Origin of the sequence: Halomonas sp. CnH100-B, assembly GCF_024124605.1 — a bacterium.
Taxonomy (GTDB): Bacteria; Pseudomonadota; Gammaproteobacteria; order Pseudomonadales; family Halomonadaceae; genus Vreelandella.
This window is the reverse complement of sequence record NZ_JAMXRX010000003.1, coordinates 1-113,138: the sequence shown is the minus strand read 5'-3', so window position 1 is coordinate 113,138 and position 113,138 is coordinate 1. Positions and strand designations below refer to the sequence as shown.

General features: G+C 59.9%; 103 protein-coding genes, 5 tRNA genes, 2 rRNA genes and 2 pseudogenes (1 of these 112 running past the window's edge). 53 read left to right on the top strand and 59 right to left on the bottom strand.

Annotated elements, in window-relative coordinates:
* On the bottom strand, positions 1 to 152 hold the 5' portion of the coding sequence (locus NH398_RS07260) for a sulfurtransferase TusA family protein (protein ID WP_253017524.1). Its footprint begins 127 nt before the window's first position; the window shows 152 of its 279 coding nt (coding positions 1-152); its start codon is at positions 150 to 152; its stop codon lies beyond the left edge, outside the window.
* Between the two features lie 182 nt (positions 153 to 334).
* Between NH398_RS07260 and NH398_RS07255 the strand changes: the two genes are divergently transcribed.
* Positions 335 to 1,795, top strand: a complete 1,461-nt coding sequence (locus NH398_RS07255) for a M48 family metalloprotease (protein ID WP_159343149.1) — start codon at positions 335 to 337, stop codon at positions 1,793 to 1,795.
* A 79-nt stretch (positions 1,796 to 1,874) separates the two neighbouring features.
* Here the strand turns inward: NH398_RS07255 and nadA are convergent, their stop codons facing one another.
* The 8 genes from nadA to purL form a co-directional block, all read right to left on the bottom strand.
* Positions 1,875 to 2,903 (bottom strand): quinolinate synthase NadA, encoded by a 1,029-nt coding sequence (nadA, locus tag NH398_RS07250; protein WP_253017522.1) that lies wholly within the window; start codon positions 2,901 to 2,903, stop codon positions 1,875 to 1,877.
* Positions 2,904 to 3,242: 339 nt separating this feature from the next.
* Positions 3,243 to 3,318, bottom strand: a tRNA-Lys gene (locus tag NH398_RS07245).
* A gap of 110 nt (positions 3,319 to 3,428) precedes the next feature.
* Positions 3,429 to 3,504 (bottom strand) — tRNA-Lys (locus NH398_RS07240).
* A 118-nt stretch (positions 3,505 to 3,622) separates the two neighbouring features.
* A complete protein-coding gene (gene rluB / locus NH398_RS07235; RefSeq protein ID WP_253017520.1) occupies positions 3,623 to 4,498 on the bottom strand; it encodes a 23S rRNA pseudouridine(2605) synthase RluB in 876 nt (291 codons plus the stop codon).
* A complete protein-coding gene (scpB, locus tag NH398_RS07230; protein WP_253017518.1) occupies positions 4,485 to 5,285 on the bottom strand; it encodes an SMC-Scp complex subunit ScpB in 801 nt (266 codons plus the stop codon). Before scpB ends, rluB begins: the two co-directional genes overlap by 14 nt.
* Entirely contained in the window at positions 5,282 to 6,253 is a 972-nt protein-coding gene (locus NH398_RS07225) for a ScpA family protein (protein ID WP_253017516.1), read from the bottom strand. The genes scpB and NH398_RS07225 overlap by 4 nt, the downstream gene beginning before the upstream one ends.
* A 66-nt stretch (positions 6,254 to 6,319) precedes the next feature.
* The gene (locus NH398_RS07220; protein ID WP_253017514.1) at positions 6,320 to 8,128 is read right to left on the bottom strand and encodes a DEAD/DEAH box helicase; all 1,809 of its coding nucleotides are present in this window, start codon (positions 8,126 to 8,128) and stop codon (positions 6,320 to 6,322) included.
* Between the two features lie 29 nt (positions 8,129 to 8,157).
* The gene (gene purL, locus NH398_RS07215) at positions 8,158 to 12,084 is read right to left on the bottom strand and encodes a phosphoribosylformylglycinamidine synthase (RefSeq protein WP_253017512.1); all 3,927 of its coding nucleotides are present in this window, start codon (positions 12,082 to 12,084) and stop codon (positions 8,158 to 8,160) included.
* 165 nt (positions 12,085 to 12,249) lie between these two features.
* On the opposite strand from purL, the gene mltF reads away from it, so the two are divergent.
* A complete protein-coding gene (gene mltF, locus NH398_RS07210) occupies positions 12,250 to 13,716 on the top strand; it encodes a membrane-bound lytic murein transglycosylase MltF (protein ID WP_253017510.1) in 1,467 nt (488 codons plus the stop codon).
* Positions 13,717 to 13,721: 5 nt separating this feature from the next.
* On the opposite strand, the gene tadA is transcribed toward mltF, so the two are convergent.
* Positions 13,722 to 14,174, bottom strand: coding sequence for a tRNA adenosine(34) deaminase TadA (gene tadA, locus NH398_RS07205; protein WP_366070376.1), 453 nt, complete (start codon positions 14,172 to 14,174; stop codon positions 13,722 to 13,724).
* A 111-nt stretch (positions 14,175 to 14,285) separates the two neighbouring features.
* Between tadA and NH398_RS07200 the strand changes: the two genes are divergently transcribed.
* Positions 14,286 to 15,107 carry an acyl-CoA thioesterase II gene (locus NH398_RS07200; protein WP_253017506.1) on the top strand — a complete coding sequence of 274 codons (822 nt, stop codon included), beginning with the start codon at positions 14,286 to 14,288 and terminating at the stop codon, positions 15,105 to 15,107.
* A 227-nt stretch (positions 15,108 to 15,334) separates the two neighbouring features.
* On the opposite strand, the gene NH398_RS07195 is transcribed toward NH398_RS07200, so the two are convergent.
* Positions 15,335 to 16,606 (bottom strand): malic enzyme-like NAD(P)-binding protein, encoded by a 1,272-nt coding sequence (locus NH398_RS07195; protein ID WP_253017504.1) that lies wholly within the window; start codon positions 16,604 to 16,606, stop codon positions 15,335 to 15,337.
* A gap of 468 nt (positions 16,607 to 17,074) precedes the next feature.
* A complete protein-coding gene (gene rpmE / locus NH398_RS07190) occupies positions 17,075 to 17,290 on the bottom strand; it encodes a 50S ribosomal protein L31 (protein WP_044630499.1) in 216 nt (71 codons plus the stop codon).
* A gap of 19 nt (positions 17,291 to 17,309) precedes the next feature.
* Between rpmE and NH398_RS07185 the strand changes: the two genes are divergently transcribed.
* From NH398_RS07185 to tatC, 13 genes are all read left to right on the top strand, one after another.
* On the top strand, positions 17,310 to 19,691 hold the full coding sequence (locus tag NH398_RS07185) for a primosomal protein N' (RefSeq protein ID WP_253017502.1): 2,382 nt from the start codon (positions 17,310 to 17,312) through the stop codon (positions 19,689 to 19,691).
* Between the two features lie 140 nt (positions 19,692 to 19,831).
* Positions 19,832 to 21,517 (top strand): arginine--tRNA ligase, encoded by a 1,686-nt coding sequence (gene argS / locus NH398_RS07180; RefSeq protein WP_253017500.1) that lies wholly within the window; start codon positions 19,832 to 19,834, stop codon positions 21,515 to 21,517.
* Between the two features lie 3 nt (positions 21,518 to 21,520).
* Entirely contained in the window at positions 21,521 to 22,285 is a 765-nt protein-coding gene (locus NH398_RS07175; protein ID WP_253017498.1) for an SPOR domain-containing protein, read from the top strand.
* 168 nt (positions 22,286 to 22,453) lie between these two features.
* Entirely contained in the window at positions 22,454 to 22,987 is a 534-nt protein-coding gene (gene hslV, locus NH398_RS07170) for an ATP-dependent protease subunit HslV (protein WP_044630495.1), read from the top strand.
* A 9-nt stretch (positions 22,988 to 22,996) separates the two neighbouring features.
* Positions 22,997 to 24,319 (top strand): ATP-dependent protease ATPase subunit HslU, encoded by a 1,323-nt coding sequence (gene hslU / locus NH398_RS07165; protein WP_159343161.1) that lies wholly within the window; start codon positions 22,997 to 22,999, stop codon positions 24,317 to 24,319.
* A gap of 85 nt (positions 24,320 to 24,404) precedes the next feature.
* Positions 24,405 to 24,788 carry a DUF971 domain-containing protein gene (locus tag NH398_RS07160; RefSeq protein WP_153842493.1) on the top strand — a complete coding sequence of 128 codons (384 nt, stop codon included), beginning with the start codon at positions 24,405 to 24,407 and terminating at the stop codon, positions 24,786 to 24,788.
* Positions 24,789 to 24,909: 121 nt separating this feature from the next.
* Positions 24,910 to 25,665 carry a bifunctional demethylmenaquinone methyltransferase/2-methoxy-6-polyprenyl-1,4-benzoquinol methylase UbiE gene (gene ubiE, locus NH398_RS07155; RefSeq protein WP_253017496.1) on the top strand — a complete coding sequence of 252 codons (756 nt, stop codon included), beginning with the start codon at positions 24,910 to 24,912 and terminating at the stop codon, positions 25,663 to 25,665.
* 43 nt (positions 25,666 to 25,708) lie between these two features.
* The gene (locus tag NH398_RS07150; protein WP_253017494.1) at positions 25,709 to 26,371 is read left to right on the top strand and encodes an SCP2 sterol-binding domain-containing protein; all 663 of its coding nucleotides are present in this window, start codon (positions 25,709 to 25,711) and stop codon (positions 26,369 to 26,371) included.
* Positions 26,368 to 27,990: a ubiquinone biosynthesis regulatory protein kinase UbiB gene (ubiB, locus tag NH398_RS07145; protein ID WP_253017492.1), complete on the top strand. Its 1,623-nt coding sequence runs from the start codon at positions 26,368 to 26,370 to the stop codon at positions 27,988 to 27,990. The genes NH398_RS07150 and ubiB overlap by 4 nt, the downstream gene beginning before the upstream one ends.
* Positions 27,991 to 28,042: 52 nt before the next feature.
* A complete protein-coding gene (locus NH398_RS07140) occupies positions 28,043 to 28,396 on the top strand; it encodes a phosphoribosyl-ATP diphosphatase (RefSeq protein ID WP_159343819.1) in 354 nt (117 codons plus the stop codon).
* Between the two features lie 24 nt (positions 28,397 to 28,420).
* Positions 28,421 to 28,693 carry a Sec-independent protein translocase subunit TatA gene (tatA, locus tag NH398_RS07135; protein ID WP_159343165.1) on the top strand — a complete coding sequence of 91 codons (273 nt, stop codon included), beginning with the start codon at positions 28,421 to 28,423 and terminating at the stop codon, positions 28,691 to 28,693.
* Positions 28,694 to 28,696: 3 nt separating this feature from the next.
* Positions 28,697 to 29,113, top strand: coding sequence for a Sec-independent protein translocase protein TatB (gene tatB / locus NH398_RS07130; RefSeq protein WP_253017490.1), 417 nt, complete (start codon positions 28,697 to 28,699; stop codon positions 29,111 to 29,113).
* On the top strand, positions 29,110 to 29,883 hold the full coding sequence (gene tatC, locus NH398_RS07125) for a twin-arginine translocase subunit TatC (RefSeq protein WP_159343167.1): 774 nt from the start codon (positions 29,110 to 29,112) through the stop codon (positions 29,881 to 29,883). Before tatB ends, tatC begins: the two co-directional genes overlap by 4 nt.
* A 101-nt stretch (positions 29,884 to 29,984) precedes the next feature.
* Here tatC and elbB read toward each other — a convergent pair whose 3' ends face one another.
* On the bottom strand, positions 29,985 to 30,644 hold the full coding sequence (elbB, locus tag NH398_RS07120; RefSeq protein WP_159343168.1) for an isoprenoid biosynthesis glyoxalase ElbB: 660 nt from the start codon (positions 30,642 to 30,644) through the stop codon (positions 29,985 to 29,987).
* Between the two features lie 157 nt (positions 30,645 to 30,801).
* Here elbB and hemB point away from each other — a divergent pair, with 157 nt between their 5' ends.
* Together hemB and ppk1 are read left to right on the top strand one after the other, a co-directional pair.
* The gene (gene hemB / locus NH398_RS07115; RefSeq protein ID WP_253017488.1) at positions 30,802 to 31,809 is read left to right on the top strand and encodes a porphobilinogen synthase; all 1,008 of its coding nucleotides are present in this window, start codon (positions 30,802 to 30,804) and stop codon (positions 31,807 to 31,809) included.
* A gap of 123 nt (positions 31,810 to 31,932) precedes the next feature.
* A complete protein-coding gene (ppk1, locus tag NH398_RS07110) occupies positions 31,933 to 34,140 on the top strand; it encodes a polyphosphate kinase 1 (protein WP_253017486.1) in 2,208 nt (735 codons plus the stop codon).
* Positions 34,141 to 34,198: 58 nt separating this feature from the next.
* On the opposite strand, the gene metE is transcribed toward ppk1, so the two are convergent.
* Positions 34,199 to 36,496 (bottom strand): 5-methyltetrahydropteroyltriglutamate--homocysteine S-methyltransferase, encoded by a 2,298-nt coding sequence (metE, locus tag NH398_RS07105; RefSeq protein WP_253017484.1) that lies wholly within the window; start codon positions 36,494 to 36,496, stop codon positions 34,199 to 34,201.
* Between the two features lie 99 nt (positions 36,497 to 36,595).
* Between metE and NH398_RS07100 the strand changes: the two genes are divergently transcribed.
* Positions 36,596 to 37,534 (top strand): LysR family transcriptional regulator, encoded by a 939-nt coding sequence (locus NH398_RS07100; RefSeq protein WP_159343171.1) that lies wholly within the window; start codon positions 36,596 to 36,598, stop codon positions 37,532 to 37,534.
* On the opposite strand, the gene NH398_RS07095 is transcribed toward NH398_RS07100, so the two are convergent.
* The gene (locus tag NH398_RS07095; protein WP_253017482.1) at positions 37,497 to 39,116 is read right to left on the bottom strand and encodes an ATP-binding protein; all 1,620 of its coding nucleotides are present in this window, start codon (positions 39,114 to 39,116) and stop codon (positions 37,497 to 37,499) included. The genes NH398_RS07100 and NH398_RS07095 overlap by 38 nt on opposite strands.
* 13 nt (positions 39,117 to 39,129) lie before the next feature.
* Positions 39,130 to 39,888 (bottom strand): winged helix-turn-helix domain-containing protein, encoded by a 759-nt coding sequence (locus NH398_RS07090; protein ID WP_159343173.1) that lies wholly within the window; start codon positions 39,886 to 39,888, stop codon positions 39,130 to 39,132.
* Positions 39,889 to 40,115: 227 nt separating this feature from the next.
* Here NH398_RS07090 and NH398_RS07085 point away from each other — a divergent pair, with 227 nt between their 5' ends.
* Positions 40,116 to 40,259: a hypothetical protein gene (locus NH398_RS07085; protein WP_167520884.1), complete on the top strand. Its 144-nt coding sequence runs from the start codon at positions 40,116 to 40,118 to the stop codon at positions 40,257 to 40,259.
* Positions 40,260 to 40,341: 82 nt separating this feature from the next.
* On the opposite strand, the gene NH398_RS07080 is transcribed toward NH398_RS07085, so the two are convergent.
* The 3 genes from NH398_RS07080 to NH398_RS07070 all read right to left on the bottom strand — a co-directional run bounded on the left by NH398_RS07080 (position 40,342) and on the right by NH398_RS07070 (position 42,472).
* Complete coding sequence (locus NH398_RS07080; protein WP_253017480.1) at positions 40,342 to 40,521, bottom strand: PLDc N-terminal domain-containing protein; 180 nt, start codon at positions 40,519 to 40,521, stop codon at positions 40,342 to 40,344.
* A gap of 72 nt (positions 40,522 to 40,593) precedes the next feature.
* Positions 40,594 to 41,109 carry a TIGR02281 family clan AA aspartic protease gene (locus tag NH398_RS07075; RefSeq protein ID WP_159343174.1) on the bottom strand — a complete coding sequence of 172 codons (516 nt, stop codon included), beginning with the start codon at positions 41,107 to 41,109 and terminating at the stop codon, positions 40,594 to 40,596.
* A gap of 16 nt (positions 41,110 to 41,125) precedes the next feature.
* Positions 41,126 to 42,472, bottom strand: coding sequence for an MFS transporter (locus tag NH398_RS07070; protein ID WP_253017478.1), 1,347 nt, complete (start codon positions 42,470 to 42,472; stop codon positions 41,126 to 41,128).
* Between the two features lie 143 nt (positions 42,473 to 42,615).
* On the opposite strand from NH398_RS07070, the gene NH398_RS07065 reads away from it, so the two are divergent.
* From NH398_RS07065 to NH398_RS07055, 3 genes are read left to right on the top strand one after another with little or no spacing between them, the layout of a single operon-like run.
* Positions 42,616 to 43,419, top strand: coding sequence for a transporter substrate-binding domain-containing protein (locus tag NH398_RS07065; protein WP_253017476.1), 804 nt, complete (start codon positions 42,616 to 42,618; stop codon positions 43,417 to 43,419).
* Entirely contained in the window at positions 43,412 to 44,146 is a 735-nt protein-coding gene (locus NH398_RS07060; RefSeq protein ID WP_159343176.1) for a transporter substrate-binding domain-containing protein, read from the top strand. The genes NH398_RS07065 and NH398_RS07060 overlap by 8 nt, the downstream gene beginning before the upstream one ends.
* The gene (locus NH398_RS07055) at positions 44,143 to 45,408 is read left to right on the top strand and encodes a diguanylate cyclase (protein ID WP_253017474.1); all 1,266 of its coding nucleotides are present in this window, start codon (positions 44,143 to 44,145) and stop codon (positions 45,406 to 45,408) included. The genes NH398_RS07060 and NH398_RS07055 overlap by 4 nt, the downstream gene beginning before the upstream one ends.
* Positions 45,409 to 45,441: 33 nt before the next feature.
* On the opposite strand, the gene NH398_RS07050 is transcribed toward NH398_RS07055, so the two are convergent.
* Together NH398_RS07050 and NH398_RS07045 are read right to left on the bottom strand one after the other, a co-directional pair.
* Positions 45,442 to 45,588, bottom strand: a complete 147-nt coding sequence (locus NH398_RS07050) for a hypothetical protein (protein ID WP_253017469.1) — start codon at positions 45,586 to 45,588, stop codon at positions 45,442 to 45,444.
* Positions 45,589 to 45,632: 44 nt separating this feature from the next.
* Positions 45,633 to 47,258, bottom strand: a complete 1,626-nt coding sequence (locus NH398_RS07045) for a BCCT family transporter (protein ID WP_159343177.1) — start codon at positions 47,256 to 47,258, stop codon at positions 45,633 to 45,635.
* Positions 47,259 to 47,549: 291 nt separating this feature from the next.
* Here NH398_RS07045 and NH398_RS07040 point away from each other — a divergent pair, with 291 nt between their 5' ends.
* Positions 47,550 to 47,912, top strand: coding sequence for a hypothetical protein (locus tag NH398_RS07040; RefSeq protein WP_253017468.1), 363 nt, complete (start codon positions 47,550 to 47,552; stop codon positions 47,910 to 47,912).
* A gap of 34 nt (positions 47,913 to 47,946) precedes the next feature.
* On the opposite strand, the gene NH398_RS07035 is transcribed toward NH398_RS07040, so the two are convergent.
* The 6 genes from NH398_RS07035 to NH398_RS07010 all read right to left on the bottom strand — a co-directional run bounded on the left by NH398_RS07035 (position 47,947) and on the right by NH398_RS07010 (position 54,882).
* Positions 47,947 to 48,840, bottom strand: a complete 894-nt coding sequence (locus NH398_RS07035) for an AEC family transporter (RefSeq protein WP_159343179.1) — start codon at positions 48,838 to 48,840, stop codon at positions 47,947 to 47,949.
* 143 nt (positions 48,841 to 48,983) lie between these two features.
* Positions 48,984 to 51,947 (bottom strand): bifunctional [glutamate--ammonia ligase]-adenylyl-L-tyrosine phosphorylase/[glutamate--ammonia-ligase] adenylyltransferase, encoded by a 2,964-nt coding sequence (gene glnE / locus NH398_RS07030; protein ID WP_253017467.1) that lies wholly within the window; start codon positions 51,945 to 51,947, stop codon positions 48,984 to 48,986.
* 53 nt (positions 51,948 to 52,000) lie between these two features.
* On the bottom strand, positions 52,001 to 52,372 hold the full coding sequence (locus NH398_RS07025) for a diacylglycerol kinase (RefSeq protein ID WP_159343181.1): 372 nt from the start codon (positions 52,370 to 52,372) through the stop codon (positions 52,001 to 52,003).
* Between the two features lie 28 nt (positions 52,373 to 52,400).
* Complete coding sequence (gene dacB / locus NH398_RS07020; protein ID WP_253017466.1) at positions 52,401 to 53,879, bottom strand: D-alanyl-D-alanine carboxypeptidase/D-alanyl-D-alanine-endopeptidase; 1,479 nt, start codon at positions 53,877 to 53,879, stop codon at positions 52,401 to 52,403.
* An 11-nt stretch (positions 53,880 to 53,890) separates the two neighbouring features.
* Positions 53,891 to 54,220 carry a multidrug efflux SMR transporter gene (locus tag NH398_RS07015; RefSeq protein WP_159343183.1) on the bottom strand — a complete coding sequence of 110 codons (330 nt, stop codon included), beginning with the start codon at positions 54,218 to 54,220 and terminating at the stop codon, positions 53,891 to 53,893.
* Positions 54,217 to 54,882, bottom strand: a complete 666-nt coding sequence (locus NH398_RS07010) for a methyltransferase domain-containing protein (protein WP_253017464.1) — start codon at positions 54,880 to 54,882, stop codon at positions 54,217 to 54,219. The genes NH398_RS07015 and NH398_RS07010 overlap by 4 nt, the downstream gene beginning before the upstream one ends.
* A 221-nt stretch (positions 54,883 to 55,103) precedes the next feature.
* Here NH398_RS07010 and NH398_RS07005 point away from each other — a divergent pair, with 221 nt between their 5' ends.
* The 7 genes and pseudogenes from NH398_RS07005 to NH398_RS06975 all read left to right on the top strand — a co-directional run bounded on the left by NH398_RS07005 (position 55,104) and on the right by NH398_RS06975 (position 61,995).
* A complete protein-coding gene (locus tag NH398_RS07005; protein WP_253018131.1) occupies positions 55,104 to 56,987 on the top strand; it encodes a beta-ketoacyl synthase in 1,884 nt (627 codons plus the stop codon).
* Positions 56,984 to 57,478: a pantetheine-phosphate adenylyltransferase gene (gene coaD / locus NH398_RS07000; protein WP_159343185.1), complete on the top strand. Its 495-nt coding sequence runs from the start codon at positions 56,984 to 56,986 to the stop codon at positions 57,476 to 57,478. The genes NH398_RS07005 and coaD overlap by 4 nt, the downstream gene beginning before the upstream one ends.
* 71 nt (positions 57,479 to 57,549) lie before the next feature.
* Positions 57,550 to 57,798 carry a YfhL family 4Fe-4S dicluster ferredoxin gene (locus tag NH398_RS06995; RefSeq protein WP_039182874.1) on the top strand — a complete coding sequence of 83 codons (249 nt, stop codon included), beginning with the start codon at positions 57,550 to 57,552 and terminating at the stop codon, positions 57,796 to 57,798.
* A 50-nt stretch (positions 57,799 to 57,848) separates the two neighbouring features.
* Positions 57,849 to 58,857: pseudogene (locus tag NH398_RS06990) on the top strand (MATE family efflux transporter).
* A gap of 166 nt (positions 58,858 to 59,023) precedes the next feature.
* On the top strand, positions 59,024 to 60,334 hold the full coding sequence (locus NH398_RS06985) for a short-chain fatty acid transporter (protein ID WP_253017462.1): 1,311 nt from the start codon (positions 59,024 to 59,026) through the stop codon (positions 60,332 to 60,334).
* A 77-nt stretch (positions 60,335 to 60,411) separates the two neighbouring features.
* On the top strand, positions 60,412 to 60,957 hold the full coding sequence (locus tag NH398_RS06980) for an acyl-CoA thioesterase (RefSeq protein ID WP_253017460.1): 546 nt from the start codon (positions 60,412 to 60,414) through the stop codon (positions 60,955 to 60,957).
* 33 nt (positions 60,958 to 60,990) lie between these two features.
* Entirely contained in the window at positions 60,991 to 61,995 is a 1,005-nt protein-coding gene (locus tag NH398_RS06975) for an ion transporter (protein WP_253017459.1), read from the top strand.
* Here NH398_RS06975 and NH398_RS06970 read toward each other — a convergent pair whose 3' ends face one another.
* Positions 61,996 to 63,390 (bottom strand): PLP-dependent aminotransferase family protein, encoded by a 1,395-nt coding sequence (locus NH398_RS06970; RefSeq protein ID WP_253017457.1) that lies wholly within the window; start codon positions 63,388 to 63,390, stop codon positions 61,996 to 61,998. It lies immediately after the preceding gene.
* Positions 63,391 to 63,488: 98 nt separating this feature from the next.
* Between NH398_RS06970 and NH398_RS06965 the strand changes: the two genes are divergently transcribed.
* Complete coding sequence (locus NH398_RS06965; protein ID WP_159343191.1) at positions 63,489 to 64,094, top strand: LysE family translocator; 606 nt, start codon at positions 63,489 to 63,491, stop codon at positions 64,092 to 64,094.
* Here NH398_RS06965 and NH398_RS06960 read toward each other — a convergent pair.
* Complete coding sequence (locus NH398_RS06960; RefSeq protein WP_253017455.1) at positions 64,091 to 64,450, bottom strand: I78 family peptidase inhibitor; 360 nt, start codon at positions 64,448 to 64,450, stop codon at positions 64,091 to 64,093. The two genes, NH398_RS06965 and NH398_RS06960, sit on opposite strands and share 4 nt — an antisense overlap.
* A gap of 117 nt (positions 64,451 to 64,567) precedes the next feature.
* On the bottom strand, positions 64,568 to 64,699 hold the full coding sequence (locus NH398_RS06955; RefSeq protein WP_044630151.1) for an entericidin A/B family lipoprotein: 132 nt from the start codon (positions 64,697 to 64,699) through the stop codon (positions 64,568 to 64,570).
* Positions 64,700 to 64,829: 130 nt separating this feature from the next.
* On the opposite strand from NH398_RS06955, the gene NH398_RS06950 reads away from it, so the two are divergent.
* Positions 64,830 to 65,285, top strand: coding sequence for an HIT family protein (locus tag NH398_RS06950; RefSeq protein ID WP_366070375.1), 456 nt, complete (start codon positions 64,830 to 64,832; stop codon positions 65,283 to 65,285).
* A 2-nt stretch (positions 65,286 to 65,287) separates the two neighbouring features.
* On the opposite strand, the gene NH398_RS06945 is transcribed toward NH398_RS06950, so the two are convergent.
* Genes NH398_RS06945 through NH398_RS06930 form a run of 4 tightly spaced genes read right to left on the bottom strand, consistent with a single transcriptional unit; the run spans position 65,288 to position 67,943 of the window.
* Positions 65,288 to 66,280: a nickel/cobalt transporter gene (locus NH398_RS06945; protein ID WP_253017452.1), complete on the bottom strand. Its 993-nt coding sequence runs from the start codon at positions 66,278 to 66,280 to the stop codon at positions 65,288 to 65,290.
* A gap of 57 nt (positions 66,281 to 66,337) precedes the next feature.
* Positions 66,338 to 67,009 (bottom strand): DUF1007 family protein, encoded by a 672-nt coding sequence (locus NH398_RS06940; RefSeq protein WP_159343194.1) that lies wholly within the window; start codon positions 67,007 to 67,009, stop codon positions 66,338 to 66,340.
* Positions 67,009 to 67,383 (bottom strand): hypothetical protein, encoded by a 375-nt coding sequence (locus tag NH398_RS06935; protein WP_159343195.1) that lies wholly within the window; start codon positions 67,381 to 67,383, stop codon positions 67,009 to 67,011. Before NH398_RS06935 ends, NH398_RS06940 begins: the two co-directional genes overlap by 1 nt.
* Entirely contained in the window at positions 67,380 to 67,943 is a 564-nt protein-coding gene (locus NH398_RS06930; RefSeq protein WP_253017450.1) for a hypothetical protein, read from the bottom strand. Before NH398_RS06930 ends, NH398_RS06935 begins: the two co-directional genes overlap by 4 nt.
* 117 nt (positions 67,944 to 68,060) lie before the next feature.
* On the opposite strand from NH398_RS06930, the gene NH398_RS06925 reads away from it, so the two are divergent.
* Both NH398_RS06925 and NH398_RS06920 read left to right on the top strand, forming a co-directional pair.
* On the top strand, positions 68,061 to 69,194 hold the full coding sequence (locus NH398_RS06925; protein ID WP_253017448.1) for a glycerate kinase: 1,134 nt from the start codon (positions 68,061 to 68,063) through the stop codon (positions 69,192 to 69,194).
* Between the two features lie 247 nt (positions 69,195 to 69,441).
* Positions 69,442 to 69,918, top strand: a complete 477-nt coding sequence (locus NH398_RS06920; RefSeq protein ID WP_159343198.1) for a Dps family protein — start codon at positions 69,442 to 69,444, stop codon at positions 69,916 to 69,918.
* A gap of 101 nt (positions 69,919 to 70,019) precedes the next feature.
* Here the strand turns inward: NH398_RS06920 and NH398_RS06915 are convergent, their stop codons facing one another.
* Positions 70,020 to 71,477, bottom strand: a complete 1,458-nt coding sequence (locus NH398_RS06915) for an aminoacyl-histidine dipeptidase (RefSeq protein WP_253017446.1) — start codon at positions 71,475 to 71,477, stop codon at positions 70,020 to 70,022.
* Positions 71,478 to 71,509: 32 nt separating this feature from the next.
* Positions 71,510 to 73,711, bottom strand: a complete 2,202-nt coding sequence (locus tag NH398_RS06910) for a GNAT family N-acetyltransferase (protein WP_253017444.1) — start codon at positions 73,709 to 73,711, stop codon at positions 71,510 to 71,512.
* Positions 73,712 to 74,043: 332 nt separating this feature from the next.
* Here NH398_RS06910 and dctP point away from each other — a divergent pair, with 332 nt between their 5' ends.
* The 4 genes from dctP (at position 74,044) to NH398_RS06890 (ending at position 78,916) form a co-directional block, all read left to right on the top strand.
* The gene (gene dctP / locus NH398_RS06905) at positions 74,044 to 75,147 is read left to right on the top strand and encodes a TRAP transporter substrate-binding protein DctP (protein ID WP_139526297.1); all 1,104 of its coding nucleotides are present in this window, start codon (positions 74,044 to 74,046) and stop codon (positions 75,145 to 75,147) included.
* Positions 75,148 to 75,224: 77 nt separating this feature from the next.
* The gene (locus tag NH398_RS06900) at positions 75,225 to 75,728 is read left to right on the top strand and encodes a TRAP transporter small permease subunit (RefSeq protein ID WP_253017442.1); all 504 of its coding nucleotides are present in this window, start codon (positions 75,225 to 75,227) and stop codon (positions 75,726 to 75,728) included.
* The gene (locus NH398_RS06895) at positions 75,725 to 77,053 is read left to right on the top strand and encodes a TRAP transporter large permease subunit (protein WP_159343203.1); all 1,329 of its coding nucleotides are present in this window, start codon (positions 75,725 to 75,727) and stop codon (positions 77,051 to 77,053) included. The genes NH398_RS06900 and NH398_RS06895 overlap by 4 nt, the downstream gene beginning before the upstream one ends.
* Positions 77,054 to 77,215: 162 nt before the next feature.
* Positions 77,216 to 78,916: an iron ABC transporter permease gene (locus NH398_RS06890; RefSeq protein WP_253017440.1), complete on the top strand. Its 1,701-nt coding sequence runs from the start codon at positions 77,216 to 77,218 to the stop codon at positions 78,914 to 78,916.
* 25 nt (positions 78,917 to 78,941) lie between these two features.
* Here the strand turns inward: NH398_RS06890 and NH398_RS06885 are convergent, their stop codons facing one another.
* Entirely contained in the window at positions 78,942 to 80,039 is a 1,098-nt protein-coding gene (locus NH398_RS06885) for an ABC transporter ATP-binding protein (protein WP_253017438.1), read from the bottom strand.
* A 239-nt stretch (positions 80,040 to 80,278) separates the two neighbouring features.
* Here NH398_RS06885 and NH398_RS06880 point away from each other — a divergent pair, with 239 nt between their 5' ends.
* Positions 80,279 to 81,304 (top strand): Fe(3+) ABC transporter substrate-binding protein, encoded by a 1,026-nt coding sequence (locus NH398_RS06880; protein WP_253017436.1) that lies wholly within the window; start codon positions 80,279 to 80,281, stop codon positions 81,302 to 81,304.
* 112 nt (positions 81,305 to 81,416) lie between these two features.
* Here NH398_RS06880 and polA read toward each other — a convergent pair whose 3' ends face one another.
* On the bottom strand, positions 81,417 to 84,182 hold the full coding sequence (gene polA, locus NH398_RS06875; RefSeq protein ID WP_253017434.1) for a DNA polymerase I: 2,766 nt from the start codon (positions 84,180 to 84,182) through the stop codon (positions 81,417 to 81,419).
* A 173-nt stretch (positions 84,183 to 84,355) separates the two neighbouring features.
* On the opposite strand from polA, the gene NH398_RS06870 reads away from it, so the two are divergent.
* Both NH398_RS06870 and speA read left to right on the top strand, forming a co-directional pair.
* Positions 84,356 to 85,315 (top strand): homoserine kinase, encoded by a 960-nt coding sequence (locus NH398_RS06870; protein WP_159343208.1) that lies wholly within the window; start codon positions 84,356 to 84,358, stop codon positions 85,313 to 85,315.
* Positions 85,312 to 87,234 carry a biosynthetic arginine decarboxylase gene (gene speA / locus NH398_RS06865; RefSeq protein WP_253017432.1) on the top strand — a complete coding sequence of 641 codons (1,923 nt, stop codon included), beginning with the start codon at positions 85,312 to 85,314 and terminating at the stop codon, positions 87,232 to 87,234. Before NH398_RS06870 ends, speA begins: the two co-directional genes overlap by 4 nt.
* Positions 87,235 to 87,315: 81 nt before the next feature.
* On the opposite strand, the gene NH398_RS06860 is transcribed toward speA, so the two are convergent.
* From NH398_RS06860 to NH398_RS06850, 3 genes are all read right to left on the bottom strand, one after another.
* The gene (locus NH398_RS06860) at positions 87,316 to 87,981 is read right to left on the bottom strand and encodes a fumarylacetoacetate hydrolase family protein (RefSeq protein ID WP_253017430.1); all 666 of its coding nucleotides are present in this window, start codon (positions 87,979 to 87,981) and stop codon (positions 87,316 to 87,318) included.
* Between the two features lie 127 nt (positions 87,982 to 88,108).
* Positions 88,109 to 89,092 carry an ectoine hydroxylase gene (thpD, locus tag NH398_RS06855; RefSeq protein WP_253017428.1) on the bottom strand — a complete coding sequence of 328 codons (984 nt, stop codon included), beginning with the start codon at positions 89,090 to 89,092 and terminating at the stop codon, positions 88,109 to 88,111.
* Between the two features lie 322 nt (positions 89,093 to 89,414).
* Positions 89,415 to 90,218: a Crp/Fnr family transcriptional regulator gene (locus tag NH398_RS06850; RefSeq protein ID WP_253017426.1), complete on the bottom strand. Its 804-nt coding sequence runs from the start codon at positions 90,216 to 90,218 to the stop codon at positions 89,415 to 89,417.
* 428 nt (positions 90,219 to 90,646) lie between these two features.
* Here NH398_RS06850 and NH398_RS06845 point away from each other — a divergent pair, with 428 nt between their 5' ends.
* Positions 90,647 to 91,939 carry an ATP-grasp domain-containing protein gene (locus NH398_RS06845; RefSeq protein ID WP_253017424.1) on the top strand — a complete coding sequence of 431 codons (1,293 nt, stop codon included), beginning with the start codon at positions 90,647 to 90,649 and terminating at the stop codon, positions 91,937 to 91,939.
* A 10-nt stretch (positions 91,940 to 91,949) separates the two neighbouring features.
* On the top strand, positions 91,950 to 93,974 hold the full coding sequence (locus NH398_RS06840) for a CocE/NonD family hydrolase (RefSeq protein WP_253017422.1): 2,025 nt from the start codon (positions 91,950 to 91,952) through the stop codon (positions 93,972 to 93,974).
* Positions 93,975 to 94,127: 153 nt separating this feature from the next.
* Here the strand turns inward: NH398_RS06840 and NH398_RS06835 are convergent, their stop codons facing one another.
* The 4 genes from NH398_RS06835 to NH398_RS16805 all read right to left on the bottom strand — a co-directional run bounded on the left by NH398_RS06835 (position 94,128) and on the right by NH398_RS16805 (position 96,129).
* On the bottom strand, positions 94,128 to 94,631 hold the full coding sequence (locus NH398_RS06835; protein WP_159343214.1) for a DUF892 family protein: 504 nt from the start codon (positions 94,629 to 94,631) through the stop codon (positions 94,128 to 94,130).
* Positions 94,632 to 94,673: 42 nt separating this feature from the next.
* Positions 94,674 to 95,510 carry a manganese catalase family protein gene (locus NH398_RS06830; protein WP_159343215.1) on the bottom strand — a complete coding sequence of 279 codons (837 nt, stop codon included), beginning with the start codon at positions 95,508 to 95,510 and terminating at the stop codon, positions 94,674 to 94,676.
* Positions 95,511 to 95,562: 52 nt separating this feature from the next.
* Complete coding sequence (locus NH398_RS06825; RefSeq protein ID WP_159343216.1) at positions 95,563 to 95,766, bottom strand: hypothetical protein; 204 nt, start codon at positions 95,764 to 95,766, stop codon at positions 95,563 to 95,565.
* Between the two features lie 81 nt (positions 95,767 to 95,847).
* On the bottom strand, positions 95,848 to 96,129 hold the full coding sequence (locus NH398_RS16805; protein WP_159343217.1) for a general stress protein: 282 nt from the start codon (positions 96,127 to 96,129) through the stop codon (positions 95,848 to 95,850).
* Between the two features lie 274 nt (positions 96,130 to 96,403).
* On the opposite strand from NH398_RS16805, the gene NH398_RS06810 reads away from it, so the two are divergent.
* From NH398_RS06810 to NH398_RS06800, 3 genes and pseudogenes are all read left to right on the top strand, one after another.
* Positions 96,404 to 96,850, top strand: a complete 447-nt coding sequence (locus NH398_RS06810) for an META domain-containing protein (protein ID WP_253017420.1) — start codon at positions 96,404 to 96,406, stop codon at positions 96,848 to 96,850.
* Positions 96,851 to 97,029: 179 nt separating this feature from the next.
* Entirely contained in the window at positions 97,030 to 97,353 is a 324-nt protein-coding gene (locus NH398_RS06805) for a DUF4124 domain-containing protein (protein ID WP_253017418.1), read from the top strand.
* Positions 97,354 to 97,467: 114 nt separating this feature from the next.
* Positions 97,468 to 97,689 (top strand): annotated as a pseudogene (locus tag NH398_RS06800) (tyrosine-type recombinase/integrase); the annotation flags it as partial.
* 113 nt (positions 97,690 to 97,802) lie between these two features.
* On the opposite strand, the gene NH398_RS06795 reads toward NH398_RS06800, so the two are convergent.
* The 7 genes from NH398_RS06795 to NH398_RS06765 form a co-directional block, all read right to left on the bottom strand.
* Positions 97,803 to 97,878 (bottom strand) — tRNA-Thr (locus NH398_RS06795).
* Between the two features lie 72 nt (positions 97,879 to 97,950).
* Positions 97,951 to 98,025 (bottom strand) — tRNA-Gln (locus tag NH398_RS06790).
* Between the two features lie 6 nt (positions 98,026 to 98,031).
* Positions 98,032 to 98,107: transfer RNA gene (locus NH398_RS06785), tRNA-Phe, on the bottom strand.
* A gap of 152 nt (positions 98,108 to 98,259) precedes the next feature.
* The gene (locus NH398_RS06780) at positions 98,260 to 98,535 is read right to left on the bottom strand and encodes an oxidative damage protection protein (RefSeq protein WP_159343220.1); all 276 of its coding nucleotides are present in this window, start codon (positions 98,533 to 98,535) and stop codon (positions 98,260 to 98,262) included.
* Between the two features lie 49 nt (positions 98,536 to 98,584).
* Positions 98,585 to 99,676, bottom strand: a complete 1,092-nt coding sequence (mutY, locus tag NH398_RS06775) for an A/G-specific adenine glycosylase (RefSeq protein WP_253017416.1) — start codon at positions 99,674 to 99,676, stop codon at positions 98,585 to 98,587.
* A 103-nt stretch (positions 99,677 to 99,779) separates the two neighbouring features.
* Positions 99,780 to 102,113: an AsmA family protein gene (locus NH398_RS06770; protein ID WP_253017414.1), complete on the bottom strand. Its 2,334-nt coding sequence runs from the start codon at positions 102,111 to 102,113 to the stop codon at positions 99,780 to 99,782.
* Entirely contained in the window at positions 102,114 to 102,593 is a 480-nt protein-coding gene (locus tag NH398_RS06765; protein ID WP_159343223.1) for an acetyl-CoA sensor PanZ family protein, read from the bottom strand.
* A 173-nt stretch (positions 102,594 to 102,766) separates the two neighbouring features.
* Between NH398_RS06765 and hisB the strand changes: the two genes are divergently transcribed.
* The 4 genes from hisB to hisF all read left to right on the top strand — a co-directional run bounded on the left by hisB (position 102,767) and on the right by hisF (position 105,609).
* On the top strand, positions 102,767 to 103,360 hold the full coding sequence (gene hisB / locus NH398_RS06760) for an imidazoleglycerol-phosphate dehydratase HisB (protein WP_159343224.1): 594 nt from the start codon (positions 102,767 to 102,769) through the stop codon (positions 103,358 to 103,360).
* 79 nt (positions 103,361 to 103,439) lie between these two features.
* Positions 103,440 to 104,081, top strand: coding sequence for an imidazole glycerol phosphate synthase subunit HisH (gene hisH / locus NH398_RS06755; protein WP_253017412.1), 642 nt, complete (start codon positions 103,440 to 103,442; stop codon positions 104,079 to 104,081).
* 11 nt (positions 104,082 to 104,092) lie between these two features.
* The gene (gene hisA / locus NH398_RS06750; RefSeq protein WP_159343226.1) at positions 104,093 to 104,839 is read left to right on the top strand and encodes a 1-(5-phosphoribosyl)-5-[(5-phosphoribosylamino)methylideneamino]imidazole-4-carboxamide isomerase; all 747 of its coding nucleotides are present in this window, start codon (positions 104,093 to 104,095) and stop codon (positions 104,837 to 104,839) included.
* On the top strand, positions 104,836 to 105,609 hold the full coding sequence (gene hisF / locus NH398_RS06745) for an imidazole glycerol phosphate synthase subunit HisF (RefSeq protein ID WP_253017411.1): 774 nt from the start codon (positions 104,836 to 104,838) through the stop codon (positions 105,607 to 105,609). The genes hisA and hisF overlap by 4 nt, the downstream gene beginning before the upstream one ends.
* Positions 105,610 to 105,635: 26 nt before the next feature.
* Here hisF and NH398_RS06740 read toward each other — a convergent pair whose 3' ends face one another.
* Positions 105,636 to 106,244: a YjaG family protein gene (locus NH398_RS06740; protein WP_253017410.1), complete on the bottom strand. Its 609-nt coding sequence runs from the start codon at positions 106,242 to 106,244 to the stop codon at positions 105,636 to 105,638.
* A gap of 155 nt (positions 106,245 to 106,399) precedes the next feature.
* Here NH398_RS06740 and NH398_RS06735 point away from each other — a divergent pair, with 155 nt between their 5' ends.
* A complete protein-coding gene (locus tag NH398_RS06735) occupies positions 106,400 to 107,092 on the top strand; it encodes a type 1 glutamine amidotransferase (RefSeq protein WP_159343229.1) in 693 nt (230 codons plus the stop codon).
* Positions 107,093 to 107,111: 19 nt separating this feature from the next.
* On the opposite strand, the gene mnmH is transcribed toward NH398_RS06735, so the two are convergent.
* From mnmH to NH398_RS06715, 4 genes are all read right to left on the bottom strand, one after another.
* On the bottom strand, positions 107,112 to 108,200 hold the full coding sequence (mnmH, locus tag NH398_RS06730; protein WP_253017409.1) for a tRNA 2-selenouridine(34) synthase MnmH: 1,089 nt from the start codon (positions 108,198 to 108,200) through the stop codon (positions 107,112 to 107,114).
* The gene (gene selD, locus NH398_RS06725) at positions 108,197 to 109,234 is read right to left on the bottom strand and encodes a selenide, water dikinase SelD (protein ID WP_253017408.1); all 1,038 of its coding nucleotides are present in this window, start codon (positions 109,232 to 109,234) and stop codon (positions 108,197 to 108,199) included. Before selD ends, mnmH begins: the two co-directional genes overlap by 4 nt.
* A gap of 34 nt (positions 109,235 to 109,268) precedes the next feature.
* On the bottom strand, positions 109,269 to 110,642 hold the full coding sequence (gene radA / locus NH398_RS06720) for a DNA repair protein RadA (protein ID WP_253017407.1): 1,374 nt from the start codon (positions 110,640 to 110,642) through the stop codon (positions 109,269 to 109,271).
* A 101-nt stretch (positions 110,643 to 110,743) separates the two neighbouring features.
* Complete coding sequence (locus tag NH398_RS06715) at positions 110,744 to 111,193, bottom strand: copper resistance protein NlpE N-terminal domain-containing protein (RefSeq protein WP_044630451.1); 450 nt, start codon at positions 111,191 to 111,193, stop codon at positions 110,744 to 110,746.
* A 183-nt stretch (positions 111,194 to 111,376) separates the two neighbouring features.
* On the opposite strand from NH398_RS06715, the gene hisC reads away from it, so the two are divergent.
* Entirely contained in the window at positions 111,377 to 112,438 is a 1,062-nt protein-coding gene (gene hisC, locus NH398_RS06710; RefSeq protein WP_253017406.1) for a histidinol-phosphate transaminase, read from the top strand.
* A 212-nt stretch (positions 112,439 to 112,650) separates the two neighbouring features.
* On the opposite strand, the gene rrf is transcribed toward hisC, so the two are convergent.
* Both rrf and NH398_RS06700 read right to left on the bottom strand, forming a co-directional pair.
* Positions 112,651 to 112,766, bottom strand: a 5S ribosomal RNA gene (gene rrf, locus NH398_RS06705).
* Positions 112,767 to 112,908: 142 nt separating this feature from the next.
* A 23S ribosomal RNA gene (locus NH398_RS06700) occupies positions 112,909 to 113,138 on the bottom strand; the annotation flags it as partial.

The following is a 113,138-nucleotide window of genomic DNA, read 5'->3' as shown; positions in this document are numbered from 1 at the left end:
GTGGCGCTGACTTCCAACAGTTGACCGGGGGCTAGACCGGCCAGTGCCTGCTTGGCTTTCAGCAGCGGTAGCGGACAGTGCAATCCGGTGGCGTCCACTACCCGATCGGGCTGAACCCCCTCGGCCAACCCAGACGCTGTTTGCTCAGACATACTCTCCCCCAAAGGCAGCTTCTATGGTGCTCAATCGTTCGTTGGCTACATAAGCGTCGCATTGTTGCATAAACTGTTTTTTTGCGATGCCCGCCGTGGCTCTGATTTAACGGCACTTCCCTGCCTGAATCAATGTCACACCGTTGTTAGCCGCGCCTATAACCTGAACGAATGGGGATGCCATGCTGCTTTTTAGACCCACCAACGCCCGCTGGGCCTGTGCGCTAGCGCTATCGCTCGGCACCCTGTGCGTTAGTTTGCCCAGTCACAGCTATGAGGATTACCAACTACCCACGCTAGGCGGCGCATCGTCATCCGTGAGCAACGAAGAGTTTCGTCTGGGTCGCGCGTGGCTGCGCCAGTTTCGCGCCCAGGCACCGCAGTGGCAGGACCCCATCGTGAGCGACTACCTAGAAAGCCTGGTCGCGCGCCTGGCGCCCTACAGCCAGCTCGGCAGCCTGCAGACGACGACAGTGATGGTGGATAACCGCTCGCTCAACGCCTTTGCGGTGCCCGGCGGCGTGGTGGGCATCAATTCGGGGCTATTTGCCTTTGCCGAGGATGAAGGGGCGTTTGTCTCGGTGATTGCCCACGAGCTTGGCCACCTCTCCCAGCGCCACTACGCTCGCGGCAGCGCCCGCGCGGAGCAAACCCAGCTGCCCGCCATGGCCGCCATGCTCGCGGGGATGCTGATTGCTGCCAGCGGCGGCGGCGATGCGGGCATTGCCACCGCCATGGGTTCTCAGGCGGCGCTGATTCAAGATCAGCTCGCCTACTCCAGGCGCTTCGAGCAGGAGGCCGACCGCATCGGCCTACAGGCCATGGCAGACGCCGGTTACGACCCCGAAGCCATGGTGCGCATGTTCGATACCATGCAGCGCCTTTCGCGCCTTCAGGGCGGCACACCGCCGGAATTCCTGCTCACCCACCCGGTCTCGGACAGCCGCCTGAGCGACGCCCAGGCGCGGGTGTCTCAGCTCAGCGTGGCCAGCCGCTACACCAGCGATACGTTGTACGACATGATGCGTGCCCGGGCGCTGCTGAGCATCTACCGCAACACGCCCCAGCAGGCGGCGGCGCGACTGGCGCAAGAGGATGCCGAGGAGCCTGCGCTACGCTACATCGACGCGCTGATCACGGCACAAAACGGGCAGACCGACCGTGCCCTCCAAACCCTCGACCAACTAGCCAGCGAGCTTCCCGATTACGGCATGCTGCCCGCCACGGCGGCGCACGTGGCGTTGACCGCGCAGCGCTACGATGACGCCATCCACCGCAGCCAGCGGCTGCTGCGGCTAATGCCCAACTACCTGCCGGCGCAGCTCACGCTAGCGGAAGCGCAGCTACAGCGTCATCCTGAAGCCGCCTATGACCTGCTTCGGGACATTACCGCGCAACACCCGGAAAACCCGCAGGGATTCAACCTGCTGGCCGAGGCGGCCGGGCGCAGCGGCTTCAACGGCTGGGGTCATCTGGCCCGTGCCGAACACCTCCAGCTCACCGGCCGCATAGACCGCGCCATTCGACAGCTGAGTATTGCCAAAGACGCTGCTCAACAGGAGAACGACGCTCAAGCGCTCGCGCGTATCGAGCAGCGCCGAGAAGCGTTTCTTGAGTACCGAGAGACGCTGGAGACATTTTAACGCCCATGCAACCTAGGCAAAAAAGCCCGACGCATTGCGTTCGGGCTTTTGGCTAACATCAGAGACGTTGTGCTGATGTCTAAGCGTTAAAGTTCAGCATGCGTTCGAGGGGTTTGAGCGCCTGCTGACGCAGCGCGTCGTCGACGAAAATTTCGCCGCTGCCTTCACGCAGCGCCCCTGCCAAATTATCCAGCGCGTTCATCGCCATCCACGGGCAGTGGGCACAGCTACGGCACGTCGCACCGTTACCGGCGGTGGGCGCTTCAAAGAGCGTTTTCTCAGGCACCGCTTGCTGCATCTTGAAAAAGATCCCACGATCAGTCGCCACGATCAGCTTGTCGTTGGGTAGCGTTTTCGCCGCTTTGATGAGTTGCGAGGTGGAGCCCGCCACATCGGCCAGCGTCACGACGGCTTCCGGCGACTCCGGGTGGACAAGCACGGCGGCATCCGGATATAGACGCTTCAAGTCTTGAATGCCTTTCGCCTTGAACTCCTCGTGCACGATGCAGGCACCGTCCCACATCAGCATATCGGCCCCGGTTTTCTTCTGAATATAGCTACCCAGGTGTTTGTCCGGCGCCCAGAGGATCTTTTCGCCCTTCGCCTGCAAATGCTCGATGACCTCCACGGCGATCGAAGAGGTCACGACCCAATCGGCACGCGCTTTTACTGCCGCCGAGGTATTGGCATACACCACCACCGTACGATCAGGATGGGCATCGCAGAACGCGCTGAACTCATCGATAGGGCAACCGACATCCAAGGAGCAGGTCGCTTCGAGCGTTGGCATCAACACGCGCTTTTCGGGGGAGAGGATCTTGGCCGTTTCGCCCATGAAACGCACGCCAGCAACCACCAGCGTAGTGGCCTCATGGCGAGCGCCAAAGCGGGCCATTTCCAGAGAGTCAGCCACACACCCGCCAGTCTCTTCGGCTAGCTGCTGAATGGCATCGTCGGTGTAGTAATGCGCTACCAAAACGGCGTTGTTCGCCTTGAGCAGCTGCTTGATCTCAGCCACTCGCGCTTCGTCTTCCGCCGGGATGCGGGTAGGGCAGTACGGGCTTGGCAGCGGAGCGTCTAACTCCACTTGAGAAGTCATCATAGTCATCGTGTCTACCACTGTGACGAACAGGGAATCCCCCTGTTAAACACCAGTCACGGCGTATGCGCTCCGCATGCGCCGCACTCGGGGCAACGGCCGCTGCGTCTCTCGCGGTGGCGCGTCACCAATCTGACTCTTGGGAGCCAGGGCTGCCGTGACAGCTCGGCAGCTATACGATCAATCGATTAGACGTACATTCATCCTGTTTCACGATGCCATCACGTCGTTGTCATGGCATTGTGGTGGACAATGATTGTTCGCTGCAAGCGCAAAGTCACGCTGCGGCGCGTCAAAACGCCCATAGCAAAACGCCCCTGGCAGCAAGCTACCAAGGGCGTCGAAATTTGGTGGGTCGTGTAGGATTCGAACCTACGACCAATTGATTAAAAGTCAACTGCTCTACCAACTGAGCTAACGACCCAAATTTTGCTGCGTTACTACGGATGGCGCCAACATTCACGAATCCCGCAATGGCTGGCATCAAAACAAGGCATTAAGAAGATAACGGCTTGATGCATTGTTTGGTTCGGATGGTGGGTCGTGTAGGATTCGAACCTACGACCAATTGATTAAAAGTCAACTGCTCTACCAACTGAGCTAACGACCCGTCCGAACGGATGCATATAGTACGGATACGGCTTGTGAATAGCAAGCCCTTTTTTATCTTTCGTCTATATTCCGTCCTCTGCGGCGTCGACAACGCCTACACCGCAGAGGTCACTTGCTTAGCCGCGCTTGGGTTTCGGCTTACGCATCGCCTGCACCGGACGGCGCTTGTGCTTGTCACGGCTCCAGCGGTTCTTCTCGTCTGGCGTCAGCTCAGGCACTTTCCGGGTTTCAAGATTGGCCAGCGTCGCCAAGTCATCCACCTCATCCTGAGAGAGTTCGACCCACTCACCAGCTTTCGCGCGCTTGTCGAGGAAGATGTTGCCGTAGCGAACGCGCTTCAGGCGGCTAACGGTAAGCCCCTGGAATTCCCACAGGCGGCGAACCTCACGGTTGCGGCCCTCCAGAATCACCACGTGGAACCAGGTGTTGATGCCTTCGCCACCAAACTCCTGCACGTCGGTGAAGCGCGCCGGGCCATCTTCCAGCATCACACCGTCGACCATAGCGACGATATGCTCACGCTTGACGTCGCCCATGACCCGCACCGCGTACTCACGCTCTACTTGAGTCGAGGGGTGCATCAAGCGGTTGGCCAGTTCACCGTCGGTGGTGAACAGCAGCAAACCGCTGGTGTTGATGTCCAAGCGGCCAATCGCAATCCAGCGCTCGCCTTTCAGGCGCGGTAGGCGCTCAAAGACCGTGCGACGGCCTTCCGGATCTTTGCGGGTGCACAGCTCGCCTTCCGGCTTGTTGTACATAATGACCCGGCGCGGCACTTCCTCTTCCGGGCGCAGCGTTACAGGGCGGTCATCGAAGCTGACCTTATCCCGCGCTTCCACCCGATCGCCCAGTTTGGCGACCTGGCTATTCACCTTCACCCGGCCATCGGCAATGGCGGTTTCCATTTCACGGCGGGAGCCAAGGCCCGCACGGGCGAGGACTTTCTGCAGCTTTTCGCTGGTGGGCGGCGTGGTGTTATTACTCTGACTCATGGTCGTCTGACCTCACATCGTTGGTCTGCGTGCCAGCGTCCTCATGTTGACGCTTCGCACGTGCCGCTAGCCGAGCCTCTAAATCGGCAAAACTGAGCGGCTGGGTTAACGCCGTCTCGGCGTGGTGATCGGCACTCTCTGCCGACGTATTCTCATCTTGCTGGGGTGGCGCATCCTGCACGCTTTGCACCGTTTCGTCCAGTGCTGGCAGTGGGTTTTGTTCGCCCGATTCCTCTTCGACGGAGTGCGCTTCGTGATCGTCGCCGCTGACCAGCGTATGCATGGGCGGCAGCGCATCCAAGGTTTTCAGCCCGAAGTCATCCAAAAAGCTGCGCGTGGTGGCATAGACCGCCGGGCGACCCGGCACGTCTCGGTGGCCTACCACGCGTATCCAGCCGCGCTCCATCAGAGTGCGAATGATCGAACTGCTGACGCTCACACCGCGCACATCTTCGATATCACCCCGAGTCACCGGTTGACGGTAGGCAATGAGCGCCAGCGTTTCCAAAAGTGCTCGAGAGTAGCGCTGGGGGCGCTCGTCCCACAGCCGCGAGACCCAGTGGGCCAAACGCGGGCGAATGCGTAGCTGAAAGCCCGAGGCGGTTTCGACCAGTTCGAGCGCGCCATTATCGTGGCGCAGCGCCAGCCGCGACAACGCCTCCCTCAGCGCTTTGCGGGTAGGGCACTCCTCTTCTAAAAAGAGCGTTTCCAGGCGCTCGACCGGCAGCGGCTCCCCCGCCGCTAGCAGCGCCGCTTCAATAATATCGTCTAACGTGGTGTCTCTCACCGCGACTCCTCGTCAGGTTCAAACGCAGGCTCTTCGAATGCCGAGGCGGCATCGCCCTGCTCCTCTCCCAAACGCTCGAAAGCGTCCTCTTCCCCATCGGCCAGCGCCGCTTGGCGGGCGCGCACGTGAATGGGCGACAGCGGTGCGTTTTGAACGATCTCAATCATGGCCTCTTTGGCCAGCTCTAAAATAGCCATAAAGGTTACCACCACCCCGGCACGCCCCTCTTCAAGGGTAAACAGCGCTTCAAAAGGGGTGTAGCGACCGCTCGCGCCATCCTGGCTGAGTTGCTCCATGATTTTCAGCATCCGCTCGCGGGTAGAAAGCACTTCCCGGCTGATCTGGTGGGCCTGGGCCAGCTCGGCGCGCTTGAGAATATCGGACAGCGCCCCCAGCAGCTCATCGAGCGCCACATCGGGATGGATCACCCGCGTTTCCAACGGCGGCAAGCCCGCCTGTACGCTGAACCAGTCCCGGCCGACGCGGGGCAGCGTATCCAGCGCCTCGGCGGCCTCTTTCAGGCGCTCGTACTCCTGCAGACGGCGAATCAGCTCGGCGCGGGGATCCTCTTCCTCCTCCCCCTCCGCTTTCGGCGGGCGCGGCAACAGCGTCCGGGATTTAATCTCCGCCAGCATGGCAGCCATCAGCAGATACTCGCCCGCCAGCTCGATCTCCATGGCTTTCATCAGCTCCACGTACTCAATGTACTGGTGGGTGATGGTGGCCACGTTGATGGTCAGAATATCCAGGTTCTGCCGCCGAATTAAATAAAGCAACAGATCCAGCGGCCCTTCGAAGGCTTCCAGAAAGACCCGCAGCGCCTCGGGTGGAATATAGAGATCTTCCGGCAGCTGCGTGATGGGCTCATCAAACAGACGCCCAAGCGCCTCCACCACCGGCTCGGCAGTAGATTCCGCCACGTCTTGGTCTTGGTCTTGGTCTGGCGCTGCGCTTGGCGTCTCGCTCACGCGGGTCGAATCCTTCGTTGATGAGTGGGAAAACAGCAGTGTAACAGCGCGCTGTCAGCGCGGCATCTAGCCAGCATCGGCAGCTTTCCGATAGCGCCCTTGATAATCGAACAGCTTATCGCGGATTTGAAAGTGTCGGCCTACCTTTCGCCCCACCACAAAATCCGGGTGGCGCAATCGGCGCTGCTCGTTGACAACCTCATCAGGCGTCGTCGGTTGCCATTGACCGCCTGGCGCACGCAGATGGGTACGCAAAAATACGGCATAAAACGCGCGGCGCTGGGCCGGGGTTTCTAAAGCAAACCATTCGCTCAGGCTGTCGCCATCTTCATCGTGGTAGGTGGCTTTTAGGCGCGGCAGCCCACGACCATTGGTGGTCGCCTCTAACTGCATGCCGCTGACGCGCAGCACCTTGGCATCTTTTAGCTTCAGCGCATCCTTGAGCTTGTCGTCAGCGTCCACGAGCAGCTTCTCGCAGCCATGACAGCGACGGGCGGCAATATCGTTCTCAGCGCCGCACTCGTCGCATACTTTGAAGCGAAAGCGAAACTCGCACTGGCGGCGGCGCCCTGTGTCATCCTCAATCAGCCCCTGGCAGCGGCGGCCGAAGTGTTCGATCACCAGCTCGCCGTCGCGCTTGCCCCAAAACAGGTTCGCGTGACCGCAGTCCGGGCAGGGCACCTGCACCGGTTCGCTATCGCTATCCGGCTTGGGTTCGCCTACTTCCGGGGCGTAGAGATCCCACGGGTTGCCCGCATAGTCGAGAATCAAGCACTCCTCTTTACCCGGCGAGAGGCGCAGCCCGCGCCCCACGATCTGCTGATACAGGCTGACCGACTCAGTGGGCCGCAGAATCGCGATCAGATCGACGTGGGGGGCATCGAAGCCGGTGGTCAGCACCGCCACGTTGACCAAATACTTCAGTTGGCGCGCTTTGAACGCATCGATCAGCGCGGTACGCTCGGCCGAGGCGGTCGCACTGGTAATCAGCGCGGCCTGCTCGGCGGGCAGATAGCCCATGATCTCTTCGGCGTGGGCCACCGTCGCGGCGAAAATCATCACCCCCTGGCGGTCGGCAGCGTACTCCACCACCTGGGCAATGATGCCCGGTGTCGCCCGGTTGCCCGCCACCACCCGGTTGAGTTCCTCCTCCCGAAACAGCCCGCTGGACGAGGGCGCCAGCGCCGAGAAGTCGTACCCCTCGATGGCCATATCCAGCCGCTTGGGCGCGGCCAAAAAGCCCTGTTTGACCATCAGACGCAGCGGCTGCTCGAACACGCAGTCGGCAAAAAAGCTCTCTTCTGAACCACGCACCATCCCGTGATGGTGGCGGTGGTAGATAAAGCCCTGCCCCAAACGAAACGGCGTGGCGGTAAGGCCGAGGATTTTTAGCTGCGGGTTCTGGCTCCGTAGATGCTCGATCACCTGCCGATAGCTGGAGTCCTCCTCCAGCGATACCCGATGGCACTCGTCGATTACCAGCAGAGTAAAGCTGGCGTCGTTGAATTGCTCCATGTTACGCACCACCGACTGCACCGAGCCAAACACCACTTGGCGACTGGCCTCTTTGCGCTTTAACCCAGCGCTGAAGATATCCGCCTCCAAGCCGTACGCTTGGTACTTGGCGTGGTTCTGCTCCACCAGCTCGCGCACGTGGGCCAACACCAGCACCCGCCCACGGGCGAGTCTCGCCAGTTCAGCGATCACCAGCGACTTGCCGCTGCCCGTCGGCAGCACCACCACGGCGGGGGCGCTGGTGGCGCGAAAGTGGCTGACTACCCGCTTGACCGCCTCGGCTTGGTAGGGGCGCAGCGAAGGCGCTGCCCCGTTAGCCAAGAAAGGCGGCCCGGAGGCCGCCTTATCAGGATGTGTCATCCATCACCTTTCAGGTTGATCACATGACATTAGCCCAGCCACACCCGCGCATTGCGGAACAGGCGCAGCCACGCACCATCCTCGGTCCACTCCGCCGGACGCCAGGAGTTAGTGACCGCGCGGGTCACCCGCTCGGGGTGCGGCATCATGATCGTGACGCGACCATCCGGCGTGGTCAGGCCGGTAATGCCCGACGGCGAGCCGTTGGGGTTGGCCGGGTAGCGCGTAGTGACCTGACCGTAGTTGTCGATGTAGCGCAGGGCAATTTGGCTGCTCGACTGCATGCTACGCAGGTGCGCCGTGTCGCGGAACTCGGCGCGGCCCTCCCCGTGAGCAACGGCGATAGGCAGCTTGGAGCCTTCCATGCCCGCCAGCAGAATCGAAGGGCTCTTCTCTACCCGCACCATCGACACCCGGGCTTCGAACTGTTCGGACTCATTGCGCACGAAAGCCGGCCAGTTTTCCGCACCGGGAATCAGCGTTTTGAGCTGCGAGAGCATCTGGCAGCCGTTACACACGCCCAGCGAGAAGCTATCGTCACGGGTGAAGAAGGTTTCGAACTGCTCGCGGGCGCGCTCGTTGAATAGCACTGACTTGGCCCAGCCGCCGCCTGCACCCAGCACGTCGCCGTAGGAGAAACCGCCACAGGCCACCAAACCTTTGAACTCCTCCAGCGAGACACGGCCTTCGAGGATGTCGCTCATATGCACATCCACCGCATCGAAACCCGCTTTGTGGAAGGCCCAGGCCATCTCTACCTGACCATTGACGCCCTGTTCACGCAGCACGGCCACCGCGGGCTTGGCGGTGTTGATAAAGGGCGCGCTGATATCGTCGTTGATATCGAAGGTCGGCGCGGCGCTGAGGCCCGGGTCGCGAACGTCGAGCAGGTTGTCGAACTCGTTCTTCGCACATTCCGGGTTATCCCGCAGCGCCTGCATGCGGTAGCTGGTTTCGGCCCAGGTGCGCTGGGTTAGCTGGCGGGTGGTCTCCAGTAGCGGCTCTTCGAACAGCGTGACACGCACTTGGTCGTCGTAACGCGGGCGGGCAATCACGCCACAGGTTTCGATACCCGCCATGGCGAACTGGGTCAGCACCTCTTCGGTGTGCTGGCGATTGACCTGAATCACCGCGCCCAGCTCTTCGGAGAACAGGGCGTTGAAGGCTTCTACCGGCTCATCGATCAGCCAGTCGAGCTTGATTTCGAGACCGGCGTGCGCGGCAAAAGCCATCTCCAGCAGCGTCACAAGCAGGCCGCCGTCGCTGCGGTCGTGATAAGCCAGCAGCTTGCCGTCGCGGTTCAGGCCTTGGATCACTTCGAAAAACGCTTTCAGATCTTCCGGGTCGTCCACATCCGGGCACGCGTCGCCCACCTGACCATACACCTGCGCCAGCGCCGAGCCGCCCAGACGGTTCTGGCCGTTCCCCAGGTCGATCAAAATCAGGTCGGACTCGTCCTGCTCCAAGTTGATCTGCGGCGTCAGCGTCGCCAGCGCGTCGGTCACCGGTGCAAAGCCGGTCACCACCAGCGACAGCGGCGAGGTAATGCTCTTCTCTTCGGCGTCATCGCCCTCTTGCCACGCGGTGCGCATGGACATGGAGTCCTTGCCCACCGGCACGGCAATACCCAGCGCCGGGCAAAGCTCCATACCGACGGCATGAACGGCGTCGTACAGCGCTTGGTTTTCACCGGGGTGATCAGCAGCGCTCATCCAGTTAGCAGAGAGCTTGATATCCGACAGCTTGGCAATCGGCGCAGCCGCGAGGTTGGTAATGGCTTCTGCCACCGCTAAGCGCGCGCTGGCCGCAGGGTTGATCAGCGCCACCGGCGGGCGCTCGCCCATGGCCATGGCTTCACCGGCGTGGGTGTCGAAGCTCGCGGTGGTCACCGCGACGTCGGCCACCGGCACTTGCCAGGGGCCTACCATCTGATCACGGGCAACTTGGCCAGTGATGGAACGGTCGCCGATGGTGATCAGGAAGCTTTTCGAGGCCACCGTGGGCAGGCGCAGCACCCGGTCCATTGCTTCGCGCAGGTCCAGGTTATCCAGCATGACGCCAGAGAGCTCGGGCGTTTGGCGCTCAAACGAACGGGTCATCTTCGGCGGCTTGCCAAACAGCACGCTCATGGGCAGATCGACGGGCTTGGTTTCGAAATGGCCGTCGCGCACTTCCAGGTGGTGCTCCGCCTGGGCTTCGCCCACTACCGCGTAAGGGCAGCGCTCGCGCTTGCACAGCGCGTCGAAGGTATCCAAGTCTTCGGGGGCCACTGCCAGTACGTAGCGCTCCTGGGCTTCGTTACACCAGATTTCCAGCGGGCTCATGCCCGGCTCGGCATTGGGCACCGCGCGCAGGTCAAACAGACCGCCACGGTTGCCGTCTTTGACCAGCTCCGGCAAGGCGTTAGACAGCCCGCCCGCACCGACATCGTGGATAAAGCGAATCGGGTTGTTGTCGCCCAGCGCCCAGCAGCGGTCGATGACTTCTTGGACACGACGCTCGATTTCCGGGTTTTCCCGCTGCACGGAGGCGAAATCCAGATCCGCGCTGGACTCACCGGACGCCATGCTGGACGCCGCACCGCCGCCCAGGCCGATCAGCATCGCCGGGCCGCCCATGACGATCAGCTTACCGCCGACCGGAATCTCGCCTTTTTGCACGTGCTGAGCGCGAATGTTGCCATAACCGCCGGCAATCATGATCGGCTTGTGGTAGCCGCGACGCTCGATGCCGCCTTCGCTGAGCGCATCCTGCTCATAGGTGCGGAAGTAGCCGGTCAGGTTGGGGCGGCCAAACTCGTTGTTGAACGCGGCACCGCCAATCGGGCCGTCCAGCATGATATTGAGCGCGGACTGCATGCGCTCGGGCTTGCCGTAGTCGAAGGCTTCCCAGGGCTGAACAAATTCAGGAATGCGCAGGTTAGAGACGGTAAAGCCGGACAAACCTGCTTTTGGCTTGCCGCCGATGCCGGTCGCGCCTTCGTCTCGAATCTCACCGCCAGAGCCGGTGGCCGCACCGGGGAACGGCGCAATCGCCGTGGGGTGGTTGTGGGTCTCCACCTTCATCAGAATGTGGATCGGCTCTTGGTGGGCATCGTAGCGGGCGCGCTCGCCCTCGGCACCGGTGAGCGGCGTGGGGAAGAAGCGTCCGCCGTGGCTGCCTTTGATCACCGCCGCGTTATCGCTGTACGCAGAGAGCACGTTATCCGGTGACGTGGCGAAGGTGTTCTTGATCATCTTAAACAGCGAGTGGCTCTGGGCCTCGCCGTCGATGACCCAATCTGCATTGAAGATTTTGTGGCGACAGTGCTCAGAGTTCGCCTGGGCGAACATCATCAGCTCCACATCGCTGGGGTTGCGGCCTAGCTCGATAAAGGCCTCGACGAGGTAGTCGACTTCATCATCCGCCAGCGCAAGGCCCAGCTCACGGTTCGCCGTCATCAGCGCGTCGCGGCCGCCTTCCAGAATGTCGACGCTGCCAAGGGGGGCAGGCGAGTGGTGGGCGAATAGCTTGCTCGCCTCGGCTACGTCGGCCAGCACGTTTTCGGTCATGCGGTCATGCAGCAGCGCGCTGATCGTTTCGAGCTGCTCAGCGCTGGGGGCGCCGCGTAGGCCTACGCGGTAATCGATACCCCGCTCGATGCGACTAATCTGGCTGAGCCCGCAGTTGTGGGCAATGTCGGTTGCTTTAGAGGACCACGGTGACTGAGTGCCCAGACGCGGCACGACCAGAAAGCGCTGCGCGTTATCGGGGGTTTCCTGGTGTTCGTGGCTGCCGTACGCCAGCAGTTGCGCCAACCGCGCCTGGGCGGCCTGATCGAGCTCTTCGTGGTGGTCGATGAAGTGGACGTAATGGGCAGACAGCGCCTCCACCTCCGGAACACGGTCACGCAACACCATTAACAGCCGTTCATGACGGAAGGCGGAAAGGGCGGGTGCGCCTCGCAGTTCGAGCATATCTGAGAGCCTCTAAAGCAGGGAGAGTTCGAGCAGGAAATCACCGGGCCGCTACGCGGCAATCCCACTATGATACTGGAAAGCGGCGTCCACACGAAATCAACAAGGTGACAGCGCCTGGCAGGCTGGGTATCGTGGCAGACTGTTCCATGTTGACCAGCCCTCATGCCGACATCGATTGCCCAACATTTTATCGCTCATTACCGGGCGTATTTCGCGATGATCGCGACACTTCTTCTGATTTTAGTGCCGCGCAGTGCGTCCATGACGAGCGGTGAACACCTTGCGCAAATTCAAGCGAAAGAGTTCATCACGATTCATACTCGCAACACCCCCACCACCTATTACGAAGGCCGCCAAGGGCCGACCGGCTTCGAGTATGAGCTGATGCACCGCTTTGCGGACTACCTAGGGGTCAGCCTCAACCTGAACGCGAGCCACCACCCGGAGAGCGTGCTTCCCGTCGTGCGCGAGCAGGGCGACTTAGGCGCTGCCGCCCTCCCCCTACTGGCAGACTCACCGGGCATTCACTACACCCGCTCCATCATTCAAATGCAGCCGCTGGTGGTGTATCGCCGCGGGCTCAACGGCATCGATGAACCGGCAGATCTCGTGGGCCTGGAGCTGGGCACGCTGAGTGAGGCGGGCACCAGCCAAGCGCTGCGCGCCCTTCAACGTGACTACCCCAACCTTAGCTGGAAAGAGTCTCACGAGCTTGAAGTGGCCGAACTATTGGCGCGAGTAGAAAACGGTATTTTGGATGCGGCGATCATTTTTGATCACCAGTTTCGTTTGAACCGGCTGTTTTTCCCAAACGTCGAACGCGGTTTTTTTCTAGGCGAGCCGCTCTCTCTGGCATGGGCCGTGCCTAGCGGCCGCGGGCTTGGATTATTAGAAGCCGCCAATCAATTTCTCCAGGAGCTACAAGAGAACGGCACCCTGCAACAGCTGGTGAGCCGCTACTTCGGCCATGACGACTATCTGGAGTACGTGGGCACCCGCACGTTCCTCGCCCATCTCGATGAGCGCCTGCCCAACTACACCGAGCTATTCAAGCAAGCGGCCCGCGATACCGGCTTTGATTGGAAGCTACTGGCCGCCGTCGGGTATCAAGAGTCGCACTGGGACCCGACCGCCGTCTCCCCCACCGGGGTTCGCGGCCTGATGATGCTGACCAACCCCACCGCCAGCGAGATGGGCGTGGCCGACCGCACCGACGCCGCACAGAGTATCGATGGCGGCGCGCGCTACCTGCGCAGCATTAAAGACCGACTTCCAGACAGCATTACCGGGGATGACCGACTCTACATGGCCATGGCAGCTTACAATGTCGGTCTTGGCCACCTTTACGATGCCCGTAAGATTGCCGAGATGCGTGGCGGCGATCCGGATCGCTGGCAGGACGTTCGCGCAGCGCTCCCGCTCTTACAGGAGCGTGAGTGGCATAGCCAAACCCGCCATGGCTATGCCCGTGGCGGCGAGCCGGTCATCTACGTGCGCAACATCCGGCGCTACTACGAGATGATCGAGTACGTGGAGCGCAGCCGACAGCAATTCTTTCAGCTAGAGCAGGCGCCCACCAGCGAAGAGCCGCTGCTGCTGTTCGATATCGTGCCCCCTATCGAGCCGTAATCTGGCTAGCGCTTCTCGGCAAAGAACTGCTTGAGCAACCGCTTGGCGGGCGTCGCCAGCACGCCGCCCGTCACTGCGATCTGATGGTTGAACCAGGGCTGGGCAAGCAGATTGGCCTTTGACTCCACCATGCCAGTGCGTGGCTCGGGCGCGCCGTATACCAAACGGGCAATGCGCGCATGCACCATGGTGCCTGCGCACATCATGCAGGGCTCTAGCGTCACAAACAGCGTGCAGGCCTCTAAACGGTAGTTGCCCAGCCGCTGCCCCGCCTCGCGTAGCGCGCGCACCTCGGCGTGGCCGCTGGGGTCGCAGCTTGCCAGCGGTGCATTGTGGCCAGCGCCGATGATCTCCCCCTGGGCATCCACCACCACCGCGCCCACCGGCACTTCCCCGGCGGCAAACGCTAGGTGCGCTTGGTCCATGGCGCGGTGCATGTAAAATTCATCGCTGCGTATCAAGGCAAACTCCGCTAAGGTAGCAAAACGATCGTTTTAATAGCGTGATGGCCGCACTGGGTGCGCTTTCAATCATCGGCGGGAAAACGGATAGCACCAAGGATACAGAGAATGAACGATGCGCTGAAGTCACTGGTCAGCTTGTTAGAGCTTGAAACCCTTGAAGAGACGCTCTTTCGCGGCCAAAGCCAAGATTTGGGCTTTCCTCAACTGTATGGCGGCCAAGTGTTGGGCCAGGCACTGGCCGCTGCGGCGCGCACGGTGCCGGATGAGCGCCGCCCGCACTCCCAGCACGGCTATTTTTTGCGCCCAGGCGACCCGCACCGCCCGGTGGTGTATCAGGTCGATACCATCCGCGATGGCGGCAGTTTTACCACCCGGCGGGTGACCGCTATTCAGAAAGGGCGACCGATTTTCTTCTGCAGCGCCTCTTTCCAAAGTGCTGAAGAGAGCATCAATCATCAGCGGGCCATGCCACAAGTGCCCACGCCGGAAGCGCTTATAGAGAGCGGCGATGCCAAACACGCGCGCTTCCCCGGCCACCCTATCGAGTTTTTGCACTTGAAGGATAACCCGGACAGAGCGTCACCGGCGGGGCAGTGTCTGTGGTTCCGCTTTGCCGGTGGGCCGCTACCGGACGACCCGGCGCTGCATCGTCACCTGCTCTCGTATGCATCGGATTTCAACCTGCTGACCACCGGCCTGATTCCACACGGCATCAAGTACACCGACCCGAAACTGCGCATCGCCAGTCTCGACCATGCCATTTGGCTGCACGAAGATACGCGGCTAGACGAGTGGCTGCTGTACGCCATCGACTCCCCCTGGACCGGCGGCGCACGGGGCTTGGCGAGGGGTCACATCTATCGCCGCGATGGGCGTTTGGTGGCCTCGACGGCGCAAGAGGGGTTGGTGCGCTATCCGCAGTCTTGAGCCTCTGCTTTGAACACCTCTAAAAACAGCAACGCCCGCAGTGTGCGGGCGTTGTAAAATACCGGTCAGCACAACCCTAGACGGGGGCGCTGTAAACCCGTCCTTGGGCGCTACTTTCGCCATCTGACCGCCATGGATGGTGGAAATGCCGAAATTGCAGGGAGCATTTTTCGGCCATGGCGAAAGACCCCCGTTACGGGCTGTCCTGACCTAAGTGGCCTTGTTAATTACCCACCATACACGTCATTAATGGTTTTCAGCGGGTAGTGAGCCGGGTACGGCTTGCGGGCCACACCAGAGTCGACCGCCGCTTGGGCCACTGCTGAGGAGACGCGTTCCAGCAGGCGGATATCCACCGGGGTGGGAATGATGTAATCACGCCCAAAGCTCATCTCGGTACGCTCGTAGGCGTTCAGCACTTCCTGAGGCACCGGCTCGCGGGCCAGGTCTTTCAGCGCGTGAACGGCGGCCAACTTCATGGCTTCGTTAATGCGCGTGGCGCGTACATCCAGCGCGCCGCGGAAGATGAACGGGAAGCCCAGCACGTTGTTCACCTGGTTCGGAAAGTCCGAACGGCCGGTGGCCATGATCACATCCGGGCGTGCTTCGCGGGCTACGTCCGGGTGAATTTCCGGGTCGGGGTTGGTGCAGGCGAAAATCACCGGGTCAGCGGCCATTTTCTTCACCTGCTCCGCAGAGAGCAGGCCCGGGCCAGAAAGGCCGATAAACACGTCTGCCCCGTCGATGGCATCGTCCAACGTGCGCATGTCGGTATCGCGGGCAAACTCCGCCTTGTACTCGTTGATACCGTCACGGTCAGTGTGAATCACGCCGCGACGATCCAGCATGACCAGGTTCTCTTTCTTGGCACCGCAGGAGATCAGCAGACGCATGCAGGCAATCGCCGCCGCGCCTGCGCCCATGCAGACGATTTTCACGTCTTCAATCCGCTTGCCCGCGATATCCAGCGCGTTGAGCATGCCCGCAGCGGTCACAATCGCCGTACCGTGCTGGTCATCGTGGAAGACGGGGATACTGCAGCGCTCGACCAAGGCTTTTTCGATCTCGAAACACTCGGGCGCTTTGATGTCTTCCAGGTTAATGCCGCCCCAGGTATCGGCAATGCGGGCAACGGTGTCGATAAACGCTTGCGGGCTTTCGGCGTCTACTTCGATATCAACGGAGTTAATGCCCGCAAAACACTTGAACAGCACGCCTTTGCCTTCCATGACCGGCTTGCTGGCCAGCGGGCCAAGATTGCCCAAGCCCAGAATCGCACTGCCGTCCGAAATGACCGCGACTAGATTACCTTTGCCGGTATAACGGTACGCATTTTCCGCTTCGCGAGCGATTTCGCGAACCGGCTCGGCAACGCCTGGGCTATACGCCAGTGCCAAGTCCCGAGCGGTAGCAGTGGGCTTGGTCAACTCCACGGAAAGCTTACCGGGGATCGGTTTAGCGTGATAATCCAAAGCTGCCTGCTTGTTTGCATCCGTCATGGTCAAGGTCTCATCAGCCTAAAGTAGAAAAGTCGTATCAGAATATAGAAAAACCCTAGGCGCCTCAAGCACGTAGTAAACTTACCTACGAAACGACCGTTTTAGCCACTTTCCCCTCCATTTCGAAACTTTTCTACGTTATTTGCTGCAACTTATGCTTCACGCTATCAGCTATAAAGGTTTCCTTATTGATGCAGTGCAGTATTTTTGGAAATAAATTCCAATAGAACAACAAGAGAGTTATCCACACCCACTGGGCGCAATCGCCCTGTGGAAAAGCTAACAAGAAACAAAGAGAGATTGCTTGGTCAGCGAGGAGAGATCGATGCGTCCGCTATTGGCAGCGGGAGAGAGCGGCCGACGAGGCTAACCAAAAGCGTAGCCTTTTAGGGACAAAAAGCCCACGCCGTGGCGTGGGCTTTTGCACAGAGCACGAGACGTGCCTGCGATAGGCTGAATCCGTTAGGATTAGCCGCGCTTGATAGCAGCGCCGAAACGCTTGTTGAAGCGCTCTACGCGGCCACCAGTGGTCGCTTGCTTCTGCTTACCGGTGTAGAACGGGTGGCAGTTGGAGCACACGTCCAGAGAGAAGTCCTGACCAGAGGTAGAACCGACCTGGAAGCTTGCACCGCAAGAACAGTTGGCGGTGACCGTGTTGTAATTCGGGTGGATACCTTGTTTCATCTTGAGCCTCATGAGCTATATGCCGCCACCTGATCCATTGCCAGGCACCGCATACGGGTTTGAAAAAACTGCTAACCGGTTAACCGCTCCATCCGATAGATTCAGAGCGGCCGCGCATTCTAGCAAACTAATCGCCGGAGGCCAATTGTCCGATCCTGTTTCTTCAACGCCCCCCACCCAGGGGCAGCCTCAAGGCGCTTTTCAGGTAGTGAAAGTGGCGCTGCCATCGCCGCTGCGCCGCCTGTTTGACTATCTACCGGCCCCGCGCGCGCCCGTCTGTGGCTGGCAGCCGGGGCTCCGGGTGCGTGTTCCGTTTGGCCGCCGAGAGGTGGTGGGCGTGGTGGTCTCCCTCGCCACCGGCAGCGAACTCCCCCGCGCGCAGCTACGCGCTATTAGCGAAGCGTTGGATGACGCCCCCCTGCCCAGCGACTGGCAGTGGCTGTGCCACTTTGCGGCGCGTTACTACCAGCACAGCCTGGGCGATACTCTGCAGCACGCCATGCCCGCTAGGCTGCGCCAGGGTCACCCGATGGCAGGGCGCACCCAAACCCTGTGGCTTCCGCTCCCCAACGATGAAACGGCCCTGGCGCGCGCGCCTAAACAGGCAGCGCTTTATGCGCTTCTTCGCCAGCACCCCCACGGACTTCCAGGCCGCGCCGTGAGCGCCCACGGCTTCACTCGGGACCAGCTATTAGCGCTGCAAAAGAAGGGCTTTACCGAGCCTCAAGAAATCACCCTGACTGCCGCTCAACCCACCGGCGGAAGCTTACTCGCCTCGCCGTCGCTGCCGCTCAACCGTGAACAGGCCGCTGCGCTCGCCGTGCTGCATGAAAAACTCGACGGCTACCACCCCTGTTTATTGGAAGGCGTGACCGGCAGCGGTAAGACCGAGATTTACCTACAGCTCATCGAAGCGCTCGCTGCCAAAGGAAAGCAGTCCCTGGTACTCGTGCCTGAAATCGGCCTTACACCGCAAACGCTCGCGCGGTTCAAAAGCCGCTTTCGCGTGCCGGTGGTGGCGCTACACTCCGGGCTTACCGACCCAGAGCGCTTGGATGTATGGGAAGCCGCCGCCAGCGGCCGCGCGCTGGTGATCATCGGCACCCGGTCGGCCATTTTCACCCCGCTGGCGAACCCCGGGGCGATCATCGTCGATGAAGAGCACGATGGCTCTTACAAACAGCACGACGGGCTGCGCTACCACGCTAGGGATTTAGCCGTTGCCAGGGCGCACTATCACGGCATTCCTCTATTACTGGGTAGTGCAACGCCCTCGTTTGAAAGCCTGCAGCAGGCGCTTACGGGTGCTTATCGTCACCTGCGGCTAACCCAGCGGCCCAGCCGTCACCCGCCCGCTAAGCTAGAGCTGATCGACCTGCGCCACCAGCGCCGCCAAGGGGGGCTGCTGCCGGGGGCCATCAAAGCCATCAAAAGCACCCTCGCGGCGGGCAAGCAGGCGCTCATTTTTATCAACCGGCGTGGCTTTGCGCCGAGCCTGGCTTGTCATAGCTGCGGCTGGATGGCCGAATGCGGCCAGTGCGATGCGCGCATGACGCTTCACCGCCAGCCACCGCTGCTGGCCTGCCACCACTGCGACAGCCGCCGTGCCCTGCCGGATGCCTGCCCAGACTGCGGCAGCGGCGACTTACGTGCGCTGGGTAGCGGCACGGAGCGCACCGAGGAGACGCTACAAGGGCTGTTCCCTGACACCACCGTTCACCGCATTGACCGCGACAGCACGCGCAAAAAAGAGAGCTTCGAGCAGGTGCTCAAAGAGATTCATCGCGGCGAACCCTGCCTGCTGGTGGGCACTCAAATGCTCGCCAAAGGCCACCACCTGCCCCACGTCACCTTGGTGGTGGTGGTCAACGCCGATGGCGGCCTCTACGCGGCGGACTTCCGCGCCCTGGAGCACAGCGCACAGCTCTTGGAGCAAGTGGCGGGGCGTGCGGGCCGCGCCGCCCACCCTGGCCGTGTGCTGGTGCAAACCCTCCACCCGGATGACCCACATCTAGGCCAGCTGGCCGAACATGGCTACGGCGCACTGGCCCGCAACCTGCTGGAAGAGCGCCGCATCGCCAAGCTGCCGCCGTTTTGCTTTATGGCGCTGCTACGCGTAGAAAGCCCACAGGAGCAGGCGGCGCTCGCGCTGGCTCAACACGCCGCCCAGGCGCTGCGCCAGTGGTTGAAGGACGCCCAGCTGCCCGTGCGCTGCCTGGGGCCCGTGCCCGCCCCCATGGAGCGTCGCCAAAACCGCTACCACATTCACGTCATGATCACTGCTGACAAACGTAGCCACCGCCACGCCGCCGCTAACTGGCTGGTGCAGTGGCTAGAAGCCAACCGCGAGGCGCGCAAAGTGCGCTGGTCGATGGATATCGACCCACAAACCCTGGCCTGACCGCCAGGGGACGCACAACGCTGGCGCGCCGAAGGGAATACGGCTTTGAAACTGCGCGCCAATTGCCGATAATGGCCGCTTTGCCGCTGCATTCTCTGGGCGACTGCACACGCCGCCACCGACGACATCCGGATATTTACATGAAAGATACGATTATTTCTCTGCTCGAAGGCGCGGTTGACGCGCTCAAGCACCAAGGCGTGCTGTCCAACGATTTAACGCCCGCCATCAAGGTGGATCCCACCAAAGACAAGGCCCATGGCGACTACGCCACCAACCTCGCACTGATGCTGGCCAAGCCCTCCGGCATGAAGCCCCGTGAGCTGGCCGATACCCTCGTCGCTGCCCTGCCCGCCAGCGACGCCATTCAAAAAACCGAGATTGCCGGCCCTGGGTTCATCAACTTCTTTGCTGCCGCCGACGCCGCCGCGCAAATCGTCGCCCAAGTACTGGATAGCGGCGATGCCTTCGGCCGCAGCCTAATCGGTAAGGGTGAAAAAGTGCAGGTGGAGTTCGTTTCCGCCAACCCCACCGGCCCGCTCCACGTTGGTCACGGCCGCGGCGCGGCGATTGGCGACTGTCTCTGCCGCCTGCTGGAAGCCACCGGCTACGACGTGACCCGCGAGTTCTACTACAACGACGCGGGCGCGCAGATCAAAAACCTGGCGCTCTCCGTTCAAGCCCGCGCCAAACACCTCGGCCCCGACGATGCTAGCTGGCCGGAGGATGGCTACCGCGGCGAATACATCATCGATGTCGCCAACGACTACATGGCAGGTAAAACCGTCACCGCTGATGATCGGGAAGTGACCGCCAAAGCCGATGCAGACGACCTAGACGCCATTCAGGCCTTCGCCGTGGCTTGGCTGCGCCGCGAGCAGGATCTAGACCTCAAAGCCTTTGGCGTTGAGTTTGACGTCTACTTCCTGGAGTCCTCGCTCTACGAGGATGGCAAGGTCGAGGCCACCGTCGAAAAACTGGTCGCCAATGGCCACACCTATGAAGAAGACGGCGCCATGTGGCTGCGCACCACCGACTTCGGTGATGACAAAGACCGTGTGATGCGCAAGCGCGAAGGGGGCTACACCTACTTCCTACCCGACGTGGCGTACCACCTCGACAAGTGGCAGCGCGGCTTCACCACCGTGATTAACGAGCAGGGCGCCGACCACCACTCCACCGTGACGCGGGTGCGGGCGGGGCTGCAAGCGCTGGAAGTGGGCATCCCGACAGGCTGGCCCGACTACGTGCTGCACCAGATGGTGATGGTCACCCGTTCAGGGGTCGAAGTGAAGCTCTCCAAGCGGGCAGGCAGCTACGTCACCGTGCGCGACCTGATCGACGAAGTAGGCCGTGACGCCACGCGCTTCTTCCTGGCGGCACGGCGCGCGGACTCTCAGTTGACCTTTGATATCGACCTCGCCCGGTCGCAGTCCAACGACAACCCGGTGTATTACATTCAGTATGCCCACGCGCGGGTGTGCAGCATGTTGCGCAAAGCCGAAGAGGCCGACCAACCCTTCGATCACAGCATCGCCACGGCCCACTTGGCACTGCTCGATAGCGATCAGGAGAAAGCGGTGCTGAACCGGTTGGCACGCTATCCGGAGGTGGTCGAACACGCCGCCAAGAACCGCGAGCCGCAGCAAGTCGCCCAGTACCTGCTGGACTTGGCCGGTGACTTCCACACCTGCTACAACGCGGTCAAAGTGATGGTCGATGACGACACCCTGCGCAATACTCGCTTGGCGCTGGGCTTGGCAGTGCGCCAAGTGCTGCGCAACGGCCTTGATCTGATGGGTGTCAGCGCCCCAGAGGAGATGTAATTCATGGCCAGCCCGCGTAATAAGCCTGCCCGCCGCGGAGCCACCACGCAGCGCAAATCGCCCCGCCGCTCCGGCGGCGGGCTGCGCATACCCGGCTGGCTATGGGGGATTGCCGGGGTGGCCGCTGGTTTCTTCCTCGCTCAGCACCAGCACGGCACGGCTCCCTGGCAGGAGCAAAGCGAGACACCCCAGGCCACGGTGTTGCCCAAGCCGGCCGGTAGTGACGAACGCAGCGCCGCGCGGCAAACCGAAACGCCTGCCGAACAGGCGATGCCCACCTTCGAGTTCTACACGCTGCTACCCGAAACCGAAGTCATCGCTCCGGGCGGGGCTGTGCCTTCCAACGTCACATCGCCCACCGTGGCAGCCAGTGACGAGGACACCGAGCCCGATACGGCCACGACGGACTCGTCAGAGAGTACAGCAAGCGCCACAGACAGCGCGACGGACGACCCCATTGCCCAGGTCATTGCCGCCAACACGCGCCCCAGTGATCAGGCAGCCGCCGTTCAGCAGGCACCGGCCAGTGCTTCGAACCGCTACATGCTGCAAGCAGCCTCGTTTCGCGAGCTGAGCGATGCCGAGCAGCTGCGCAGCCGCCTGCGCAACCTGAGCCTGCTGGCGCAGATCAGCGAGGTACAGGCCAACGGCGACACTTGGCACCGGGTTCAGGTCGGCCCTTACGACGACACCCGCGAGCTCAATCGCGCCCAGGATCTGATGAGTACCCAAGGCATCGAGCCACTGCTGATCCAGCTACAGAACTAATCCCCACGGCGTGACACGCCTGCCGCCACCTTTTATCGGATGGCTTTCGCTTGCGGGCGGTTGATTTTTTATCAGCCGCCCGCATTTTGTTGGGAATCGCTTTTTATACGGCCGCTCACTGCGGCCGATCAGTCATCGGGAGCGCGTCTCCCCCAAGGAGTTATCTCCATGACCACGATTGTTTCCGTTCGCCGCGGTAACCAGGTTGCCCTCGCAGGCGACGGCCAAGTCTCGCTTGGCAACACCGTCATGAAAGGCAATGCCAGCAAAGTACGCCGCCTGTATCGCGGCAAGGTGTTGGCCGGTTTCGCCGGTGGCACCGCCGATGCGTTTACCCTGTTCGAGCGTTTCGAAGCGCAGCTTGAAAAGTATCAAGGCCATTTGACCAAAGCCGCCGTCGAACTCGCCAAAGACTGGCGCACCGACCGCGCGCTGCGCCGTTTGGAAGCGCTGTTGGCCGTCGCCGACCACAGCGCCTCATTGATCATTACCGGTAACGGTGACGTGGTCGAGCCGGAGCGCGGCATCATCGCCATTGGCTCTGGCGGCAACTTTGCCCAGGCCAGCGCCCGAGCGCTGCTCGAGAACACCGAGCTGTCCGCTCGCGAAATTACCGAAAAATCCCTCGCCATCGCTGGTGACATCTGCGTATTCACCAATCACCACGTGACGCTCGAAGAGCTGAACATCAACGAACGTTGAGGCCCCTTTATGACCCAGATGACACCCCGCGAAATCGTTCATGCGCTGGACCAATACATCATTGGCCAGCAGGATGCCAAGCGCGCCGTGGCCATTGCCCTGCGCAACCGCTGGCGCCGCATGCAGCTCGACGACGAGCTGCGCCCCGAAGTCACGCCGAAAAACATTCTGATGATTGGCCCCACTGGCGTAGGTAAAACCGAAATTGCCCGCCGCTTGGCGAAGCTCGCCCGCGCGCCGTTCATCAAGGTAGAGGCCACCAAGTTCACCGAAGTGGGCTACGTAGGCCGCGACGTCGAGTCGATCATTCGCGACCTAATGGAAGCGGCGATCAAAATGGTTCGCGAGCATGCCAAAGAGGAAGTGGGCCACCGCGCCGAAGACGCCGCTGAAGACCGCGTGCTCGATGCGCTGCTGCCGCCGCCCCGGGGCCAGGAAGATAAACCCCGTGAAGATAGCGGCACCCGCCAGACCTTCCGCAAAAAGCTGCGTGAAGGCCAGCTCGACGATAAAGAGATCGATATCGAAATCTCTTCCCAAGGCCAGGGCATCGATATCATGACTCCGCCGGGCATGGAAGAGATGACCAGCCAACTGCAGAGCCTGTTCTCCAACATGGGCCAGCAGAAGCGCGAGCAGCGCCGCGTGACCGTCAAAGAGGCGCTGGTGCTACTGCGTGACGAAGAGGCCGGCAAGCTGGTCAATGAAGAAGAGATCAAAGCCCGCGCCGTGGAAGCCGTCGAGCAGCACGGCATCGTGTTCCTGGACGAGATCGACAAGGTCGCCAAGGGCAGTGGCCAATCCAGCGGTGGCGAAGTCTCCCGCGAGGGCGTGCAGCGCGACCTGCTGCCGCTGATCGAAGGCTCGACGGTGTCGACCAAATACGGCATGGTCAAAACCGACCACATTCTGTTCATTGCTTCCGGTGCTTTCCACCTGTCGCGGCCTTCCGACCTCATTCCAGAACTGCAGGGTCGTCTGCCCATTCGCGTCGAGCTGGATGCGCTCACACCGGGCGACTTCAAGCGGATCCTCACCGAGCCTTCTGCTTCGCTCACCAAGCAGTATCAGGCACTGCTGGCCACAGAAGGGCTCGACGTCGAGTTCACCCCGGACGGCATCGAACGCATTGCCGAGATCTCCTGGCAGGTGAACGAAGGAACCGAGAACATCGGCGCTCGTCGTCTGCACACGGTCATGGAGCGCTTGCTGGAAGAGGCGTCGTTCAAAGGGGGAGATATGGACAGCCCCTTGGTCATCGACGCCGACTACGTCAATGCTCAGCTAGGCGAGCTGGCGGTCGACGAGGACCTGTCGCGCTACATTCTGTAAGCGCCGCTTTCGGTAGAGCCACCGGCAGCCTGCTCGCATTGGCGGGCAGGCTGCTTTTGCGATTGATCGTTATGAGGTGCCCCCCATGAACGCCCCGACGCCCACCCGGGTTCACTATCATAAGCAGGCGCGTGAGCTGGAACTTGGCTATGCCAGCGGCGAGACGTACCGGCTTCCCGTCGAACTTTTGAGGGTTTACTCCCCCTCCGCCGAAGTGCGCGGCCACGGCGGTGATACGGCCGTGCTGCAAGTGGGTAAAAAAGATGTTGGCTTACAGAACATTACCCAAGCCGGTAACTACGCCCTCAAACTGCACTTCGACGACGGCCACGATAGCGGCCTGTATAGCTGGAACTATCTTTTCGACCTCGCCACCCACCAAGACGCTTATTGGCAGAACTATCTCGAGCGCTTGGAGGCGGCAGGGGCCTCTCGCGAGCCTGCAGGCATTCAATTCAAGCAGCTGTGACGCGCTGCCCCAGGCGAGGCGCAGACAAATTGGGGTCGAGAAGGCTACAATGTTGCCAACCATTGATTGCGATGACCTAACGGTCGACAACTACCGCCTCGAATTCGGGAGCTAAAGCCCCATGAGCCCCACGGAAAAGCGCACTACCCATTTTGGCTACCAAGAAGTGCCGGTCGACGAGAAAGCCTCCCGCGTGGCCGACGTCTTCCATTCGGTGGCCGCTCGTTACGACGTGATGAACGACCTGATGTCCATGGGCATCCACCGGGTCTGGAAGCGACTCACCATCGAACGTGCTGGCGTCCGCCCAGGGCACCAAGTGCTCGACATTGCGGGCGGCACTGGCGACCTCACCCTCAAGTTTTCCCGCTTGGTAGGCCCGCGTGGCAAAGTGGTGCTGGCCGATATCAACGCCTCCATGCTCAAGGTCGGCCGCGACAAGCTGATGGATAACGGCGTGGGCGGCAACGTCGAGTACGTGCAGGCCAACGCCGAGTGCCTGCCCTTCCCGGATAACAGCTTCGACTGCATCACCATTGCCTTTGGCCTGCGTAACGTCACCGATAAAGACGCCGCGCTGCGCTCCATGGCGCGGGTACTGAAGCCCGGCGGACGCCTGCTGGTGCTGGAGTTCTCGAAACCCAACAACCCGCTGCTCTCCAAAGCCTATGACGAGTACTCCTTCCGCCTGCTGCCCAAAATGGGTGAGCTGGTCGCCGGTGATGGCGAGAGCTACCGCTATTTGGCCGAGTCGATTCGTATGCACCCGGATCAAGAGACGCTGAAGGGCATGATGGAGATCGCAGGCCTGGAACGGGTGGAGTACACCAACCTGACCGGCGGTATCGTGGCCCTCCACCGCGGCATCAAACTATGACACAGCAGCAAACAGCGATGATCCCTTGGAACACGAGGTCGGCATGCTAGTCACCCCGACCCTGCTGCTGGCCGGATGTGAACGCACGATCAATGCCCTGCTCGCCCGCGACCCGGCGGCGCCAAACCGTTTGGCATCGCTGGCAGGTAGCCGCTTGCTGGTCCGTTTGGAGAAGCCCCAGCTCGCGCTGCTGCTCTGCTACCACGCGTCAGGCATTGACCTGCAGCACGGCGACGAAGTGGAAGAGACCAACGTCGATGCCGTCGTGGAACTCACCCCCGAGACGCTCTCCGAATGGCTGAGCGGCGCTTCCATCGAGCGGCTGATGTTCGACGGCAAATTGGCCGTACGCGGCCGACTCCATCTGCTGGAAGCGACCCGCGATCTGCTGTTCGATCTGGATATCGACTGGGAGGGCGAACTGGCGCGCTGGCTGGGCGATATGCCCGCTCACTCCCTGGCGGAAGGTATTCGACGTGCGGCCCGCTGGGGGCTGCGTGCCAAAGACGAGCTGCTGCAGGATGTCTCGGAGTACGTGTTCGAGGAAGCACGCCTGCTGCCCGGCCGCCAGCAACGCGACGTGCTGCGCGACCACCTGACCGAGCTAGAGATCGCCACCGACCGCCTGGAAGCGCGGCTTAACCGTCTCCATAAGCGACTTACGCAGCCAGCGGAACCATCAACGCCTAAGGAGCAGCGCGGATGAGCCTGCGGCTGTTTAAAATCGTCTGGGTCGTCACACGGCATCGCTTGGACACCTTGATTCCTGCCGAGCGCCTGCCGCTCTGGATGCGCCTACTACTGAAGCTGTCGCCGCTTCAACTGGTGCCCGTTGGGCAGCGCAGCCGTGGCGAGCGTTTGCGTTTGGCGCTGGAGGCGCTGGGGCCGATCTTCATCAAGTTCGGCCAAATGCTCTCGACCCGCCGTGACCTGCTGCCAGAAGACATCGCCGACGAGCTAAAGCGCTTGCAAGACCAAGTGCCGCCCTTCCCTGGCGAGCTGGCCGCTGCGCGGGTGGAAAAAGAGCTCGAAATGACGCTGCCGGAGGCGTTTGCCGCCTTTGATCGTGTCCCCTTGGCGTCGGCCTCGATTGCCCAAGTCCACGCCGCCACGCTGCACAGCGGCGAAGACGTGGTGGTCAAAATCATCCGTCCCGGCATCGACCGTATCATGCGTCAAGACATGGGCTTGATGTACCAGGTGGCCAAGCTGCTGGCCAAAGTGCCCGAAGCCCGGCGCTTACGCCCGGTCGAGGTGATCCGCGATTATGAAGCGACGCTGTTCGACGAGCTGGATCTCTACAAAGAGGCCGCCAATACCTCCCAGCTCAAGCGCAATTTCAAAGACTCACCGCTGCTGTTCGTGCCGACCATTTACTGGCCCTACACCCGCCGCCACGTCATGGTACAGGAGCGCATTCGCGGAGTGCCGGTCGCCGATCTGGATACGCTCATTGCCCGTGGCACGAACTTGAAAAAGCTCGCCGAGCGCGGGGTGGAAATTTTCTTCACCCAGGTGTTCCGCGATAATTTCTTCCATGCCGACATGCACCCCGGCAACATCTTCGTAAACTGTGACGACCCGGACGATGCACAATATATCGCTATCGACTGCGGCATCGTCGGCAGCCTCACCCGGGAAGATCAGGACTACCTGGCGCGCAATCTGCTGGCATTCTTTCACCAGGATTACTACGAAGTCGCCGCGCTGCACATCGAGTCGGGATGGGTCGGTGAAAACACCCGCGCCAACGAGTTTGCCGCCGCCATTCGCACGGTATGCGAGCCCATTCTAGAGAAGCCGCTCAAAGACATCTCGTTTGGGCAGGTACTGCTCGGGCTGTTCCAGACCGCTCGGCGCTTCAATATGGAAGTGCAGCCCCAACTGGTGCTGCTGCAAAAGACGCTGCTCAATATCGAGGGTTTGGGCCGCCAGCTCTACCCCGACCTGGACCTTTGGAGCACCGCCAAGCCCTATTTAGAGAAGTGGATGAAAGAGCGGGCAGGCATTGGCGGGCTGTGGGAATCGCTCAAGCGCCAAGCACCGGAGCTTTCTCATCAGCTGCCTGAACTGCCCGTATTGGCGCATCAGGCACTTAGCCGCATGGAGCATGAGCATCGTCAGCGCCATCAGCAGGTGACGGCGATCAGCCAGATGCGCCGCCAAATGAGTCAGCAAGGTAAACGCCAGCATCGGCTGCGCATTGGCTTGGCCCTAGTCGCTATTGCGCTGGCTTGGCAGCCACTCAGTAGTTGGGCTGCCACTCAGGATTGGCCGATACTCGCGGCTGCCGGTGCCGGCTTAATACTGCTGCTCTGGCACTGATACGATGCAATCACTTGACGAAACGACGCCGCCGATTGATAAAGAGAACACCATGACCGACGCGAATCACGCTCCTGTGCTCGACGCCCTTGCTGACGTTTTAAAGCAGCGTCGCCACGCTAATCCAGAAGATTCTTATGTTGCCTCCTTGCATCATAAGGGCTTGAACAAGATACTCGAAAAAGTGGGTGAAGAAGCCACAGAAACGCTGCTGGCGGCCAAAGATGCCGAGCACGGCAGTGACGAGGCCCGTGAAGCGTTGATCGCCGAAACGGCCGACCTGTGGTTTCATAGCCTTGTCATGCTGTCGCACCTGGATCTCGACCATCAGCGGGTACTTGATGAACTCGCTCGGCGGTTCGGTATTTCTGGCCACGACGAGAAAGCGTCCCGATCACAACGTTAACCCTGCTCCGATGAGGAAATGCATATGTTAGGTGGTATCAGTATTTGGCAGTTGCTGATTGTTCTGGGCATTATCATCCTGATTTTCGGCACCAAAAAACTGCGTAACGTGGGCACCGACCTAGGCGGTGCCGTCAAAGGCTTCAAGAAAGCCATGCACGAAGAGGAGAAAGAGGGCGACAAGAAGGACGCCGATCAGCCTCACGCCAAGGTGAGCCACGAAGAAGCGGGCAACACCTACGACGTGCAGGCCGAAGAGAAACGCGCTGCTGCCGACCGCAACGAAGAGCGCAAATAACCCATGCTGGATATCGGCTTTCTTGAACTCATGCTCATTGGCATCGTGGCGCTGCTGGTGCTCGGCCCTGAGCGGCTGCCTAAAGCGGCACGCACCACGGGGCTATGGATCGGCAAGATCAAGCGTACGGTATCCGGCATGCAGCGTGAGATCAGCGCCCAATTGGAAGCGGAAGAGCTGCGGCAGAAGCTGAACGAGCAGCAGAAAAAACTCGACGACAGCCTGAAGAAAGCCAAGCAGGACGTCGAAAGCATTGCCGAGCCTGCCGCGCCACACCGCGAGACGACGGCCAACCAGCAAACCACCGAGCAGCGCGTGGCCAGCGCCAGCGCTCGTCTAGACGACGCTCTGAAAACGGTGCGGGAAGACGCCCCAGCCACTGACCAGGCCGATCATCAAAAGGATAGCAACCACCAATGAGTATGTCTGGCGATTCCCAGGAGCCGCATAACGACCAAAGCCAAGCGCCCCTCATTGAGCACCTGATCGAACTGCGTTCGCGCTTGATGAAGGCCATCGTGGTGATCCTGGTGGTATTTCTCGGGCTGTACGCGTTTGCGAACGACATCTACAGCTTCGTGGCCGACCCGCTGATGTCGCTGCTGCCGGCAGGCTCGCAGATGATCGCCACCGAAGTGGCCTCGCCCTTCTTGGCGCCCTTCAAGCTGACGCTGGTAGTGGCGGTCTTCATTGCCATCCCGTTCGTGCTGCATCAGGCCTGGGCGTTCGTCGCACCGGGGCTGTACGACAACGAGAAAATGCTGGCCATCCCCATTTTGGTCTCCAGCGTGGCGCTGTTTTATGCCGGTGCGGCCTTCGCTTACTACGTGGTATTTCCGCTGCTGTTTGAGTTCTTCACCCAAACCGGCCCGGAAAACGTCGCGGTGATGACCGACATCAACCAGTACCTCAACTTTGTGTTGAAGCTATTCTTTGCGTTTGGGGTGGCGTTCGAAATTCCCATCGCAACCTTTCTGCTGATCTTGTCCGGTGCGACCACCGTCGAAAGCCTTTCCAAGAAACGCCCCTACATCATCCTGGGGTGCTTCGTGATCGGGATGCTGCTGACACCGCCGGATGTCATCTCACAGAGCCTGCTGGCCATTCCCATGTACTTGCTTTACGAAGTCGGCTTGCTGTTTGGCCGCTTGGTACGTAAACGCCGCGCAGAGGCCGACACCGACGAGTAAGCGTCATCGCCCTTGCGACGAGCCACTAAAAAGCCTCTGTCATCCCACGATGACAGAGGCTTTTCCCTACGAGTGGCCCCGCGCACGCGTCCGCGTGACCATCACCCCATCATGTCATCGATACGATCCACCAGCTTGAAAATCCCCGTCGCGGCTTCGCTGATACGCGTGGCGAGCATGTACGCCGGGGTCGTGACCACACGGTGCTCGTGATCCACGACGATATCTTCCACGCCACAGCTACGGTGCAGGCCGCCCATGGCGCTGATCGCACCCGCCACGCCCGGATCATGGCCAATGGTGACCGCAATGCCATCGCCCAGCAGGCGCGGTACCATCACCGGGGCAATACACATCAGACCGATGGGCTTGGCATCCTCTTTGAATCCGGCGAGCGCCTCTTTCACGCTCTCCAATACCTGCATGTTGTCGCTCTGCAGGGCGAAATCAGAGAGGTTTTTGGCCACTCCGAATCCCCCCGGCACGATGACCGCATCGAAGTCGTCGGCCTCCAGCTCGGTAATCGGGCTGATATCGCCACGGGCCAAACGCGCGGACTCCTGCAGTACGTTGCGGGTTTCCCCCTCCACCGGCGATTGGTCCAGGTGATTGATCACATGGTGCTGCGCCACGTCCGGGGCAAAGCAGCGATAACCGATGCCCAACTGATCCAAGCGCAACAGCGTCAAGGTGGTCTCGTAGATCTCCGAACCATCAAAGACGCCACACCCCGCTAATACGACCGCTACCTGCTTCGTCATACCTCTCTCCTTATCCAAGCCATCCATGTGGCTGAATGGCTCACTTTAGTCAGTCTCCATCGCTGCCACAAGGCGGCTTTCGCTGCATGGCATGACTGATATACTCACACCAAGCCCTGAACGGGGCACCCACATTGCGATTGCTTGGAGAGAGCCGTTGACTACCTCAACCCCACGCCACTTCCCCGCCACCCGAATGCGCCGCATGCGCCGGGACGATTTTTCGCGCCGCCTGATGCAAGAGTCGACGCTGACGCCCAACGATCTCATCCTGCCGGTCTTCGTTCTGGAAGGCGAGAATCAGCGTGAAGCAGTCGCTTCGATGCCCGGTGTCGAGCGTCTGTCGATCGACCTGCTGATCGAGCAGGCCCGTGAAGCGTATGCCCTGGGCATCCCCGCGCTGGCGCTATTCCCGGTGATTGGCCCTGAGCAGAAAAGCGAGCTGGCCGAAGAGGCGTACAACGCCAGTGGCCTCGTACAGCGCAGCGTGCGTGCGCTCAAACAGGCGCTGCCCGAGCTGGGGATCATTACCGATGTGGCCCTCGATCCTTACACCAGCCACGGGCAGGACGGCATTCTCGATGAGCAGGGGTACGTTCAAAACGATCGCACCGTCGACACTCTGCTCAAACAGGCGCTCTCCCACGCTGAGGCGGGTGCCGACGTGGTCGCGCCTTCCGATATGATGGATGGCCGCATTGGTGCCATTCGCCAAGTGCTGGAGCAGGAGCATCTGCACAACGTGCGCATTATGGCTTACAGCGCCAAGTACGCCTCCAAGTACTACGGTCCCTTCCGTGACGCGGTCGGTTCGGCGGCCAACCTGGGCAAAGCGGACAAGCGCACGTACCAGATGGACCCGGCCAACGGTGACGAAGCGCTGCACGAAGTGGCGATGGACATCGCCGAAGGGGCGGACATGGTGATGGTCAAGCCGGGCATGCCCTATCTGGACGTGGTACGTCGGGTCAAAAGCGAGCTACAGGTGCCCACCTTTGCCTATCAGGTGAGCGGCGAGTATGCCATGCATCGGGCGGCATTCGACAACGGCTGGTTAGAGGCAGAACCGGTGATTTTGGAGTCGTTGATGTGTTTCAAGCGGGCGGGAGCCGACGGCATTTTGACCTATTTTGCCCTGGAAGCAGCGCGCCTTCTTCAGCGCTGAACGTCGCTTATGCCATTAAGATGACAAATCGGTGACACCAGTTTGTCATCTTCCCCCTGCATACTGATTTAATTATCGTTATGAAGCTATGATGGGTAAAAACCACTACTGCGGGGGGCAACCATGGACGACAACGCAACAGATTCCACGTCGACACTATCGTCGACGTTACAGCCCAGTGAGACGTCGAGCAGCGACGTCGATATCGCGCCACTGCGCATCAACCGCACGCCAACCGGGGTCCAAGCCAAAGAGTCGCACACCGAAGCCGACCTGGATGACCCTCAGCTCTACTTCAACCGTGAGCTCTCCCATTTACAGTTCAATATCCGTGTTTTGGAGCAGGCGCTGGACGACGCACATCCGCTGCTGAACCGGCTGATGTTCCTGCTGATCTTCTCCTCCAACATGGATGAGTTCTTCGAAATTCGCGTCGCCGGGCTCAAGCATCAAATGGCCCTGGGCGACGACACCACCGCCGCCGATGGCCGCTTACCCAAAGCCGTGCTGGCCGAGATTTCCGAGATCGCGCACCAGCAAATTGCCCGCCAGTACGAGATTCTCAACGATACGCTGCTACCTGCGCTGGAAGCTCAGGGGCTGCGTTTTCGCCGTCGCGACCAGTGGACCGACGCGCAAAAAACCTGGGTGCGTGATTTCTTCGACAACGAAATCATGCCGGTCATCAGCCCCATCGGCCTCGACCCCTCCCACCCGTTTCCACGGCTAGTCAACAAGAGCCTCAACTTCATCGTCGAGCTCGAGGGGAAAGACGCCTTTGGCCGCGCAGGGGGGATGGCGATTCTACCCGCCCCCCGCTCACTGCCACGCCTGATGGCGCTGCCGAAAGAGCTGTGCGCCGAGGGCTTCTCCGAATACGTTTTCCTGTCGTCGATGATTCATGCCCACGCCGAAGAGCTCTTCCCCGGCATGCGCGTGCGGGGCTGCTATCAGTTCCGCCTGACCCGCAACGCGGACATGACCGTCGACCCGGAAGAAGTGTCCGACCTGGCCTCCGCCCTACGCGGCGAGCTGTTGGCCCGTCGCTACGGTAGCGGCGTGCGTTTGGAAGTCGCCGACAACTGCCCCGACGACCTGACCAACTTCCTGCTGCGTCAGTTCGATCTGGAGAGCGGTGATCTTTATCGCGTACAGGGGCCCGTGAACCTGACCCGCATGATGGCCGTGCTGGGCGACGTCGACCGCCCCGAGCTGCTCTACCGCCCGTTCACTCCCAGCGTGCCCAAAGCGCTGAAAGGCAGCAGCCTGTTTAGCGCCATCGCGAAAAGTGACATTCTGCTTCACCACCCCTTCCAATCCTTCTCACCTATCGAAGACTTACTGCGGGAAGCCGCCCGTGACCCCGACGTGCTGGCCATCAAGCAGACGCTCTACCGCACCGGCTCGGACTCGCCCATCGTCACCGCGCTGGTGGATGCCGCCAGCCAGGGCAAAGAAGTCACCGTAGTGATCGAGCTGCGGGCGCGCTTCGACGAGGCGGATAACCTGCAGCTAGCGTCACGTTTGCAAGAAGCAGGCGCGATCGTGATTTACGGCATCATGGCGTATAAGACCCACGCCAAGATGCTGCATATCGTGCGTCGTGAGAAGGGCGAGCTGCGCCACTACGCGCACCTGGGCACCGGCAACTACCACTCCAAAACTGCCAAGCTCTACACCGACTACAGCCTGCTGACTGCCAACACAGCGCTATGCGCCGATGTGCATAAAGTCTTTCAGCAGCTCTCGGGCATGGGCAGGGCGCGCAAGATCGATACGCTGCTGCATGCGCCCTTCACGCTGCACGAGCGCTTAGTCGAGATGATCGATCGGGAAGCGCAGGTGGCACGTAAAGGGAAACGCGGCCATATCATCATCAAGTGCAACTCGCTGACAGAACCCAAGTTGATCAAAGCGCTATACCGCGCCTCTCAAGCGGGCGTGGAGTGCGATCTGATCATTCGCGGCATGTGCTGCCTGAAGCCGGGCATTCCCGGTGTATCCGACAACATTCGCGTACGCTCGATCATTGGCCGCTTCCTTGAGCACACCCGGGTATTCCACTTCCATAACGACGGCAAGCCGGAAATCTGGTGCTCCAGCGCCGATTTCATGTCGCGCAATATGTTCCACCGGGTCGAGACGTGCTTCCCGCTGCTGGATAAGAAGCTCGCCACTCGGGTACGTAAAGATCTAGAGACCTACCTGGTGGATAACTGCCAGAGCTGGCTCTTGCAGAGCGACGGCAGCTACCAGCTGCAGGACCCCGGCAGCGGTGACGCGATCAGTGCTCAGGAAACGCTGCTGTACGCCTACGCCTCGAAGAGCTAATGCAAAAACCCCGCTGCACTTAGCAGCGGGGTAATAAAAGCCGAGTAACACGCTTGGCTTAAGCGTAACGCTGGCGCAGCTGCTCAGCGGCCTCCACCATATTCGCGAGGGCTGGCTCTACCTCGGCCCAGCCACGGGTTTTCAATCCGCAGTCCGGGTTGACCCATAGACGTTCGGCCGGGATTTTCTCCAGCGCTTTCTCCATCAGTGCCACCATCCACTCCACCTCGGGAATATTCGGGGTGTGGATATCGTAGACACCCGGCCCGATCTCGTTGGGGTAAGCGAAGTCCTGAAACGCATCCAACAGCTGCATATCCGAACGCGACGTCTCGATGGTGATCACATCGGCATCCAGCGCGGCAATGGCGCCAATGATGTCGTTGAACTCCGAATAGCACATATGGGTATGAATCTGGGTGCTGTCGGCTACCCCTGCGGCACTCAGTTGGAAGCTCTCGACGGCCCAATCCAAATAGCGCTGCCACTCGCTCTGGCGCAACGGCAGCCCTTCCCGCAGCGCGGGCTCATCGATTTGAATGACATGGATACCCGCTTTTTCCAGGTCACACACTTCGTCGCGCAGCGCCAGGGCGATCTGACGGCAGGTGGTGGCGCGGGGCTGGTCGTCACGCACGAACGACCACTGCAAGATCGTCACCGGCCCGGTGAGCATGCCTTTCATCGGCTTTTCGGTCAGCGATTGAGCGTACTCGCTCCAGCGCACGGTCATCGGTGCAGGGCGCGTCACGTCGCCAAAGATGATCGGTGGCTTCACACAGCGGGAGCCGTAGCTCTGCACCCAGCCCAAGCGGGTAAACGCAAAACCGTCGAGCTGCTCGCCAAAGTACTCCACCATGTCGTTCCGTTCGGCTTCGCCGTGCACCGGTACGTCCAAGCCAAGCGCTTCCTGGCGTTCCACCGCATAGGCGATCTCTTCGCGCATCCGCGCTTCGTAGTCCGTCTGACTGAGTTCCCCCGCTTTGAACGCCCGACGAGCGGCACGAATGGCATCCGTCTGCGGGAACGAGCCAATCGTGGTGGTGGGAAACAGCGGCAGTGCCAGCAGCCTGCGCTGGGCCTGCACACGCTGTGCATAGGGCGACTGACGCTGGCTGTCTTGTGACGTGACGGCGGCCAAACGCTCGCTCACAGCGGGTTGGTGGATACGCGTCGATTCCCGGCGCGCGTCCAAGGCGCGGGTTGCTTCGCTCAAACGCTGCTCGTCTTCCGGCGTGGCGCGGTTATCAATCAGTCGCGCCAGCGTGACCACTTCATCCAGCTTCTGGCGAGCAAAGGCCAGCCAAGTCACCAGCTCGGCGTCCAGCTCGGTCTCTGGACGCAGATCGACCGGCACGTGAAGCAGCGAGCAGCTAGGCGCGAGCCACAGCCGCTGTCCCAGTCGCACTCTCAGCGGCAGTAAGCGCTCACGAAGTGCCGCCAAATCGGCCCGCCAGATATTTCGGCCATCCACTAAACCTACCGAGAGCACCTGATGCGGGCTTAACCGATCGATCACGCTCTCCACCTGTTCGGGGGCACGCACGGCATCGATGTGCAGGCCCTCTACCGGTAGCCGCGTGGTGAGCGAAAGATTGTCGCCCAGCGCGCCGAAGTAGGTAGCGACCAGCAGCTTCAGCGGAGCGGACTGCAGGCGATGGTAAGCACGCTCGTAGGCCTGCTGCCATGCCAGTGGCAAATCCTGTACCAGCGCAGGCTCGTCTAGCTGCACCCACTCAATGCCCTGAGTCGCCAGGCGAGACAGCGCCTCGCTATACACATCCAACACGCTATCGAGCAATTCGAGACGGTTAAAATCACTGCCCTTGGTCTTACCCAGCCAAAGCCACGTCAGCGGCCCGGTCAACGTCACTTTGGGCGTAAAGCCCGCTTTAAGCGCTTCATCTACCTCGTCAAACAGCCGCGTGGAGGCTAAGGTAAACGTCTTTCCTTGATGAAGCTCCGGCACGAGGTAGTGGTAATTGGTATCAAAATATTTAGTCATCTCGCAGGCGGCCGCCGGGGTACCGCTCGGCGCGCGGCCACGGGCCATGCGAAAGGCGGTGTCCAGATCGACACGGCCTGCATTGACCTCGTCTTGGGCGTTAAAGCGCTTGGGTACCGCTCCCAGCATCACGGAAACGTTCAGCACCTGATCGTAAAAAGCGAAATCACCCACGCTGACCATGTCCAAGCCCGCAGCCTGCTGGGTTTGCCAGTGGGCCAGTCGCAGCGCTTGACCGGCGGCTTCCAGCTCGTCACGGCTGACGTCGCCCTTCCAGTAGGCTTCCGTGACTTTTTTCAGTTCGCGCTGTGCGCCGATGCGAGGATAGCCGAGAATATGAGAAACTGTCATGATGAATCCTTCCAACGTGAATGATTTCACACAGTTTGAGCGCCGCATCAACGTGAATCAAACTAAAGATTTTAATACCAAACATGAAAAATACTCACAATGATTGAATTACGCCATCTGCGCACCCTGCTGGCCCTGCGCGAAACCGGCTCGCTCGTGGAAGCCGCTGAGCGGGTGCATTTGACGCAGTCGGCTCTTTCGCACCAATTGAAAGATCTGGAAAGCCGTGTGGATAGCGCGCTCTTCGTGCGCAAAACCCGGCCAGTGGAGTTCACGCGGGCAGGGTTACGGCTGCTGGCGCTGGCCGATGAGATCCTGCCGGAAGTCCGTAAAGCCGAGCGGGACCTGGCTCGATTGGCGGGCACCGAGCAGGGGCGGCTCCACATGGCCATCGAGTGCCATAGCTGCTTTCAGTGGCTCATGCCCACGGTGGATTACTTTCGCGACCACTGGCCGGAAGTAGAGATCGATATTCCCAGCGGGCACCACTTCGACCCGCTGCCTGCGCTTTCCCGAGAGCAGTTGGATCTGGTCATTACCGCCGACCCGCAACCGCTGGAAGGGGTGCATTACGTGCCGCTGTTTCGCTACGAGGGCCTGCTTGCCGTTGCCCGCCAGCACCGCTTCGCAGGGCAGCCCTATATCACCCCGGACGCCCTGGCCGATGAAACGCTCATTACTTACCCGGTGGAGCAGTCGCGGCTAGACGTGTTCACGCAATTTCTGGCCCCGGCCAACGTGCGCCCCAAAGAGATCCGTACGGCAGAACTCACCATCATGATGATGCAGCTGGTCGCCAGTGGCCGCGGTGTGTGTGCGCTCCCCAACTGGGCGCTCACCGAGTATTTGGAGCGCGACTATGTCAGCGCCGTGAAGCTCGGCGACCAGGGCATTTGGAGCACGCTCTATGCGGCCATAAGGGAAGAGAGCGCAGACGCGCCATGGATGCAGGACTTTTTGCGCACTGCGAAAGAGACCTCTTTCGCAGTGCTTTCGGGGATTAAACCGGCGAGTCGCGACGAGGAATCAGCAGCGTAAAGCGCGCGCCGCCCAAGGCAGGGCTGCTGTCCACGGTGACGCTACCGCCGTGGCCAGCCATGATTTTCTGTACGATCGAAAGGCCCAGACCATAGCCGCCGGAGCTGCGGGCACGGCTATCATCCAGCCGCGCAAAGGGTTTGAAGATATCGGCCCGCGCTTCGAAAGGAATCCCCGGCCCGTCGTCCTCCACATCGATACGTACCAGGTGCGGCTCATCCCACAGGCGAATCACCACCTGAGATTTGCCATAGCGGCACGCATTGCCCACCAGGTTCTGTAGCGCGCGCTGTAGATAGCGAGGTTCGGCCAGCAGCTCGATATCAGGCCCCGGCACGAGGGTCAGCTGCTGGCCGCTGTGTAGCGGCGCCAGCGTGTCGATCACTCGCTCGGCCATGGCCCGACAGTCGACCAGGGCCATTTCGAGCTCGGCACCGTTGACTGTCTCACCACCCAAGCGGGCGTAAGTCAAAATTTCGTCCACCAGCTCATCCAGCTCGGCGATATCGGCATCGATGCCCTGTAGCTGGCGCTGAATGGCGGGCTGGTCAGTCATGTCTTCGACCATCTGCACGGCAAAGCGAATACGTGCCACCGGGGTGCGCAATTCGTGAGACACCGCGCGAATCATCTCCTGCTGACCACGTAACAGGCTCTGCACCTGGTTCGCCATGCCGTTGAAGGCCATTCCCAAGCGGCCTAGAAAGTCCCCACTCTCCACTTTGACACGGGTTTCCAAGCGCCCGCTGGCGATGCGCGTGGCGGCTAGCTCCAAACGCGCCATGCGCGATTCGATGCTGCGCATGATCAGGTAAACAATCAGGCTAAGCACGACCATCAACGCCACCAGCAGCGGCAAGTGCAAGTTCAGTGGCAGCGTGTCTCCTCGGGAAATCGGGCCTGCTTGAAGCCACTGCTCCGCGTCGTCGGCGTCGTTCGGTAACTGATACAGTAAGGTAATGGAGAGTTTGTCCGACACAAGGCGGGTAATCACCCCGCCCAGGGTGAGTTGAAACTGCTGTTCGGTGGTCAGGTCGTCGGGCAACGCATTGAGCAGACTCAGCGGCCAGCTGCCAGGGCGCAGCCGTGTGAGCGCCGTGAGCCGCTCCTCGGCGGGCATCTCGGCCAGCCATTCGCCCAACAGCACCATGCTGCCCTGCCACTGACGCTCGCTCCAAGACCCAAACGTGGCCTCCAGCATCCACTGCTCACCGCTGCTGGACGTCGGCAGGCGCTGGCGCAGTTGCCACGGCTCTTCTGACACCAACACCGTTCCCCGCTCGATGCGCGCTCGCTCGAAATAGCCAAGCGGTGCCTCACTGAGACTACGTAGCGCCAGTTGCATGCCCAACTGCTCCGAAAACTCCCCAAGCAGGACTTCACGCTCCTCCATGGGTACGTCGGCAAGCTGTTGGGTCATCAAGGACATGGGCAGCGCGGCGAGCTGCTCCCGGTAATCTTCACGGCGCACCTGCTCGATGAAGGAGCGCCCGCCCAACGCGATGAAAAACACCACGCAGAGCGCCAACCCCAGCAGCAGGTAGAAGCGCAAAAACGTGCCGTGACCAAGCACTCGCCGCATGCGACAACCTCTCTTAGCTGTCCTTGACGAACAGATAACCTTTACTGCGCACGGTTTTGATGCGGTGCGGCTGATTGGGATCGTCGCCGATCTTGGGTCGTATACGCGAAACGCGCACGTCGATGGAGCGGTCCTGACCGTCGTACTTGATGCCACGCAGGTCGCTGAAGATCTCCTCGCGGGTCAGCACGCGCCCTGCGTTACGCGCCAACAGCCACAGCAGATCGAACTCGGCGCTGGTGAGATCGATACGGTCGCCGGAGAGCCACGCTTCACGGGTGGCGTTGTCGATTTCCAGGTTTTCGAACTTCAGGCGCATCTCACCATCAGGGGCGGGGCCATCGGCACGCCGCAGCAGCGCGCGCATACGCGCCAACAGCACGCGCGGCTGTACGGGCTTGGGCACGTAGTCGTCTGCCCCCATTTCCAGCCCCAGCACTTGATCGAGATCGTCCGTGCGGGCGGTCAGCATCATGATAGGCCCCGCAAAATTGGGTCGCACACGGCGGCAAATCGCCAAGCCATCTTCCCCCGGCAACATGAGATCCAAGATCACCAGATCGGGCTGCAGCGTTAAAATGCGATCGACCCCCTTGGCCCCATCCGCTTCCAAAGTGACTTGAAAGCCATTCGCCTCCAGGTAGTCGCGGGTGAGCTCCGCCAAGCGCTGATCGTCTTCGATGATCAGCACGTGGTCCTGGTCGGGGTAGTCGGGGGTGACCGAATCCTGTGCCCCAAGTGCTTGAAATTGCTGTTCCAAGTGATCTACCATCCTTTTTCTTCACTCCGCTTAGGCAGTTTGTATTATCACCCGCTCACCCGTTGCAAAAGCAGGTTGTGATAGCTCCCAGGATACCTTAAAACCTCGCTAACGCCTGCCCCTTGATCAACGTTCGCCGGGCTTACCTTGCTGGGCGCCCTGCGCCAGCTTGATTCTTCAAACATCAGGCGCTAATGTGAAGTGGCAAACTGTCGACAATCTGGCAGGAGGAGATCCCCATGGGAGATGGCAAAGCCAAAAGTGTCATTAAACGTGTCTATGTACCCACGCAAGTACGTGACCTGCCCAACGGAGAGAAGCTAAAGATCCCCGGGCACTACAAGGCACCGCCTAGCGATGCCAATGGCGCAATGGATGATTAGCCGCTGTTCACCGCGGTCTATATAGAAAAAAGGCAGGCCACTAGGGCCTGCCTTTTTTATACGCATACTGCCATAACGTTCGCTACCCTTTCGGGCCAAACAAGAACCAAGCAATCAGCCCAACGAGGGGAAATACCAGCAGCGCGATAATCCAAAGCAGTTTGGCCAGCCCACTGGCCGAACTCTTGGCGACTTTTACGATGGCCCATACGACAATGACGAGCCAGATCAAACCTAATAAACCGCCGACTTCGATACCCATGTGTCTCTCCTTGCGTGTTAACGTCCATGAGCCTTCAGCTAAGCACATGCGTGGGCTAAACACAAACGGACACTAAGGTTCTGGCAGCTTGAGCACCATCTCTCCCCCGCGTATTTCGATGGCTAACTGATTCAAAAAGCTCATGCCCAATAGGACCGTGTCGCGCTCCATACCGGGGCTGATGGAACCCTGCACATTGCGCATGCGTATGCCACCCAACGCCACTTCGTCTAGCTGGGTCAGGTTGCCCTCCACGCGACCATTGGCCGTGTTGAACCAAGCGCGCCGTCCAGGCGCCAAGCCCAGACGCTTGGCCAGCTCGGCAGGCACCGCCACGTAGGTGGCCCCGGTATCCAGCAAAAACGTGACGGGCTCTCCGTTGATGCGACCTGGTGCTTCAAAATGCCCCGCTCGGTTTCGCTTGAGCGTCACCGGGGCGTTATCCGGGGCGGTGTTCATCAGGTGCACATTCGGCTGCCACATCTGCTCCAGGCCGCCTTGAATCCACCAAGTGCCCACTGCCATGAGCAGTACCCAAAATAGCAGCATCATCACGATGCCGCCGCGCTGTGGACGGTGTGTCACCATCGCTCACCTCGACGCATCAGGCGCTTTTCCAGGCCACCGCTGCCTCACGGCCACGGCGCTCGTTGACGCCTACGCAAATCAGCATGGCCGTTATGAACAGCCCCACACATAAAAGAATAGACGCTTGCAGGCCGATCAGCGTTTGCAATACGCCGAGCATGACGATCCCCAGCACCCCGGCGAGTTTGTTCGCCAGCCCCCAGAAACCGAAAAATTCCGCCGACTTTTCCAACGGCGAGAAGACCCCCACCAGCGCACGGCTCGCCGACTGGCTGGACCCCAAACTCAACCCGGCCAAACAGCCTACGATCAAGAACACGTGCTGTGCTTGCCACTGCCACCCCCACTGCTGATTGAGCCATGCGGTCAATGCGGGAGTCGCCCAAATGGCCACGATCGCGGCCACCCACAGAGCCAGGGTCATTTGGTAGGTGTGCTTGGCCCCGAGTTTATCCTGCAGAAAGCCAAACCCGATGGCCCCAGCCGCTGCCGTGATTTGTACGATGATGAACATGATGTTGCGCACGCTCTCATCCCACCCGATCACTTGCGCGCCATAAATAAAGGCAAAGGCGATAATGATGTAGACCCCCGCCATGGAGAACAGCAGAGAGACTAAAAAGATACTTAAATCTTTGAAGTAACGAAGCTCTTGGAACGTGCCCCATAACCGCTGCTGGGCAATGTGACGATAGGAGACACCGTGGGGTTTGGGCACGCCGCGCTCTTTAAGCCATAAGAACGTGGGAATGGCGGCCACCAAGAAGAAGCCCGCCGCAAACGGCCCCACCCAGCGAATGCGCTCGTAGTTCTCGGCCGTGGCCTCACCCAGCACGACGAGGGTAAACCCAGCCGCCACCAAACCACCGATATAACCCAACGCCCAGCCAAAGCCTGAAATTTTGCCTAGCGCATCCGGCGGCCCCAGTTCGGGTAAGAAGGCTGCGATAAACGACTCCCCCATGGAGTAAGCGTAGTTGGAGAGCACGATCAACAAGAGCCCCAACACCACGTAACCCGGCTCGACAAAATAGAGCATCGCCGTCGTCGCCACCGTTGCCATATAGCTAAATAGCAGAAAGCGTTTCTTTTCAGCACGGTAATCCATGATAGCGCCGCATAGTGGCGCACTGATCACCACCATCAAATAACTGATGGCGAGGGCAAGACTCCACAAAAAGTTGGCGAGTCGATAACCATCATTACGATCCCCCACGATGACCGTGGTAAATAGTTCGCCAAACACCACGGTAATAATGAGCAGCGTGTAGGCCTGATTAGCAAAGTCAAACATGGCCCAGCCGAAAATTTCGCGCCGGGTAGCATAGGCAGTGGCATTAGGCATGGCGGGTGCGGACGGCATATCAGCGCTCTCTTAAAAAGAGTCATAAGAGTATCAGTTAGCAGTATCGCACCGCTATCCAGGTCGTTAACAGATTAGAGGTGACAGACACACAAAGTTACTCTAACTTTGCTAGATTCATTTAATAACAGGGACGCAGTTAGATGGCGCATGGCAACGTTATAAAAAAGCGTTTACTCGCCACCCTTTCGCTGCTGTTAGGGTGTGCTGGGGTCACCGCCACTCTGTTTGCCGACCGTGTTTTGGCTGACGACTCAACGGCATCGCTGTCATCTCTGACGTTTATCACCGAAGAGTACCCGCCTTACAACTATTTAGACGGTGACCGCATCGCGGGCACCTCCGTCGAGCTACTTCAGGCCATGCTGGCCCAAATGGGCACCTCCCTGGATAAGAGGGAGATACGCTATTACCCCTGGGTACGCGGCTACGAACTCGCCTTGCAGCGGCCAAATACGGTGCTGTTTTCCACCACTCGTACGCCGAGCCGAGAGTCGCGCTTTCACTGGGTAGGCCCCATTGCCCAGGACCATGTGGTACTGCTTGCACGCCAGGGAGCGAACATTCGCGTGACCTCGGTGGACGATGCCGTCGAACAGGGGCTGAGCGTGGCGGTCATTCGCGAAGACATTGGTGCCCAGGCACTGATCGAAGCGGGCTACCCAGACGCGCTGGTGCGACCGGCCATGGATAATCGCAGCGCGCTGCATATGTTGCTTCATGAGCGCGTCGATTTGTGGGCGTACAGTACCGATGTCGCCCAGTGGATTGCCGAACAAGCCGGCTATCCTGCAGAGATCGTGGTGCCGCTCTACACGCTGAGCGAATCTTACCTATACTTTGCGCTGAACCCTGAGACGGACCCGCGTCTCGTTGCCCAGTTGCAGCAGGCCTTCGAGCGCGTCACGTCGCTCTCGCTGGCCACACAGGCAGGTAGCGATGGTTAATCGATCGATCTTTCCCGCCAAGCCCTACTGGCTGGTCATTGCGTTTGGCGCGCTGCTGATGGGCATGAGCCACGCCAGCCGCGCGCAACTCCCGTTTCTCACGATCAATACCGAAGAGTACCCGCCGTTTAATTTTCAAAATGCCCAAGGCGAGGTCGATGGCACCGCCACCCGGCAGCTACGCCATGCGTTGGAGAGCGCCGGGATCGAGGCTCGCTTTCGCCTGCTACCCTGGGCACGCGCCTACACCGAAGCAAGGTTGAGGGAGTATCACTGCGTCTACTCCACCACCCGCACTCCCGCCCGGGAACCGCTATTTCATTGGGTAGGGCCGCTGGTGATCAACGAGTGGTCGGCTTTCGGCTTGGTGGAGCGTCAACTGGACCTAGCCGCGCTTACCCACTTACACGAGTGGCGCGTCGGCAGCTTTCGCGAAGATGCCGTTGGTGATTACGTCGCCAGCCAAGGGGTCGACGTGCTGCGCGCGCCCACCGAACGGGAGAACATGGCTCGGCTGGGCGCCGGGCTCGTGGATGTCATCGTCACCGGGCGGGCCACCGCTGAACAGCTGGCAGAAGAAGCAAACATCGCCATCGAACACTTGTTCACCTTCTATTACGCGCCGCTCTACCTCGCCTGCCACCCTAGCGTCGAGCGCAGCGTGATCGAGCAACTGCAGCGCCACTTAGACACCCCCCCCACCCCCCGTATGGAGCCTCTGCCTTGAGTGTCGCCAAGCCCTCTCTCGCCAGCGGTCGCTTGACGCTCAAGCAGGCACTGCTGACGCTGATGATCGCTATAATGATCAGTTTGGTATCTGGAAGCATCGAGCTGCTTGGGCACGCCAGCAGCATGCGCGAAGACGTGCAAAAGCGCACCCTGCAACAACTGGCCATCGTCAATGGCGCGGCGGCCGAGGCAGCCTTTCAGCTCAATCCCGATTTAGCGCATCAAATCGCCTTTGGCTTGTTCAGCAATAGCGACATCGCTCAGGTGGCGATTCGCGACGATTTTGGCCGGGCGCTGGCGGAGTTCTACCCCTCTCAACCCACGACCACCAGCTGGCTCGGCCAGCGGCTGTTTGGCGATATCGTCGACCATGAGATGCCGCTGCGCTACTACATGGGCAGCGACATGCCCGAAGCGGCGGTCGGCCATATCTCGTTGACCCTGGATGCCACCTACCTCACCCAGGAATTTTTAGCGCGGGGGTACACCGTCGTCGGTAGGAGCGTGCTGGAAGCCTTTTTACTGAGCAGCTTGGTCATTGCGCTATTTCATATTTTCATCACGCGCCCGCTGTTGAAGGTACATGCCGCCATCACCCAAACCGACCCGGCGCGCCCAGGCCAGTGGCCCAAACCCACGCTAAAAGGCCACCATGACGACGAGTTGGGCCATTTGGTCGAGAGCTTGGACCACCTACTCAATGCCTTTCAGTCAGGGCTGGAGCAGCGCGACCATCTTCACCAGCTCTCCCAGTACGACGGATTGACGGGGGTGGCCAACCGTCGCCACTTCGATATGTTCATTGCTCAGCAGTGGCAGTGGGCGCATCGCGCCAAACGGCCGCTCTCGGTGATCTTCATCGATATCGACAATTTCAAAGAGTTTAACGACCACTACGGCCACGCCATGGGCGACGATACGTTGCGGGCGGTGGCAACGGCGCTGAACCAATGCATCGACCCCAGCCGCGACCTGCTGGCACGCTACGGCGGTGAAGAGTTCATTTGTGTGCTGCCTGGCAAAGCCAGCGGCGAGGCAAAGTGCGTCGCCAACTGTCTGCGCCAGGCGGTTCTCTCTCTTGCCATTCCTCACGCCTACTCCAGCACCCACTCCCACCTGACGGCCAGCATGGGCGTGGCCACCATGACGCCCGAGCAGCCGCTCAGCACCGACGACCTACTCGGTCTTGCCGACCAGCAGCTCTATCTGGCCAAACGGCGCGGGCGTAACCGTGTCGAGATACACGAACGCCCGGCGTAGCCGGGCGTTTTTTTGCTCTCCATGGGCACGTCGTCACAACAGCCAGTGGGCAATCACCGCTGAGACCCCTACCACCATGGCAGTGACCACCGCGACGGTGACGATGCGATCTAGCCAGCGGTCAAAGGCAACCCCTTTGGGCTGCCTTCGCGTTGCCCCGTGACGTCCCTGTCGAGCCATTAGCACGCTGTTTCCATGGGTGCTTCCTCTATTGAAGCCGTTGTTTAACTATTGATGCGCCGGTTGACCACGCTGGGCGCACGGCGCAGCCGCTCCTCTTCACCAAGCTGCTCGGCTTCGAACGCATCTGCCCCTACCGGGGTTTCACCGTGGCGACGGTAGAGCTGGGTCAGCATGGCTTTGCGGTCTGCGCGCAGTTCGCGCACCAGCACGATGACCATCATATACAGAATGAAGGTAAACGGTAGCGCTGAGAGCACGGCGGCCGACTGCAATCCAGACAGCCCCCCAGCCACGATGAGCGTCAGACAGATCGCCGCAATAAGTACCCCCCACACTACCCGCTTGTAGAGCGGCGGATTGATGGAGCCGTTGTCGGTCATCTGCGCCACAATATACGAAGCGGAGTCGGCTGACGTCACCAAGAAGATGAAAATCAGCAGCATGGCCACGACGGACAGCACCCCAGAGAACGGCATGAGATCGAACATCTCGAACAGGGCAACGGTGATGTTGGCCTCGGTCGCGGCCGCCAAGCCGACATCGGCACCGCTCATTTCCAGGTTGAGCGCGGCACCGCCAAATACGCCGATCCACAGGCACGCCAAGAGCGGCGGCACGAACAGCACCCCGAAGACGTACTCTTTGATGGTACGGCCACGGGAAACCCGCGCAACGAAGGTGCCAACGAAAGGCGACCAAGCGATGACCCATGCCCAATAGAAGATGGTCCAGCTACTGGCCCACTGATTGTCGCTGTAGGGCGAAATTCGCAGGCTCATGCCAATGAAGTTCTGAAGATAGTCACCGATCCCGAGCGTGATGGTCTCGAGAATGGCAATGGTCGGGCCAGTGAACAGTACGTAAAGCATCAGGCCAATACACAGCGCCATGTTCAGGTTAGAGAGCCGTTTAATGCCTTTATCGAGTCCTGACCAGGTCGACGCCATGTACGCACAAAACATCACGAAGAGAATGACGAACTGCCAAAACCCGTTCTCCGGCAGGCCAAAGACCGCGTTGAGACCGCCGTTCATTTGTAAGACGCCAAGCCCCAGCGACGTCGCCACTCCCATGACGGTGGCCACCACGGCAAAGACATCCAACCAAGATGCATAAGGACGAATACGAGGATGCTTGGCCGTGACCGACGACAACACTGACGACACCAGACCCGCCTGCCCTTTACGGAACTGAAAGTACGCAATGATCAGCCCGACGACAGAGAACGCTGCCCACTGGTGAATCCCCCAGTTGAAGTAGCTGTACTGGATGGCGTAGCGCGCAGCCGCTTCGCTCTCGCCGGGCACATCTCCGTAAGGCGGATTGAGGTAGTGCGTCATGGGTTCCGCCATGCCGTAAAACACCAAGCCGACCCCAAAACCTGCCGCCAGCAGCATGCTGATCCAGGAGAAAAACCCGTAGCTCGGCGTACTGTCCTGTGGGCCCAGGCGCACTTTGCCGTATTTACTCAGTGCCAGGCCAATCAGAAAAACGACAAAGCCAAACACTGAAAAAAGATAAAACCAGCCAAACAGTTCGGTGATGGATGTCAGCGCCGACTCCGCTGCGTTACCAAACGCTTCTGGAAAAGAGGCCCCCACCACCACTAAACCGAAAATAATCACAGCCGATGCGATAAACACCGACTTACCTCCATGGTTTGTCATAGCACCACCCTGGCTAATGAACAACATACGTTCATAAAAGTCATCGCTTATTAACGCTCATCGATAGCAGCTCATAAAACATTAGCTCATAACAACATGACGCATAATGTTAGTGCACTCGTTTAAACCTTAACATTCAATGCTAACGATCGCATGTTAAGTCATTAAGTCAGCAAATTAGTCAACCCTAATTGATTCTTATGACGGCCCTTTGAATAGAAGACCGAAGCAACAGTGAACTTGCTCGTGGTGCGAGGTTCCAAAGGAAGCAAACGAACGATGGAGGCTTTCATGCCACAGATGAATCGCGAACAACGTAATGCCGCTTGGCAGGCTGCCCACCAGTGGCGCGCCCGCGCCGCTCAGACACAGCCCAACGGTCTCATGGGCAGTCTCAAACTGCTGCTGACGTGGCTTGCGTTTGGCGCGCTGATGATCGTTGGCGTCGTACTTGGCCTATTTTTCCTACTCGTTGGCTGGGCGATGATGCCGTTTGTTCGCCACAAGATGAAAAAACGCATGGAGCAGATGCGCGCCGATCAGGCGCAAGACATTGGCGGCGGCTATGCAAGTGAACGGCCCACCGGGCAGCAGGATGCGCTCGAAGGGAGCTACGAAGTTAAAGAGGAGCCTCGCCGCTCATCTCGCCACTAGTGTGTCGTTAGGCCCCCAACACCGCCAGCTGCCGCTACGGGGGCGGCTGGATCCAGGCAAATGCCGCGGCCAACGTAAGCGGCATGACGATCAGGCTCCCTAAGTTGCCAATCAACACCAGCGACGCCACCTTGTGCGGTGCCAGCTGGTACTGCTCCGCCACCAAGTAATTCAATACGGCTGGCGGCAGTGCGGCAAACACGAGCAGCGTGGCCGTCTGCAGCGGCGTCAGCGGTATCAGCCACATGAGCGGGAGCGCCACGATGAGCCCGGAGAGTGGGCAAAGCACGGCTCCCAACAAGCCCGTCCGCCAATCACTAAAGTCGATCTCTAGCAGGCGCACGCCCAGGGCAAACAGCATGAGCGGAATACACACGCCCCCCAGCATATGCATGGCTTCCAGCAGCCAGCCCGGCAGCGGCACGCCCCCAACATTGACCAAAAGCCCCGCCACACTGGCCGCGACGATAGGCATCTTCAACATTCTCCACAGCGACGTGCGCGGGTCGAGCATGTAAAGCCCCACCGAAAAGTGCAGCAGCATCTCCACGATGAAGACCACCACCGCCGCTGGCAGCGCTTCCGGCCCAAAGGCCAGCACCAGCAGCGGCACCCCCATGTTGCCGGAGTTATTGAACATCATCGGTGGCAAGAAGACCTTTTTGTCCAACCCCAGCCACTTCACCACGGGCCATAGCACGACCCCTGACCCCAGCACCACCAGCGCGGCCGCGCTGGCGAGCCACGCGTACTCCGCCAGCGGCGCTTGGCGGTCGGCCAGTACCGCAAATACCAGCAAAGGAACGAACAGCTCCATATTGAGGGTGTTCAGACTGCGTATATCGGGCGTGCGGAAACGTCCATAGGCGGCACCGCTGCCGGCAATCAAAAATACCGGCAGCAGCGTGGCTAGAATGTGACCGATCATTGGTAAGACGCCTCATTCTGAGGCCGTGCAGACGGGTGAGTGCACATAGGTTCGTCCTTGTTCTTATTGGAGTCGCCGCCCTGGGGAGGTCGTTATCAGGCTAGCTTTTTACCGATGCTACTGAAAAATGCCTGGCGCGCCAATCAGGGCTCCAGAAAACGCTGCCACAACCTGGTCACCACCTGACGATGTTCTGCAAACTCGCTGACTTGCCCCAACGCCTTGTCTCCCGTCAACGCCGCGCGATGCGTTCGGCTGCGGTAGGCCAAATACGCGTCGCGAAGTTGCTCGGCCTCCTCCTGGGTGATGTGCCCACTCTCCGCCAGGGTCTCCAGAATGCGAATATTGTCGCTATAGGTGATCAGCGCTGGCGTCTGGTGGGAAAGCGCCAGCACGGCGTACTGACACAGAAACTCGATATCCACCATGCCACCGGCGTCGTGTTTCAAGTTAAAGGTCGCGTCGGGGCCACTCTCCACCTGTCCTTTGGTACCCAGGTGGTCACGCATTTTGTGGCGCATGCTGACCACGTCATCACGCAGCGATGCTGGGTCACGCTGACGGCGTAAAATCTCGCCACGCAGGGCATCGAACTTTTTGGCCAGCGCCTCGTTGCCTGCCACCACGCGCGCGCGCACCAGCGCCTGATGCTCCCAGGTCCAGGCGTTTTGGTGCTGGTAGTCGGCGAAGGCATCGAGGGAAGTAACCAGCAGCCCCGCATTTCCTGAGGGTCGCAGGCGCATGTCCACTTCGTACAGGCTGCCTGCGGGGGTCACGGCGGTGAGCAAGTGGATGATGCGCTGGCCTAGGCGGGTGAAAAACACCGGTGTATCCAGAGGACGCGGACCGTCGGTACTGCCTTTGCCGTCGTTATCGTGCAGGAACACCAGATCCAGATCGGAGCCATAGCCCAACTCGATGCCGCCCAGCTTGCCGTAACCAATCACCAAGAACGCCGGCTCTTGGTGATGACACCCGGCGGGAGCGCCGTGCTTGCGCGTCACGTGTTTCCACGCCATGGCCAGCACCGCATCCAAGATCACTTCGGCGATGTAGGTTAAGTAATCGCTTACTTTCATCAGGTGGCGCGTACCGGCAATATCGGAGGCCGCCACGTGGAGCATCTGGGCGTGCTTGAAAACCCGCAGCGCCTCTAGCTGTGCTTCCTCGTCCTCTTCGGGTATGCGGTTGAGCGTTTGGCGCAGCTCATCGGCCAAACGCGCCTTGTCTGCGGGCGTGTAGAGCGTATCGGGGGTCAATAACTCGTCCAGCAGGATCGGGTAGCGTGCTAGCTGCTCGGCAATCCAAGGGCTCGCCGAGCAGAGTCGCATGAGATGCTCCAGCGCTTGAGGGTTTTCCCGCAGCAGCGCCAGGTACGCGGTACGGCGCAACACGGCCTCGATCAGCGGCTGCACCCGCGTCAGCGCGGTGTCCGGGGTCTCGCTCTCGGCAACGGCACTCAGCAGGAGCGGCATGAGCGCATCCAAACGCTCAAAGCCAATGCGCTGCATGCTTTGCACGGCCCGGGAGCTGGAGAGGCTCTGCACGCGCTTGAGCGCTTTTTCCGATTCGTTAAAGCCCGCTTCGCTGAGAAGGGCCTGAGCCTCATCCTCTTCAAGCTCACCGCGCCACAAAAGCCGCCACTGGTGGAGGCTGGCGTCGCTTTGCTCTTCATCGGCCTCTTCTTCAGGGTCCGCGATCACCGCGTCGAAGTGCTGGCGCACCCGCTCGCGGACCTCATCGAGCTGGGCGATAAGTCCGGGCCAATCCTCGTGCCCCATGGCGAAAGCGACGCGCTCGCGGTCCTCATCGTCGTTGGGCAGCATCTGCGTTTGGCGATCTTCCAGCGCCTGAAGGGCGTGTTCCAGATCGCGCAGGAAGGCGTAATCCGGCAGCAGCTCGTCTACCACGGCTGGGGGCAGCAGCCCAAGGTCGGGTAAGCGCTTGAGCGCTGTTTGCAGCGAGGTGACCTGCAGCTCGGTATCACGGCCGCCGCGAATCAGCTGAAACGCCTGCACCACGAACTCCACCTCGCGAATGCCTCCCGGCCCCAGCTTGATATTGCTCTGCATGCCTTTGCGCTTCACTTCCCGGTTGATCATTGCCTTCAGCTCGCGCAGCGATTCGATGGCCCCGAAATCCAGGTAGCGGCGATACACGAACGGCCGCAGGCTCGCCAGCAACTCATGCCCGGCGTCGAGGTCCCCAGCAATGGGCCGCGCTTTGAGCATTGCGTAGCGCTCCCACTCTCGGCCTTGGTCTTGATAGTAGCTGGAGAGCATCGAAAAGCTGCCCACCAGCGGGCCACCGTCGCCCAGCGGGCGCAGGCGCATATCCACGCGGAACACGAAGCCATCCGCCGTCATGGCATCCAGGGCAGCGATCAACCGCTGACCAAGCTTGGTGAAGTACTCTTGATGCTCGAGTGGCTTACGACCGCCTTCGGTCTCGCCCTTTTCAGGGAAGGCAAAAATCAGATCGATGTCCGAGGAGAGGTTGAGCTCCCCGGCGCCCAACTTACCCATTCCCAGCACCACCAGCCGTTGAGACTCACCCTGTCGTCGAGCCGCAGGCGTGCCCCAGCGGGGGGCGTAAAAACGCTCCAGCCAACCCAGCGCCGCGTCGGTGCACACTTCCGCCAGCCAAGAGACCGACCGAGCGGTGTCCCACATGGTGGCACCGTCGGGGCGATTAAGATCGCGCCAAATAATGCCCAGCATACGCGCGCGGCGAAAACGGCGCAGGATACGGTGCAACGCGTCTTCGTCCTCGGCGCTCTCCAGGGCATCATCCAACCACTGAGTCAGCGCTTCCTTACTGGGGGCGCTATCCAACTCTCCGGCAGCGTCCAGCTCGGCCAGCCAGAGGGGAAAGCGCGCCAGCGTATCGAGAGCAAAGGTGGAAATCGTCACCACTCGGGCGAGCGCTTCCCGGCGGGCAGGAGAGAGCGACTCCCAACTGCTGGAGGGTAGCGGCTGCTTGGTCATCGAGGCGATGTTGTCCGCTTGGCTCAACGCCTCGCTCAGGCGTTGGTGTGCCCCAGTGGCGGCAGGTGCGAGTGCTTTAGGAAGCGTGGCCGTGGAAAATAACGCATCGTGGGTCTGCATGAGCACCTCTTTGCCAAGCGGTTGTTATGATTATTAACGACATTCTGGGCCGATTAGCCCATCCATTTTTCCCAGCCTAACAGCCCCCAGGTCAGCCCCGCCATCATCAGTGAGAGCATCACGGCGGCCGAGCCGATGTCCTTGGCGCGTCCCGACAGTTCGTGGTGCTCGGTACCGATACGATCGACCACGTTTTCGATGGCGCTATTGAGCAGCTCGACGATCAGCACGAGAAACAGGCTGCCGACCAGCAGCAGCCAGCTGACCGGACCTTCGCCAATCCACCAGGCGAACGGCAGCAGCACGGCGGTAATCGCCAGCTCCTGGCGAAAGGCAGATTCGTTGCGAAACGCCGCTTTTAGCCCCTTCCAGGAGTAGCGTGTGGAGTGCAGTAAATGGGTTAACCCCGTGTGACTTGGCTTCATGCCCGTTGTGCCTCAGCTAAGCGTTTCATTAATTGGCCAATATCATTGCATCTAGATCTAACGACAGCGGGTCGAGCACCTCGGGCCAGCTGAGATAAGGCGTACTGCCGCTCCCGTTCACCAGCACGCTGAACACGCCCCAGCGCCCTTGGGCCGTGCGGAAATAGCCTGCCGCAGCGCGCACGGCAAACGGCTGGTTGAGCGTGCCGGTTTTCAGCATGACGTTATGTTGGAACGTGGATGAACCGCGACGAATAAAGCGCATCACCCCATTGGCGGGCGATTGAAAAGAGGCTACGAAACTTGGGAACAGCGCGCTTTGACGGAACATGTCCTCCAGCATGACGTTGACACCGTGGGCCGAGGTACGGTTATCGGTGGTGAGCCCGCTGCCGCTGTGTAGCGTGATCGGGCCATGCCCCGACAGGCGCTGGACATAGGTTTCGATGGCCTGCCCTGCCTGACGCAGCTGCGCCTGGGGCGTTTCCACCAAGTTCAGCGCCAGCACGTCGGCCATATAGTTGTTGGAGTAGTTCATGGTGCGCAACAGCAGCTCTTGTAGCGGCTGGCTATCCACGGCGGCCAGGCGCTGGGCGCTGCTCGGCGGCTGGCTGGCGCTGACGCGCCACGGATCACGAACGCTGACGCCCGACTGGTTGAGCATACTGAGCAGTACCTGAGCCGTCTTCTCTGCGGCATCCCCCGCACCACGGTAGACATCCCGCGCCACTGCGTTGGTAGAAATCTGCCCCGTCAATCGCATGACATCACCGCGCTCGTCGGTTAGCCGCTCTGCGCTGATCTCGGTACCGCTATTGGCCGGACGCGTGACGACCTGATTATCGATCACGATCAGCGGGTCTTGGCTGTCGCACAGGCCTACCCGGGCAGGTGCACCTGGCTGGGCGGCCGGCGCGACATTGACACACCAAGTGCCAAAGTTGACGCCTGCCGAGGTGAGCGGCGCGCTGTAGGCATTGGTCACCCGGGTGCGGGCATTGCAGCGGTCCGTGGTGATGCACTCCACCGGCCCGAAGCGCCACTGGCTAACCACCAGCGCGCCGTCAACGCGGTCAACGCCCGCCAGCCGCAAGCGTTGAACGAGCCGCCATAGATCTTCGGTGGTCAGACCTGGGTCACCGCCACCTTCGAACACGAGATCGCCCCTCAGCACGCCATCCTGCACCGCGCCGGTACTGACGAGTTGGCTAGTGAAGCGGTGCTGGGGGCCAAAGCGATTCAGCAAGGCCGCCGACATGTACGCTTTAGTGACCGAGGCGGGCGAGAGCTGACGCTCCGGGTTCAGGCTGCCCAGTAACGGGTTGCTGCCGCTATCGGCATCCAGAAGGCGCGCTTCGGCACTGATCGAAAACCCTTTTGCCTCGAGCTGGCTCAATCGGGTGAAGTCGGCCCAAAGCGCAGAACTGGCGCAGAGTGCCGCGGTCGTGAGCCCTGCGACGACACCGTTACGCAGCCAGCGTGCGGAAAAATGGAGTAAACACGTCACGTTGAGCTACCTCAATGCACATTCATTTTGGAAAAGACCTGTAGCGTCACCACGCCCGCCACGATCAGGGTAATGCCCAGCACGGCGGGCAGGTCGGGCTTTTCGCCAAACACCACGATGCCTACCAGCGTGACCAGCACGATACCCAACCCTGCCCAAATGGCGTAGGTCACCCCTACCGGCAGGGTGCGCAGCACCAGGCTCAATAAATAGAACGCAACGGCATAGCCCCCCACCACCAAGAGACTTGGCAGCGGCCGGGTAAATCCCGCCGAGGCTTTTAGCGCACTGGTGGCGATCACTTCCGCCACAATCGCTAGAATCAGATACACAAACGTCATGGGCGCTCCAAGTCGATGCACAAACGCCAGAGCGTTTGGCCACTTTGGTCATATTTGGCTTCAAACGGGGTGAGATAATCACCGTTAGGTTGCAGGGAGGTGACGCTGGCCGTCTGACCGGTGACGACTTCGACGGCCTGGGCAAACTCTTCCACATAGAGCTGCCAGTTCGAGCGCAGCTCCAGCCGCCCGCCCAAAGCTAATAGTGTGGGGAAAACCGGATGGCCATGCCAGCGCATTTTCAAGTGGGCCGACTTGGGATACGGGTTGGGGTACAGCAAATAGTGACGCTCGGGCGCCCAGCCGGCTTCCAGGGCCAGACGCCAAAAATCGACCAAATCGGCGCGCACCAGCAGCGCATTGTCCGGCGGCTCGCCGTGCTCGCGTCCCAGCCGATCTTCGCTGCGATCAACGCCGATCACACGATGTTCTGGGAACTGTATGGCGAGTCGCCGGGTCGATAACCCGACCCCGCAGCCAGCGTCGAGAATCAAGGGTGCCGTGTGCTGTTGCCGCCACGCATCGGCCTGCTCGAACGCACGACGCGTGTGATCGGCAATGGGTTTGCGCAGCGGATGCGCGAGGGCGCGCGCGACTCGGCGCGCCACATCGTGATGCGGACCGGGTTGATTGGACGTCACTGGCCGTGAAGTGTGCTGCATGCCATCCCCTGGGTTAAAAAAAGCGTGATTCTATCAGTCTCCCGCGCGCTCGGCATGACGCCGTTGTACGCCCGGTGCTATGATCACGCCCGAGCCATTTGTTCAGCTCACTATTAAGCTCGGATCGGTCACCGTTTTCGGCCTGGTCCGACAATAACTGTTATTAAAAACCACCGCACCACGAGGAACCCGGCTTGTCACACTTACCGGTGATTGTCGGCATGGGCGGCATCAATCCCGCCGGCAGAACCTCGGGCCATCAGGCCTTCCGCCGCACCGTGCTTGATGCTCTACCCGCCGACCAGCAGCGCCAAACCCTGGAAGGCTTGGCGGCACTCATGCGCCTTGCCGAGCACTCCGACAACGGATGGCACGACAGCGCAGGGCAGCCCATCGACGCCCCGGCCCAACGGCTGCGTGATCAGGTGCTTAACCACACGCTGATTCGCCGCAACGAAGACCCGCGCTTTCTCGCCCCCGGCCTGCCCGCGAACCGACGAGCCGACCTGGCCCTGGCCGAGCCGCTGCGCGTGACACTGCGCCGCCGCCAGCTGCCGGAACAGCTACCCGACGGGTGGCAGGTGCGTGAGATCGACGCGCGGCAGGTCGAAGTCACCCTTCCTGCCGGTGCTTTCGACGTGCTGCTGCCTGATGCACAGGAACCCAAGGTGCGGGCCGCGGCCCAGCTGCCCAGCGGCTTCGATCCCGCCAGCCTGTACCGCAGCGTCCACCATCCGCGCGGACTCTCGATGGCGGTCTTCGGTGCCAGCGACTGCCTGGGTGCCAGCGGCCTCTCTTGGGAAACCCTACGCCAGCAGCTCAACCCCGATCACATTGCCGTCTATGCGGGCAACTCCATTGGCCAGCTCGATGACCAGGGGTGGGGCGGCTTGCTGAAAAGCTTGGTGACCGGCCAGCGCGCCACCTCCAAGCAGATGCCACTCGGCTATGGGCAAATGCCCGCAGACTTTCTCAATGCCTATGTCCTCGGCAGCGTAGGCGGCACCGGTGCAGCGCTGGGTGCGTGCGCGAGCTTCCTCTACAACCTGCGTCTGGGCATCGAGGATATCCGCGCTGGCCGCCGCCGAGTGGTCATGGTGGGCACGGCCGATGCGCCAATCACACCGGAGATCATCGAAGGTTTCCGCGCCATGGGCGCGCTGGCCGATGACGCCAGCCTGAAAGCGCTGGATGCCTTGGAGCTGCTCACCGATGCTGATTACCAGCGCGCCTGCCGCCCGTTTGCCCGCAATTGCGGGTTCACCATGGCCGAAGCGAGCCAGTTCCTGCTGCTGATGGACGACAGCCTCGCCCTCACGCTAGGCGCCGACATTCTGGGTGCGGTGCCCGAGGTCTTCGTCAACGCTGACGGCTACAAGCGCTCTATCTCTGCGCCCGGCATCGGCAACTACATCACTCTGGGCAAAGCGGCCGCGCTGGTCAAAGACATGCTGGGGGAGACCGCGCTGAAAGAGCGCACTTTCCTTCATGCCCACGGCACCAGCACGCCGAAAAACCGCACCACCGAATCCCACGTGTTCGATGAAATCGCCCGTGCGAACGGCATCGAGCAGTGGCCGGTGGTGGCGATCAAAGCGTTCATCGGCCACTCGCAAGGCTCTGCGGCGGGCGACCAGATGGCCAGCGCCCTGGGCAGCTTTGCCCACGGCTTGCTGCCGGGCATCCCGACGTTGGATGCAGTGGCCGATGACGTGTATGCCGAGCGGCTGCGCTTTTTCACGACGCCGCAAGCGTTTACTGCCGATGCCGCCTTTATCAACGCCAAAGGCTTTGGCGGCAATAACGCCACGGGTGTCGTGCTCTCGCCCGACGTCACCGAGCGCCTGCTGGTCAAGCGCCACGGCCGTGCGGCCATCGATACCTGGAAAGGCCGCCGCGAAGCCGTCCGCGCCAACGCCACGGCTTATCTTGCCGACGCCGACCGGGGACACTATGCACCTCGCTATCAGTTTGGCGAAGCGGTGCTGGAAGGCCCAGAGCTTGAGATACACGCAGACCGCATCCACATTCCCGGCTACGATCAGGCGGTGTCACTGGCCGCCGACAACCCGTTTGGTTCGCTGGACGAGGAGACGCCGACATGAGCACCCGCCGCGAAAATATCGCCGTCTACCCAGGGACGTTCGATCCGATCACCAACGGTCATTACGACCTGATCGAGCGCGGCGCGCGCATGTTCGACAAAGTGGTGATTGCCGTGGCGGCCAGCCCTGGCAAACGCCCCAGCCTGGATTTAGAGACGCGCATTGCGCTGGCGGAGTCGGTGTGCGCATCGCTGCCCAATGTCAGCGTCATTGGTTTCTCGACGCTGCTCACCACCATGATGCACGAACAGGGCGCAACCATCATTCTGCGAGGCCTGCGTGCGGTCTCCGATTTCGAGTACGAGCTGCAGCTGGCCAACATGAATCGTGCTCAAAACCCGGAGCTCGAGAGCGTGTTTCTCACCCCGGCGGTGGAAAACTCTTATATCTCCTCGACCATCGTGCGGGAAATCGCCAAGCTGGGTGGCGATATTTCGCCGCTGGTGCATCCGCAGGTCGCAGAGGCGCTGCGTAAGCACTACACTACCTAGCTATCGATATTGTTGAGTAAAACACTCGGGTATCTAAAACCCGAGTGATACGCCATTCGTGAGGTATGCCCATGGCCCTGATGATCACCGACGAATGCATTAACTGCGACGTCTGCGAACCGGAATGCCCCAATGACGCGATCTCTCCCGGCGAGGAGATTTACGTGATCAATCCCAATTTGTGCACCGAGTGTGTCGGCCACTTCGACGAACCTCAGTGCCAGCAGGTGTGTCCGGTGGACTGTATTCCCCTCGACCCAGAGCGCCCCGAGACCCAAGAGCAGTTGATGGAGAAGTACCGCATCATTACTGCCGCTTAACTCGCCCACTCTAGATGTGCCTGAACGTCTGCAAGCGAAGGTCACTCTGAATGCGTATTTGGACCCTCGCTTGGCCCATCATACTCTCCAACATCACCGTGCCCCTGCTGGGGCTGGTGGACACGGCCGTGGTCGGGCACTTGCCTGACTCCCGCTATTTAGCCGGCGTTACCCTCGGTGCCACCCTATTCAGCTTCCTTTATTGGGGCTTTGGCTTTTTGCGCATGGGCACCACCGGGCTGGTGGCCCAGGCCATTGGGCGTGAGGCGTCGAGCGACGTTCGCAACCTGCTCGGCCAGTCGCTCATCATGGCGCTCGTCATCGGCACCCTATTGATCGTGTTTGGCTCGCCGCTGATCTCTCTTGGCCTGTGGTTACTGGATGGCAGCGCCGAGGCCACGCCGCTGGCCCGCGAGTATGCCGAGATTCGCCTCTGGTCTGCCCCTGCCGTACTGGCCAACTACGCCATTCTGGGGTGGTTCTTAGGGCAGCAGAACTCCCGCGTCACGCTGATGATTCTGCTGCTGACCAACAGCGTGAACATCCTGCTCGATCTGTGGTTCGTCGTCGGTCTAGGGATGACCAGCAACGGCGTCGCGCTGGCCAGCGTGTTTGCGGACTACAGCGCGCTGGCGGGAGTTTGCCGCTACGGTGCGCGCCACGGCTCACTTCTCGTTCTGGACCTCCGCTGCGGCGGCACTGCTGTTTGCAGTGGGAGGTAACCAGCTCATTGCCCTGCTCACCGGACTTGATGACGTACGCGCCACCGCAGCTATCTATCTACCGTGGATGGTGGTCATGCCGCTCATCGCCGTGTGGAGCTATCTATTCGACGGCGTGTTTATCGGCACTACGGCGGTGAGGGAAATGCGCAACAGCATTTTTGCAGGCCTCGCCGTTTACCTACCTACTTGGTGGTTCTGCCAGGGACTGGGCAATCACGGCCTCTGGCTGGCGTTTACGCTCTTCACCCTGACTCGCTCGGCCGTGCTCATTGGTTACTACCGCCGCTACCGGCTGACCCGCTGGCGTGCGTCCCCCCGCGTGTCTCACCTTTGATCAGCAGCGTTGAACGCCACAACGGGCAGGGCTAGCTAACTGCGCTACCGTAGTGTGATGCGACAATGCTAAGCGCCCTGCGCATTGGCCGTTGAGGGATGAAAATTGTGCCGCACCGCCGTATATTAGCCGCGCACTTCCTAATAACGAATAAAGTGAGCACTCCATGCTAAAACTCATATCAAAACCAGCGGTTAAGCTGGTCGAGCGTTATTTGCCAGACCCGTATATCTTCGTCCTCTTGCTAACCCTCATTGCCGCCGTCGCCGCCATTGCGGTAGAGCGTCAAACGCCCTTGGCCGTGCTGCGTATGTGGGGTGACGGCTTCTGGGGCTTGCTGACCTTCTCGATGCAGATGCTGCTCGTGCTGGTCACCGGCTTTATGCTGGCAAGCTCGCCACCGGTAAAACGCATTCTGCAAAAAATTGCCGGTACCGCGAAATCACCCGGCGGCGCGATCATTCTCGTCACGCTTGTATCACTGGCGGCTAGCTGGATCAACTGGGGCTTTGGCCTGGTGGTCGGCGCGCTGTTCGCCAAAGAGCTGGCGCGTGTGATCAAGGTTGATTACCGCCTGCTGGTGGCCAGCGCCTACTCGGGCTTCGTGGTGTGGCACGGCGGTTTGGCCGGTTCGGTGCCGCTGACGATTGCCACCGAAGGCCACTTCTCTGCGGACCAGATCGGCGTGATTGGCACAGGCTCGACCATTTTCGCCTTCTTCAACCTGGCCATCGTCATCTGCTTATTCATCGCCGTGCCGCTGGTTAACCGCATGATGCTGCCCGATGAGAAAGACAGCGTCTACGTCGACCCCAAACTGCTCGACGACGAGCCAGAGCCCGTAGGCCGTATCACGCGACCTGCCGAAAAGCTCGAAAACAGCATGCCGCTGGCGCTGCTGGTGGGCGTGCCGGGCCTACTGTTCCTGCTCGACCACTTCATTCTGCGCGGCGGCGGCCTGAACCTGAACGTGGTGAATTTCATGTTCCTGTTCCTGGCGATCGTGCTGCACCGCACGCCCCGCAACCTGCTCACTAGCCTGAACGAGGCCATTAAAGGCGGCGCGGGTATCGTGATTCAGTTCCCCTTCTATGCGGGCATCATGGCGATCATGGTGCAGTCGGGCCTTGCACAGAGCATGTCGGAGTGGCTGGTCTCGTTTGCAACCGCCAGCTCGCTGCCGTTCTGGTCGTTCATTAGCGCCGGTATCGTGAACCTGTTCGTGCCTTCCGGCGGTGGTCAGTGGGCGGTACAAGCGCCGGTCATGCTGCCTGCCGCAGAAGCGCTGGGGGCCGACATTGCCCGCGTGGCCATGGCGGTGGCCTGGGGAGACGCCTGGACTAACCTGCTGCAACCTTTCTGGGCACTGCCAGTACTGGCGATTGCCGGCTTGAAAGCGAAGGACATCATGGGCTTCTGCCTGATCCAGCTGTTCATTACCGGCATTATCATTTCCGTGGGCTTGGTCTGGTTCTAAGCGGCTAAGCACGACGTCAACGCCCGCCCCTTTGGTATCGCCTGGGGGCGGGCATTTTTAATCGTAAGGTGACTTTTATGTCCGACGCCTCTGCTGTACCCAACGCCTCAGACCAGAGCCTTGAACACAGCGCCTTACCGGGCCAGCACGAGCTCTCCATGACGGTCTTGATGACGCCGGACATGGCGAACTTCAGCGGTAAAGTGCACGGCGGTGCTATTCTTAAAAAGCTCGATGAAGTCGCCTACGCCTGCGCCAGCCGCTACTCCGGCCACTACGTGGTGACGCTCTCGGTGGATCAGGTACTGTTCAAACAGCCAATCCATGTAGGCGAGCTGGTGACGTTTCTCGCCAGCGTGAATCACGTGGGTCGCTCCTCCATGGAGATTGGTATCAAGGTAGTGGCCGAGGATATTCGCCAGAAGCTGATTCGCCATACCAATAGCTGTTACCTCACCATGGTGGCCGTGGACGCCGACGGCAAACCCGCCCGGGTGCCACCCCTGCCGCTGGAGACCCCGCTGCAGAAGCTGCGCTTCGAAAAAGCCGCGCTGCGCAAGAAGCTACGCAAACAGGCAGAGCGTGAAGAGGAGCTGACCCAGCAGCATCACCAGCAGCGCTAAGCGCTGCTCTACCCGCGACGACAAGGAGTCATCATGCCCATCAGGCAGCGCTATCCCCACCTGCCCAAGGCCGTTGAGTATGCGCACATCGGCTGGGATCTGCTGATCCTCGCCGCCGTTATTATTAACCTTAGTCTGCTGCTGTTTGACTCGCTGTTTCTGATTGGCCCGATCAACCAAGCGATTGCCGACATCACACCCGGTTTTCACCGTTTTTACGATACGGCGATTCACAGCCGCTTCATGGCCATTGACTTGGTCTTTGTCAGTTTCTTTATTGCCGATGTGCTGCTGGGCTGGGCCGTGGCAATTGCCGAGCGGCGCTATCACCGCTGGTTCTTTTATCCCTTCGTGCACTGGTACGACGTGCTGGGCTGCATTCCGCTCAGCGGGTTCCGTTGGCTGCGCGTGTTTCGCGTCATCTCGCTCCTGCACCGGCTACATCGGCTGCGCTTGATCGACGTGACGCGCTGGTCGGTCTATCGGTTTTTTGCCAAGTACTACGATATTCTACTGGAAGAACTCTCTGACCGTATTGCGCTACGCCTGCTTGGCAATGTTCAGGAGCAGATCGTTGCCAGCGACTCGCTCACCGAGCGCGTCATCGAGCGGGTGATCATGCCGCGTAAAACCCAGCTCATCCATGAAATTGCCGAGCGCTTAGAGGCCACGGCAGGCCGAGCCTATCAGCAAAATCGCACCGCCATTATGGCGGCCATCGATGATCTGGTGAGCCGCACGCTGCGGGAGAGCCCGGAAATTCAACGGCTGCACCGTTTACCCATGGGGCAAACCGCGTCCAGTGCGATGCAAGCATCCATTAGCAACGTGGCCCAGCGCTTGGTGGATGAAATGGCCCAAGGCATGCACTCCCCCGCCTTCCGTCAGCTCGTGGAGCGAACGGCTGAACATGGCTTTGACAGTTGGCTAACCGTCGACGACACCAGCGCCAAAGTGACCGAGCAGGTGCTTTACGACGTGCTCGAAATGCTTAAAGAGCAGGTACGCCACCAAGGCTGGAAAGACCGCTACGACTAACTAGACCGTGGCGGTCGCCAAGGGCGGCTGCTCAAGGCTCGCTCGAAGAATCGCCAGCGCACGCTTGAGCGCCGTTTGGTCGGCGGCGGCACCGATGCAAATCCGCACCGCCTGGGGGGCGGGGGCGCTGCCCACGCAGAAGGGTTCCGCGCTGGTCACTTTAACGCCCTGCTGATGGAGCCGTTCGCACAGCTCTAGCGCCCGCACGCCATCGGGCAGCGTTAGCCATACGTTGCTGCCGTTTGGCTGGCGGCTCAGCGAATAGCCCGCCAGATGGTCCGTCACGATCTGCTGCCGCGCCGCCAGCTCCTGGGTTTGCCACGCCAGTAGCTCGTGTGCGGAGGGCTGGCTCACCCAGTGGCAGACCAAATCCACCATGAGCGGTGGCACCATCCAACTTTGCGCCCTCAATGCCGCCGCCAGCCGCTCCAACAGCGCAGGCGGCGCGCGCAGCACGCCCATACGCAGCCCGCCTGCCAGCACTTTCGCCGTGCTAAACACAAACAGCGTGCGCTCTGGCGCGAGCTGATACAGCGGCGTGCCGCGCTGTTCAACGGGTAGGTACTGCACGCCATCCTCCAGCAGCCATATATCGTAGCGCCTTGCTAACGCCACGAGCTGCTCCCGGCGCGCTTCGCTCAGGCAGAGGCCGGTGGGGTTGTTTTGATCGGGAGTGAGGTAAATCAAGCGGGGCGGCTGGCGTGCGCACTGCGCTTCCAGCGCCTCCATACACATTCCATCTTGATCAAAGGGAATGCCGACCACCTTGAGATGCGCCTGTTGGGCTGCACTGATGGCTCCTGGGTACGTCAAGGCATCGGCAGCGACCAGCTCCCCCGGGCGCAAAAGTGTGCCGAGCGTTAGGCTAATGCCGTGCTGCCCGCCTTGAGTAATCAGCAGTTCCTCCGCGTTCAGGGTCATGTCTAACTGCGTGAGCCATTGGGAGAGAGCGGCGCGGTGGTGGTCACTGCCTTGAGAACTTGAGTAAGCCACGCTGCGCCTGAGCGCATCCGCCGAGGTGCTTAACGCACTCAGTGCCGTGCTCATCGCCTGCTCTCGCAGGGGGTGGGGCGGCGGTAGGCTGAGGCTTAAATCAATCGTGTCCTCACCGGCTTGCGTAGCAGGCTGACCGCCAAATACACGGGCTGGCCCGCGCTGTTTCACGTAGGTGCCGCTGCCTACCCGGGCACTCACCCAGCCGCGATGCTCTGCTTCGGCATAGCCACGGGTGACGGTGCCCACGGTGACGCCTAACGCATCCGCCAATCGTCGCTGAGGCGGCAGCTTGTCATCTGGCGCTAATTCACCGCTGGTAATGGCATCGCCTATCGCCTGGGCAATTGCCCGATAGCGTGGGCCGCTCATGTGTTCAATGGAAGGCACCCAAATTGTCATGGTGACAATAAAACCTTTGACGTAAAAATTAGCCCCATTATGCTAACAAAAATGCCCGCTAACAACCCAACTCATTACAATTGTATGGATACAAAAAAATGAACAGTGAATGGCTCATTCTTGGCCCAGCAGCGCTCTATATGATGTCGATGACGCTCACTCCGGGGCCCAATAACATCATGCTTACCGCCTCGGGGGCTAACTTTGGCTTTCGACGTACGATGCCGCATATGTGGGGAATTTTAGGAGGCTGTTTCTTACTGTTTGCCAGCATTGCACTGGGGCTAGGCGTGCTGTTCGAACGCTTCCCTGTGGTGCAAACCACGCTGCGCTGGATAGGAAGTGCTTATTTGCTCTACCTTGCCTGGAAAATCGCCACCGCACCGCCGCCCAATTTACACGGTAGCCAGCATGGGGTACCTCTGACGTTTTGGCAGGCGGCCATGTTCCAATTCGCTAACCCAAAAGCGTGGGTGATGGGGCTGGCGCTCATGGCGGGCTTTTTACCGGAAAGCGGCCAGCCGGTCATCAATGCTTTCGTACTGGCCGGGTTTGCGGAGCTGGTGGCGCTGCCCTGCATTGCCCTGTGGGCCGCGTTTGGCAGCGCCATCGGGCAGTGGATCAAAAGCGACCGAGCATGGCGCGGGTTTAACATCACCATGGGCGTACTCACCGCCGCCTGCGTGTGGCTGATTTTGCGTTAGCCGCAGCGCAGCGCCTCGATCATGTCGTTGCTTTCCAAGTGAATATTGAGCCGATCGTCGCGGTAGTCCATGGTCGCGGCGCTGCCGGGGCGCAGCACACGCACCTGACGGGCGCCGCTCTGCTCTTCGAGCGTCGCCACGTTGGCCTCATCAAAGGGCGCACCAATCGCGTACTGCACGGCGCTGGCATCGCATGTTTGGTTGGTCGGCGCGGTGGGATCGACCGTCGGCGGCTTCGGCGCGGCGGTTTCACTGGGTGTGCTGCTACATCCGGCGAGCAGTAACACGGCCAGCGCGCTGCCCACGCGTTTTAGATGGCGTGGCGGGGTGGTCATCCTACGATTGGCGGGCATCATGATCGCTCTCCCTCGATGACGTTTGTCTGATCACTTGTTTCGCTGTCTTCATACGCAGTGCGGGCCAGACATTGCTGCCTAGCCCGCACGTTGCACAACAAGCTGTTAGATCGAACCTTAACTTGCGGCGTCCTGAACGGCTTGACCGCCCTCTTCAACGTCTTGTCCTGCGCCTGCAATGGTGTTGCAGCCCGCTAGAGCACCCGCAGTGATGAGCAGAATAAAGCTCGTCGCCAGTAGTTTTTTCATCGTGTTCTCCTTAACAAGTCATTCAACATCGGGAAGCTCCGGCGGTAGCCTTACCGCCTGGGAGTGTTTTTAGCGTAACAGATTTTAATAATTTCGCCTGTTTTCGCTGAGTTATCCGCTGCCTGCTATGATGCTTGCCAAACCGTTTGGCTTAGGAGCACTCCGCTTGGCAACCTTTGAACTCGACCCACGCTTAGAAGCAGATACCCTACCCTTAGCGGATCTCCCGCTCTGCCGCGCGCTGTTGATGAACGATGCCCGCTACCCCTGGGTCGTGCTGGTGCCCAGAGTGGCCTCGGTCAGCGAAGTGTTTGAACTCAGTCAAGAGGAGCAAGCGCAGCTCTGGCAGGAAGCAACGCAGTTGGGCGCGGCCATGAAAGAGGGTTTTCAAGGCGACAAACTCAATATCGCCACGTTGGGCAACGTGGTCAGCCAGCTACATATCCATCTGGTGGTGCGCTATACCGATGACGCCAGCTGGCCCGCGCCGGTGTGGGGCAACGGCACTCCCAAGCCTTATGAGCTCGCCCAGCAGGGGGAGCGCCGGGAACAGCTGCTAGCGCACATTGAGGGGCTGTCGCTTTAAGCTCAACCGCCCAAAAGCGATCCTCGTGCTGGCGGCTCGTTGAGTAACGGGCCGCTGGCGGGCTGTGCCGCACCGGCCAGCGCCAAGGAAATCCCCAGCGCAACTATCACCGCCCCACCGGTGAGTGCCGCCCAGCCAGCGGCTTTTTCGACCCGCTGCTGACTCTGTTTATGTAGCCGCTTAGTGGCCCACCCTCGGGCCACGATACTCGCCAGGGCCAGTATCGACACGGTAATGCCCGTGCCCAGCGACATCGCCACCACCGACGCGACCCCCACGTAAAATTGGCCTAAAAGGCTTGCGGCACCTAGCATCAAGATCGCTCCGCTGCAGGGGCGCATACCAATCGCCCCGACGGTCATCAAGGCCGTACGCCAATCCAGCGCCTGCGCGGGTTCAATATGATGGGCACCGCCACAGCAGTGGCTGTGGTCGTGGCTGTGATCATGCGCATGTACGTGCTCCATGACCGGCTCACTCTGCACGGCATAGGCATGGCGCAGCTGTTTCACCGCCCGCCAGCAGAGCCAAGCCCCTAATAGCGCTACCAGCAGAAAGCTGGCCTGCTCCACCCAAGCCACGCTGCCCATGGCTTGACGCGTCACCCAGCCTAATCCGTGTACCAATACCGCCACCATCGCAATGGCCGTCACGCCCTGTAGTAGCGAGGCAGCAAACGAGAGCCCTAGCGCCCGGCGAGTCGCACCGCCATGAGACGCCAAATAGGTGGCCAATACTGCTTTACCGTGTCCCGGCCCTGCGGCATGAAACACGCCGTACGCAAAACTGACGCCGAGCAGCGTGATCCATGTGGCGGTGGTGGGCGTTCGTGACAGCTCGGTAATCGCCAGAGTCAAACTGCGGTTTAGCTCTCGCTGCCACGTCAATAGCTGCAGGCTCACCCCCTGTAAATTCACCTGCATGGCCCACACCAGCAGCGCCACGCCCATGAGCGCCACAGCGCCGATGGTGAGTTGTCGTCGCGTTAACGGCATGCCACCTCCAGAAAAGATATAAAGTAACACTTTATACACGACTCGACCGACGGGCGGCTAGCGACAATCCACGCGGCCCGTTTCCGCAAAGTGACGGCCTAACCCTGGTTCGCCCTCTTCGTCCGTATCCAGCAGCGCTGCCTGCATGACCAGCTCAGGGTCGGGGTCGGCGGGTAGTACGCTGAGCGCGCAGTCGGGTTCGCCGTTGAGAATCAGCGCTTGTGGAGAGGGCTCGTCGCCCTCCTCCTCGTGTACCATCTCGATGTAGTACGTGGGGTCGAAGACTTGATACTCCAGCACCTGCCCGCTGAGGGGTTGAGGCGTGGCCAGCGGCAGAATGAACATAAACGTCAAACGGCCGTCCCGCTCCATCGCGGTGTACTCGGTGACCTCGCCAAACGTCTGCGGCTCGTCGCCGACCCGCACCTCGGTAAAGTAGTGCTGAGGAGTCAAGTTATCGCGAATCTCACTGCCCAACTGATCCAGCCCCTGCTCCAGGCTAGCGCCCGGCACCTGCTGCAACTCCTCCATCACTACCAGGCTATAGAAGGGGTCCATCCGCCATGTTTGATGAAGCCCGGTGACAGCACCGTCATCGTTGGTAATGACACGCACGCTCATGTCGATCCAGCCGTGAGGGTGGGCCTGTGCCATCGAACTGATCAACAGGCTGCCCACCAGCAGCGCTTGGCCGGTACGACGCAGCGTGGCAGGTGACCATGCATTCATCACGGCAATTCTCCTAATTTGCGCTGTAACTCCACGAGCCAAGGATCTAGCACATAAGGCGGTATCGGCTGGCTACCGCGCAGTGCTGACACGCTGACCAGACTTCCCCCTTGAGCTTCGCTTACTTGAAGCTGAATCCGATATCCGGGCCAGCGTGCCAGGCTTGCCTCGGCGCGCCCTAAGGTCAAGTCAGCGTGGCGTATCACATAGCCCTGCTCCATCATCAGTGCCACCGCCTCGCGGAAGGTGTGCTCCATTGGCGCGCTATAGCGCAGCTCGCGCGGTTCAAGGGGTTGCGTGGTGGCACAGCCTGCCAGCCATAACGCGGCGCACAGCGTGAGCGCTACCCATGAGGTATGGCGGAATGGTGTCATGATGCCCCCTGCGGTGTGACGGATGACGAAAAAGCTTTCTGGAAACGGCCACAGAAGTCATCGTTACTGGCACTATAGGACTCTCGCAAGTCGCCCAGGTGATCAAAGCGGCGAATGTCCCGTGAGATGCGCAGATGGCCATCGCGGGCAAGCAGCGATACCCGCTCTACTTCAACGGGCTGCTGGCCAAAACCTGGGCCGAAGGCGCCTCCCACGCCAATCCCTACACTGCGACCAATACCAAACCCGCCAAACAGGCGGAAGCCGCTGCCGTAGCCATAGTCGTAGTCATAGCGGTCGTAGTAGCCGATCAGCTCGCGCTCCCGGGAGGCACTCACTAGCCCAAGCTCCGTATCAGTGGTCTCCAACGAAAATCCCCAGGCTTCCAGCACGTCGATGCTTTCCGTCAAAACGCTCAGCGTTTCATCTGGCGAAGACTGGCCGGTGGGGAAGTAGCAAGCCGCCGCTGGCGCAGGCTCCGCTTGGGGCAGCCGGTCAGGAACCGTCTGACAACCCGCCAGTGCCAACAGGCAGGTAATGCTAAGGGGTATGGCCTTCATGAAAAATCCTCTCGCTACCGTCATGGCTGGTGTGTCACCAAGCAGCGCGCTAAGCTCGCCAACAGACATTAAAAAGAACGACAACACGCTGAGACAACGTTTTAAGGAGGTTGTGCGATGAATGTACTGCTTTGTCCTGATAGTTTTAAGGATGCCCTGAGTGCCGAAGAGGCCGCCAAGGCCATGGCACAAGGTATTCAACGGGCAGCGCCCAACGCCATCACACAGCTCTGCCCCCTGGCGGATGGCGGCGAAGGCAGCCTGGACGCCTTAATTGCCGCCACCCATGCCGAGCGCCGTACGCTCACGGTGCAAGACGCCCTTGGGCGGCCACGCCAAGCCGCCTGGGGCTGGCTAAGCGAGCAGCGTACCGCGTTTATCGAGCTGGCAGAAGCCAGCGGCCTGCAGCACCTGACCCGCGAAGAGCGCAACGCCCTGCATACCACCACCTTCGGCGTGGGCGAGCTGTTTCTCGCTGCCCTAGATGCAGGCGCCACCCATGCCCTGCTGCTGCTCGGAGGTAGCGCCACCAACGACGCCGGTGCCGGTATGCTCCAGGCGCTGGGCGCCACGCTACTGGATGCCCAGGGCCAACCGCTGCCCCCAGGCGGCGCCGCACTCCAGCAGCTTGCGACCATGAATCTTTCGACGTTAGACCCGCGCTTGGCCGACTTACGCGTAGAGGCCGCCGTGGATGTGGATAACCCACTGCTGGGCGAACGCGGCGCCAGCGCCGTCTTCGGCCCACAAAAGGGCGCGACAGACGCCGATGTGGCAACGCTAGACCGCGCGCTCGGCCACTTTGCTGACCTAACAGCCAAAGCGCTCGGCAAAGATGACAGAGCACTGCCGGGAGCAGGGGCAGCAGGCGGCATGGGGTTTGCGGCGCACTGCTTTTTGAACGCGGCGCTAACGCCGGGCATTGAAATGATCATGCAGCAGGCGAATTTTGCCCAATTACTGAATGATGCAGATGTAGTGATTACCGGTGAGGGCCGCCTAGATGGCCAGAGCCTAGCGGGCAAAACGCCGATTGGTGTCTCCCGCGCCGCTAAACGCCAGGGCAAGCCGGTGATTGTGCTCGCGGGTAGCCTGGGCGACGGCTGGCAAGCCTGCACGGAAGAGGGCGTCACCGCCGCCTTTGCGCTGGCCGATGGCCTTATGACATTAGAACAGGCGCTACCCCGCACGGCAGAGCTTCTGGCAGACCGCTGCGAAAGCATCGCACGCCTGTGGCTTGCAAGCCGCTGAGCGCGCCTTTGCGTGGGCCTTGGAGCGTGCCTCGAAGATAAGCCCCTTGAAATGACGCGCCTGCGCCTACATCTCTTTATTCATCAGCGATGAGTCAGCCGTCGCCAGCTCACCGCTCTAATGGTAGGGCGCTATGGCTGCGATGCAAAAAACCTGTTTTGCAGCGCCACCACAGCGCTCTAAGCTACATCAAACGATTTGATGGCCGTACTTTTTCAGCGCGGCTCCAACCATGGAGGAGCACACAATGGACGATATGAACAGCATTGGCCTACACGAAGGCAGTGCCAGCCAGCTGGCCGAGAAACTCAACCACCTGCTGGCCAACTACCAGATTTTTTACATGAACGTGCGTGGCTATCACTGGAACGTGAAAGGCAATGACTTCTTCGAACTGCACGCCAAATTCGAAGAGTTCTACACCGACCTGCTCACCAAAGTGGACGAAGTCGCAGAGCGTATTCTGACCCTGGGCCACAAGCCGGTTCATGCGTACAGTGATTACGCCAAGCTGTCGCGCATTCAGGAAGACAAAGACGTTCACGACGGTAAAACCTGCGTGCAGGGTGTGCTCACCGGCTATCAAACGCTGATCGAACTGCAGCGCGAATTGCTGGCACTGGCGTCTGACGCCGACGACGAAGGCACCGCCGCCCAAGCGGGCGACTACATCCGCGAGCAGGAAAAAACCGTGTGGATGCTTAACGCCTATTTGGGAAAATAAGCGAGTTCAACAGCCTCGATGAAGTCTGGGACTGTAGATACCTATAAAACGGCACCTTTGCGGTGCCGTTTTTATTGCGTTTTTGCGGATTGAGCGCGGCGCTACTTCGCCAGCGTTTCCACCAGATCGCGCAGCATGGCCCAAAACTCCGCCACGGACGCGATTTCCACTCGCTCATCCGGTGAATGCGCGCCGCGAATCAGCGGGCCAAAGGAAATCATATCCAGGTGGGGGTATTTGCTGCCTAAAATGCCGCACTCAAGGCCTGCGTGAATCACTTTCACCTCGGGTGCGTGGCCCATCAGCGCCGCATGGCGCGCCTTGAAAGTGGCCAGCAGCGGGCTATCCGGGTTAGGTGCCCAGCCGGGGTAGCCGTTCTCGACTTTCACCCGTGCACCCATTAGCCCAAACAGCGCCTGAAAACGCCCGGCCATTGCCTCGGCAGCGCTGTCGTGCAGTGAACGTACCAAAGCGCAGAGGTGGAAGCGCCCTTGCTCAACGCTGAGCACGCCTAGGTTATTAGAGGTCTCCACCACGCCGGGCACGTCTGCGCTCATGCGCTCGACGCCGCAGGGGGCGGCATGCAGCGCCGCCAGCAGCATGGCGCTGGCGTCTCGGGTCAGCGGCTCGGCGTCGGTCTTTTCAGCGCGCTCGGCGATCAATACCAGGCCGCTGTCGCCACTGCCCAGCTCGGCTTTGAGAGTAGCGGCCAACTTCTTGACAGTTGCCAGAGCGGCGTCCATATCGTCGGCGGGCAGTGCCACCTGGGCAAAGGCTTCGCGGGGAATAGCGTTACGCAGCGTGCCGCCCTGGTAGCTCACCAGGCGGGCATCGTACGCCTCCAGCGCCCACAGCACGCGGATCAGCAGGCGGTTAGCGTTCCCCAACGGCTGATGGATATCCATGCCCGAGTGGCCGCCTTTCAGGCCGGTGAGCGAGAGGGAAAGCAGCTGCTCATCGTCTCGCAGCGCGGCGCTGGGCAGCTGCGCATCGACCACCACATCCGCGCCGCCCGCACAGCCGATATACACCTCACCACGGTCTTCACTGTCCAAATTGAGCAGCAGCGAGCCTTCCAACCAGTTCTCGGCAAGATTCAGCGCACCGCCCATGGAGGTCTCTTCTTCCAGAGTGAACAAGGCTTCCAGCGGGCCGTGGGTCAGGTCGGGGTCTTCCAGCACGGCCAAAATGGCCGCTACGCCCATCCCGTTATCCGCTCCTAGCGTCGTGCCTTCGGCGTGCAGCCAGCCCTCTTTAACCACGGTGCGAATGGGGTCGCGGGTAAAGTCGTGCTCATGCCCCGCATTGGCCTGGGCCACCATATCCAGATGGCCCTGCAGCACGATTCCCGGCGCGCCTTCACAGCCAGGGGTGGCAGGCTTGCGGATACGCAGGTTGCCGAAGGCATCCTGGTCGTGGGCAAGCCCTTGCGCCTCCGCCCAGGCTTCCAAGGTAGCGACCAACGCGGCCTCATGACCGGAGGGGCGCGGCGTGTTACACAGAGTACGAAAGTGCTGCCATACAAGGCGTGGCTCGAGCGCTGCTAGATGTGCGTTCATGGAAACTCTTCATTATCGATAACCGGCTTACTTTACCGCTCTGGCTCACTGGGGAAAAGCGCGCACGCGGCGATCACCTGTCGAGCTGCATCGCGCAAGCGCTGCACGGCGTCGTTCTGCGCCTTGGCCAGTGGTTGATTTTGGTAGGCCCAAGCGGCGAGCTGCTGGTGTGCCTGCTGCGCCTCGCCCAGCGGCTGACGGCTGGCTTCTCTCGCCAGCGCCTGTAGCGCGGGTCGGGCCAGAGCGGGGTCGCGACGGGCATAAGCCACGTCATGAATGGCTTGACGCTCGGCTGTGCCAAGCGGCTGGGCGGGCAGTGCAGCGAGCAGCAGCGCCACGACCGACGCAGGCAATGCGGCCAGCTCGAAGGCCAGCAGGCTAGGCAGCGAAGCGGCAAAGCCGCTCCTCAAGGTGTCCAGCACCGCGCGCCCCTCCGGGTTGAGCGCCCTGGCGACCATCACGGCGTATTCGCCGGTCGCCACTTCGCGGGTCATGCCTAAGCGCACCGGCACGAACCCTAGCGCCCGCCAGAAGCGCAGCAGCGACGCTTCCGCCCCGAAGGTGGCGCCATACAGGGACACCCCTTGCTGGGTAGCGCTATCGATATCCTCTTCCAAGAGCTGCCTTCCTAGTCCTTCTCGGCGACGCTGGGGGTGCGTGGCAATACGCGCCACCCTTCGCCATCGGGCGGTCAATGCCTCGCGACTGCCGCCATGGGCTGCGAGCGACTGCGCCAGCAAATGCCCCTGGGGCCTGCGCTCGCCCCTGGCCACTTGGTCGGCAAGCTCGGCCCCGAATCCCCCCTCTTCGCGGGTGACCAGGACGGCTTGCGGGTCTTCCCCGTCACGGCGGAGTATCATGCGTACTCCCGTGCCGGGGCCATCCAGTAGCTGGCGTAAATCGCTCGGCGTGGTGCGGTAGTGGGACTGCACCAGCAGGCCAAACAGCTTTTCTAATCGTGCGTCCTGCGCGGCGAGCTGCGCTTGGCTGAGCACGATGCTATGTGGCAACTCGTCTTGTGAGGGGAGTGCGTTAGGTAGCGGCGCATTCAACAAGAGCAACCGTTGGATGAGCGACTCCAGCGGGTCCCCGACGGACCAGCGTATTGGCGTTTGCAGCGTTAGCTCTCGCCACTGGGGCGCTTGGCGATCCAGCACGTCGCGAAAACGCAGGGCAAAACCGCGCCCAGAGCCTTCATAGCCATGCACCGTGGTGGCAAAGGCAATGCGCGGAAAAGCCGCCAGCCAGCGGGCCAGCAACGACGCTGGAATGGCGGCAGCTTCATCCACCAGCAGCGTACTGCCGCTGCCCCCTAGCGCGCCCTGCTCGATCTGTTCTGTCAGTACATCCGGCGGCAAAAAGCGCAGCCGACTGCCGTTGGCAAGCGACACCTCGGCAGGGCCGTGACGCTGTAGCGCCGGGCACAGCGCCGCCACACGGCTAAAGACGCTCTCCACGGCGCTCAGCCGAGGCGCGGTGAGCAGCCACTCGCCACCGTCGCTTTGTTGCAGTAGCCGTGCGCAGGCAATGCCCAGGGCAGCGCTCTTGCCCCGCCCCCGGTCGGCGGTCACCACCAGCGGTCGACGGCGCTTGAGCTTGACCAGCGCGCTCACCGCCAAGGCTTGGTCCGCAGTAAGACAGTCGGTGTCTTCACAGGACTCAGGGGCGCTCGGCCGTTTGGCCAAGGTCGGCAATCGCAGCGCTCCTCCCACCGGCCAGCGCACTACCTCGGTCGACGCCCCCAGCAAGCGGGCCATACGCGTGAGGTAGTGGGCACTGAGGTGCTCCCAAGGCCAGGGGTAATCGGCAAAGCGAGCGTAGTTGGGATCGGGCTGGCAGCCCCATGACGATGGCGTGACGAGTACCAGTAAGCCGCCCGCGCTCACCGTCCCCGCCAGCGCACCCAGCGCATCGGGGTCTAGCCCTTCGTGGCCACTGGCATCGAGGATCACTAGCTGGTGCTCGGCACCCAGCCGGGTACGCGCTTTACGGCTAGGTAAACTGGCAGCGACGGCGGACTGTTGGGCATCGCCCACCCAAAGGGGTGCCTGCCAGTCGGCGGCCTGCCACAGCGCCAGTGCCTGCTGACGGGCCTGCGCTGGTGCACCGCTTAACCACACCAGCCCGCGCCAGCCCCGCTGCTTTAAACGGCGGGCATGACAAACGAGCGTGGCAGCCTCCCTGTCGACGTGTTTGCGGGGTGAGGTGGGGTCGGCGTGGCGTGACCCGCCCATAGCGGCTCCTTAGGCAAGAATTCTCTTACAACTTTGGTTGAACAAACCCGGGCTTTTCAACGTTTTCTCACCCTTCAAGACAGAGTAAAGAGCGTAGAAGTACCTTTTAAAGCAATGTTTTAACGGCTTTTTTCACATTTTCTCTGCGATGGCCGCCGCGTTAACTTCCTTGATTTACTGATATTGCGTTGCAGCGGGTGGAGTGTGCTAGCTTAGCGATGCAGCGCAGCGTTGTTTTACTTTACGTAAACGTCAGCCTGCTCGCTGTACTTTCCTGCTTTCAGGTCTCCAACACTAATAACGCTAACCGCCAAAGTACCAGGAAACATACAATGAAAAAGACCACAAAATTCGCACTCACCAGCCTTGCCGCTGGCGTCGCCTTCGCCGCCCTCACGTCTACCGCTCAAGCGCAGGAGCAGTGGACCATGACCACCACGTGGCCGGAGAACCTCGACCTGATCAAGATCGATCAGCATTGGGCCGAGCTGGTCAATCAACTGGCGGGCGATGAAGTCCAAATCAATTTCCGCGCAGGCGGCACCTTGATGCCTGGTACCGAGGTCTTCGATGCGACCGAAACCGGTGCCATTCAAGCCGCAGGCGACTGGCCCGGCTACTGGGCGGGCCTGAATCCAGCGTTTTCGCCGCTAGCCACCACTACCAGTTTGTTCAACGGTGTCGATTATCTGAACTGGATCCAACAGTGGGGCGGCTTCGAGCTCTACCAGGAAATCTACGGCCAGTACAACATGGTGTACCTGCCCTACGGCATCACCAACAACGAATCGGGTTTCATGGGCCGCACGCCCATCGAGAGCATCGCCGACCTGGAAGGCAAGCGTCTGCGTCTCTCCGGCCGTGACCAGGGCCGCGTGCTCGAAGAGCTGGGCGGCTCCCAGGTCACGCTGGCCGGTGGCGAAGTGTACCAAGCCATCGAGCGTGGGGTGATCGACGCAGGTGAGTTCTCCACCCCTGGCGTTGACTTCAATGCAGGCTTTGCCGAAGTCGCCGACTACTGGGCCACCCCCGGCTGGCACCAGTCGGCGAGCGTGTTCGGCGTCATGATCAACAAAGACGCGTGGGACGCACTCTCCGAAGAGACCCAGGCCAAACTGCGTATCGCTGCCGAAGCCACCATGGCGTGGTCACTCTCCTGGTCTGAGCGCGAGTCCACCGAAGCGACCCAGAAGTTCATCGACGCGGGCGTGACCATCAATCAGTTCTCGGAAGAGGACCTGGCGCGTATCCAAGAGATCACCAACGAGGTCATCGTACGCGGTGCCTGTGAAAACCCAGACCACGCCAAGGTCTACCACTCCATGATCACCTACCTGCAAGAGTACGCCGCATGGCGTGATGTGACGGCCCCGTTCAACATGAGCCGTACCATGGACAACCTGCCCTCACTGGAAGAGATCGAAGCCTGCCTGTAAGGCACTCACTATAAAAGCGTAACACGGCCGCCCCTCCCCTTGTCGGGGCGGCCTTAGCTCAGTTGCGGAGATCTTCCATGAATGCGATTGCCAAGGCGATCGATGCGATTAACGAGCTGTTTGGCCGCATCATTGCGCCGTTAATTGCCATCATTACCCTTATCGTGCTTTACGACATCGTGTCGCGCTTTTTCTTTGGCCGCCCCAGCGACTGGGCGTTCGATGTGACGAAAATGCTGTTTGGCGCCCACTTCATGCTCATGGCCGCCTACGGGCTGCGCCATCATGCCCACGTGGAAGTCGACGTGGTGAAACGGCTGCTATCCCGCAAGAAACAGGCCGTATTGGATCTCATTGGCTACCTGGTCTTTTTCGTACCGTTCATTTGGCTGCTGCTGACTTACGGCTGGCGCTTCTTCGAGCGCTCTTTCAGCCGTGGTGAAACGACTTACGGCATGGTCTCGATTCCCGTTTACCCGGTGAAAGGGGTGATCGTCGTGGCCGCCGCGCTGATTTTGCTGCAGGCGGTTGCCATCGTCCTACGCGCCATCATGCAACTGCGTGAGGAGAAGTCCGCATGAGTGCAGAACTACTAACGCTAGTGATGTTTGGCGGACTGCTGGTGGGGCTGTTTATGGGCCATCCGCTCGCCTTTGTGCTAGGCGGTATGGCGGTCATCGGCGCGTATCTAGGCCCCGGTATCAACACTCTCGGCATCATCATCAACAACGTCTATGGCAACGCCATGGACAACTATGTGCTGGTCGCCATTCCGCTGTTCATTCTGATGGCACGCTTTCTCAACGACTCCGGCGTGACGGAGAAGATGTTCGACGCCATGCGCCTGCTGCTGGCCAACGTGCGCGGCGGCCTTGCGCTGACCGTGGTGGTGGTGTCGGTACTATTGGCGGCCACTACCGGCATCGTCGGGGCGTCCATTGCGGTCATGGGGATGATCGCGCTGGTGCCGATGCTCAAGTATGGCTACAACAAAGAGCTCAGCGCGGGCGTGATCATGGCGAGCGGCTGCCTGGGCATTCTGATTCCGCCCAGCATCATGCTGATCTTGATGGCCAGCTACTCACCGGTGTCCGTGGGCGCGCTGTTTGCCGGGGCGCTGATTCCTGGGCTGCTCTTGGGGGTGATGTACGCGCTCTACGTGGTGCTGATTTGCTGGCTGAAACCCAGCTATGGCCCCAAAGTGCCGAAAGAGGAGCGCGCCGAGGTCAGCACCAGAGAGCTGCTGATCATGCTGGGTAAATACGTCGTACCGCCGATGTCGCTGATTCTGGGCGTACTCGGCGCCCTGTTCACCGGGATCGCCACCGCGACCGAAGCCTCGGCGATTGGTGTGTTCATCGCTTTCCTGCTGTTCCTGATCTTCGGTGACCGCAAGCTCTCGACCTGCTACAACACGCTGATCGAAGCGGGCAAAACCACCACTATGGTGATGCTGGTCCTGGTAGGCGCCACGGCGTTTACCGGCGTGTTCTCGATTGGTGGCGGCATGACGGTGATCAGCGACTTCGTGCTGGCCATGCCGGGAGGCACCTTTGGCGCGCTGCTGCTGATGCTGTTCCTGGTCTTCATTTTGGGCATGTTCCTGGATTGGACCGGTATCGTGCTGCTGAGCTTCCCGATCATGCTCCCCATCATCTCTCAGATGGGCGTGGACGTGCTGTGGTTCGTGGTGATGGTGGCCGTGGTCCTGCAAACCTCCTTCCTGACCCCGCCGTTCGGCTATGCGCTATTCTACCTGAAAGGCGTCGCGCCGCCTGGCGTCGAGATCGTCGATCTCTACAAAGCGGTGGTGCCCTTCGTGATCATCATCATCTTGGCGTGTATTTTGATGTCGATCTTCCCTGGCCTAATCACCGGGCTGCCAAGCCTGATGGTCGGTTACTGATCGCGTCATCCTCGGACGCTACGCATCCCTCCGCACCGCGGAGGGATTTTTTTTGCCTGTAGGAATGCTGGCTGCACCCTTCTAGCCCAGGTGATACTATTTGCAGCCGCTATTTTTTCGCATTGACGAGCCACGCTGCCTCTCGTCCAAGGAGTCCACGACGTGTCTACGCCTGCTCGCCGCTCACCCTCGGCTCTGCTGTCAGGTTTCGCTTCACGCTTTACGCTGTCGCTCAGCCCGTGGTCCGTTGCGCTGTTCTTGATCGCGCTGATCGTGGCGCTCCCCATCTTGGTCGTATTGGCGCATATCGTGATGCCCACCGAGGGTGTTTGGCAGCACTTGGCCAGCACGGTCCTACCCCGCTACCTCTCCAACACCTTCTGGTTAGCGCTGTGGGTAGGGCTAGGGACGCTCGTGATCGGCACCGGCACCGCCTGGCTGGTCGTCATGTGTCGCTTTCCTGGCAAGCGTCTGTTCGAGTGGGCGCTTTTGCTGCCGCTGGCCGTGCCGACGTACGTGATCGCCTACGCCTATACCGACTTTCTGCAAGTGGCCGGGCCGCTACAAAGCCTGCTGCGGGAGTGGTTCGACTGGCAGGTGGGCGATTACTACTTCCCCAACGTTCGTTCGCTGGGCGGTGCCGCTACGCTGATCACCTTCGTGCTCTACCCGTATGTCTACCTGCTGGCCCGGGCGTCGTTTTTAGAACAGTCGGTGTGCGTACTGGATGTCGGGCGCACACTAGGACGCGGGCCCTGGCGGCTATTCAGCAGCGTGGCGCTGCCGCTAGCGCGCCCGGCGCTGGTGGGCGGCGTCTCGTTGGTGTTGATGGAAACCCTCAATGAGTTCGGCGCGGTCCAGTTCTTTGGTGTGGACACATTTACCACCGGTATTTACCGCACGTGGTTTGGCTTGGGCGAGCCGATTGCCGCGGCCCAGCTGGCCGCCTGCCTACTTACCTTCGTGATTGCCTTTGTGCTGCTGGAGCGCTGGTCGCGGGGGAAACGCCGTTACTTCCACACCACCAACCGCTATCAGCAGTTACCCGAATATCGGTTGCACGGCTGGCACGCCGCCGGGGCAACGCTGGCTTGCCTGTTGCCAATCGGCGTTGGTTTCTTGCTGCCCAGCGGCATTCTGTTGGAGATGGCAATCACCACCGGCGACAGCCTGTTTGGGACGCGCTTCATCGGCTTTGCCATGAACAGCCTGAGCCTCGCGACGGTAGCAGCGCTGATTGCCGTGGGGCTAGCGGTGCTGCTGAGTTACGGCGTGCGGCTACACGACTCCCCCAGTGCACGGCTGTTTACCCGCATCGCGGCGATGGGGTACGCCATTCCGGGGTCGGTGGTGGCCGTGGGCATTTTGATTCCATTCGCCTGGCTGGATAACGCGCTCAATACCTGGCTGCATACCCATTACGACACCATCATCGGGCTGGTCTTCAGCGGCACGGCATTCATCCTGATTTACGCTTACGTGGTGCGTTTTTTGGCGGTGTCGTTCAACGCGGTCGAGGCAAGCCTGGGGAAGGTCACCCCGAGCATGGATGCCGCCTCACGTACGCTGGGGCAAACCGCTGGGGGGACGCTGCGGCGCATTCATACGCCGCTGATGCGCAGCAGCCTATTGGCTGCCGGCATTCTGGTCTTCGTGGACGTGATGAAGGAGCTGCCCGCCACGATCATCCTTCGCCCGTTCAACTTCGATACCCTGGCGGTGCGCGCCCATAGCCTGGCATCCGATGAACGTCTGGCGGAGGCCTCCACGGCCTCGTTGACCATCGTGGTAGTGGGTATTTTGCCGGTGATTCTACTCAGCTTGGCGATGCGCCGGGCGCGCCCAGGCAGCCAAGCCGAGTAAGTAGACGCCTGACAAAACCAGGCGCTTAACGCGGGAAGATGAACACTTGGGAGTGGTCGAGATCGATATCGATCGGCTGACCCTCCTGGGGGAGGAAGACACCCGGCACACGGGCGTGAAGGTGTGCCTCCTGGCCACCCGCGCCGTGGGCGCAGAGGTGTATCAAGCTCGTGCGGCCAAGCAGTTTCGCCATCACCACGTGGCTGTGGCTGTGGGCATCGGCCGGCAGGTCGCGCTCTTTGATGCGCAGCGCCTCCGGGCGAATCATCACCTGCGCGGCGCTGCCTTCGGGCAGCCAGCTCGCATCCACGTCTCCTACCGGGGTGTGTACCACACCGTCCTGAACCACGCCGTCCAACTCGTTTACCTCCCCAAAAAAGGTCACGACGAATGGATCGACCGGCGCGCAGTAAAGCTCCCGCGGCGTGCCCGTTTGGACGATCTTGCCATCGCGCATCAAGGCAATGCGGTCAGCCATGAACATCGCCTCTTCCGGGTCGTGGGTGACCAGCAGCGTCGCAGACCCCAGCTTTTTCAGCACGTGCAGCGTATCGTCACGAATCCGGTCACGTAGACGGGCATCCAGGCTAGAGAAGGGCTCATCCAGCAGCATCAGTTTGGGGGTAGGCGCCAGGGCGCGGGCGAGCGCCACCCGCTGCTGCTGGCCGCCCGAGAGCATGTGAGGATAGGTCTCGGCGTAATCGGCCATGCCCAGCTGCGCTAATAGCTCCAGTGCCCGGGCGCGGCGCTGGCCAGAGGGCAGATGCTTCAAACCAAAGGTGACGTTTTCCAGCACGCTCAAGTGCGGAAAAAGGGCAGAGTCTTGAAACGCCAGCCCGACATTGCGCTTCTCCGGCGGCACATGACGCTTGCCCGGGGCAGCGATGGCCTGCCCTTCTAAGCTGACGGTGCCCTCTTGAACCACTTCGAGCCCTGCGGCGATGCGCAGTAGCGTGGTTTTACCACAGCCAGACGGGCCAAGCAGGCAGACCACCTCGCCCTGGGCAATGTCGAGGTCGATGCCTTTGACGACGTGATTGGCTGCAAATGTGTGTTGCACACCGCGCAGCGACAGCGCCGATGCGGGAGCGGCCACGTCAGAAAGGGAGACTGTTGCCGTCATTCGTTCACCCATGGTTTGTTCACAACGAGTACGCAGGGACGCAGCCGTTGCAAACACGGTTGAAAGGTATTTGCATTCTATTTTCTATTGGCAAGAGATGCACGTTTGACCGGCAATGCGCCGCGTTACAAAAATAGATGCGTGTCATTATCATTTCACTTGACGCGTTCCGACCAAGGCGTTTCAATACGCTACGGCGCTAATGCAACTTATTATCATAAACATTCAGGGTATTTTTTATGAAAAAGGCACGTCTTTCGGCTTCCGTTGCCGCCATCATGGCCGGTTCCGCGTTTGCCACCAGCGCACTCGCTAACGAAGTCAACATCTACTCTGCTCGTCACTACGACTCTGACGAGATTCTCTACCAAGCGTTCACCGACGAGACGGGTATTGAAGTGAACGTACTGGAAGGCGACGCCAACCAGCTGATGGAGCGTATGCAGCGTGAAGGCGTCGCGAGCCCTGCCGACGTCATGCTGACCGTGGATGCAGGCAACCTGTGGCGCGCGGAGCAAGACGGCATTTTTCAAAGCGTAGACTCTGACGTGCTCAACGAGCGCCTGCCGGAGTCCATGCGTCACCCGGAAGGCATGTGGTTTGGCTTTAGCCAGCGCGCCCGCGTGATCTACTACAACCGCGAAAACTTCGACCCGAGTCAGATCGCCACCTACGAAGACCTGGCCGATCCGCAGTTCGAAGGCCAAGTGTGCATCCGCTCTTCCAACAACATCTACAACCAGTCCCTGCTGGCGTCGATGATCGAGCACCACGGTGAAGAGGGCGCGCAAGAGTGGGCCCAGGGCGTCGTGAACAACATGGCTCGCGACCCGGAAGGCGGTGACACCGACCAGATTCTGGGCGTTGCTAGCGGTGAGTGTAACCTCGCGGTCGGTAACCACTACTACTACGTGCGTCTGCTGCACTCTGACGATGCCGCCGAGCGTGAAGCCGCGCGTAAAGTGGGCGTGATCTTCCCCAACCAGGATGACCGCGGTACCCACGTGAACGTCGGCGGTGCTGGCCTGGTCGCCAACGCGCAAAACCCGGAAAACGGCATTCGCTTCCTGGAGTTCCTGGCCTCTGACCAAGCACAAGAAGTGCTGGCCGAGCGCAACTACGAGTTCCCGGTGGTCGAAGGCGTGAAGAAAAACCCGGTGCTGGAGTCTTGGGGCGATTTCGCCAAAGACGACATCAACATCAGCATTCTGGGTGAGAACAACCCGGAAGCGGTACGTATCTTCGACCGCGTTAGCTGGCGTTAAGCGCGGCTTGGGCACACGCTTTTGAAGCCGGTGCTTAAGTAACGCACTAAACACAACCCCCGCAGCGACCGCTGTGGGGGTTGTGTGTTATGGGCGAGTGCTCTCTCGTTCGTTAGTGAGCTTCATCCCAATTCGCGCCGCTTTGCGCTTCTACGATCAGCGGGACGTTGAGCGATGCCGCCGCCTGCATGCGTGTCTGCACCTGCTCGATAAAACTATCCACCTGGGCCTCGGCAACTTCGAACACCAATTCATCATGCACCTGCATGACCATCAGCGCGTCGAACTTCCCCTCCGCTAGCCACGCATCTACATCGATCATGGCCTGCTTGATGATATCCGCCGCCGTGCCCTGCATGGGCGCATTGATGGCCGTACGCTCGGCGCCTTGTCGGCGGTTGCGGTTTTGCGAGTGGATCTCCGGCAGGTAGAGCCGCCGCCCCATCACGGTTTCGACAAAGCCATCCTCCGCCGCCTGGGTACGAATACGGTCCATGTAGCGAGCCACCCCGGGGTAGCGGTCGAAGTAGCGATCAATGTAGGTCTGCGCCTGGTTGCGGTCGATGTGCAGCTGGCGGGAAAGCCCCCAGGCGCTCATGCCGTAGATCAAGCCAAAGTTGATGGCTTTCGCACTGCGGCGCTGGTCGGCAGAGACCTTGTCCAGCGAGGTGCCAAAGACTTCCGCCGCCGTCGCGGTGTGAATATCGCGCCCTTCGGCAAACGCCTCCAGCAGCCCTTTGTCCTCCGATAGATGCGCCATGATGCGCAGCTCGATCTGAGAGTAGTCCGCCGCGACGATGCGGTAGCCAGGGCGCGCCACGAACGCCTGGCGAATCTTGCGCCCCTCCTCGGTGCGGATGGGGATGTTTTGCAGATTGGGATCCGACGACGACAGCCGACCGGTCGCCGTGACCGCCTGATGGTAGCTGGTGTGAACCCGCCCAGTCGTCTTGTTAAGCAGGCGTGGCAGCTTATCGGTGTAGGTGGATTTCAGCTTGGCTAGCCCACGGTGCTGCATGATGACTTTAGGCAGCGGGTAGTCCAGCGCCAGCTCTTCGAGTACCGCTTCCGCTGTTGACGGCGCGCCTTTCGGGGTTTTCTTGATGACCGGGATTTTCTGCTCGTCGAACAGAATTTGCCCTAACTGCTTGGGCGAGCCCAGGTTGAACTCGCGGCCCGCCAGTTCGAAAGCGTTGCTCTCTAACTCACGGATACGCTGTTCGAGCTGCTGACTCTGTTCGTGCAGGCGCTCGGCATCGAGGGCGACGCCGTTGCGCTCGATGCGTGACAGCACGTTGATCAGCGGCAGCTCGAGGCGGTCGAGCACCTCGGCCAACCGCCCTTCCCGTTCGACCTGCGGGCGCAGGGTATCTTGCAAGCGCAGGGTGATGTCCACGTCCTCACAGGCGTAAGGCGCCGCCTGCTCCAGGGCGATCTGGTTGAAGGTGAGCTGCTTGGTTCCTTTGCCTGCGATCTCTTCGAAGGAAATGGTTTTCTCGCCCAGGTACTTCAACGCCAGCGAATCCATGTCGTGACGCGTGGCGGTGGAGTTGAGCACGTAGGAGGCCAGCATGGTGTCCGCAAGCGGCCCCACGACATGAATGTCCACGTTGGCGAGCACGGAGATATCGTACTTTAGGTTCTGGCCAATCTTGGTCTTGGTGGGGTCTTCCAGTAGCGGCTTCAACGCCTGAAGAACCGTATGGCGGTCCAGCTGGGTCGGGGCGTCCAGATAATCATGAGCCAACGGAATATAGGCGGCCTCGCCTGCCTCTAGGGCAATCCCAACGCCGACGATATCGGCATCCATATAGTTCAGGCTGGTGGTTTCCAGATCGAAGCAGAAGCGTTCGGCCTCGTTGAGCCGTTCGAACCACGCCTCCAGCTCGGCCTGCTCGGTAATCACATGATCATGGCGCTCGGTCGGCGCCGTCTCCGTCGCGCTGTCGGCTGCTTCCGAGACGGGCTCGCCGCCTGCTACATCGTCCACGCCTTCGTCGTTACCTTCCAGCAGCTCGGCGAGCCACTGCTTGAACTCCATCTCTTTGTACAGCTCGACCAGCGCTTCGCGGTCTGGGTGGGCAATGTCCAAATCATCCAATCCCACCGGCAGGTCGCAGTCGGTTTTGATGGTGGCCAGCTGATAAGAGAGAAACGCCTGCTCCCGGTGCTCTTCCAGTTTTTTGGGTAGCGTTTTCGCGCCACGAAAACCAAGGGTGGTCACGCGTTCTAAATCGCCATAAATCGTGTCCAAACCGCCGCCCATACCTTGCAGCAGACCGATGGCGGTTTTTTCGCCCACCCCCGGCACGCCGGGGATGTTATCCACCTTGTCGCCCATCAGCGCGAGAAAGTCGATGATCAGTGCGGGGGGCAGGCCAAACTTCTCCTCCACGCCCGCTTCATCGAGGGTTTCCTCTTTCATGGTGTTGACCAGCGTGATGTGGCCGTTCACCAGTTGGGCCATGTCTTTATCGCCGGTGGAGATCACCGCGTCGCGGCCAGCCTGAGTGGCGTGGTGCGCCAACGTGCCAATCACGTCATCCGCTTCGACCCCTTCGATGCATAGCAGCGGCAGGCCGAGGGCTTTGACACAGGCGTGCAGCGGTTTGATTTGGCTACGCAGGTCGTCTGGCATGGGCGGACGATGGGCCTTGTAGTCGCTGTACAGCTCATCGCGGAAGGTTTTACCCGGCGCGTCGAACACCACCGCCATGGGGCTATCGGGGTAGTCTTTTATCAGCCGTTTGAGCATGTTCAGCACGCCCTTCACGGCCCCGGTCGGCTGACCGTTAGAGGTCGTTAGCGGCGGCAGCGCATGAAACGCGCGGTAGAGGTACGAAGAGCCATCGACGAGCACGATTGGGGCACGGGCCATAACCAAATTCCATAGTCAGCAAAACGGTAAGGATGTCTGTTCTCTATGATACGCGTTCAGCGCCGGGGCTGCAGAAAAGAGCCGTAAAACACGAGGCGCATCGCCACACAACGCTGCCAACTCGCGCGGCAAGCCGCTACAATAATGGGCTTAGCAACCTGGGCGAGATCCTCATGGCAGTATTCACCCCGCTTAGCGACGCACAGGTCGCCGCGTTTTTGGAAAAATTTGATGTTGGCAGCTTTGTCGCGCTTCAGGGTGTGGCAGGCGGTACGGAGAATTCGACGTTTTTCGTGACCACCGACCGCCGCGAGCTGGTGCTGACCCTGTTCGAACAGGGCGAGCACGAAGAGCTGCCGTTTTTCGTGGAACTGCTCGACTACCTAGACGAGCACCGCCTGCCGGTGCCGGGCACCATTCACGACCGTGAAGGCGTTGCCCTGCACAGTTTGGCGGGCAAGCCCGCCCTGCTGTTCCCGCGCCTACCGGGCAAACACCCCAGCGCGCCCAATCTAGCTCAGTGCCAAGCGCTGGGCACGACGCTGGGGCGGCTGCATAAGGTGTCGCAACGCTTCCCTGGACACCGCCCCAATCCCCGCGACCTGCACTGGCTGCGGGCGGTCCACCACAAAGTGCTCACTTACATCAGCCCGGATGATCAAACGCTGATGAAAAACGAAGTGGACGACTACGAAAGCGCCTTCAACCAGCATGGCGCGCTGCCCCAGGGGGCACTGCACGGCGACCTGTTCCGTGACAACACGCTGTACGAAGGCGACAGCCTCGGCGGCATCATCGATTTTTACAACGGCTGCACCGGCGACCTGCTGTTCGATCTCGCCATTGTGATCAACGACTGGGCCTCCAACGAGGATGGCTCGCTGAATGCCGAGCGCTACCATGCGATCTTGAGCGCCTACCAGGCGCGTCGTCCGCTCACCGAGACCGAGCGCACCCTGTGGCCGACCATGCTGCGGATGACGGCACTGCGTTACTGGCTGTCGCGGCTTTTGGTGGTGTATGTCGACCCGCCGGCTCACGACTTGACCCCCCATGACCCCGAACGCTTCCGCGTGATTCTCAAGGCACGCATCGCGTGGGGCGCACTTCCCATTCCAGAGGCATCTTCATGAGTGACATGGCAACGACCAGCAGCCCCGCCGTACGTGCCCGCCGCACTTGGAACATGGACCAGTGGGGCAGCGGCTACTTTGACGTCGACGACCACGGCCAAGCCCTGGTGCGTCCGCTAGGCAGCGATGCAGAAGGCCCGGCGCTGCCTATCAGCACGCTGGTTCGCCAGCTGCAAACTGCCGGGTTGCGCTTGCCGGTACTGGTGCGCTTTAGCGATATTCTCCACGACCGCGTCGAGCAGCTCTGCGGTGCTTTCGATGCCGCCATGCAGGACGTGGACTATCAGGGCGGCTATACCGCCGTTTACCCCATCAAAGTGAACCAGCAGCGCCGCGTCGTGGAAGAGATTCTGGCGACCTCCGAGCGCGGTAACGGCCGCGTCGGCCTGGAAGCCGGTAGCAAGCCGGAGCTGCTGGCGGTGCTGGCGCTGTCGGATGGCGGCTCGTCACTGATCGTGTGCAATGGCTATAAAGATCGCGAGTACGTGCGCCTAGCACTACTGGGCGAGAAGCTCGGCCACAAAGTGTATCTGGTGGTGGAGAAACTCTCCGAGCTGGCGCTGATTCTCGAAGAGGCTCGCGAGCTGGACGTGACGCCGCGCATTGGCCTGCGGGCACGGCTGGCCTCGGTGGGTAAAGGGAAGTGGCAGAACACCGGCGGTGAGAAATCGAAATTCGGTCTCACCGCTAGCCAGATTTTGGAAGTGGTCGACACCCTGCGCGCCGAAGATGCCCTGGCCAGCCTGCAGCTCGTGCACTTCCACCTGGGGTCGCAAATCGCCAACATCCGCGACATTCAGCGCGGCCTGCGGGAGTGCGCGCGCTTCTATCAAAACCTGATGAGCCTGGGCGCGCCCATCGACACCGTCGACGTAGGTGGCGGCTTGGGCATCGACTACGAAGGCACTCGCTCGCGCAGCTACTGTTCGGCCAACTACTCCATGCAGGAGTACGCCCGCAACGTCGTCAGCGCCTTCTCCCAGCTCTGCCAAGAAGCCGATCTGCCCCAGCCTCACCTGATCAGCGAATCCGGCCGCTCGCTGACCGCTCACCATGCGGTGCTGATCACCAATGTCATTGGTGAAGAGCGCGTCAACGACACGCCGCCTGAGCGCGCCACCCAGGAAGAGGACCCGCAGGTTGAAGAGCTATGGCGGGTGTTCGAGCAGTTGGCCGATACCCAAGAACCCCGAGTGCTGGTCGAGGCGTGGCACGACCTGTTGCAAGCGGTCAGCGAGCTACACGACCGTTTCGTCCTGGGGCTGAGCGACATCAATGCCCGCGCCGAGGGCGAGCGGCTCTACATGGCCGCCTGCACGCGCCTGCGTGGTCAGTTGGATACCCGCAACCGCGCCCACCGGGAAATCATGGACGAGTTGGCCGAAAAGCTGGCGGATAAGCTTTTCGTCAACTTCTCGCTGTTCCAGTCGGTGCCGGACGTGTGGGGCATCGAACAGATTTTCCCGGTGCTCCCGCTCACCGGGCTGGACAAAGCGCCGACCCGTCGCGCAGTGATCCAAGACATCACCTGCGACTCCGATGGCCGGATCGATAGCTACGTGGATGGCCAAGGGGTGGAAAGCACCCTACCGCTGCCCGAGTGGGCCAACGAGGACGAGCGCTGGCTGGGCTTCTTCCTGGTGGGGGCGTACCAAGAGATCCTGGGTGACCTGCACAACTTGTTCGGCGACACCGATTCCGTCGATGCGGCGCTCGGCGCGGACGGCGAGTGGGTGCTCTCTAACCCGCAGGCGGGGGACACGGTAGCCAACGTGCTGGCGTACGTGAACTTCGACGCCCGCGTGTTGAAACAGAAACTCACCGAGCAGTTGGTCACCAGCGGCTTCTCCCCTGAAGAGCAGGCGCACTTTGCCGCCAGTCTGACCGAGGGGCTCGAGGGCTACACCTACCTGGAGTAACCCCACCGGCACGTCCGGCGATAAACAAAGCCACCGAGTATCTCGGTGGCTTTTGCGTCACTAGCGAGCAGCTCAGCTGCCTTACTCGACGACGCTGGTGACGATCTCCAGGCCGCCAGTGAGTGTCAAACGCAGCGAGGCCCCACGGGGCAGCTCGCCAACGCCGGCTGGCGTTCCGGTCAAAATCACGTCGCCCGGCTCCAGGGTGAAGTGACGACTCATCTCCGCCACCAGCGTGGGAATGGCAAAAATCATGTCCGCCCCTTCGCCGTGCTGACGCTCTTCCCCGTCGATTTCCAAGGTGAAAGCCAGCGCGTTCCAGTTAGGCACGCGGCTCAGCGGCAAAAAAGGCGACAGCGGGCAAGCGCCATCAAAGGCCTTGGCAATTTCCCAAGGGTGGCCTTTCTCTTTTAGCTTGGTTTGCACATCGCGCAGGGTGAGATCCATTGCCAAGCCAATACCGGCAATGGCACGCTCGGCTTCATCCTGCGTGGCGTGGGTCAGACGCTCCCCCACCAGCAGCGCCAGCTCGACCTCGTAATGCACATCTCCCCGCGAAAACGGCGGGTCGAGCGGCTTGGTTAAATCCACGACGCTAGTGCCGGGTTTGATGAACAGCAGCGGCTCGCTGGGAACCGGGTTATCCAACTCTTTGGCGTGGTCGGCATAGTTGCGGCCGACACAGACGACCTTGCCCAGCGCGTGGGGAAACTCCTGACCATCGGTAAACTGTGGAACAAAACGCATGGCGGGTCTTCTCCTTCTCATTATGCGTGCCGCATTCGCAACGACAGGCGCATTAGTCTACCCCAGCCATGCCCATGTTCCACAGTGTCATCCGCGCATTTCCACTCGGCGTCGACGTTTGAGACGCTTAAGCCTCGGGGTACCCGGGCTCCTCGGGGCCATGCGCCAAGAACGAGGGACGCTGTTTCGGCGCGGCAAACGGCGCGACGCAGCGGTTATCGGGCCGGTTGAACACAAAGAACACGTTGCTGCGCGGGTCTGGCGACAGGTTCGCGTTGGAGGCATGCAGCGTGTTGCAGTCGAACAGTAGCAGCCCGCCCGCCTTGCCCTTCGGGGCCTCGATCCCGTACTTGTCGACCAGATGGGTCAACGCTTCCGGGCTAGGAACGCCCACCTCCTGGGCTTTCAACGAGTGCTTATGGTTATCCTCCGGGGTTTCTCCCAGGCAGGGCACGAATTCCATATGCGAGCCAGGGATTAGCATTAGCGGGCCATTGAACTCGTGATTGTCGGTCAAGATCAGCGAAGCGCTGACGGCGTGCATGTTCGGCATGCCGTCTTCGGCGTGCCACGTCTCGAAGTCCGAGTGCCAGTTGAAGCCTTTACCGGCAAAGCCCGGCTTGTAGTTGATACGCGACTGATGCACGTAGGGATCGTCGCCGATGATCTGCCGGGCCGCGCCGGCCACGCGTTCGTCGCTGGCCAATGCCCCCAACCGTTCAGAGAGCTGATGCACGGCAAACAGCGAGCGAATTTCATGGCTTTCGGGCTCGGTGATGCTGAACGCCTTGTCCCGGTAAGCGTCGTTACTCAACAGCGCGTTCATCTCCTGGCGCAGCGCTTCCAGCTCCTCGCCCTCGATCAGATTGGGGATGAACAGATACCCGTTGCGTTCGAACTCGTCGAGCTGGGCTTGACTCAATGGCCCCGGCAACGTACGCCCTTTTACGACACCATCCTGGCGGGGCTGGGTGAGTGATTCAGGCGCTTGGGCAAGGCGCGTGGGATAGGCATCCGCCACCTTGGCATTGCCCGCCGTGGGCACATCGGCCATCTCGCTGTACTGTTTGTGGGCGGTTACGTTCTTTAGCGGTGTATTGCTGACTGTCATCTAATCCACTCCTTGTATGATTAAACTTCAGTTAAAACGTGTCTCATTTAGAAACACAGCGCAGTAGATAGGGTAGCCAACCCCTCTGCGCTTGCAACCTAGGATGTCTCCTTTCATAACGTGGGTTATGACATTTATTCGTGGGCATCTTACAATGCGCCCAGTCGCTGCTGCAAAATACGCTTATAAATTATCGCTATTTCTTATAACTTTAACACTTACTAAACACACCTATCGTGGCAGCCGCCATCAAACAGTCGACCTAAAAAAACCAGAATAGCCTTTTCAAGCGCCACTCTGGTTATTTTAACTCTACGGTGTGCTAACCAAGGCACAAATGCCCGTAAATAAAATCCCGATCAAATCCGGTATTGCGCACCATCTCTTCAGGCTTTAACAACTTCACACTATTGCGTGTTTTGCGTATCAGCTTTTTCTGCTCTAACGCAGTCATACAACGGCTGACATGCACACTCGTCATTCCTAATAACTCTCCTACGACATCTTGCGTGACCGGGAACGAAAACACATTACTGGTTAGCAGACCTTTAAAGTCAAAGCGCGCATACACTTCAAGAAGAAAGTGTGCCACGCGCTCTTCCGACCGATGATGCGTACAACTTCTTAACCGCTCGATAGTAATATTATCGTTCACCATGACATACGACGTAATCGCTTTTCGTATTTCCTCATGGTGTTTAAACAGGTCGTGCAAATCATCCACCGATACTTTTTCGAGTTTGCAGTGCGTCAATGAAACGATCACGATATCGTGACTTTCGAAAAAGCTCTCTCGCATGCCGATAATATCACCGGGCATGAAGACATTGCAGATGTCTTGACCGCGGGTACTGGTGGCGTGAGACAGGCTCAACCATCCCTCTTTCACGACAAAGATGTCAGCGCGCCCTTCGCAGAGCGAAAACACCTTTTGATTGCGCCGCAGCTCCACCGGTTTGTGCTTGATATGGGCCAACGACTCCCGAGCCTCGACCCCTAATTCACCATATAGATTCAAGAAACCGACAATATCTATACAAGAGCTGTCATCACCGTCGATGCCGTGTAAACCTTTGCGATTTCCATCTTCCACTTGCTTATACTCTTCTGCAGTAATCTTATTCATCTCTACACTCCTTTGTAGTTAGACAAACGCTATACTCACCAGGAACCAGTTATAATACTGATATATAGAAAGGAAGATAACGCGACAGAAATATAGACAAATGCAAATAACTAAACAAGACAGTTTCTATAGCACACCACCATAAAAGCCAACAAAACATTGATTATTAACATTTGTTAAAATATCGACACCTCATCCTCGTCGACCGCTTGACGCTAATCTTATATCAACTATCGACCATAACAAAATAAAGAACAAAAAAACCTAGAGATACATTCATGGGTGAATCTTATCAAGCATTCTCGTGATATACATTAATTATCGCCACTTTAAACACCTAAATACTGGAAAGTAAAAAACGTCTTTCATAGGCTCCAGTCTGGGGTTATAGGGATCGATAGCCCACTCAACCATTCAGGGAGTCGCACATGAAACGCAACGTTTTCGTCATTGCTTTAGAAGATAAGCAAACACGCGCCATGCAAACACTGAGAGAGCGCAAGGACTTGGAGATACATGGATTACTAGACGTCAGCACTGCCGTAGAGTCAGATAACGTCTCTTTTAATCATCTGCTGTCACTAGCCAACGAACAACTCACCGCTTACCCCGGCACCGTCGATGCGATCATTGCACAGTGGGACTTTCCCACGAGCGTCATCGTGCCGATTCTCTGTCAGCAGCACCACCTCCCCTCCCCCTCAATCACCAGCGTTTTAAAATGCGAACATAAGTATTGGAGCCGTTTAGAGCAGCAAAAGGTCGTGCCCGACGTGGTCCCCAAGTTTTGCGGCATCGACCCTTTTGCGGAGGACCCACTCTCCCAGGTAACGCTCGATTATCCATTTTGGCTGAAACCAGTGAAGGCGTTCTCTTCTCATTTAGGGTTCAAGATTGAGTCGTCCTTACACTTCGAACAGGCCATTAAGGAAATACGCGCGGGCATCCGTCAACTTGGCGATGCCTTTAATGAAGCACTTGCTTATATAGACGTGCCCGAGGAGATTATTCACTTAGATGGCAATGCGTGTATCGCCGAAGAGATCATTAGCGGTGTGCAAGGCGCCCCGGAAGGCTCGGTGTTCAACGGCGAATTTAATATTCACGGCATTATTTCCCAACCTAAAGCCGAGAACTCCATTGCCCTCTTTGATCGCCTGGAGTATCCCAGCAACCTGCCCGAGCACGTTCACCACAAAATGGTGGAAACCGCCAAAACCTTCCTGGCCCATATTGGCTACAACAACGGCTGTTTCAACGTGGAATTCATGTGGGACGAGGCGCGAGAAAAGCTCTGGCTCATCGAAGTCAATACGCGCATTTCGCAATCTCATAGTGAGATTTTCGTCTTGGTCGATGGCATGTCGAATCATGAAATCGCCGTGGATATTGCCCTGGGTCAGCGGCCATCGCTGCTCAACCGTCAGGGGGTCGCGCCCATTGCTGCCAAGTGCTTCATCCCCTTTGCCCACCACGATGGCGTGGTCAAACGCATTCCCAACCAGGCAGAGATCGCCGCGCTCAAGGCGCGTTTGCCACATACCGATGTCGTGATCGATGTCGAACCTGGCCAGCAGCTCAGCCACCTGATGCACCAAGATAGTTTCTGCTATCGCCTAGGCACACTCTACGTCACCGGCAACACCCACGAGGAGATAGAGCAGAACTACCAGTACTGCCTCGATGTTCTCAACTTCGACATCGAGCCCATCGATGCGTAAGGAGACCAACATGGAGATCGTTGACGATTTCCCCTACCCCATCCGTGAGATCGAAAACCTGTTCATCCCCATGCGCGATGGACAACAGCTAGCGGCCAGGGTGTGGCTCCCCGTCACCCCTGACGCCACGCCGTTCCCCGCCATCATGGAGTACATTCCTTATCGTAAGCGCGACGTAACACGGGGCCGCGATGCCAGCAACCACCCCTACCTAGCAGGCCACGGCTATGTGTGTGTGCGGGTGGATATGCGCGGCAGCGGCGATTCCGACGGTGTGCTCACCGACGAGTATACCCAACAAGAGCAGCAGGATGCCGTGGATGCCATCGCTTGGCTGGCCGAGCAGCCCTGGTGCGATGGCCACGTCGGTATGATGGGGATTTCCTGGGGCGGCTTTAATAGCCTGCAAGTGGCGGCCAAACAGCCTCCTGCCCTCAAGGCGATCATCAGCCTGTGCTCGAGCGACGACCTCTATGCCGACAACATGCACTACATGGGCGGCTGCCTTTTGGGAGACAACCTGTCCGAGGCGACCGTGATGTTCGCGTTCAATGCGCTTCCTCCCGATCCAGAGATCGTAGGGGAGCGCTGGCGGGAGATGTGGTTCGACCGTATGGAGCACAGTGGACTATGGATCGACCAGTGGCTGCGTCACCAGCGCCGCGATGCGTACTGGTCCACCAGCTCGGTGGGCGAACACTACGGGGCGATTCAGTGCCCCGTGTATGCCATCGGCGGTTGGGCCGATGGGTTCACCAATACCGTGTTGCGCTTGATGGAGCATCTGGCGGTACCGCGCAAAGGGCTGATTGGCCCTTGGGGGCATAAATATCCCCACCAAGGGATTCCCGGCCCGGCCATCGGTTTTTTACAGGAGGCGCTGCGCTGGTGGGATTACTGGCTGAAAGGTAAGGAGAACGGCATCATGGAGGAGACGATGCTGCGCGTCTGGCAGCAGGATAGCGTCCCACCGGATAACAGCTACGCCGACCGGCCAGGGCGCTGGCTGAGTGAAGATCAGTGGCCTTCGCCACGGATTCAAACGCAGCGCTACTACCTTCAGCCCAACCGCTTGACCCTCGAGCCGCGCTCCCGTCATACCGCGCCGCCCACCCTCGGCCTGCAATCACCCATCAGCGTGGGCATGTCGGCGGGCAAATGGTGCTCTTATGCTGCGACGCCCGATCTTCCCGGCGACCAGCGTGAAGAGGATGGCGGCTCGCTGGTATTCAGCAGCGCCCCCCTAGAGGAAGCGCTGGACATCTTCGGCGTGGCGACACTGTCGCTAACGGTTTCCTGCGATCAACCTCAGGCGATGCTAGCGGTGCGCCTTTCTGACGTAGCGCCGGATGGAAAAGCCACCCGTGTCACCTACGGGCTACTCAACCTCACCCATCGAGAGAGCGATGAGTACCCCAGCGACCTAGTGCCAGGCCAACGGTACACAGTGCAGATCTCCATGAACGGCATTGCCCAACGCTTTCCCAAGGAGCATCAGCTTCGCCTGTCGATCTCGACCTCCTACTGGCCATTGGCGTGGCTGTCGCCCGCGCCCGCCCAGGTCGATCTCACCCTGGACAACTGCACGCTCCACCTACCCGTGCGCACCGCCACCGATGATGACAACACCGTTACCTTTGAACCACCCCAAGCGGCCAAACCGCTGTCCATCACCACGCTTGCGCCCAGCCAGCATAACTGGTTGTTGCACCGCGACTTGGCCACCAAACGCTCTACGCTAGAAGTCATCAACGACCAAGGATGCTTTCGCATCGACGATACGGGCACCGAGATTCACCGCAGCGCACGGGAGTACTACAGCACCGTGACCGATGACTTCACCTCCGCCCGTGGCGAGACGCTCACCGAGAGCCACTTCAAGCGCGGCCGTTGGGACACGGAAGTGTATACCCGCACGGTGCTGACCTGCACCGCGCGTCACTTTCTGGTCCACGCCCAGCTAGACGCCTACGAAAACGCCTACCGGGTCTTTTCCAAGAACTGGTCGTCGAAGATTCCTCGCGATCATCTGTAATCATCCCCGCCAGCCCGAGGGCTACACGCACCATCACCGCCCCACGTTGCGATACGTCAGGGGCGGTGTTTAATGGGCGCAAAAAACCCCGGTCAGGGCTACCGGGGAAAAGGGCGTGGCTAGGTGACGCGCTCCGTATAGCGACGCTCGTGGTTACTTCTTGGCCTGCACGTCGTTGTCGTCCGCGCGTGCCAGGAAGGTGCGGGTAGTATCGTCCAGATGCTGATCCAACCAGTCCGCCATGGCCTGCTCCTCTTGCAGAATCTCACGGCACACACGCACCACCTCTGGCTGATTGGCCTGCTCGGCCGCCGCAATCAGCGCCTTGTAGTTGGCAATCTCAAAGCATTCGAAGGCATAGCTCGCAATACCGCCCTTGACCACCTCATCGCCTGCCATCATGCCACCCAGCGACTGGCCAAAGGCCGTCAGCTTACCGCCCATGTCTTTGACGGCAGAGGTGTCAATCCCCAGCTCATTCATCAACCGCTCCAGCTTTTCAGCCTGATGCTCGGTCTCATGAAGATGCTGATCAATGCGGGCGCGCAGCGTCGGGTAGTGCTCGATTCGTTTCGCCTGCGCTTTCAACATCTCTTCCGCCTGCTTTTCCATCGCATGAGCATCGCGTAACCAATCTTCCAAATACTTGGCTTCCATCGTGCGCTCTCCTTGTTCATTCACGGCGTGGGTAAATCGCTCTTACTTGTTGGGGTCGATCTGCTCTTTCTGCGCCCCCGACTTCTCTTTGGCACTGCCCAGGCTCGGCTCTTGGCCTTCGGGCGCAGGCTGATTGCGCACGCTGTACTGGCTGCGACCATCCAGCGATATGCCTTCCGACCAGCGGCCTTTCGGCGCCTCTTTATCCAACAGCGTGTTGAGGTAGTAGTAAGAGTGCTGCATCGCCTCGTTATCTTCCGGCGTAGCGTTGGGAATCGGCAGCTGCTTCTCGAAGCCGCCCAGCTCTTCGATCACCGCCAACCACTGCTGCTGATGGTACGTATCGCGAGCAATCAAGAAGGAGAGAAAATCCTTCATACCGTGATCATCAGTCCAGTTGTATAGGCGCGATGCCAGCACGCGGCCACCGGCTTCGGCCGTGGCGTTGGCCAGCATGTCGGCGGCAATATTGCCCGTGGCGTAAACGTGGCTCATATCAAACGGCACGCCGTTTGAGTTGACAGGCATGGCCGATAAGCCCGATGAGAGCAGGTGGCGCGGGTTGGCACCGCCCAAGATGGCATTCATGACCGGGTCTTTGGCCGTGGCCTCTTGGTAGGAGACCGGTGCGCCTTCCAGGTTAAGGGCAACCGCATGGCCCAGCATTTCAATATGGGACAGTTCTTCGGTGGCGGTGGACATCAGCATATCGCGAATACGATCATCGCCGCGGGCGCCCATCGCCTGGAAGAAGTACTGCATGGCCACACGGATTTCACCTTCGATGCCGCCAATGGCCTGCTGCAGCAACATGGCAAATTCAGGGTTGGGTGTATCGACCTTCACGGGATACTGTAGCTTTCCAGAGTGGTGGAACATAGCGCGACTCTCCTTCATTAATTGCCAGGGAGCGCACTCCCTGGCAACGCATTTAAAGCGTTTGCTTTAACAGCTTCCGTGCTTCATCGGCAATGTCCTCGTAATGCTGAGCGACGCGATCAAAGAACGCTTGCGCATCTTGATCCGACTTCTCTTTCGCATCTTGAGAAAACTGCTGGCTTAGCTGAACACCTTGAGAGGCATGATATAGCGTGCTCACCATATCAAAGTTCTTATCGTTCACCGGACGATTCATCCTTGTCTCCTTGTGCCTTCCGTCTAAACGACGCAAGGCACACTTGAACGTGTAAAGACAAAACAGTGTCGGGTGCGCGCGTTAGCGGTTGTTACCGCCGCCACTGTGACTGTTTTCGCCGCCTTTCTTACCGGCTTCCGAGGCACGCTTGGGGTCGTTGGCAAAGTTACCACCGCTGTTTTCACCGCCTTTCTGGCCAATATCCTCGTAAAACTCTTTGCCATGGCTTTCAGCAGTGGCTTCCCCGCCTTTTTGACCGATATCTTGATAAAACTCTTTATCGTGGGTTTTGGCGGTCGTTTCACCACCCTTTTGTCCTGCCTCTTCGCGACTCATTCCATTATCGTTGCGGTTATTAGCCATGATAAATCTCCTTTTCATGAATTCGGCAAAACCAACTCATTTACTCGTACTCGGTGTGTCACTCGAGTAACTTGAGATTAGCCAACCTCACTCTCTTATCAAGCCAACAGAAACACAAAGAAGCATCTTTAATCTTTATAACGGCGTAATCAGATATGTATCAAATAACTTTTCATTGGTGATTGGATAACGAAAGATAAAATAATTGACTAACTCCATCTATTGCCAACACACTTCTTTAAAACATCACCACCCAGAGTAAAAGGCTACCGCCATGCGTATCTCTCTCGCGATTACCGTTACCCTCTGCCTATGGCTAGGCGGCTGCCAACGCCACGTAGCCCAGTACGCACATACCGCCCCAGATGAATCGCTCATCAATACCTACTGGAAGCTACTGACCATAAACGACGAGCCCGAGGTGGCCGCAGACAACGTTCGCGAAGCGCATATAGTGCTGCACGTGGAACGCACCCGCTTGGCAGGTTCCACCGGCTGCAACACGCTCAGCGGACGCTACCAACACACCGGCCAGCAGCTCACCTTCCATCCCATCGCCACCACGAAAATGGCTTGCCCTACTGCACAAATGCGCAGCGAGCAGGCCATGTTAATTGCCCTTAAGAAAACCAGGCGTTGGAACATTAACGGCAGCCTCCTTGAGTTAACTAACGCCCGTGGAGAACCGCTGGCGGTGCTGAAGGCTGTGCATCTTTATTAGTAGGCATTAAGTAAGGCAAGAAAGCGTCTTGAACACCGCTACTTTGAATATCGCTTAGCAACTTGATAGAGGTTGATAAGCGCAATCACTTCCAGGCGTTTATTGTCATAACGGGATACCCACACCTAACGATTCTTGATAACATTCCGTTACCGATATTTTCTTAGGGTTCATGGACGATGAAAACACCCGCGCTGATTGCTCTGTTGGTACTGATGCCATTGGCGGCCCACGCTGAAATTTATAAATGCGTCGACAACGGCCACACCACCTTTCAGGACTCCCCCTGTGCGGGCGGCAATTCTGAAACGGTGAATACCAACAATCTCACGATTATTTCCGTGCCTGCGGTGTCGTCTCGCCCTGCGGCTTCCCTATCCGCAAATGCTCCCGCCTTCCAACGCATTGCCGTGCCGTACAGAAATCAACATCAAACGGCTCTGGAACTTCGTAATAGTCGAGTTAAGACGCGTGCTCGCTACCCGTTGAGACGTGGCTGGTGAAGTGGGAGTATTCATCACTCTTTATTACAAGCCGCGCTTGTCATAGCTTTCTATAGCTCCCTATATTTTATTTTGTGCAGACCCCACACGCCTTGCTCGCTGTCCGAGGGGGATAGAGGCATAAAGAAACTCAAGATAGAACTACCGGAAGGACAGTTAACCCACGTATTACGTCACACGTTCGCGAGTCACTTTATGATGAACGGGGGAAACATCCTGGTGCTACAACAGATACTCGGTCATCAGTCGATCACCATGACCATGCGGTATGCGCACTTTGCACCGGATCACCTGGAGGAAGCCATAAAGCTAAATCCGCTATCCACCACGGCATAGTGTAGGCACTGCCTACGTCCACACTGTGGACACTTTGTGGACACATACGAAAAAGCCGCCTCGAAAGGCGGCTTGATCATTGTCTCAAATGCTTTGCTTATCAACCACTTAAGTGGTGCCGACACCAGGAGTCGAACCCGGGACCTACTGATTACAAGTCAGTTGCTCTACCAACTGAGCTATGTCGGCGCTTCGCATTTTCTTGAGAACTTGATTGGGTTGCCGTTAGACTAGCCAATCAACAAGAAATCTTGTTGGCAATGGCTGGGGTACCAGGATTCGAACCTGGGAATGCCGATACCAAAAACCGGTGCCTTACCACTTGGCGATACCCCAACGTTGTGGTGGCCAGAGACGGAATCGAACCGCCGACACGGGGATTTTCAATCCCCTGCTCTACCAACTGAGCTATCTGGCCCTTGCCAACGGTGCATATTAAACCAAAAGCTCCTCTTTTCGTCAACACCTTTGTGAAACTTTCTTTCTAGTCACGTGCTTAGGGCACATCCGGTGTTGAACCAAAAGCGGCAAAGGCCACGCCATTCGTGGCTTTGCGCTGCGTTTCTAGGTTTATGCCTGGCTGGGCGGCACGTACCCTTCGGCTTGGTCGGTGGTTTCGTTATCGAGGAAGCGCTGCATCTGATCCATCAGATACGCGCGTGCTTCTGGCTCTAGCATGTTGAGGTGCTTCTCGTTGATTAGGCGAGTTTGTAGTGCCTGCCACTCTTCCCAGGCTTGTTTCGATACCGTGGCCTGAATCTCTTGGCCCTGCTTACCCGGCAGTGGCGGGAACGGCAGCGCGGGTAGCTCTTGTTGGTACTTGCGGCAGAAAACCGTGTTGCTCATGGTGTGCTCCTATGGCGTGTGTCTGTGAAGGCCAGCGTGTGCTTAACGGCTAAGGCCCAGGGGTCGGGTCTAGGGTAAATGGTGCTAGCTGGCTTAACAGCGATTTGACCGGTGCCGCTAAGCCTAGCGCAGGCGGATGATTAACGTCATACCATACGCCGCTTTCGCGAACGCCACTGATTCGTTCGCAGGTAACAGGTTGCGGCGTAATCATCAGCTTAAAGTGGCTGAAGGTGTGGGTGAAGCTGGGCAGCGCAGCGTGGCGCTCGGGGGCTTCGGTGTTGTCTTCTAGCCAGTCGTTGAGTTCACTGTGGCGCTCAAACTGCGGCAGGCTCCATAAACCGCCCCACAGTCCGCTAGGTGGGCGCTGCTCGAGCCACACGCGACCTTGGGGGTCGCGCAGCAACAGCATGATGGTGTCGCGGGTGGGGTTGGCTTTTTTGGGTTTGGATTCCGGGTAGCGCTGCGGCTCGCCTTGGGCGTAGGCGCGGCATACGTCATTGAACGGGCATATCGGGCAGTCGGGTTTGCTGCGCTTACACAGTGTCGCGCCGAAATCCATCACCGCTTGGGTGTAATCCGCCAGCCGCGTGGTGGGCGTAAAGTAGTCGGCCAGCGCCCACAGCGAGCGTTCTACTGCAGGCTTGCCCGGCCAGCCTGCCACCGCGTGCAGGCGGGTGAGCGAGCGTTTGACGTTGCCATCCAAAATGGAAGCCTGTTGGCCGGTGCTTTGGGCGATGATGGCACCAGCGGTGGAGCGGCCAATACCGGGTAGCGCCATCAGCGTTTCGACGCTATCGGTGGGTAGCGCGCCGCCATACGCGTCCATGGCGAGCTGAGCCGCTTTGTGCAGGTTGCGAGCACGAGCGTAGTAGCCAAGGCCCGTCCAGTGGTGCAGCACGTCATCCTGGGGCGCGGTGGCCAGGGCTTCCAGCGTGGGGAAGCGGGCCATAAAGCGCTCGAAGTAGGGAATCACTGTAGCCACTTGGGTTTGCTGCAGCATGATTTCAGACACCCACACGCGATAGGCGCTGCGGGGCGACTGCCAGGGCAGGTCGTGGCGGCCATGCTTGTCGAACCAGGTAAGCAGCCGCTGTTGAAACTCTTGCGCCGGTAGGCACGGCGTGGGCATATCGGCCATCGTAATTCCTTAAAACACTCGCTATGAACGACAGCGCCGGCGGTGAGGCCGGCGCGTGCGGTGCGTGTTGCGTTAACGCGGTTAGGCGTTAAGCAGTCTTTGATTAGTTAAACAGGCGACGAATACCGTCACGCAGCTCTTGGCCTGCGCCTTCGCCTAAGCGCTCATCAATACGGTCGATGGATTCATCAATCCGCTCTTCTAGCTCTTCTTCTACACGGCTCCCGGCTTCGTTACGCAGCAGATCGACCACCGATGTTTCAAAGGCGGTGCGGTCGAAACGGCACCACTGGGTTTTGTCATCGCCTACATGGCCTTCACAGCGTACCGGCAGTGGTAGCTGCTGAAGCCGTGGGTTGATCTGGCAAGCGGCATCGGCGGTATCCACCAAGCGGGCGTTGGCTTGGGTGGTGAAGTTAAGGCTGTTGAGGTTGAAATCGCCCTCCCCCTGAACGTCGATCCCCGGCAGGGTAATCAGCAGGTCGTCACTCTCGACGACGCCGTTGCGTACTTGAAACGTCGCGTCGAAACGCTCGAAGCGAGTATCGGGATGCCATTCGCGATCTACCTGCTGACCTTCTAGCTGCGCCACCAGTTCACACATCTCACGGGAGACGTTGGTGCGCAAAATCGCCCCGTCGTTTAGGCGGGCGTTCAGCTCGCCGTTGAGATTGCTGACCAGCACGTCGCGGCGGTTGCCTTGGGTCGTCAGTGCACCCTCCAAGTTGAAGCGACCGCGCAGTGGGGCTTCCTCTTCACTGAAAGTTTCGATCAGCGGTGCCACCTGTACGTTGCTTACGTTAGGCGCAAGCTGCCACTCGAGCACGCTCCCTGTGGCGTCCAGTTGGCCGGTGGCACTCAGTTCTCCTTCATAGAAACGGGACTCGAATGCCGTGAGGCGGTGACGTCCATTCTCGCCGCGCAACGCAAGCTGGGTATCGTCAAAGGTCAACCCGGCGAGCAGCAGTTGGTCGACGCTCAAATCGCCCTGCAGCGTCAGCGTGCTCAACCAAGCTTGCGGCAGCAGCGCTTCGTCACTTTGGGCAAAGGCTTTACGCAGGAGGCCACGGCTAGCCTGCTGGGCGGTGGCCGGGCCAGGCAGGTAGTGATCCAGGTTCAGCGTATCGCCTTCTAGGTTGAAGGTGAGCTGCGTCCCATCCAGTGCAGCGCTAATATCCCCGGTAAAGGTACTGTCATCGACCACCAGCGAGAGGCGCGGCAGCGCAATGCGCGCCAGGCTGCCCTCGACGGGGCTGGTGAGTGCCACGTCACTGAGTGCCGCTTCGCTAGCCGTGTTGAGTGTGACGCCTGTGCGTGCCATCCAGGGCCGAAGCGTAAACGGGGCAGCGGTGAGTTGCCCACTGTACTGGGGAGCATCGAGCAGTTGTTCGACGTTCAGATGGCCGCTCACACGCAGGCCATCCGGCCCGGTGAGCTGCACATCTTTCAACTGGGCGGTTTGAGCGGCAAAGTCGGTCTCCAGCCCGAACGCCAGCGCCAGCGCGAGGCTACCCTGCCAATTTTCAGGGTGGCGCAGCCCGGCTTCCAGTACACCTTCCGTCACGCTGAGCTGTTGATCCGCCAAACGGGCGACGACTTCAGCCGCTTTCAAGCTGAGTTGCTGCGGCTCGCTGGCATCGCCTTGGCGAGTGTGCGTGGTGAGCTGGGTGTTCTCAAAAATGATTTGCTCATCTTCCAGGCCCAGACGCAGGCGTGTCTCCAGATTGACCTCGCTGGACAGATCCGGCGCGCGCTCCAACATTTCGGCATCCAAGCGGTCGTGTTTGGTCACCGTAAACATCGCTTTGAGCGGAAAAGAGCGTACCGGGTTGACGTTGGTGCCGGAAATATTCAGCGGCTGTACCCGCCAGAGCGCTTGATTCTGCTCGTCACGATAGCGAATGTCGGCGTCTTTGACTTCGACACTGGCAATGCTAAGCACCACGGACAAGCTGCCCGCATCGGCATTCGGGCCTGCACTGGCCGGAGCCAAGACAGTCTCGGCAGATTCGTTGTTGTGCTCGGAAAGACGCTCCAACAGCGGCTGCCAATTGCCAGCCCCGTCGGCATTTCTTTCAAGGTTCAGGCGCATGCCATCCAGTGTCAGACCATCCACGGCAATTTCGCCACGTAGCAGCGGTGCGAACGCGACGCTCACTTCCGCACGATTGATGGCGGCAAACGCGGTATCGTCTTGGGACTGCTCGGGCAGCCAGGCACGGGCCTGTTCGACGCTCACGCCGATGCGCGGGTAGAACGACCACGTGATAGGGCCTTCCAGGGCAAGATTCAGGCCGGTTTGCTCTTCGACCACGGCGGTCAGGCGTGGCTTGAAATCTTCGGGGTCCAAAAAGGTGGTGACGTACACCACGGCGGCCACGCCCACAATGGCGAGAATGCCCACTGCCGCCAGCAAAATGCGTAATAGCTGTTTCATTTACCCTTTCCCTTGTGGGTCTAGCTCAACAAACTCACTGGTCGCCGGTAAATCCGGCTCAGAGGACTCATCGGCCATGGGCCGATACCCGAGTTTCGATAGCAACACACGATCCGCTAGTGGCAGTGTCGTCGTGGCAATGCGCAGCACGCGGCCTTCTTGCTTGGCCTGTTCACCCAATAACGCCATTAGACGTGACCCCACACCGCGACGGCGAGTGGTTTTACGCACGCATAGCTCGGAGAGCCACCACGCCCGGTCGTCGGCTGCTTGCACGGCCACTGCGCCTAACAGGCGGTCATTGAAATGCGCGCAGGCAAAAAAGTGCGGCCCGCTCAAATGCTGTTCGATAAAAGGTAAAACCGTGGGGGTGGGCATGCGCTCTTGTGGCGCATCTTCATAGATGCGCACCAGGTCGATGCGCACCTGCTCGTCTGCTTCCCAACGGGCCTGGTCGACATATTGCAGTGTCACCGGCATGGTGAAATCCTCGTTGCCAACGCAGCTAGGCTGCTATGTTTGCGCCGCAAACGGCGGCGACATTCCCCGCATTGTAGCGGATGGGGGCGCCGATTCTCTATAATGGTTGTTTTGGCCGCAGTTGCCGCCCGCCGATTATTCCTCAGAGTGCGCCACGGCGCAGGAGATGCAACATGTCAGCGCGTATTGCCACGGTAAGCCGTGACACCAACGAAACGCAGATTACGGTCAGCGTCAACCTTGACGGCGAAGGCCGCTTGAACTGCGACACTGGCGTTCCGTTTCTCGACCACATGCTGGATCAGGTGGCTCGGCATGGAATGGTAGACCTCGATATTCATGCTAAAGGCGACCTGCATATCGATGATCACCACACCGTCGAAGACTTGGGCATCACCCTGGGCCAGGCATTCAACGAGGCCATTGGCGATAAGCGCGGCATCTACCGCTACGGCCATGCCTACGTACCGCTGGATGAAGCACTGTCTCGCGTGGTGATCGATTTTTCGGGTCGACCCGGCCTGTATATGAACGTCGAGTTCACCCGCGATACCATCGGCCGTATGGACACGCAGCTATTCTGGGAGTTCTTCCAAGGCTTCGTGAATCACGCTCGCGTGACGCTGCATATCGACAACGTGAAAGGCTTTAATGCTCACCATCAGGCCGAAACCATTTTCAAAGCCTTTGGCCGCGCACTGCGCATGGCCGTGGCGGAAGACCCGCGCATGGCTGGGCAAATGCCCTCTACCAAAGGCAGCTTATAATGCCGATCGTTGCGATTAGCGGCGCAGTGGCACGCCTCTCGCCTACGAATCTATCGCCTACGACCTTAAGGAGCGCTTCATGACCATTGCGGTAATCGATTATGGAATGGGCAACCTACACTCTGTGGCTAAGGCGCTTGAGCACGTCACCCATGAGAATGTGATTATCACTCGCGACCCACGGCGTATTCTGGGCGCTACCCGCCTAGTACTGCCCGGCCAGGGCGCGATTCGTGACTGCGTAGGCGAACTTGAGCGTACCGAACTGCGCGGGCTCGTAGACGATATTTTGACCCGCCAAGCCAAACCGCTGCTGGGCATTTGTGTGGGCCAGCAGATGCTAATGGAGCGCAGCGAAGAAAACGGCGGCGTGGACTGCTTGGGCTTTTTCCAAGGTAGCGTTGACCGCTTTCCGGCCAATATGCGCGATGCCCAAGAGCAGCGCCTGAAAGTACCGCACATGGGCTGGAATCTGGTGAATCAACACCACGACCACCCGCTCTGGGCAGGCATCGATAATAATGAGCACTTCTATTTCGTGCACAGCTATTACGTGAATGCCGCCGACGACGCCCATGTGTTTGGCACCACCCAGTACGGCAGTGTGAGTGCTCACGTAGCGATTGGCCGCGACGCCACCTTTGCCGTGCAGTTCCACCCGGAAAAAAGCTCCCGTGCGGGCCTGCGCCTGCTGGAAAATTTTGTCACCTGGACGCCCTGAGAGGTTTCACTATGTTGGTAATTCCCGCGATTGATCTCAAAGACGGCCAGTGTGTGCGCTTGAAGCAGGGCCGCATGGACGATGCGACCTCCTACGGCGACGACCCGGTTGCCATGGCCGCGCGCTGGGTAGAAGCCGGCGCGCGCCGTTTGCACCTAGTGGATTTGAACGGTGCCTTTGAAGGCAAGCCGGTGAACGGTGAGGCGGTCACCGCCATTGCCCGCGCTTACCCTAACCTGCCGATCCAAATTGGCGGCGGCATCCGCTCGGCAGAGACCATTGAACACTATTTGAGCGCTGGTGTTTCCTACGTGATCATCGGCACCAAAGCGGTCAAAGAGCCTGAGTTTGTGAGTGAGATGTGCCGCGCCTTCCCCGGCCATATTATTGTTGGCCTGGATGCCAAAGATGGTTACGTCGCCACCGACGGCTGGGCAGAAGTCTCTACCGTCAAAGCTACCGAGCTTGCCAAGCGCTTCGCTAACGATGGTGTTTCCAGCATTGTGTACACCGATATTGCCCGCGATGGCATGATGCAGGGGGTCAACGTGGACGCCACCGCCGAACTGGCTCGTGAAGGCGGCCTGCCGGTGATCGCTTCTGGTGGCGTCACTAATTTGGACGACATTCGTGCACTGTGCGACGTCGCCGACAGCGGTATTCTGGGTGCCATTACCGGCCGTGCCATTTATGAAGGCAGCCTGGACGTGGCTGAAGCCCAGCGTTTGAGCGACCAACTCAGCGGAGGTCACGCATGAGCCTAGCCAAGCGGATTATCCCCTGCCTGGACGTAGACGCCGGGCGTGTGGTGAAAGGTGTCAACTTCGTGGGTATACGTGACGCGGGCGACCCGGTAGAGATCGCTCAGCGCTACAACCAGCAGGGTGCCGACGAGATCACCTTTCTCGACATCACCGCCAGCCACGAAGACCGCGCCACCACGGTGGATATGGTCGAGCGCATTGCGGGTGAGGTGTTCATTCCTTTGACCGTGGGCGGCGGCATCCGTACCTGCGACGATATCCGCACCATGCTGAATGCCGGGGCGGACAAGGTCTCGATCAACACCGCGGCAGTGACGAACCCTGAGTTCGTGCGTGAAGCCGCCGAGCGTTTTGGCAGCCAGTGCATTGTGGTGGCGATTGACGCCAAAAAAGTGTCTAAGGAAGGCGAGCCCGACCGCTGGGAGATTTTCACCCACGGCGGCCGCCGCCCTACCGGTCTGGATGCGGTGGAGTGGGCCAAGAAAATGGTCGAGTTTGGCGCAGGCGAGCTGCTACTCACCAGCATGGATCGCGATGGCACCAAGATTGGTTTTGACTTGGGCGTTACCCACGCTATTTCTGAAGCGGTCAGCGTACCGGTGATCGCTTCCGGCGGCGTCGGCAATTTAGATCACTTGGTCGATGGCGTGCTCAAAGGCGGTGCCGATGCGGTATTGGCCGCGAGTATCTTCCACTTTGGCGAGTACACCATTCCAGAAGCAAAACGCTACATGGCCGAGCGCGGCATCGACATGCGTTTATAAGCCGCGCGGCACTTAGGCTGGGGCGGTTACTCTGCCCCGGCTTCCTCATCCAGTGTTAGCCCCAAATTGCTGATGCCGTTATTGCGCCCAAGCGTGCGAATCTCTTTGAGCGTCGTTTTATTGATCGGACCGCTGACCGCTTCCAGCACCGCGTCTTGGAAGTCGTTTTCGTCTTCCATCAGCGGATGGTCGCGAATGATCAATGCCAATGCTTGAGCATCCACTTCCCCTTCGGTGAGTTCGATGAACGCCCGCACGCCAGCCCTCGAGGTGCGGCTGACATCCAGCACCGCTTCGGGGGATTCGCCTTGCAGCGTATCGAGTAGCGCAGAGATGGACACCACCGCATCCAGCGCCCGACGTGCGCCGAAACTCTCATCGCCCTCTGGCGGTTCGCATTCGGCCAGCTTTTCCGCTTGGCGGGCAAAATCGATGCTGGCGTTGGGTACGCTAAGGCGCTCCCATACCAGGTTCAGCACGGTGCGCAGGGTATGCCCATCGCCATGGCCACTGGTTTGCTCGTACAGGGCGTAATTCGGCAGTAGACGCTCACACAGCGCTGCCATGAATGCTTGTTGGGCGGGCAGCGGCAGCAGTTGCAGCCGCTGATAGAATCCTTGGGGTTTAGCCACCATGCTGATGTCCTGAGTCACTCTGTTGGTGAAAATAAGTGGATGAAACTGAGTTGGCGAAACTGAGTTGGTGAATCGAACACGATGCGTTATCGTCGCACCCACGTGGCGGGCGACCCCCGCAACGCTTGATGTGCTCGGCCGGCGAGGAGATTACCATGCATATTCATCTGCTACAGCACGGCCCTGACCATGGCCCCGCCCGTCTGACCGACTGGCTTGAGAGTATGGGCCATAGTTACACCGTTTTTCATCTTTACGCGGGGGAACTCACGCCCCGCCCAGGGGAGAGCGATGCGCTCATCGTGCTAGATGGCGCGGATGCCCTATTTAGTGCCCCTCCCGCTTGGTATAAAGCGGAGCGCAAACTGATCAATCGCTACTTGGACGGTCAAAAACCTATTCTGGGCATTGGCCTAGGGGCGCTATGGATCGCGGAAGCGCTTGAGGCGGTCGTCGCCCCTGGCACCTACCCCGAAACCGGCTGGCATACCGTCACTCTAGCCCCGGAAAGCACCTTCGACCTGCCCGAGCAGTTTGAGGCCTTTATGTGGCACCGCCTGGTATTTAGCCTACCCGATGGCGCGCTACCATTAGGCGGCAGTGCCGCGTCCCCGCTGCAAGGGTTTAGCTGGGACGCAGGCCGCGTGGTGGGCCTGCTATGCCACATCGAGACGACTCAAGCGAGTCTCGCGCCGCTGCTCAACGCCTCCGGTCGGCCCACGGCCAAAAGCCCCGCCACGGGGCGCTTTGTGCAAACCGATGAGCAGATTCTAGAAGATCCCACGCGTTTTCAGCGCTTGGCACCGCTGTTGGATCGCGTCATGACCCAGTGGCTCAAACGCGCTTAATTCCCACCTTCGGCGGCCGCTAAGCACTCCACTGTTTAGCGGCAGCAAGACAGCTTTCCCAATCGCCCACGTGTAGTTCCGCTGGTCGACTGCCCTGCTGCTTCTCTAGATGGTAGCGGTAAAGCGGGTCGTAATACTCGGTCAGCAGCGGGGCGAGCCACGCCTCATGGGCTTGGATATCCCCGGCGGCATGGGCACGGAAAGCCATGGCCTGCATACGCTGCAAACGCTGTAGCCGGGCATTGCCCAGGCGCTTGGCCAGCCGCTCTAGCGCGCTTGCCAACTGACGCTGCATACGCTGCCATCCCTCTTCTGGGCCAAAACGCGCGGTATAACCTTGCTCCAGCGCTTCGATATAGTCGCGACGCAGTTGCTCTAGCCGCCAATCGAGCGGCATTTCGATGCGAATACGCGGGGCCCGCTGCAGGGCGTGCCAAAAATCGAGCGGGAGATTGGCATTGCCAATCTGTCGGGACTCATCTTCCAACACAAGCTTACCCGGCTGCCCAATCAAGCGCTGGGCCAGCGCGTGCTCGAAGTCGATTTGCGTCGTGGGCTCGTCAGGCTGCCGCCCAAACGCGGAGCCTTTATGATTCGCGCAGGCTTCCAAATCAATGCCGTTGGGCAGTTGGTTAATCAGCGTCGTCTTAGCGCAGCCGGTAAGCCCAGCGATCACGAGCATGGGTTGGTGGGCGGCATCATCGATGCGTTGGCAGAGCCGTTGGCGCAACGCCTTCCACCCCCCTTCGATACGCGGGCGGTGCAGCCCAGCGTCGGCCAGCCACCGCTGAGCGATTTGCGAGCGCAGACCGCCACGAAAACAGTAAATAATCGCATTTGGGTGCTGAGCCAAGTAGCTCTGCCAAGCCGAGACACGGGCTTGCTTCACGTCCCCGCTGACCAGCCGTTCCCCTAACGCGATGGCCGCCTGCTGGCCCTGCTGCTTGTAGGCAATGCCGACCTGATGACGCTCTTCATCCACCATCAACGGCAAATTGACCGCCCCTGGTAAACTGCCTTGGGCAAACTCGACCGGGGCGCGGACATCGATCAGCGGCGTGTTGGCCGCAATGATCCCAAGAGAAGCCGGCGTGGTCGGCAAGGTCATCCAACCACCTCGATTTTAGCGTCACCCTGGGCCGCTTTCAGGGTGCCGAACGGCTCCAGCGTCAGCCCATGTTCACGGCCAATGCGTTCCACGTCATCTTCCCAGGCAGGGTCGACGCTGATCAACAGGCCGCCCGACGTTTGCGGGTCGCACAGCCACTGCCAGTGGGCTTCATCCATGACGGGCAGCGCGTTACCCAGGGCGTCGCGATTGCGTACGGTGCCGCCGGGCACGGACCCTTGGCGACGATAACCCTCAGCTTCGGCGAGCCTTGGCAAACGGCGGAAGTCAATCTCGGCCATCACGCCGCTGGCGCTGCACATTTCGGTGAGATGGCCGGCCAAACCAAAGCCGGTAACATCCGTCATGGCGTTGACGCCCTTCACTTTCGCGAGTGCAACCCCGATGGCGTTGGGTTTGAGCATGGTTTCCCGGGCGAGACCATGGTGCCCGGCGTCCAGCAAGCCGCGCTTTTCGGCCGTAGTGAGCATCCCTACACCAAGCGGCTTGGTGAGAAACAGCAGATCGCCGGGCTTGGCTTGGCTGTTGAGCTTCAAATGCTCGAGATCCACCAACCCGTTCACGGCTAAGCCAAACATCGGCTCTGGGGCATCGATGGAGTGACCGCCGGCCAAGGCAATACCCAGCTTGCGGCAGACGGCTTGGGCACCCGCTACCACATCACCGGCGATTTCTGGGCCAAGTTTATCCAGCGGCCAGCCCAAAATGCCGAGCGCCATGACCGGTGTGCCTCCCATGGCGTACACATCGCTAATGGCATTGGTCGCGGCGATGCGGCCAAAATCAAAGGGGTCGTCGACGATGGGCATGAAGAAGTCGGTGGTCGCAATCATGCCGCGACCATCGCCCAAGTCATAGACGGCGGCATCTTCACGGCCTTGATTGCCCACGATCAGCCGCTGGTGCCCGGCTGCCGGTCCGGCTTTGGCGAGAATGCCATCGAGAATATCCGGGGCGATCTTGCAGCCGCAGCCCGCTCCGTGACTATATTGGGTCAATCGAATCGAACTCATCATCCCTCTCCTTTTTAGATAAGCATAGCCGAAGTTACAGCGCTTCTAGCGCATCGCTCAATTTGTCCACGGGGATCACTTCCATGCCTTTGGGTGCCTGCTTAGGAGCGTTAGCACGCGGTACGATGGCACGAAGAAAACCGTGTTTGGCCGCTTCTGCAATACGCTCCTGCCCACTGGGTACCGGGCGAATCTCGCCAGACAAACCCACTTCCCCAAACACCACGAGCTCTTTGGGTAAAGCGCGGTTTTGCAGACTCGACACGACCGCCAAGAGCACGGCGAGATCGGCACTGGTCTCCAACACTTTGACACCGCCCACGACGTTGAGGAACACATCCTGGTCACCGGTAAACAGCCCACCGTGACGGTTCAAGACGGCAAGCAGCATCGCTAAGCGGTTCTGATCGACCCCAACGGCCACGCGGCGCGGGTTGCCCAGCGCTGATTCATCCACCAGCGCCTGCACCTCCACCAGAATCGGCCGAGTGCCTTCCCACACCACCATGACGAGGCTGCCTGGCGCCTGCTCCTCTTGGCGCGAAAGGAAGATCGCGCTGGGGTTTTTGACCTCTTTGAGCCCCTGCTCGAGCATGGCAAACACACCCAGCTCATTGACCGCGCCAAAACGGTTCTTCTGGCCACGTAGCGTACGAAAGCGAGAATCGGCACCGCCTTCCAGCAGCAGCGAAGCGTCGATCATATGTTCGAGCACCTTAGGGCCCGCCAGCGTGCCATCTTTGGTAACGTGCCCCACCAGCAACAGAACGGTATTGGTCTGCTTGGCAAAGCGCGTCAGTGCCGCAGCAGACTCGCGCACCTGGGCAACGCCGCCAGGAGCCGAGCTAATATCTTCCAAATGCATGGTTTGAATGGAGTCGATGACCAATATCTCCGGCTTTTCCCGCTCGGCCACCGCGAGGATCGTCTCGACGCTGGTTTCTGCCAGCATCTTCAATCCGTGGGTGGGAAGCTGCAGGCGGTGGGCGCGCATGGCGACCTGCGACAGCGACTCCTCTCCCGTGACGTAGAGAATACGCCGCTGCTGGGCAAGCTTGCAGGCAGTTTGCAGCAGCAGGGTCGATTTACCAGCCCCGGGATTACCGCCCAGAAGTACCGCAGACCCAGGCACCAAACCACCGCCTAGTACTCGGTCGAACTCAGCAAAGGTGGAGGTCAGCCTGGGAACTTCGCTTAAATCGACATTGCTAAGATCCACCACGTCTCGGGAAAGGTCGCCTGCGTAACCGGCTCTTACTGCCGTCGAGGTGCCGCTACCCGGCCGGGCGCTTGTCAGCTTGACCTCCGTCAGCGTATTCCACTCTTGGCAGCTCGTACACTGGCCCTGCCATTTACGGTACTCTGCACCGCATTCGGTGCAGACAAAGGCACTTTTCGCTTTTGCCACTGCCTGTTTGCTCCTTCTCTTGCGTCACGTACTAAAGGCTAGAAGAGTGCTCAGAAATGCAAAAGGCGGCCAGTGGCCGCCTTCGAGCGTCGCGTAAGGTCTTACTGACGCTGTAGCTGCAGCATCTCGCCATTTTCGAAACGGCGGCGCTCAGGGTCGATCAGCTCCAAGGTACGCTCATCGATACGCTGGAAGTAGTAGATTTGGCCGTCGCCGTTCGGCGTCAGCTCGTAGACCGTCGCATCGGGGTCAGAGGGCGTACCGGTCAACACTTCCCAGTTACCGGCATAGTTCTCGTCCGGCGGTGTCTGGGGGTGATTACGGTAGGTGGCATCCAGGGTGAACGTACGCTCTTCTGGAGCACTCATCTCTTCGCCTACCAACGTGACATCCAGGTCAATGCCATCACAGTTACGGCAAGGCAGTGTGCCTTGATAGTTAGCCTGTGATGCGGTCATACCTGCATCTTCGCGCTGATCCGTTGGTCCAGCTGCACAGCCCGCCAACAGTGCCAACATAGCCGAACCGGCTAGCAAACTCCTGAATTGCATTGGGTGTCTCCTTATCGTGTTGGACATACATTTCTTTCGCGCGCTTATGACAGCATAACCGCTACAAGGTGCGACGCCCACCCCTACGCAAACAGTTATCGTCTAGCTCATGGGAATGCTTGCGCTCTTGCGGCCATCAGGCGACCATGGTGCGATTACCGTTAGGATAATCAGGTTACGCTCATGAGCCAATATTGGAGCCCTGCCGTTAGGGAACTGACGCCTTACGTGCCGGGTGAACAGCCCCGCGAACGCGTTATCAAACTCAACACCAACGAAAACCCTTACCCGCCCGCTCCCGGGGTAAGTGATGCGCTGCGCCATTATGCCACCGATCATCTGCGCCTTTACCCTGATCCCACCTCGCTGGCGTTGCGAGAAACGTTGGCAGAGACGTATGGCGCCAGCGTAGCGGAAACCTTCGTCGGGAATGGCTCCGACGAGGTGTTGGCCTTCGCTTTTCAGGCTTTTTTCTGCCAAGGCGCTCCACTGGATGTGCCGTCGATCACTTACAGCTTCTACCCGGTCTATGCCAATCTGTACGGTGTGGCGTTGCGTAAGCACGCCCTCAACGACCAGTGGGAAGTCGACTTAGAAGCTTTGGCGAGCGCCTCCGAGCGTGCCGGAGTGATTTTCGCTAACCCTAATGCACCGACCGGGCACGCCCATCCCCTCGCCAATATCGAAGCGCTGCTGAAGCGCGTGACGGATCGCGTGGTGCTGGTCGACGAAGCTTACGTCGATTTTGGCGCAGAGAGCGCGGTGGCACTGGTCGAGCGTTATCCCAACCTGCTGGTCACCGGTACGTTTTCAAAGTCACGCAGCTTGGCCGGGCTTCGCTTGGGCTACGCAATTGGCTCTCCAGAGCTCATCGAGGGTTTACAGCGAGTGAAGGACTCGTTCAACTCCTACCCGGTCGACAGTCTGGCCAGCATCGTAGGTATCGAAGCACTAAAGGATACCCAACACTTCGACGCCTGCCGAAACAACGTAATCACCACCCGGGAGCGCACACGTCAGCGCTTGGAAGCCCTTGGGTTCGAAGTACTCCCCTCTAAGGCTAACTTCCTGCTGGCCCAACACCCCGATGTTGCCGGAGCGCAGCTGTTTGCAGGGCTTCGTGAGCGAGGTATTTTGGTACGCCACTTCAATACCGAGCTACTCAACAACTTCCTGCGCATCTCCATCGGCACCGATGACGAGATGGATAGCTTTATCGAAGCGCTTGAAGCTCTTTGCGGTTAATAGCTCACCATACTACTGGTGCACTGAGTGCTTGAACGCAAAAACCCAGCCATGTGGCTGGGTTTTTATTGAGCGGTGCACATTTTCTGTTTGACGCGGCATTCACACAACCAAGAAGCCCCGAGCACAGGGTGCCCGGGGCTGGTCATGGCGCGCGTTCGAGCGCGCAACAAAAAACCCAGCCGTTTGGCTGGGTTCTTTGTGGTATAAGTGCCTGACGATGACCTACTCTCGCATGGGGAGACCCCACACTACCATCGGCGCTAAGCGGTTTCACTTCTGAGTTCGGCAAGGGATCAGGTGGTTCACGCGTGCTATGGTCGTCAGGCGTAACAGGTAATGCATATCATGCTGAGTATTGTGTGATCGTCTCTTGTCCGTCAGCGCCTTGGCTGGCGGATGCGTATCCGGTGTTCTGAGTGCGTTCACACTCGTTCGTTATCACTGCGACCAGACCCCTTGGGTGTTATAGGGTCAAGCCTCACGGGCCATTAGTACACGTTAGCTCAACGCCTTGCAGCGCTTCCACACCGTGCCTATCAACCAGCTGGTCTCGCTGGGCCCTTTAGGAGGCTCTAGGCCTCAGGGATGTCTCATCTTGAAGGGGGCTTCCCGCTTAGATGCTTTCAGCGGTTATCCCGTCCGACCATAGCTACCCGGCAATGCCACTGGCGTGACAACCGGAACACCAGAGGGTCGT

Excerpts from the sequence above, each read along its gene's own strand:
- ubiE (WP_253017496.1), top strand. The coding sequence starts at position 24,910 with ATGAGCCCCACGGAAAAGCGCACTACCCATTTTGGCTACCAAGAAGTG.
- hisC (WP_253017406.1), top strand. The coding sequence starts at position 111,377 with ATGAGCCAATATTGGAGCCCTGCCGTTAGGGAACTGACGCCTTACGTG.
- NH398_RS06735 (WP_159343229.1), top strand. The coding sequence starts at position 106,400 with ATGCATATTCATCTGCTACAGCACGGCCCTGACCATGGCCCCGCCCGT.
- NH398_RS07065 (WP_253017476.1), top strand. The coding sequence starts at position 42,616 with ATGGCGCATGGCAACGTTATAAAAAAGCGTTTACTCGCCACCCTTTCG.
- tatA (WP_159343165.1), top strand. The coding sequence starts at position 28,421 with ATGTTAGGTGGTATCAGTATTTGGCAGTTGCTGATTGTTCTGGGCATT.
- dctP (WP_139526297.1), top strand. The coding sequence starts at position 74,044 with ATGAAAAAGACCACAAAATTCGCACTCACCAGCCTTGCCGCTGGCGTC.
- NH398_RS06910 (WP_253017444.1), bottom strand. The coding sequence starts at position 73,711 with ATGGGCGGGTCACGCCACGCCGACCCCACCTCACCCCGCAAACACGTC.
- NH398_RS06870 (WP_159343208.1), top strand. The coding sequence starts at position 84,356 with ATGGCAGTATTCACCCCGCTTAGCGACGCACAGGTCGCCGCGTTTTTG.
- NH398_RS06930 (WP_253017450.1), bottom strand. The coding sequence starts at position 67,943 with ATGAAGGCCATACCCCTTAGCATTACCTGCCTGTTGGCACTGGCGGGT.
- elbB (WP_159343168.1), bottom strand. The coding sequence starts at position 30,644 with ATGACGAAGCAGGTAGCGGTCGTATTAGCGGGGTGTGGCGTCTTTGAT.
- thpD (WP_253017428.1), bottom strand. The coding sequence starts at position 89,092 with ATGACAGTCAGCAATACACCGCTAAAGAACGTAACCGCCCACAAACAG.
- NH398_RS07100 (WP_159343171.1), top strand. The coding sequence starts at position 36,596 with ATGATTGAATTACGCCATCTGCGCACCCTGCTGGCCCTGCGCGAAACC.
- NH398_RS06780 (WP_159343220.1), bottom strand. The coding sequence starts at position 98,535 with ATGAGCAACACGGTTTTCTGCCGCAAGTACCAACAAGAGCTACCCGCG.
- NH398_RS07080 (WP_253017480.1), bottom strand. The coding sequence starts at position 40,521 with ATGGGTATCGAAGTCGGCGGTTTATTAGGTTTGATCTGGCTCGTCATT.
- NH398_RS06850 (WP_253017426.1), bottom strand. The coding sequence starts at position 90,218 with ATGAATAAGATTACTGCAGAAGAGTATAAGCAAGTGGAAGATGGAAAT.
- NH398_RS06970 (WP_253017457.1), bottom strand. The coding sequence starts at position 63,390 with ATGACAATTTGGGTGCCTTCCATTGAACACATGAGCGGCCCACGCTAT.
- argS (WP_253017500.1), top strand. The coding sequence starts at position 19,832 with ATGAAAGATACGATTATTTCTCTGCTCGAAGGCGCGGTTGACGCGCTC.
- NH398_RS07220 (WP_253017514.1), bottom strand. The coding sequence starts at position 8,128 with ATGACACATCCTGATAAGGCGGCCTCCGGGCCGCCTTTCTTGGCTAAC.
- NH398_RS06840 (WP_253017422.1), top strand. The coding sequence starts at position 91,950 with ATGGAGATCGTTGACGATTTCCCCTACCCCATCCGTGAGATCGAAAAC.
- speA (WP_253017432.1), top strand. The coding sequence starts at position 85,312 with ATGAGTGACATGGCAACGACCAGCAGCCCCGCCGTACGTGCCCGCCGC.
- hisB (WP_159343224.1), top strand. The coding sequence starts at position 102,767 with ATGTCAGCGCGTATTGCCACGGTAAGCCGTGACACCAACGAAACGCAG.
- mltF (WP_253017510.1), top strand. The coding sequence starts at position 12,250 with ATGCCGACATCGATTGCCCAACATTTTATCGCTCATTACCGGGCGTAT.
- NH398_RS06900 (WP_253017442.1), top strand. The coding sequence starts at position 75,225 with ATGAATGCGATTGCCAAGGCGATCGATGCGATTAACGAGCTGTTTGGC.
- NH398_RS07140 (WP_159343819.1), top strand. The coding sequence starts at position 28,043 with ATGACCGACGCGAATCACGCTCCTGTGCTCGACGCCCTTGCTGACGTT.
- NH398_RS06925 (WP_253017448.1), top strand. The coding sequence starts at position 68,061 with ATGAATGTACTGCTTTGTCCTGATAGTTTTAAGGATGCCCTGAGTGCC.
- NH398_RS06835 (WP_159343214.1), bottom strand. The coding sequence starts at position 94,631 with ATGGAAGCCAAGTATTTGGAAGATTGGTTACGCGATGCTCATGCGATG.
- mnmH (WP_253017409.1), bottom strand. The coding sequence starts at position 108,200 with ATGACCTTGCCGACCACGCCGGCTTCTCTTGGGATCATTGCGGCCAAC.
- NH398_RS07035 (WP_159343179.1), bottom strand. The coding sequence starts at position 48,840 with ATGATCGGTCACATTCTAGCCACGCTGCTGCCGGTATTTTTGATTGCC.
- NH398_RS16805 (WP_159343217.1), bottom strand. The coding sequence starts at position 96,129 with ATGGCTAATAACCGCAACGATAATGGAATGAGTCGCGAAGAGGCAGGA.
- NH398_RS06845 (WP_253017424.1), top strand. The coding sequence starts at position 90,647 with ATGAAACGCAACGTTTTCGTCATTGCTTTAGAAGATAAGCAAACACGC.
- NH398_RS07090 (WP_159343173.1), bottom strand. The coding sequence starts at position 39,888 with ATGGTAGATCACTTGGAACAGCAATTTCAAGCACTTGGGGCACAGGAT.
- NH398_RS07200 (WP_253017506.1), top strand. The coding sequence starts at position 14,286 with ATGAACGATGCGCTGAAGTCACTGGTCAGCTTGTTAGAGCTTGAAACC.
- NH398_RS06945 (WP_253017452.1), bottom strand. The coding sequence starts at position 66,280 with ATGCCGTTAACGCGACGACAACTCACCATCGGCGCTGTGGCGCTCATG.
- NH398_RS06860 (WP_253017430.1), bottom strand. The coding sequence starts at position 87,981 with ATGCGTTTTGTTCCACAGTTTACCGATGGTCAGGAGTTTCCCCACGCG.
- hslU (WP_159343161.1), top strand. The coding sequence starts at position 22,997 with ATGACCCAGATGACACCCCGCGAAATCGTTCATGCGCTGGACCAATAC.
- NH398_RS06995 (WP_039182874.1), top strand. The coding sequence starts at position 57,550 with ATGGCCCTGATGATCACCGACGAATGCATTAACTGCGACGTCTGCGAA.
- NH398_RS06985 (WP_253017462.1), top strand. The coding sequence starts at position 59,024 with ATGCTAAAACTCATATCAAAACCAGCGGTTAAGCTGGTCGAGCGTTAT.
- NH398_RS07070 (WP_253017478.1), bottom strand. The coding sequence starts at position 42,472 with ATGCCGTCCGCACCCGCCATGCCTAATGCCACTGCCTATGCTACCCGG.
- NH398_RS06805 (WP_253017418.1), top strand. The coding sequence starts at position 97,030 with ATGAAAACACCCGCGCTGATTGCTCTGTTGGTACTGATGCCATTGGCG.
- NH398_RS07050 (WP_253017469.1), bottom strand. The coding sequence starts at position 45,588 with ATGGCTCGACAGGGACGTCACGGGGCAACGCGAAGGCAGCCCAAAGGG.
- hisF (WP_253017411.1), top strand. The coding sequence starts at position 104,836 with ATGAGCCTAGCCAAGCGGATTATCCCCTGCCTGGACGTAGACGCCGGG.
- NH398_RS06960 (WP_253017455.1), bottom strand. The coding sequence starts at position 64,450 with ATGATGCCCGCCAATCGTAGGATGACCACCCCGCCACGCCATCTAAAA.
- NH398_RS06830 (WP_159343215.1), bottom strand. The coding sequence starts at position 95,510 with ATGTTCCACCACTCTGGAAAGCTACAGTATCCCGTGAAGGTCGATACA.
- NH398_RS07185 (WP_253017502.1), top strand. The coding sequence starts at position 17,310 with ATGCCGCCACCTGATCCATTGCCAGGCACCGCATACGGGTTTGAAAAA.
- tatB (WP_253017490.1), top strand. The coding sequence starts at position 28,697 with ATGCTGGATATCGGCTTTCTTGAACTCATGCTCATTGGCATCGTGGCG.
- tatC (WP_159343167.1), top strand. The coding sequence starts at position 29,110 with ATGAGTATGTCTGGCGATTCCCAGGAGCCGCATAACGACCAAAGCCAA.
- NH398_RS06885 (WP_253017438.1), bottom strand. The coding sequence starts at position 80,039 with ATGACGGCAACAGTCTCCCTTTCTGACGTGGCCGCTCCCGCATCGGCG.
- NH398_RS06955 (WP_044630151.1), bottom strand. The coding sequence starts at position 64,699 with ATGAAAAAACTACTGGCGACGAGCTTTATTCTGCTCATCACTGCGGGT.
- NH398_RS07150 (WP_253017494.1), top strand. The coding sequence starts at position 25,709 with ATGCTAGTCACCCCGACCCTGCTGCTGGCCGGATGTGAACGCACGATC.
- polA (WP_253017434.1), bottom strand. The coding sequence starts at position 84,182 with ATGGCCCGTGCCCCAATCGTGCTCGTCGATGGCTCTTCGTACCTCTAC.
- NH398_RS07075 (WP_159343174.1), bottom strand. The coding sequence starts at position 41,109 with ATGGTGACACACCGTCCACAGCGCGGCGGCATCGTGATGATGCTGCTA.
- NH398_RS06935 (WP_159343195.1), bottom strand. The coding sequence starts at position 67,383 with ATGACACCATTCCGCCATACCTCATGGGTAGCGCTCACGCTGTGCGCC.
- NH398_RS07010 (WP_253017464.1), bottom strand. The coding sequence starts at position 54,882 with ATGCAGCACACTTCACGGCCAGTGACGTCCAATCAACCCGGTCCGCAT.
- mutY (WP_253017416.1), bottom strand. The coding sequence starts at position 99,676 with ATGGCCGATATGCCCACGCCGTGCCTACCGGCGCAAGAGTTTCAACAG.
- NH398_RS07160 (WP_153842493.1), top strand. The coding sequence starts at position 24,405 with ATGAACGCCCCGACGCCCACCCGGGTTCACTATCATAAGCAGGCGCGT.
- NH398_RS06765 (WP_159343223.1), bottom strand. The coding sequence starts at position 102,593 with ATGCCGGTGACACTGCAATATGTCGACCAGGCCCGTTGGGAAGCAGAC.
- NH398_RS07085 (WP_167520884.1), top strand. The coding sequence starts at position 40,116 with ATGGGAGATGGCAAAGCCAAAAGTGTCATTAAACGTGTCTATGTACCC.
- NH398_RS06880 (WP_253017436.1), top strand. The coding sequence starts at position 80,279 with ATGAAAAAGGCACGTCTTTCGGCTTCCGTTGCCGCCATCATGGCCGGT.
- NH398_RS06770 (WP_253017414.1), bottom strand. The coding sequence starts at position 102,113 with ATGAAACAGCTATTACGCATTTTGCTGGCGGCAGTGGGCATTCTCGCC.
- nadA (WP_253017522.1), bottom strand. The coding sequence starts at position 2,903 with ATGACTATGATGACTTCTCAAGTGGAGTTAGACGCTCCGCTGCCAAGC.
- NH398_RS06810 (WP_253017420.1), top strand. The coding sequence starts at position 96,404 with ATGCGTATCTCTCTCGCGATTACCGTTACCCTCTGCCTATGGCTAGGC.
- NH398_RS06950 (WP_366070375.1), top strand. The coding sequence starts at position 64,830 with ATGCTTGCCAAACCGTTTGGCTTAGGAGCACTCCGCTTGGCAACCTTT.
- NH398_RS06740 (WP_253017410.1), bottom strand. The coding sequence starts at position 106,244 with ATGGTGGCTAAACCCCAAGGATTCTATCAGCGGCTGCAACTGCTGCCG.
- NH398_RS07015 (WP_159343183.1), bottom strand. The coding sequence starts at position 54,220 with ATGACGTTTGTGTATCTGATTCTAGCGATTGTGGCGGAAGTGATCGCC.
- purL (WP_253017512.1), bottom strand. The coding sequence starts at position 12,084 with ATGCTCGAACTGCGAGGCGCACCCGCCCTTTCCGCCTTCCGTCATGAA.
- NH398_RS07255 (WP_159343149.1), top strand. The coding sequence starts at position 335 with ATGCTGCTTTTTAGACCCACCAACGCCCGCTGGGCCTGTGCGCTAGCG.
- NH398_RS07005 (WP_253018131.1), top strand. The coding sequence starts at position 55,104 with ATGGGCGGCATCAATCCCGCCGGCAGAACCTCGGGCCATCAGGCCTTC.
- coaD (WP_159343185.1), top strand. The coding sequence starts at position 56,984 with ATGAGCACCCGCCGCGAAAATATCGCCGTCTACCCAGGGACGTTCGAT.
- NH398_RS07025 (WP_159343181.1), bottom strand. The coding sequence starts at position 52,372 with ATGAAGCCAAGTCACACGGGGTTAACCCATTTACTGCACTCCACACGC.
- NH398_RS06895 (WP_159343203.1), top strand. The coding sequence starts at position 75,725 with ATGAGTGCAGAACTACTAACGCTAGTGATGTTTGGCGGACTGCTGGTG.
- NH398_RS06825 (WP_159343216.1), bottom strand. The coding sequence starts at position 95,766 with ATGAATCGTCCGGTGAACGATAAGAACTTTGATATGGTGAGCACGCTA.
- NH398_RS06915 (WP_253017446.1), bottom strand. The coding sequence starts at position 71,477 with ATGAACGCACATCTAGCAGCGCTCGAGCCACGCCTTGTATGGCAGCAC.
- hslV (WP_044630495.1), top strand. The coding sequence starts at position 22,454 with ATGACCACGATTGTTTCCGTTCGCCGCGGTAACCAGGTTGCCCTCGCA.
- hisH (WP_253017412.1), top strand. The coding sequence starts at position 103,440 with ATGACCATTGCGGTAATCGATTATGGAATGGGCAACCTACACTCTGTG.
- NH398_RS06975 (WP_253017459.1), top strand. The coding sequence starts at position 60,991 with ATGCCCATCAGGCAGCGCTATCCCCACCTGCCCAAGGCCGTTGAGTAT.
- NH398_RS07060 (WP_159343176.1), top strand. The coding sequence starts at position 43,412 with ATGGTTAATCGATCGATCTTTCCCGCCAAGCCCTACTGGCTGGTCATT.
- rpmE (WP_044630499.1), bottom strand. The coding sequence starts at position 17,290 with ATGAAACAAGGTATCCACCCGAATTACAACACGGTCACCGCCAACTGT.
- NH398_RS06965 (WP_159343191.1), top strand. The coding sequence starts at position 63,489 with ATGAACAGTGAATGGCTCATTCTTGGCCCAGCAGCGCTCTATATGATG.
- metE (WP_253017484.1), bottom strand. The coding sequence starts at position 36,496 with ATGACAGTTTCTCATATTCTCGGCTATCCTCGCATCGGCGCACAGCGC.
- NH398_RS06980 (WP_253017460.1), top strand. The coding sequence starts at position 60,412 with ATGTCCGACGCCTCTGCTGTACCCAACGCCTCAGACCAGAGCCTTGAA.
- ppk1 (WP_253017486.1), top strand. The coding sequence starts at position 31,933 with ATGGACGACAACGCAACAGATTCCACGTCGACACTATCGTCGACGTTA.
- rluB (WP_253017520.1), bottom strand. The coding sequence starts at position 4,498 with ATGAGTCAGAGTAATAACACCACGCCGCCCACCAGCGAAAAGCTGCAG.
- NH398_RS06940 (WP_159343194.1), bottom strand. The coding sequence starts at position 67,009 with ATGAATGCATGGTCACCTGCCACGCTGCGTCGTACCGGCCAAGCGCTG.
- glnE (WP_253017467.1), bottom strand. The coding sequence starts at position 51,947 with ATGCAGACCCACGATGCGTTATTTTCCACGGCCACGCTTCCTAAAGCA.
- NH398_RS06920 (WP_159343198.1), top strand. The coding sequence starts at position 69,442 with ATGGACGATATGAACAGCATTGGCCTACACGAAGGCAGTGCCAGCCAG.
- NH398_RS07195 (WP_253017504.1), bottom strand. The coding sequence starts at position 16,606 with ATGACGGATGCAAACAAGCAGGCAGCTTTGGATTATCACGCTAAACCG.
- NH398_RS07045 (WP_159343177.1), bottom strand. The coding sequence starts at position 47,258 with ATGACAAACCATGGAGGTAAGTCGGTGTTTATCGCATCGGCTGTGATT.
- NH398_RS07095 (WP_253017482.1), bottom strand. The coding sequence starts at position 39,116 with ATGCGGCGAGTGCTTGGTCACGGCACGTTTTTGCGCTTCTACCTGCTG.
- NH398_RS07040 (WP_253017468.1), top strand. The coding sequence starts at position 47,550 with ATGCCACAGATGAATCGCGAACAACGTAATGCCGCTTGGCAGGCTGCC.
- ubiB (WP_253017492.1), top strand. The coding sequence starts at position 26,368 with ATGAGCCTGCGGCTGTTTAAAATCGTCTGGGTCGTCACACGGCATCGC.
- NH398_RS06715 (WP_044630451.1), bottom strand. The coding sequence starts at position 111,193 with ATGCAATTCAGGAGTTTGCTAGCCGGTTCGGCTATGTTGGCACTGTTG.
- NH398_RS07175 (WP_253017498.1), top strand. The coding sequence starts at position 21,521 with ATGGCCAGCCCGCGTAATAAGCCTGCCCGCCGCGGAGCCACCACGCAG.
- selD (WP_253017408.1), bottom strand. The coding sequence starts at position 109,234 with ATGAGTTCGATTCGATTGACCCAATATAGTCACGGAGCGGGCTGCGGC.
- hisA (WP_159343226.1), top strand. The coding sequence starts at position 104,093 with ATGTTGGTAATTCCCGCGATTGATCTCAAAGACGGCCAGTGTGTGCGC.